Genomic DNA, 110916 nt, shown 5'->3' with positions numbered 1-110916 from the left:
CTCCGCGCCATCCCAGAACGGGCCGGATCGTCCGCTCACCACACCGCCCCAAGGTCGAGGTATCCACTGTTGTTTCCTTCTTCTTCCTCCCCGCGCCGTACGGGATGCCGGCTCAAACCACGACTCACCCGAACGGCAGCGAAGGGAGCCAACGGCTCTCGTCCGGCTTGCGCGTGCGCGTGTGTATGGGGAGAGCGGGAGTGGGTGCTTTACGGTGTCTTGATGCGGATTGTGCCCTGGTGGACTTTGGTGTCGGCGGGGTGTGCGCCCGTCGTCCTGGTAATTGCGTGGGTGATCGCGGCGCTGATCCAGGGACCCGGCTATGAGCCCGTCACTCAGACAATCAGCGTCCTGGGGGCCGACGGCGCTGCCGGAAAGTGGATCTTGAACGGTGCGCTGATCGCCCTCGGTGCCTGTCATCTGGTGACCGCTTGGGGGCTGCGGCCAGCTTCGCTCGCCGGACGTCTGGCGTTGGGCGCGGGTGGCGTGGCGGCGATCGTGGTGGCGATGTCCCCGACAACCAGCAGCGGCGGCTCCCTCTGGCACGGGTTCGTGGTCGGGGTCGGCTTCACACTTCTGGCGGTGTGGCCGGTCCTGGCCGCCGATCGTGGCAGAGCCGCGCCATGGGCACTCCGGCCCGCGGTCGCGATCACGGTGACTGCGCTGATGGCAGTGGGTGCGGCGTGTTTCTTGATCGAACTTCGGGGCGATGGTGCCGCTGGTATTGCCGAACGCGTCCTGACGACCGCGCAGTCGCTGTGGCCGTTCGTGGTCGTGGCTTCCTGCCTGCTTCGCCCCCGCTCGTCATGAATGCGCGGCTCGGGAATCCAGGTCCGATTGGAGGTGGCGGCCGCACCCGCTCGGCGAAGGTCGATCGTCCGTCAGGTGCGAAGGATCCGTCCGACGAAGGGAAATCGAGTATCCGGCCTCTTGGGACGCCACCGCTGGGTTGTTGAACTGTCTCTTGCCGGGCGCCGGCTGCCGTCGACTCCACTGCCCCTACCAACGCCAGGCCGACCATTCCCTGGCCGCCGGCACGGCCTACACCTGCACCCTCATCTGCCTCCGGCGACTCACCGGATGAGGGCCCTACTGGGTATTGCGCCGGCAGCGTGCGAGAAGGAGTCCCCCGAGCGTGCTCTCGGCCGAGCTGAGAGTCATGTGCTCCTCGACGGTGAAGCCGGCATCGTTGAGCCAGGCAGCCATCTGGCCCGGCTGTCGACGATGGACGTAGACCTTCATCGGGTGGCCGCCGTAGCCCTGCGTCTTCAGCTGCGAATCGTCACCGACGTGGAAGCTGAGCAGCAGTGGTCCACCGGGCCGGAGCACTCGCTGAAAGTGCGCAAGGACCGAGCTGATCTCGTCGTCGGGGACGTGGATCAGCGAGTACCAGGCGACCAGGCCGCCCATCGAGTCATGGGCGAGGTCGAGATGCGTCATGGAGCCGAGTTCGAACCGTAGGCCGGGGTGATCGCGCCGAGCCACCTCGATCATCCCGGGCGACAGGTCGATCCCGAACGCGTCCACGCCCAGTGCACGCAAGTGGGCCGTGATCCTCCCCGGCCCGCATCCCACGTCCGCAACCGACCCCCCGCCGCTGGTGCACACCAGGTCGGCGAACTGCGCCAGGACCGCGCGTTGATCGGGCGTTTCTTCCAGGAGGTGACGCACCTGGTCCGCATAGCTGGTGGCGACGGTGTCGTAGGACGTCCGAGTGTCTTCCAGCCAGTCGTCGGTGTTCGGTTCGATCCGCACGACCGCAGGCTACCCAACAGCCCGAAGGGGATGGCCAGCTAAGGACCACCGGTGACTCCGGAGCCGGCACCGACGGTGGCTCGGTGACGGGTGCGCTGCAGGCGCGCCTGGCAGAAGGCGAGACTGCATGTCCGGCACCTTCTCTCCCGCAGCGCCGTGGGCCTCACCGGGTGCAGCGGTTGCGGCCCACGTCCTGCAGAGCGCGGAAAGCCCCTAGGGCTCGCTCAGTTCGTGCACGGCCGGGACGGGAGGCTCGCTCATGGGGGACTCGTTCATCGGCAGCACCCCGACATGTGAAAGGTTTCAAGCAGCTTCGATGGAAGCTAGGCCCGGCCCGGCCGGGCCGTCAATGGTCCGAACGTTGAAATCTGCATCGATCCCCGGTGTGAACGCCGACCTCTTGACGGGTCACTCGCACATCTCTAACTTCCTTGCGTGAAACGATTCATTGTCGAGTCATTTACGGAGTGCCGAGCGTGATCAACAGAAGACGACTGCTCAGCGCGACCACAACGGCCGCGCTGACCACCGCACTTACCGCTTCTGTCGCGCGAGCCGCCGCGCCGGATGCCCATTCCTCGGTGGCGACCTCAGGAGAGCCGCTCGCGACTACAAGGGATTCGCTGCGCGTCACCAAAAGCACCGTCGAGTACACGAGAAACCCCCTCGGTCTCGACGTGCCGCGCCCCAGGCTGAGTTGGCACCTGTCGTCCGACGCGGAGGGCCAGGCCCAGAGCGCCTACCAGGTGAGCGTGGCCACCGTCCCGGGACGTCTCGCGAAGCCCGACGTCTGGGACAGCGGCAAGGTCGCATCGGCGGACTCGGCCCTCGTGCCGTACGGCGGTCCCGCCCTGGCATCCCGTACGCGCTACTACTGGTCGGTGCGGGTCTGGAACAGCGCGGGCAAGGTCTCGGGGTGGAGCGAGCCCGCGTGGTGGGAGACCGGTCTGACCGCCACGTCCGACTGGTCGGCCGGCTGGATCGGCGCGCCCGCCGCACTGGTCGGGGCCCCGGCCCTGGACGGCGCCTCCTGGATCTGGTTCCCCGAGGGCGATCCGGCCAACAGCGCCCCTGCGGCGACCCGCTGGTTCCGGGGCCGAGTCGACGTCCCCGACGGTGTGGTCCGGGCGCGCCTGGTGGCGGCCGCCGACGACGGCTGCACGACGTACGTGAACGGTACGCGCGTCGCGCACTCGGACGCGGACAGCGCCGCGGATAACTGGCGCCGTCCCGCCGTCGTGGACGTGACGGACATGCTGGGCGGGGGAGCCGCGGTGATCGCGACCGCGGCGACCAACGCGACCAAGGGCCCGGCGGGCCTCCTCGTGGTCCTCGAACTGACAGCGGCGGACGGCACCGTGAGCACCGTCGCGAGCGACGCCACATGGAAGGCAAGCGACAAGGAACCGTCCGGCAGTTGGGAGTCGGCCGACTACGACGACGCCTCCTGGCCGGCGGCCAAGGTGGCAGCCGCGTGGGGAGCCGGGCCCTGGGGCAAGGTAACTCCTGCCTACGCCCCCGCCGCTCAGCTACGCCACGAGTTCCGCCTCAAGTCGAAGGCCGTCGCACGCGCCCGCCTGTACTCGACCGCGCTGGGCCTCTACGAGGCGTATCTGAACGGCGAGCGGATCGGTGATGACCGGCTCGCACCGGGCTGGACGGACTACCACAAGCGTGTCCAGTACCAGACGTACGACGTGACCGAGCTGGTCGCCTCCGGGGCCAACGCTCTCGGCGTGACCCTCGCCGCCGGCTGGTACGCGGGCAACATCGCCTGGTTCGGGCCGCACCAGTACGGCGAACGGCCCGCGCTGCTGGCCCAGTTGGAGGTCACGTACACCGACGGCTCCACGGAGCGCGTGCTGTCCGGGGCGGACTGGCGCGCCGCGACAGGGCCGATCACGAATGCCGACCTGATGTCGGGCGAGGACTACGACGCCCGCCTGGAGACCGCCGGCTGGACGCGCCCCGGGTTCGACGCCGCGGGGTGGGTCGCCGCCGACGCGGTCGACAAGGTGGACGCCGCCGTGGTGGCCGAGGTCGGCGGCCCCACACGCGTCGAGCGCGAGGTCTCCGCCCGCAAGGTCACCGAACCCGCTCCCGGTGTCTTCGTCTTCGACCTCGGCCAGAACATGGTGGGCGCGGTGCGGCTCACCGTCTCCGGCAAGGCGGGCACCACCGTGCGGCTGCGTCACGCGGAGGTCCTCAACCCCGACGGCTCGATCTACACCACGAACCTCCGTACCGCCCGCGCCACCGACACATACACCCTCAAGGGCGCGGGCACGGAGACGTACGAGCCGCGCTTCACCTTCCACGGCTTCCGCTACGTCGAGGTCACGGGCTACCCGGGCAAGCCGCCGCTCAACGCCGTCACGGGCCGGGTCATCCACACGTCGACGCCCTTCACCATGGACTTCTCGACGAACGCGCCGATGCTCAACCAGCTGCACAGCAACATCACATGGGGGCAGCGCGGCAACTTCGTCTCCATCCCCACCGACACACCCGCACGCGACGAACGGCTCGGATGGACCGGCGACATCAACGTCTTCGCGCCGACGGCCGCGTACACCATGGAATCGGCCCGGTTCCTCACCAAGTGGCTGGGTGATCTGCGCGACGGGCAGTCGGACGACGGCGCGTTCACCGATGTGGCGCCCTTCATCGGCTCGGTCGGCAAGGGCGTGGCGGGTTGGGGCGACGCCGGAGTGACCGTGCCCTGGGCGTTGTACCAGGCATACGGGGACACCCGCGTCCTCGAACAGTCCTGGGCGTCGATGCTGAAATGGCTGACCTATCTGGAGCAGCACAGCAGCGGCTTCCTGCGTCCGGCCGAGGGGTACGGCGACTGGCTCAACATTCAGGACGAGACGCCCAAGGACGTCATCGGGACGGCCTACTTCGCGCACGCCGCCGACCTCGTCGGGCGGGCCGCCGAGGCACTTGGCAAGGACCCGGCGCCGTACACATCGATGTTCCGCAGCGTGCGCGACGCCTTCCGCGCGGCGTACGTCACCAACGGCGGCCGGGTGAAGGGTGATACGCAGACCGCGTACGTTCTGGCCCTGTCCATGGATTTGTTGACGGACGCGGACCGAGGCCCGGCCGCCGGCCGCCTCGTCGAACTGATCAAGTCCAGGGGCTGGCATCTGTCGACCGGCTTCCTCGGCACGCCGCGCCTGCTGCCCGTGCTCACCGCGACGGGCCACACCGACGTCGCATACCGGCTCCTCACTCAGCGCACCTTCCCCAGCTGGGGCTACCAGATCGACCGGGGAGCGACGACGATGTGGGAGCGCTGGGACTCCATCAAGCCGGACGGCAGCTTCCAGGACGCCGGGATGAACTCCTTCAACCACTACGCGTACGGCTCCGTGGGCGAGTGGATGTACGCGAACATCGCGGGCATCGCACCGGCGGCGCCGGGCTTCCGGAAGATTTTGATCCGGCCGCGACCCGGCGGCGGCGTCACCGGCGCTCAGGGGACGTTCGACTCGGTCCACGGCCCGATCACCACCCGCTGGAGCACGGGTGACGACGGGTTCCGGCTCACCGTCACGATCCCCGCCAATACGACGGCCGAGGTGTGGGTCCCTGCCGACAAGGCCTCAGAAGTAGCCCACGGCGGCACGAAGTTCCTGCGGTCCGAGGACGGCTGCGCCGTGTACGCGGCGTCGTCGGGGACGCACCACTTCGCCAACTGATCGGATCCAGTGCCGCGTTGAAAGGCTGCGCGAGGACCGTATGAACATGGAAGGAGGCGTGAAGGCAGCAGTTGCCACCCAGGCTCTCGCGACGCCTTCCCGGGCCTACGGAACTCCCACTCCGGCACCCGCTCCAAGGTCTTCGCGCAGCCCGGGGGCCGGCGCGGGCGAGCGCGGCGGTGAGCCGGTCGGCGGCCCCCTGCACGAGGTGTGGTGGTCAGGTGTGCCGGTCGCTGGTGGCTTGCTCGGCTTGCCATCCCCAAGCGGTGAGCAATCCAGGGGAGACGCCGGCGCAGTCCGGTGAGGAGAGCCAGCGAATGGCCTGGTCGATCTGCGCGTCGTCGACGAGCCCTGTGGCAAGCATGGCGTCGTGTGCGCGGTGCCATGTATCGGCCCAGAAGCGGCTGATGGGGCTGCCCGCAAGCAGGGGCGGAACTGTGATCTCCGCTGCCACGGATTGCAGGCCCTCCTGCCGAAGGATGTCCGGGTATTCCGGCACCCAGGAGATGTCCGTACCGATGGATTCCCGCAGCGCTTGCCACATCGCGCGCATGACTGTGGTGTACGGGGTGACCGGCGCGGTGGCGGTCGTCAGGTCGACGGCGTCGCCGAGCACCAGCACACCACCGGGCGCGACCAGCGAACCCAGCGTGGCGATCATGCGACGCCATGCGCGCAGATGCATCAGGACGAAGCGCGCGTGGACCAGATGGAACGGGCCGAGGCCGCGGCCGAAGCCCGGTGCGGTGAGGTCGGCAGCCAGCGTCGTCAGCCTCGGGTCACCGGTCGTCGCGAGGAAACGGGTGTCACGGTCGACGGCCAGGACGGATTCGACACCGGCCGTATCCAGCAGCCACCGAGTCAGGGTGCCTGTCCCGGCGCCCACGTCCAGGCAGTGCCAGCCGGGGCCGACTCCGAGGGCCGTCAACCGTGCGGTGGTCACGCCGTCGTAGGCGAGCGCTCCCGCATCGATGCGGTCGGCCTCGCCGGCGACCTCCGGGCGGAACACACCTTCGCCGTAGCGCCCGGTACTCCTGTTCCGCACCTGTCCAGTATGACGGCGGTGCGCCGGAGGTTCCTGTTGTGGGCAGCGCTCCCGCCGACACTCCCGTCTCCGGCCCACAGGCCCGTCACGGACGAATGGTCCGGCCTTGTGCGGCGCCTTCCACCACACTCACGTACGCCTGGGCCACCTCGGAGACAGGCGTGCCGTCGGCCCCGTCTGCACCCATGCTCTCCAGGGTTTCCTTGATCCAGCCAGGGCTGATGACATTGATGCGGAGTCCTCGCGGCAGCTCGTCGGCCGCATTGCGGACGAAGCCTTCCAGTCCGGTGTTGACGAGGGCTCCCAGCGAGCCGCCGGCCAGTGGAGTGGCGAAGGTTCCCCCGGTCAGCGTGATGGAGCCGCCGTCGCGCAGACGGCGCACAGCTCGCTGCGCCAGCGCGACCTGGCCCAGCAGCTTGCCCTGAATTCCGGCCGCAATCTCGTCATCCGCCGCTGACTCCAAGTCCACCAGCGGGCCGCTGGCGGCACAGCACACCACAGCATCGAGATCCGGCACCTCATCGAAGAGTGCGTCCAGAGAAGACGGATCCTCCATGTCCACCTTCGTCGGACCTCGGCGGGAACCCTTGATCACCTGATGAGAAGCCTCTAACGCACTGGCGACAGCGCTGCCGATCGTTCCGGTCGCCCCGATCACAAGTACCTTCATGCCACCGATCATGTCAGGGACGACAACACACGAGCCATGTCGTTTCCCGTGAACCTTCGCGAGTCCACCGACCACTGAACGCTGCTCAACTCGTCGACACACGCATGGCGCGTCGCGGATGCCTCGACCTCGGGCGCGAGGGGCTGGTGTGTGGTGGGTGGTGTGTGTGGTGGCTGCGGGGCCTGGGAGCGACGGCCAATCGTGGGCAGGTTCCCGGATTCCCGGATACGCGGCAACCTTTTGCGCGGTGGTGGCGACCCATGAGCGCAAGCTGCCCCCACATCGCAAGGAGCGGGACGCATGACGCAACTGACGGAACGAAACGAACTGCGCAAGAGCAGGAAACGTCGCCTGACGCGACGCCGGGCCCTCGTTGCGCTGACCGCCGCCGTCGGGCTGACCGGCGCGGCGGTCGTCACCACCGGCATGCTGTCAACCGCGGGTGCGGCGCCGGCCTGGCCGACCCCCAACGGCCAGCAGCCGGTGTCCAAGACACTCGAGGTCTCGGGTGCGTACGACGGCGGTCTCAAGCGCTTCTACGGCGAGGGTGACCTGGGCGGCGGCGGCCAGGGTGAGGGCCAGGACCCGGTCTTCAGCCTGAAGGACGGCGCGGTCCTGAAGAACGTCATCCTCGGCTCCCCGGCCGCGGACGGCATCCACTGCCAGGGCAGCTGCACCCTGGAGAACGTCTGGTGGGAGGACGTCGGCGAAGACGCGGCAACCTTCAAGGGCACCTCGTCGAACGCGAAGTACGCAGTCGTCGGCGGCGGGGCCAGGAAGGCTGACGACAAGGTCTTCCAGTTCAACGGCGCGGGCACGCTGTCCATCAGCGGCTTCCAGGTCTCCGACTTCGGCAAGCTGGTGCGCTCCTGCGGAAACTGCTCGACGCAGCACAAGCGTGCCATCACCGTGAACGACGTGGACATCACCGCGCCCGGCAAGTCGATCGCAGGGATCAACACCAACTACGGCGACACGGCCACGTTGCACAAGATCCGCATACACGGCGACGGGAACAAGAAGATCAAGACGTGTGTCCGCTACACGGGGAACGACGCGGGTGACGAGCCGCAGGAGACCGGCAGCGGCCCGGACGGCAAGCACTGCCTCTTCGAGCCCTCGGACATCAGCTACGACTAGTACGACCAGGGCGGAAGCTGCCGCGCGACACGGATACGCCACCACCGTCGGTAATTGAGGCCCAGGGAGTGTCGGCAATTCCCTCTCTCAGCCACCGCTGGGAGGTACGCCACGCGGCGTTGTCGGATCGTCCTCGTACGCCCAGTGCGGGGACGATCCTGCGCGGTGCGGCGCGTTGCTGTGCCTGAGGAGTGGGTGGGGCGTCGGGGTGAGGCGCGGCGGGTGGGGTGCCTCGCGCCGTGGGCCCATCTGCCGGGCGAATGAAAGTAGTTCGGCGACATCCGTAGTCGGCGAGGGCGCTTTTTACTCGAACTCCACGGCGGCTCCTCACAGCACAACGGAGCCCTTCCCGGTTTGCCCGGGAGGCCGCCCGTGGCAGCTGCATCCGGGTGAAAGCGACCGCAAGAGCGAGTTGGCCGTCCCTACCAGCGGACGAGGCCGGTGAGCTCGCCCAGGAGAGGCGTTCTCCAGCTGCTGAACGCCTCACCCCACGGCAGAAGCGGTCAGATTTACCTGGACGGCTCGTTCATGTCGCACACCGCAGGGTTAGGCGTGGAGTAGAAGTGTGCGCCCGCGGCCCGGACCGGCACCGGGCCGCGGACGCGGAGTAAGCCGTCGGTGGCGACAGCACCATGACTGAGGAGCTTGACATGCCCGCAGGGTCGAGCAGGAAGCGCGAGCGGCAGTACGAGCGCATCAAGGAGAACGCTGAGCAACACGGCGTCTCCGAGCGGCGCGCGAAGGAGATTGCCGCGCGGACCGTCAACAAGGAGCGCGCCCGCGCGGGCGAGGCGAAGCAGGCGAGCAAGACGTCCCTTCGCGACCCCAAATCCGCCCCGCAGCGCGGTGGCGAACGCTCACACAAGGGGCCGCAGGGCCCCACCAAGGATCAGTTGTACGAAGAGGCCAGGAAGAAGCACATCGACGGCCGCTCGTCCATGAACAAGGAAGAGCTGCGCAAGGCCCTCGGCCGCTGACCTGCTGAGTCTTCCGTGACGGCGCCGGGGGCCGGCAGCCAGACCAGGGCCAGACGGTTCCTCCGGCGCCGCCGCCTGTGGCTCAGGAATTCGCGGCGGTGCCCGCAGCCTCCTCGCGGGGGCGTGGCGGCTCGGCTGACGGGCCGGCAGGCAGAAGTTCGGTGGTGATGAAGGCGGCCACGGCCGCCAGGATCACGACAGGGATCGTTTCGGCGTTCCCGAGCACCAGCACCACCAGGGCAACGCTGCTGACCGGCAGCCGCAGGGCACTGGCCGCGGCCGCGGCCATGCCCGTGGCCGCAGCCGTGACCACACCTAGTCCGGGCAGTGGTGAGCACAGCACACCGGCCGCCGCGCCCAGGAACAGGGCGGGGAAGACGAGGCCACCTCGCAGGCTTCCCAGGCACAGGGCGTAGGCGGCGGCCTTGAAGAGCAGGACGGCCAGCAGCGCGCCCACGCTCCAGGCATGGGGGTTGGCGGCCAGTTCGGCCAGCGTGCCCTGGCCGGACGAGGCGACGTCCTCCGGCGTGCGGCCGGTGATGACCGCGTACAGGGCTGCGCAACCCCCGGCGGCGATCGCGCACATCACCGTCCGCGAGAGTGGGGATGCCGCGACGAACGCGGCGGTCAGCCGGCCACCGATGATCACCAGGTGCACCAGTACGCCGATCACGACCGCCAACAGGACGGACCACACCACGTCCCCGGTGTCCAGACGCGTAGGAGGGGCGGGGAAGTGGACGGCGAGGCTGCCGGTCTCCAGACCGGTCCAGCGTCCGAAGCCGGTGAACACCAGCGCGCCCACGCCGCTGGACAGCAGCGACGGGAGCATGACCGCGAAGAGCTGGGGGCCACCCACACCCGCTACTTCGATCAGGAGCACCGCGGCGATGAGCGGGTTGCCGAAGATCGCAGCGATGGCTGCGGAGGCGCCGGCCGCGCCCAGCAGGGCGGTGCTCTGCGGGGTGGCGGGGGCGCGGACGAGATTCCGGAAGAGCAGGGCCAGACCGCCGCCGAGCGCGATCAACGGGGCTTCCGGGCCCAGGGCGGCGCCGAGCGGCAGGCTCGCAATCGCGGCGATGATCACTCCGGGCAGGGCGGCCGAGGAGGCGCCGCCGGCGTGCAGGCCGGTTGCCGGGATGTGTCCGCCCGCGCCCGGCAGGTGGGTCACCACCAGACCTACGACAACCCCGGCGGTGGCGAGCAGGGGCAGCGGCCACCACGCCGGCGGGGTGTGCCAGCCCAGTGCTTCGGGCAGGTCCGCCCACATCACGTTCTCGAGTTCGTGCAGGCCGACCAGGAACCAGAAGGCCGCCAGGGAGATCGGTACACCGATCAGGCCGCTGAACACGAGGGCTTTGCGATAGGCGGGGGTGCGTAGCAGATCCCGCAGCCGGTCCGCTTCCGCGGGCTCTTCGGCCGTTTCCGGCCCGGCTTTCCGCTCGGTCATCGGATCAGTCCTTCGAGACTGGGGACGAAAGGGTCATGCGTCACGCTGCTCCGGTGCTGATGACGGCCGACGCTGTTTGAGCCCGAGCTGCACCGCGGTCTGCGAGACGGGCGCGATGTCGCCGAATCCGGCCGTGGTCAATGCAGCCACCGAGAAGGACATGGCATCGGTCCGATTGAGCGGTTCGGAGAAGGGGCCGGCTCCGCCCTGCCGTGCGGAGAGTGCGGAGAGGCAGTACGTCGCAGAAGAACAGCACCAGGAGTAGTGGCACAGCGGTGGTCCGGGCCTCAACGGTGCGCAGCCGGGGAGGCGGGAGCTGCCGATGGTGACGGTCTGCCAGGCGACCTGCACACCGATCCCCAGCAGGCCCAGGATGAGCACTGTGGTGGTGCCCACTGTGGAATCACGGGCCAGGGCGAGCACGTAGTACGCGGCGGTGACCACTGCGATCAGGGTGGTGGACCGCAGCAACGGCCGGAGCAGTCGCACGCGGCGCCAACGCTGCCGTCGGTCCGGGCCGCTTCCCGTACGCGTACTCATGCCGGCCGTGGTCCTCCTTCGGTGCCGCCCCGGCCGGTCCGGTGCCACACGCCGGCGCCGTCCGGGGACGCGCGAGCGGTGAAGGCGCCGGGACCGCGGCCACGATCCGCAGCACCTGCGCTCAGGTACGGGCAGCTGGCCAGGACGATGCAGCCAGCCAGCCGGACGGGGCAGCTGATCAACCGCCTGCGGTGCGCGTGCCATCCCATCGCACCGAGCCGCATTCCAACCGACGCGGCGACTGTATGCACGCATCCGAGGCCAGTGGCACAGGCGCGCCGAACCGGGACCGACACGCGCGACAGCCCATAGAAGACGGCGGCCGCCGAGGTCATGGGCGGTCGGTCGGGGCGCCGCAGACCACCAGCCACATGCGACGGCTGCGCCAATGGCCGGGGCGACACGCGTGCGGCGAATCGGCGCAGGCGGAGCCGGAATACCGCACGCTGGCACGATCGCGCTCGGTCGCGCCGGCGCGGGACCGCCGGCACCCGGCCGCCGGGTGCGGGTTACAGACCTGGAGCTGCTGGATGGACGGAACGCTCTCGCTGGTTCTGCTGCTGTTGTTCCTGTGGGGGCTGTTCTCGCAGCGGGTGGAACGGGTCGAGCTGACCGCCCCGGCCGCGTTCGTACTGGTGGGGTTGGTGCTGGCGACATGCCTGGGGTCGATGGACCTGGACCCGCCGCAGGGCACGGTGAAAGGACTGGCGGAGATTTGCCTGACCTGGATCCTGTTCACCGACGCGGCCCGGCTGTCATTCCGGGTCCTGCGACCGGATCTCGGCCTCTACCTGAGGCTTTTGCTGATCGGGCTGCCCATGTGCATCGGGCTCGGGGCGCTCCTGGCACTGGGTCTCCTTCCGGGCGTCGGCGCCTGGGCAGCGGTGTTCGTCGGGGCCGCCCTCGCCCCCACCGACGCGGCGCTCGGAGCCTCGATGATGTCCAATCCCGTGGTGCCCGAGCGCATCAGACGCCTGATCAACGTCGAGAGCGGCCTCAACGACGGCATCGCCACTCCCGTCGTCGCGGTCGCGCTGGCCGGGGCCGCGGTGACCGCCGGTTCCGGCCCTGACGCCACCGGCGAGGAGGTCATGGAACTCGCCATCGGTCTCGCCTACGGCGCGGCGCTCGGTCTGGCCGGAGGGTGGCTGCTGCGGTCGGCGCTGCGCAAGGGCTGGGCCGCCGAGGAGTTCGCCGGCCCGGCCGTCCTGGCCCTCGCCTTGCTCTCCTATCTGTCCGCCATCGCCATCGGCGGCAACGGTTTCGTCGCCGCGTTCGTCGCCGGACTGGCCTTCGGCACCGCCCACGGCGGCACGCCGCCGTGGCAACTGCAGTTCACCGAGCAGTCGGCATCGGTGCTCTCCTTGCTGGTGTGGCTTCTGTTCGGGGCAGTCCTGGTCCCGGCCGCCTTCCCGCACATGACGTGGCAGGCGGTCCTCTACGCGGTGCTGAGCCTGACGGCGGTGCGGATGGTCCCCGTGGCCCTGTCCCTGCTCGGCACGGGGATGGACCGTGCCACCGTCGGGTTCGTCGGCTGGTTCGGCCCCCGGGGGCTGGCCACCATCATCTTCGGGCTGCTCGCGGTCGAGGACCTTGCCCCAGCTGTCACACAGCAGGTCGTTCCCGTACTCGTCTGCACGGTGCTGCTCAGCGTCCTTGCACACGGCCTCAGCGCGGGGCCACTCGCGCGGCTCTACGGGGCCGCCGCGGCCTCCGGAGGCACTCACCGGCCGGGACCGTCGCCGCAGGACGTCCCGGTCCGGCGGCTGGCGGGCAGCGCAAGCGACCGAAACGGAGCCGGCCGTGCTCGCCGACCGCGGCGGCCCGGCCGTCGGTGAACGACAGCCCGTTCACCCCTCTGTTGCGGTTCCACCCGAGGCACACTTCCGGCTCCCCGTCCGGCAGTGGCGTCTCGTCGCTCAGTAGCGCGTTGCTCGCGTCATGGGGGCTCGGCGCTCGTTCTCACACAACGACGCTACCGGGGCTGACCATTCGCGTTGTCCTCGAAGAGTTCCTGGGTACGGCGCAGCAGGGCTTGCCGTACAGCCTCCGGTGACAGGACTCGCAGGGGCGTGGCCAGGCCGAGGAGGTACCTGGCGAGCCCGTCCGCGTCGGGACCGCCGACGTCGACGATCGTGGCATCGGGGCCCTCGGGACGGTGGGTACCGACCGTCGACGGGATCAGCCGCAGTGCTTGGTCCATGGACACCGGGAGGCGGATGGTCGCAGAGAGCGGGTAGGGGCCGGTCGCGACGGAGCGGGAGACGAGCAGCGCCGGGTCGGGCGGATCGATGAGTTCCACCGGGTGCCCGGTTGGCTCTAGTCGGTCGACCCTGTCGGCCCGAAAGGTCCGCCATTGACCCTGCGCCACATCTCGGGCGACGAAGTACCACCGGCGTCCGGTGTGGACGAGGCGGTACGGATCAACGTCCCGGACCGTGGCCCTTCCTTCCCAGTCGCGGTACGACAGGCGGGCACGCTCACCCTGGCGGCATGCGGCGGCCAGTTCCCGCAGCATGCCGGGCGTGATCTGCGGCTCGTCGGGTCTGGGGGTGTGCACGAAGGCGGCGTCCATCTCGCCCAGCCGGTCCGCGATTCGCTGCGGCAGAACCTGCCGCAGTTTCAGCAGCGCCGACAGTGCGGCCTGGTCGCCACCGAGAGCGCCGCTCAGCGCCGCCTCGCGCAGCCCGACAGCCACGGCGAGTGCTTCTTCGTCATCGAGGATCAGCGGCGGCACCCGGGAACCGGCACGGAGGCGATATCCGCCCCATGGCCCGGGCTCGGACTCGACGGCGTAGCCGAGTTCCCGGAGCTTGGAGATGTCCCGCCGCACCGTGCGCTCGGTGACCGCCATCCGGTCGGCCAGCTCACCGCAGGTCCACAACGGCCGGGCGACCAGCAAGGAAATCAATCGCAGCAGGCGGGCGGAGGCGCTGATCACGTGTTGAAGTCTTCCACATGACCAGGACCGAAACTGTCCTGGTCCCGACGTAGCGTCTTCTCCATGAACACGGAAACCACCTCCGCACCCACGTTCCGCTACTCGGCCGTCACCTTCGATTGCCCGGACCCCGCCGAACTGGCCCGCTTCTACGGCGAGGCCCTCGGCCTGCCCACCGTTTTCTCCACCGACCACTTCGTCCTGCTCGGCCAAGAGGGCGCGGCCGGACTGGGATTCAACCGGCTGTCCGACTACCGCCGTCCCACCTGGCCGGACCCTTCCCAGGAAAAGCAGGCCCACATCGAACTGGGCGTCGACGACTTGGACGCCGCCCAAGCCCGGCTGCTCGCCCTGGGGGCCGTCAAGCCCGAATTCCAGCCGGACCCCGACCGGTGGCGGGTCCTGCTGGACCCCGCAGGCCACCCGTTCTGCATCTCCACCCTGGTCTGAGCACGAGGCCGCCCAGGCCCAGCCGCGGGAGCAGTCCACCGCGGGAGCGGCCGAGAGCTTCGCCCACCGCACCGCCTCCTCCGGAAAGGGGCACAGCCGCAAGTGCACGCACGTGAACTGGTCGCTGGATGGCCCCTTTTGAGGCTTCGGGCCGTGTCAGATGCATGCGCAGGACTACGCGTGCGCGTGCACACCACCACCGCAAAGGAGGTGACATGCGCGAGGGAAACCGTGATGCCCGACGCGGAAACCGCCGATCGGCGATCTCGGCATCCAGCGCATGGTAACGGCGGGCGAGCCGCCGCAGCGAGGCACGGGTTCGGCCAGCGGACGGGACCGGTCGTCGCCGGGCCGCAGCCGGGCGAGCGTGCGTATCAGGGCCGCCCGGTACAGCCGGGCGGCCTGCTCGCGCAGCATCGCAGGAGCCGACACCAGCAGGCCGTGGATCTGGTTCATCGTCTGCGTGCGGGCCTTGACCGCGCTGCGGCGGGCGATCCGCAGCACCCGCACCGCCGCCTCGACCACACCGTCCCGGCTCTTGGGATACGGGTGGCCCGCCCGGACAGTACCGCCGTCGCGGCGGCGTAGGCGTCGACCGGATCGGACTTGCCCTCATGCGCCGTGTCTTGCGATCCGGCCGGTCCACGTCGACGACTCCGACCCCGGCGGCGGTCTGCACCCGCGCGAGTTCAGCGCCGTAGGCGCTGGTCCCTTCCACCCCGACGGCGACGAGCTCATCGTGCGAACGCATCCATTCCAACAGGTCCCGGTATCCGCGGATGGTGGCAGGCAACCCCTGGTCGCCCAGGTGCCGGCCGACCGCGTCGATCACCGCGGCATGGTGTGTAAGGCCGTGGGTGTCGACGCCGGCAGTGATCCGCGGGCCGTCGTGCGCCATGCTGGCCATGTTCGTCCTTGCGAGGGCGGCACGCGCCGGTCGGGCAGGCGGACAAGACAGTGACGGGGCTTCTGGACCAAACTCCTATGAGGTACAAGCGCCCGTCCGGCCGCGTGCGTGGTGACGCCCGGCGGGCCGACAGATCCCACACACGACAGCCGAGACGTCAGTCAGAGCACGGGTCAGACCCGCCAGCGGCGTCACTACGTCACATCCTCACTGTCAGAGCTCTTTGAGCATCCGTACGAGCTCAGACGGCGGAAGCTCCGGGTACAGCGTCTTCAGATGCCGCACCACCGCCGCCTCGCTCTTCTCGTCCCGCACTTGGCGCGCCTCCTCGATCGCCTCGGCACGGAAGTTCTCGTACGTGCGGAACTTTCGGTAGAACCAGTCACGCTGTCGTTTGCGGTGGTTGAAGACCCCAGCCGCAATGAACAGGACGAAGGAGAGCAGAAATAGGGCGTCCCCGACCCTAGAACGGATCGACAACGCCGCGAAAAGGCAACCGATCCCCAGAAACACCAGCAGTGCCGCCAACGGATGCACGCGCTTCGGCTCGCGCATGCTCACCTCGTGCCATTGGGCCAGTTGCCAACGGGAGGGCCGGGGAAATCGCTGACGCTCTGCGCCTCCCCCTTGATGCGGTTCAGTTCCTCTTTCTGGGTCAGCAAGGCTGCGAGCGCCGCCATGAACGCTGCGCCTATGACCGTGGCGTTAAACGCTGCTCCTTCCAGGAAGATCCCGCCAGCGGCGACAGCACCGACCCCGGTCATCAGCACGCCCATGGTTCCCATCCCCGAGCTCGAATCCCAGGGTCCAGTGGGGAGATCCTGCGACCAGGAATTCATGAGGTCATGGGTTGCATTGCGGGCGGCCTCGACCACCGCCGTGCCGAGACCGCCGGTCTTGCAACGCCTCTCCCAGTCCGAGGCGGCCGTTATGTCCTTCGGGAGCCCGTCACCACCCACCCTGACTCGCGCTGAACCCTGTGCGTCCGCTGCTTCCGCCCCATCGGGGCGGCTTCCTGCCAGGTCGGACAGCATTCCTTGCAGTTCAGCCGCGTCATTCTGGAACTTCTCCAGCTCCTCGCGAAACATATTGTCCATGCGACTTCCCCCTGCATGTCGGCCTGTTCTACACGCGTTCGCGTGGAGAACTGATCGCGTCGACGCTAGCAACGGCACCGTGGACGCAGGCCGTCAACTCGGCGCACAGTCAGAAGGTTTCAACACGTCACGGAATCTTTCACTGCATGGTCACGTGGCTGGTAGAAATTTCCACGGTCAGGTGAGAGGCGAGAAATGCGCTGAAAAACAGGTGCTGTCCCTATATAGAGGCAAATAGCCCACTTCTCCGCCCAAGAGAAAAGTCAACGCCCGCCGCTGGGGACCTCCCACGCCCTTAGGGTCATCTCATTTGGCTGACTCGGTAGGCGATAACTTGTGGGGATCGTTGAGCTGCTGGTGCCGGAAGAGTTGTGGGAGTTGTTCCAGCGAGTGGTGCCAGAGGTGCCGGACTGGACCCGTTGCGCGATCGACTCCGTGAACATGCGGGCCCTGAAAAAGGGGATCTGACAGGTTCGAATCCTGTCGACCGGGGCAAGTACGGGTCGAAGATCCACCTCATCACCGAGCGGACCGGTCTGCCCCTGTCCGTCGGAATCTCGGTGGCGAACCTGCACGACAGTCAGGCCCTGATCCCCTTGGTGAAGGGCATACCGCCAATCCGTTCCCGCCGCGGACGCCGACGACGCAAGCCGGCAAAGCTCCATGCCGACAAGGGCTACGACTACTCCCGCCTGCGGCGATGGTTACGCCCACGCGGCATCACCCACCGCATCGCCCGAAAAGGCATCGAGACTTCGCAGCGACTGGGCCGGCACCGCTGGACCCGGACGACACCGCGGCCTGGGGCATGGCCTGGCGCGCCGGCTGCCGCCGTCTCCACCGACGCTACGAGCGCAAGGCTGACCACTTCCTCGCCTTCACCAGCTTCGTCTGCACCCTCATCTGCTACCGCAGACTCGCCAAATGAGATGACCTCTAAGGCCGCGGCCCCGGTCGCTCCGGCATCGGGGCGGCGTTGGGGCGTAGGAAACGGTGGAGGATCAGGCGCAGAGTGGGGAGTTGATCCGCCGGGCTGAACGACGGCTCGGTGGCGGCGCTCGTGTAGAGAGCGGCGATGAGTGCCATGACCCAGGCCGCGGTGTCGTCCGGGTCCAGAGTGGGGTCGATCCGGCCGCTCGCGGCTGCGTTGTGCAGCAGGGCGGTGATGGTGGACCGTTCCTCGTCGTTGTCGCGGCTCAGCAGTGCTTCGAGGTCGGGGTCGCGGTGGGCCTGGATCATCGCCTCCATGACGAGGGCCGGGACCAGTGGCTGCGTGGCGGGGGCTGCGAGAAGGTCGACGGTGTCGAGAAGGGCAGCCCACGGGTCGTCAGCGGCGCGGGCGGCGGCGAGGCGCTCGGACTTGGTGGTGCCGTCGTGCTCGTCGTCCTCGAAGACGGCGTGAAAGATCGCGCGCTTGTTGGGGAAGTAGTGGAACAGGTTGCCCGCGCTCATTCCGGCGGCCTTGCAGATTTCTGCCGTGGTGGTGCGCTCGAAGCCTTTGGCGGCGAAGAGCTCGGTCGCGGCGCTGAGGATGTGCCGGCGGCGCGCTCGGTGCTTGGCCGGGTCGACCGTTCTCATCGAGGGCTCCTTCTGGTCGGCTCTCGGCTCGTTGCCCAATAATAGATCGAGCGCTCGGTTTATGATGAGCCGCGAAGCAGCGAGGGGGAAACATGGACATGGGCAAGAGTCCCGAGCGGGACCGGCAGTCGGCTCAACTCACCGTGCTCGGGCGGTCGGTGTGGGGCACCGTCGGCGTCTACGTCGCGTTCGTGGCGGCGGGGGCGGGTGTCGGCTGGCTCGTCGGCGTTCTTGCCGACTGGCTCGTGACGCTGCCCTGGGCGCCTCTGCAGGGGCCTGCCCGCCTTCTTGCGTCGATCCCAGGGCCTTGGCTGCCCGTTGTGGGTTCGGTGGCGGGGCTGGTGCTCGGGCTCGTCGCGCAGCACGAGGAGCTGGTCATTCGCCTGTCGGCCGAGTCCGTTGTCCTCAGCCGCAAGGGCCGGGACCAGGAGTTGCCGCACGACGCCGTCGCCACGGCCTGCCGGGACGGCAAGCATCTCGTCCTGCTCGGCCACGACGGCGGGGAACTCAGCCGGGAGCCCTGCGACTTGGACGCCGGCCGCCTTGCCGACGCATTCACCGAGCACGGCTATCCCTGGGCGGACGCCGATCCGCACGAAGGCGAGTTCCGCCGCTGGGTCCCGGACGCTCCCGAACTGCCGAAAGCCGCGAACGCCCTCCTCAAAGCCCGCCAAGGTGCCCTGGAGAAGAAAGGGCCATCTGACGACGACGTACGGGAGCTCCGCGAAGAACTGGCCCGTCTCGGTGTCGTCGTACGGGACGAGAAGCGACGTCAGTACTGGCGGACGGTCAGGCAGTCGGACCCAGCCGCGGAATGAAGGCCCGATGAGTGCGGCCTGCGGGCACACGGGTCCTCCCGTTCTTGTGAACGAGCTGCCCGTGCTGCTGACGCGATGACGTGAGCAGGGCTCAGCCGGCAGGCTCCCGGGGAACGGCTCCCGCCGACGGCTCGGGATCGTCGCCGCGCAGCAGGCAGGCATCCATGATCCAGCCATGACGCTCCCGAGCCGTGGCGCGCAACTCCAGGACCCGGTCGGCGACTTCGGCCAGCAGTCCGGAGACGAGCAGTTCCTCGGGTGTACCGACGTAGGCGCCCCAGTACATCCACCAGCCCTCCTCCCGGTGGGCGGTGAGTGCCGCACCGACATCGAGCATGACGGCGACGTCCTCGCCCGCGGTGAGCCCGGACCCGGCGACGTGCCGGCCGGGGGCGATCCGGACCGGACGACCGAGCCGGGTCAGCGTCGTACGGTGGCGGGCGGCCAGCACCGAGACGCTGCTGACCCCGGGAATCACGTCGTACGTGAAGGACACCGCGCCCCGGGCCGCGACCTCCTCCAGCGCGTCGATCGTGCTGTCGTAGAGCGCGGGGTCGCCCCACACCAGGAACGCGCCGGTCCGGCCCGGCGCCAGCTCGTCCTGGATCAGTCGCTCGTACAGCGCGGCACGGCGGTGGCGCCAGTCGACGACCTGGGCCTGATACCCGGCGGGACTCGCAGGGGAGCGGTCCCGCCGCGGGTCCTCGGCCTCGACCACCCGGTGCCCGGGGCCGGCGTGCTCGGCCACCAGATCCCTGCGCAGGCGGGTCAGCTCGGACGCCCACGCGCCCTTGTCCAGCAGGAAGAACACGTCGCAGTCCCGCATGGCCCGCACCGCGGCCAGCGTCACATGCTCCGGATCCCCCGCACCGATCCCGATCACCAGGATCCGCCGCAGGTTCTCTCCGGTCATGGCGACACCGCCCCGGAGGGCGCCGAGGCGCACACGGCCGGGACGGGGCGGCCGGGCGCGGGGCCGCCGTCCGGGCTGTCCGCGCCGGCCTCTCCCTCCCCGTCATCCTCTCCCGGATACATGATCTGGACGTCGCGCAGCAGACCGTCCACCACGTCGTCCAGGTCGAGTCGCTTCTCCACCGAACGCAGGTTGGTCAGCCCGGCCCGGAGCGAGACCCGGGGCGGCGCGAGGAGCTTGCAGCAGTCCTCGTCCGGCAGCACGGAGATCTCCGCCGTGCCTATGGACCGGGCCTCATCGATGATCTCCTGCTTCTCCCAGCCGACCAGCGGCCGCAGCACCGGCAGGGTGGCGGCCTCGTCGACGGCGGCCATGTTCGCGAGGGTCTGGCTGGCCACCTGACCCAGGCTGTCGCCCGTCACCAGGGCCTCCGCACGGGTCCGGCCGGCCAGCGCGGAAGCGGCGCGGATCATCAGCCGCCGCTGCGCGACGACCTGAAGCCTGCCGGCCCCCGCGATCGCCAATTGCTTCTGCGCGTGGCCGAGCGCGATGACGTGCAGCCGGCCACCGGGCTGATAGCGGTTGAGTTCACGGGCGAGCGCGTAGGCCTTGTACACCGAAGCGGCGTTCGTGAACGGAGCGCCGGTGAAGTGGACGAAGTCGCAGCGCAGCCCGCGGCGCATCGCGCGGTAGGCCGCTACCGGAGAGTCGTACCCGCCGGAGAGCAGCACCAGGGCGCGTCCGCTGGAGCCGACGGGCAGCCCGCCCGGTCCCTGGTGACGGGTCCAGGAGACGTAGCTTTCCTTGCGGTCGATCTCGACCGAGAGCCGTACATCGGGATGGGAGAGGTTCACCGGCAGGTCCCCGAGGCCCTCGCGGATGCGGGCTCCCAGGAAGCGCTCGAACTGCGACGAGGTCATTTCGAAGCTCTTGTCCCGGCGCTTGACCCGGACGGCGAAACTGATTCCGGGCCGCTCGCCACGAAGGGCGGCGAGCCCGTCCAGAGCCGCCTTCTCGATGTCCTGCACGGTGCTCGGGACGCGCAGGGCGGGTTCGACCGAGTTGAACCCGATCACCCGGCGGGCGCGTTCCACGAGGACGTCCTGTGGGACCTCGCCGCCGATCACGGTGACGTTCTGGCCGGGCTTGATCCAGGTGGAGCCGCCGATGCCCCGCAGGGCGCCGCGGAGATTGTCGTGCAACCGCTCGATGAACAGGTGCCGGTTGCGGCCCTTGAGGAAGACCTCGCCATGCTTGAGCAGGACACAGGGCCCGCTCGGTTGAGGCGTTCTGGGGGAGGGGATGCTCGGTTCGCCGGGCACGAAACTCTCCTTCGCGAGTCGTCGTGAGGACCGGCACCGGGCCGTGAACGGGAGGCGGGTCCGGCCCGCGCACCACGTGCAAGGTCGGGTGAACCGCATCCTTCGCTCAGCGGCCCCGCTACCGGGTCGCCGTGGATGCGTGCGCGGTGATCGCACCCCGCACGAGCAGTGGCAGGTCTTCGGACTCGTGGGCACATCCCGCAGGACGGGACACCTACTGGCCGTCGCTTCCCAGGTCGGACGCGTACCCAGTGCTCGATGACGGCGGTCGTTCCCACTCACCGCTGCGAGGCAGTCCCGGACTCCCACCGGGTTCCCTCTTACGACACCCCGTCTGGCGGGCGGGGGTGAACCAGCTGCGGGTCCAGGGTAGACAAGGCAGCGCACGGCACATGCACCAGCCGGGGGTGACGGAAGCCACCGCCCGTCGCGGGCCCCAGCGGCTTGGGCGCGGTGGGTGGCCGGCCGGTATCCCCTGGCTGCCCGGCCTGCGGTCGCCCGGCGCACCGGTCCGCGGGTCTGTGGCGGTGCGCGTCAGCCGGCGCAGGCCGGCGACTCCGCGAGCCACGGATACGCCCAGGGGACGGACCGCATGGTCCGTCCCCTGGGCTCTTCACGCGTATGTGCGCAGGTCAGGGCGCCGCGTCCAAGTCGACCTCCAGGTCGTCCGTCTCCGTCCAGAAGCCCTCGTCCGCGTCCTGAAGCCGGGACGCGGCGTGCTTCATGTGACGGCGTACGGCAGTGCTGGCGGCCTGCGCGTCGCCGGACTCGATGGCCGCCAGGATCGCGTGGTGCTCCACCCGGACCGCCTCGATGAAGTCGTTCCGCCGCGCCTCGTTGGCCCGGGTGACGCGGATGCCGCTGCGCAGCACCTCACCGAGGTACCGCACGGTCGAGACCATCACCGTGTTCCCGGTCGACTCGGCGATCGACTGGTGGAACGCCAGGTCCTCGTCCACACCGTCACCGCCGGCCGCGACCGCCTTGTCGATCGCGGCCAGGGACTCCCGCATCCGCGCGATGTCGTCCGCCGTGGCACGGGTGGCCGCGAGCGAGGCGGCCTCGCCCTCCATGGCGCGCCGGACCTCCACGATCTGCAGCACCTTGGACTTGGTGCCGGAGGCATCGGCTTCCAGGTCGAGCGGACGAGTGCGCCGGGGCATGACGAACACGCCCCGGCCCTGACGCGGTTCGACCAGGCCCGCGTTGCGCAGCCGCGACACGGCCTCGCGGATCACGGTGCGGCTGACGCCGAGCTGCTTGACCAACTCGACCTCGGTCGGCAGCTTGTCGCCCTCGGCCAGACGTCCGGACTCGATCTCCTCCGAGAGGATCGCGGCGACCCGGTCCGCGAGCCGTACGGGACCACTCACCTTGGAGAACATGGTCATCAGTCTATCCGTCAGGACCTGACCGCACCGGCCGTGGGCAGCACACCGGCCGCGAGGGCGCCGGGGTGATCCTCGGCGTACGCCCGTACGACCGACTCGAAGCTCTCGTCGGGTTCGAGCCCGAGCGCCGTGGCACGCGCGTTGTCGAAGACGGCGGGCCACGACCCCACGATGGCTTCGACGGCGGGGTCGGGCGCGACCGTCACCAGGTCGGCGATGGCGTCGCCGGCCACCCGGCGCAGCGTGTCCAGCATCTCGGCGACCGTCACTGTGAGCGCCGGCAGGTTGACCGGAAGCTCGCCGCAGAGCTCTCCGGGGCCGCTGCCGCGCTCGGCTTCGGCGATGCGGAGGATGCCCTCGACGGTGCGCCGCGGCGAGGCCAGGGCGACCCGAAGGTCGGGGCTGACCGGGCAGGTGGCAGGGAGCCCTGCGAGCGGCTCGCGGATGACGCCGGACAGGAAGCCGGAGGCGGCCGCGTTCGGCTTGCCGGGCCGCACCGAGACGGTCATCAGGCGCGCGACGCGTCCGTCGAGGAAGCCCCGGCGGGTGTACTCGGCGACCAGCTGCTCGCAGACGCGCTTCTGCGTTCCGTAACTCGACCGCGGCGTGGGCAGTGTCGACTCGCTGACCACGGGCGGCAGCGGCAGCGCGGGGTCGGAGCCGTAGACCGCGACGCTGCTGGAGAACACCACCCGGGGCATCGGCCCGCCTGCGGCCGACTGCGCGCGTGCCGCCTCCAGCAGCGCGCGGGTGGAGTCCAGATTGGCGCTCATGCCCAGCTCGAAGTCGGCCTCGCACTCGGCCGAGACCGCGGAGGCCAGGTGGATCACGACATCCACCGGCTGAGCGAAGATCTCGTCGAGGCGCTCGCTCAGATCGCCCTGCACGACGTCCACCAAGGGGTATCCCCTGCTCGAAGAGCTTGGGGAAGGGTCGGCCGCCACCGGCGACCCGGCCGGGACGAACCGGTCGGCGAGCACCAGACGGTCGATGGGCGCGCCGCACAGGGTCCGCCGCTCGATCAAGGCATCGGCGACCTGCCGGCCCAGGAAGCCGAAGCCACCCGTGATGACGATCCTCATGCGGTCTCTCCTCGGTAGTTCGCGATCCAGCCGAGCCCCTCGCTCGTACCGGCGCGGGGGCGGTATTCGCAGCCGATCCAGCCGTCGAAGCCCAGCTCGTCGACGACGTCGAACAGGTGCCGGATGTCGAGTTCGCCCCGGTCGGGCTCGTGGCGGTCGGGCACGCCCGCGATCTGCAGATGGCCGACACGGCCGGTCGGCAGGTCCCGGCGCAGTGTCGTGGTGAGGTCGCCCTCCACGATCTGGCAGTGGTACAGGTCGAGCTGCACCTTGAGATTCGGGGCGCCCACCTCCCGCACGACGGCGTGCGCCTCGGCCTGCCGGCGCAGGAAGTAGCCCGGCATGTCGCGGCCGTTGATCGGCTCGATCAGGAGATCGACGTCCACGGCGGCGGCCCGCGCCGCGGCCCAGGCCAGGTTGGCCAGGTAGGTGTCGCGGTGCCTCGCGAGCTGCTCCGGCGTCGCGTCCGCAGGAACGAGACCAGCCATCATGTGCACCTGGCCGCAGCCGAGCGCCGCGGCGTACTCCAGCGCCCGGTCGATCCCGGAGCGGACCTCGGCCTCGCGGCCGGGCAGCGAGGCGATGCCCCGCTCACCGGAATCCCATGCGCCGGGCGGCGCGTTGAAAAGCACCTGCCGCAGACCGTGGTCGTCGAGCTGACGGCGCAGCTCGCCGGCTTCGTAGTCGTACGGGAAGAGGTACTCGACGGCCTCGAAGCCGTCCGCGGACGCCGCGGCGAAGCGGTCGAGGAAGTCGTGCTCGGTGTACATCATGGACAGGTTCGCGGCGAACCTCGGCATGCTTGCTCCTGTGTTCGGGCCGGGCGGACCGGACCCGGTCATCGGTTGACGACCTGCTTCTTGGTGGTGAGCACGGCGGCCGCGCCCAGGACGAGGCTGAGCGCCAGGACGTACATCGGGATGGAGGCCGAGCCGGTGGCGTCCTTGAGCGCGCCGATCATGTACGGGCTGACGAAACCGGCCAGGTTGCCCACCGAGTTGATCAGGGCGAGCCCGGCCGCCGCCGCGGTGCCGCCGAGGAACGCGGTGGGCAGCGACCAGAACAGCGGAGCGCAGGTCAGCACACCGGCCGCGGCGAAGGACAGAGCGACCAGGGACAGCACGGTGGAGCCGGCCCAGCCGGCGGCGAGAGAGAAGCCGACGGCGCCCATGAGGCTCGGGATGACCAGGTGCCAGCGGCGCTCGCGGCGCTTGTCCGCGGAGCGTCCGAACAGGTTCATCGCGACCAGCGCGGCCAGGAACGGCACGGCGCTGAGCACGCCGATCGTGAGGTTGTCGTCGATGCCGGTCGACTTGACGAAGGTGGGCATCCAGAAGGTCAGGGCGTACTGGCCCATCACGAAGCAGAAGTAGATGAGACACATCAGCCACACCTTGGGGTCGCGGAAGCCGTCCCAGGCCCGCCCGTGCTTCTGGTGCGCGGTGTCCTTGGCGATCGCCGCCTCGACGATGTCTTTCTCGTCGTCGGAGAGCCACTTGGCGCTGCGTACGCCGTTGTCCAGGTAGAACAGCGTGGCGACTCCGATGAGCAGCGCCGGGATCGCCTCCAGCAGGAACATCCACTGCCAGCCCTGCCAGCCGTTGACCCCCTGGAAACGGTCCATGATCCAGCCGGAGAGCGGGTTGCCGAAGATGCCGGCCACGGGGATCGCCGACATGAACATCGCGATCACGCGGGCCCGGCGGTGGGACGGGAACCAGTAGGTGCAGTAGAGGATCACCCCCGGGTAGAACCCGGCTTCCGCGGCTCCGAGGAGGAAGCGGAGCACATAGAACGCCGTCTCGTTGGTGACGAAGGTGAACGCCCCCGAGACCAGACCCCAGGTGATCATGATCCGGGCGATCCAGGTGCGGGCTCCGACGCGCTGCAGCATCAGGTTCGAGGGGACCTCGAAGAGGAAGTAGCCGATGAAGAACAGGCCGGCACCCAGGCCGTACGCCGCCTCGCTCAGACCGAGGTCGTCGGCCATCTGCAGCTTCGCGAAGCCGACGTTGACGCGGTCCAGGTAGGAGAAGACGTAGCAGAGGACCAGGAAGGGGACGATGCGGAGAACGACCTTGCGGAACACGGCGTTCTCACGGGCGAGGCCGGGGGTCTCGGCCGTCGCGGTGGACGTGGGCATGCGGAATCCTTACTGCGGCTCAGGGGATTCTCCGACGGATGGTGCGCGGTCACCAAGAGGCGCCGAACACGGCCTTGAGTTCGTCGAGAGCGGGGGAGGGGAGCGGCTCGGGGCGACGGTCGGTCAGGAGCCAGAGGCGTGCCGTTTCCTCGAGTTCTTCGAGTACGGCGAGGGCGGTGGCCGCGTCCGGGCCCCAGACCACGGGGCCGAGACGGTCGAGCAGAACGGCCCTGATCGGCGTGCGGCTCGCGGCGCGATCAGCGACACGAGCGGTCACCAGGTCGGCCACGCGCGGATCGCCGGGCCGGTGGTAGGGGATGAGCGGGACGTGCCCGACCTTCATGGCGTAGTACGGCGTGAGGGGCGGAAGCACGTCGTCCTGGCTCCACACGCCGGCCAGGGTGAGCGCGACGAGATGCGTGGAGTGGGTGTGGATGACGAACCGTGCCGTGGGGTCGGCGGCACAGATGCGGCGGTGGAGCGTCAGGGTCTTGCTGGCGCGGTCGCCCGCGATCTGCTCGCCCCCGGCGTCGACCAGGGCGAGCCGCTCGGGCTCGAGGAAGCCCAGCGCCGCGTCGGTGGGCGTGATCAGGTGGGCATCGCCTACCCGCGCGCTGATGTTGCCGGCGCTGGCGTGGACATAGCCGCGCGCGAACAGGCTGGTGCCCACCCGGACGATCTCGGCGCGCGCCTGGTCCACGGCAGGGCTCGGGAGCCGGTTCATGCGGTCTCCCCGTCGAGGTGGGCGAAGGACTCGGTGAAGAAGCCGGGGCCGCCGAAGTTGCCGGACTTCAGCGTGATGTGGAGGGTGTCCCCGTCGGGGAGGGCAGCCGCGCACCATGGCACACCGGGGTCGATCTGCGGTCCGATGCGCAGGCCGGTGAGGCCGAGTGCCTGGACGACCGCTCCCGAGGTCTCGCCGCCGGCGACGACGAGCTGACGGACGCCGAGCTGGACGAGTCCCTGCGCGACGCGGGCCAGGGTCTGCTCGACGAGCTCACCGGCCTCGGCGACGCCGAGCCGGCCCTGGACGTTCCTGACCGCGTCGGGCGCCTCGGTGGAGTAGACGAGCACCGGCCCCTCGGCCAGGTGCGAGGAGGCGAACGCCAGGGCCTGTCCGGCCACGTCCTCGCCGGCCGCGATCCGCAGCGGGTCCACGCTGAACGCGGGTCGGCCGCTTTGCAGGAACTCCAGGACCTGACCGTTGGTGGCGGTGGAAACCGACCCGGAGACGATGGCCTGGTGGCCGCCGGGCGGAGGCAGTTGGGCGGCGGCAGGAGACGGCTCGAACCCCCAGTTCGCGGGCAGGCCGATCGCCAGACCCGAACCGGCGGTCACCAGCGGCAGCTCCCTGACCGCCGCACCCAGCCGTACAAGATCCTCATTGGAGACGGCGTCCACGATCGCGGCGCCCACGCCCTCCTTGCGCAGCTCGTCGACGCGCTCCCGGATCGCCTCGGCACCGGTGGCGACCACGGTGTGGTCGATGAGGCCGACGGGGCGCGCGGTCTGCGCACCCAGCACGGACACCAGATTGGAGTCGGTCATCGGCGTCAGCGGGTGATGGCGCATGCCGCTCTCGCTGAGCAGCACGTCACCGACGAAGAGGTGACCCTTGAAGACCGTGCGCCCGTTGTCGGGGAACGCCGGTGTCGCGACCGTGAAGTCGGTGCCCAGCGCGTCCATCAGCGCCTCGGTGACGGGCCCGATGTTGCCGTTCCGCGTCGAGTCGAAGGTCGAGCAGTACTTGAAGTAGATCTGCTCCGCGCCCGCGGACCGCAGCCAGTCCAGCGCCCGCAGCGAGGCCGCGACGGCGTCGTCCGCCGGGGTGGTCCGCGACTTGAGTGCGATGACCACGGCGTCCGCGTCGACCGGGCCCTCGGCGCCGTCCCGCGGTACGTCGATCAGCTGGACCACGCGCATGCCGGCGCGCACCAGGTTGTTGGCCAGGTCCGTGGCGCCGGTGAAGTCGTCGGCGATGCAGCCGAGTCGGATTCCCATGTCAGCTCCCCGACTGCTCGGTCTGCCCGGGCAGCTCGATCCCCGGGAAGATCTTGATCACCGCGCTGTCGTCCTCGGCTCCCAGGCCGGACGCCGACGCCTGCAGGAACATCTGGTGCGCGGTGGCCGCCAGGGGGAGCGGGAACTTCTCCGGCCGGGCCGCGTCGAGCACGAGCCCCAGGTCCTTGACGAAGATGTCGACCGCGGACAGCGGCGTGTAGTCCCCGGCGAGCACATGCGCCATGCGGTTCTCGAACATCCACGAGTTGCCGGCGCTGTGCGTGATGACCTCGTAGAGCGCCTCGGCGGGCACACCCGCCTTGATGCCCAGCGCCATCGCCTCGGCCGCCGCGGCGATGTGCACGCCAGCGAGCAGCTGGTTGACGATCTTGACCTTGGAGCCGATCCCGGCTTCGTCGCCCAGGCGGTAGACCGTGCTGCTCATGGCCTCCAGCACCGGGTCGGCGACCGCGTACGCGGCGGGGGCGCCCGACGTCATCATGGTGAGTTCGCCGTTCGCGGCCCGTGCGGCGCCACCGGAGATGGGGGCGTCGAGATAGAGCACGCCACTCTCGGCGAGGCGCTTTTCCAACTCGGCGGACCAGTTGGGGTCGGCCGTGGAACACATGACGTATACGGAGCCCGGACGCAGTCGCCCGGCCGCACCGTCGGCGCCGAACAGGACCGACTCCACCTGTGCCGCGTTGACCACGACACCGACCAGGACGTCGACCGCGGCCGCCAGCTCACCTGCGGAGGCGAAGGCCGTGCCACCGTCCTCGGCGAAGGCCGCGGCCACCTCGGGGCGCAGATCGTGGACACCCACGTCGAAGCCCGCGTTCCGCAGGCTGCGCGCCATGCCGAGTCCCATGGCCCCGAGGCCCACCACGCCTACGCGCGGCCGTGCCGGCCTGTCCTGGTCGTTCATGCCCATCCTCGTCTCGCTGTGCCGTCCGGGCGCGGCCCGGCTCTGAAATCCATGCGGCGATCGCGTCATATGATGACCTGAGGATGTGAGGCGCCGCACTGTGATGTCGGTCACATCCAGGAGGGGGCAGGCTCGCGGCGGCGAGGGGCGGTCGCGGAACGCGAGGGGCTCGGCGGGCGGCGGGGTGGGCGGCAGGGCCGGTCGGCAGGCATGGCCTCAGTGAGCCGGAGTGCGCCTTGCGGAAGGTGCACTCCGGCTCACATCGCATCGAGGCGTTGACCGCAAGCATCAACACCAAGACCTGGACTCGCTGAACCAGCCCCGAGTGGTGGTCAAGACGGCCAGTGATCAGCCGTCAACAATGCGGTGTACGCGCCCTGTTCGTCGCACCTGCACGGATGATTCCCGGCCGAAACGGCCTGGGGGAGTCTCGCCCATCACCACGGCGATGTCATGTGGCGTGGCCGATGCGAGGACATAGCTGACACCCCGACTGCAATGCACGGGGCGGTAATCGGGGTCCGTTACCCCCGGGATTCCACATTGCGCGCGAGGATGCCGAGGGTGGCGCGCAGGGAGGCTTCGGGGATGACAGGGAAGATGCCCTTTTCCCGGTATTCGTCGGCGACCTGACTCCAGTCGTAATAGGACGTCACGAGCGTCCCGGTGTCGCTGGGCTGGAGCCGGTAGCCGTACAGGTGTTTGATCGGGGGCTGGATCGTCCCGGAGATGGTCCACTCGATGAGTGCATCCGTCTCGAACCTGGTGATGATCACCGTGACGCTGTACTTACCCATCGGGTAGTCATTGAGCGCCTCCCGGTCCATGTGCACGACGAACTCGTCGCCCACCCGCCGCACTTGGTCACCTTGGGCTGACTGAAGCATCCCGGAGCTGTCGATCGTCACATGCCCGTCGGGGTCGCACAGCAGCCTGAACACCTTGGCGGGGGGTGCCGCGATCTCGCGTCGCACTTCGAATCGTTCTGTCGTCATATTCCCCAGCCTCGCACGGGGGTGCGGGGCAGAGGGCATGGCGGCACAGGCACTGCCGTCATCCAGCGCCTCCGCGTCTGCGAGACCTCCCACGCGAACTCGGTCCCCGCAAACGATGTCAGGGCTGGGTCTGCTCGAACCGCGCGATCTCGTCGGGATCCGGCACGAACAGAAGGTGCTCGGCGCCGCCTTCGAGCATCTGGGCCATTTCGGCCGAGCGCGGGAGCATCGTTTTCTCGTAGCTGCGTACAGCGTCGTCGATGGTGGAGGAGTGCGCGAGTGCGAGCGCGAGTTCGCCGGCGTCGAGCATGGCGAGGTTGACGCCGACGCCGAGCGGCGGCATGAGGTGTGCGGCGTCTCCCAGGAGCGCCACGCTGGGCGAGTGCTCCCATGTGTGCGGCACCGGAAGGGCGAAGAGCGGACGATCGACGTAGGCGCCGTCGTTGTCGGTGATCATCCGGAGTATCTGCGGCGACCAGGCCGCGTACTCGCCGAGCAGGTGAGCGCGGATGCCTTCGGTGTCCTCGGGGCGAAGCCCGTTCGCCGCGATCCAGTCCACGGGCACGCGCTGCAGGATGTAGACGCGCATGTGGCCGCCGCTGTTGCGCTGCGCGAAGAGGCCCCGCTCGCCGTCGGCGATGTGGGCACTGCCATTCCCCACCAGTCGGGAAAGCTCGGGGTGCGCGTGCTCCATGTCATCGAACCATGCCTCCAGGAAGCTGACCCCGGTGTAGCGAGGTGTCGCGGGCGACACGGCAGTGCGGACGCGGGAGAAGGCGCCGTCCGCACCGATCACCAGATCCGCCTCTACGGACGTCCCGTCGGTGAACGTCAGCGTTCGCGGCCCGTTGGCCGGTCCGCCCAGCGATTGGAGAGTGCGCCCCCACTGCACCGTCCCCGCAGCGAGTGAGCGCAGCAGGAGATCGCGAAGTTGTCCGCGGTCGATCTCGGGGCGGTTCGTTTCGCCCTCGGCCGGCAGATGGTGCGCAAGGACGCGCCCCGCTGGATCCAACTGGCGCATTTCCTGCCCCTCCAGCCTGGCGAGCGCGAAGAACTCCTCCAGCAGGCCCGCTGCACGGAGTGCGAGCTGGCCGTCCTCCTCGTGCAGGTCGAGCGAGCCTCCCTGGTTCCGGGAGTTCAGCTCCGAATCGCGGTCGTACACCGTCACCGCGATGCCGTGCTGCTGCAGGATGCGTGCGCACGTGAGGCCTCCAGGCCCGGCGCCGATGATGCTGATCCGCGCGGTTGAGGGCGCCGGAGAGTCCACGGTTGGACTCCTTTCGTGGGTGGGGTTCCCGGTGACGCCATGACGCGGCGATGTCCGGTGCCGCGACCCCCACGGGGCGGCAACCCCTACGGAGACCACCAAAGCAGAAACGAGGCCATAAGTGCAACAGTTCCAGTTTCTGTTTCGTTCCAGTTAGGGGGTACAGTGCAGCCATGCCCGACACTCCGACCGTTGGTCGTCGCGAGCGCAAGAAGGCCGCGACGAGGCAGGCCATCGCCGACGCCGCCCTGGAGCTCTTCCTGGAGCACGGTTTCGAGCGGGTGAGCGTCCGCGATATCGCCGAAAGGGCCGACGTATCGACGACGACCCTCTTCGCGCACTTCCCGAGCAAAGAGGCACTGGTCTTCGACCGCGACGAGGAAGTTGAGGCGGAGCTGACCGCCGCCGTCCGCGAACGGCCCGAGGGGCAGAGCGTGGTCGAGGCGCTCCGCGCCCACGCGCTGAAGTCCTGGGTGCCGATCGCGTCGGACCCTCGTCTGCACCAGTTCCAGGCGCTGGTGAACCAGACGCCCGCGCTCCGCGAGTACGGGGAGCGAATGTGGATGCGACATGCGGGCGTCCTCGGCGCCGTGATCGCGGAAGAACTGGGCCGGGAGGCGGATGATCTCGCCTGTTCGGCACTCGCGCGGTTCGTGCTGGAACTCCCGACCCTGGCCAAGGGCCGAAACGATCCACGCGCGGCTGTGGAGACCGTGTTCGACCTGCTGATCCACGGTTGGCAGTCCCAGCACGATTCCAAGGGTGCGATTGCAGGCTCGTCAGCGCCCTGAAGCGCGACGTCTACCGCGACCAAGTCCGCAATCGAGGTCCCGTGCCCGCGGCCGCCCGCCGCGGCAGCCGCACGGAACGGGGCTGGGCGCCTCGTAGATCGCTATGTTCCGAGGCCGGCTCCCGTCGAGGGCTGGGGCCGACAGGCGGCGATGATGACGCCGGTGGCCGTGGGGGTCGCGTCGGCGACATTGAACGTGGTCGGGCTGAAGCCGTCGGTGAACAGGCGGCGTCCGGAACCCAGGACGACGGGGTGGATGCAGAGCAGGTATTCGTCGATGAGGCCGAGCGGGGAGAGGGATTGGATCAACGCGCCGCTGCCCATGATGTGCAGATCATTGCCCGGGGTCTTCTTGAGTTCGGCGACCGCTGCGGGGATGTCGCCGCTGAGCAGCGTGGAGTTGGGCCACGGCAGGGGCTCGGTCAGGGTGTTGGATGCGACGTACTTCGGGGCATTGTTGAGGGCGTCGCGGAACGGGCTGTCCTGGGTGTTCCAGTGGCCGAGAACGTCCTGGTAGGTGCGGCGGCCCAGGAGGTATCCGCTGCTGGCGGCCAGTCGCCGGCCCCATGCTTTCGTGACGGCCTCGTCCCCGCCCCTTTCCGCGGCCCACCCGCCGTGGGCGAACCCGCCGCGGGTGTCCTCATCGGAGCGGCCGGGTCCTTGCATGACGCCGTCCAGGGTGACGTGGTTGATGACGACGATTCTCATGGGGCTCCTGTCCTCTGGTGAAACGTGACCTTCTGGCGAAGCGTGACCCTAGGGGCACGATCGGGGTGAACGCCGCCCAGCCGACCCGGCCGCCCGGTCGCTACTTCGGCCGGTGCATGCTTCGACCACGCTCGTGGCTGCGGCGCACCCCACGTGATCTATGACTGCGGATCATGGAGAAACTCATCGGTCCTTGCCGGTCGCTCCCGGCAGCCGGCAGGCTTGCCGGGTGCGGCATCGACGGTCCTGAAGCCGCGCCCCCCCGGCGGGACGCGGCGCCGAGCGTCAGCAGGAGTCGTAGCGCCAGTGCCCGTCCTCGCGGGTCCACGGTTGGCCGTGCTCGTCGTATCGCGGCAGGCCAACGCCATAGGACACGCGGGCCATGTCCCCCGAGAGCCTGTCGACAACGAACCGCTTGACGGTGCGGGCACCGTGCATCTGGTTCGCGCGCTCCAGCATGGCGTTGAGCGTCGGTTTGGTGATCTGCTCCTTGCAACGGCTGGAGATCATGCCGTAGGCCGCCGTGACGTCCGGTTCGAAGTAGGCGGCTGTGTAGGCGCGAACCGCCGTTTCGAGGTCGGCGCGGGAAGCGTCGGGCGTCGATTCCTCCATCGGTGCCTGCGTCGTGGCCGCGTTCGGCGTGGGCTTGTGCGCGGGCTGGTCGCCGGCGCTGCCGCTGCATGCGGTGAGTGCGGCGAGCAGTAAGGCAGCGATGGCTGCGCTGGTGGTGCGGTGCATGGTCCCCCCTTGGACGCGTGAGGGGGAATCGTGGCACGGGCCTGATGATCGAATGATGCCCCACCGCGACGGGGGCGCAGTGGGGCATCGGCCGGTGTGGCAGGTGGCGAGATGTTCCGGCGGGGCCTTGAGCGGCAGAAGCAGTGGCGAGGAGTCGCCCGACGTGAACATCCGGAGGCAGCGCCCTGTTGGTCTGGTGATCAACAGGACACGACCTACTCTCCAGGCGCCCGGACTTCCGGGTCCTGCAGCAGGTGGAGGACGGCAGGAAGTGCGGTGGCGCGGGCACGTCGGAATGCCGCGCGGAAGTCGGCGGTCGACGTCACCGTCTCACCGTGGGCGCCGTGTGAGCGGGCCCAGGCCGCAAAGTCCGGATTGGTCAGCTGTGTCCCGGAGGGGCGGCCCGGATAGGTGCCCTCCTGATGCTCCCGGATCGTGGCGTAGCAGCCGTTGTCGACCACCAGGGCGATGAAGGTCGCCCCGTATCCCCGTGCGGTCGCCAGTTCCTGACCATTCATCAGAAAGCAGCCGTCACCGGCGACGGACACGACCTCCCGGCCGGGAAACACCAGCGACGCGGCGACCGCGGCCGGGATCCCCATCCCCATCGCGCCGTTGCGCGGCGCGACGAGCGAGGCGGGCGACCGGTGCGGCAGGTGGCGCGCCGGCCACAGCGCGTGGTTGCCGGCGCCGTAGGTGATGACGGCGTCCGGCGCGAGCTCCTCCTGGAGTACGCCCATCACCGCGGTCAGGTCGACGTAGGAGCCGCCCGGGTCCGGTGCGGAGACGGCGGTGCGCGTTCGGGTGTACGCGGCTCGGGCGGCCGCGAACCAGCCGGCGTCCGCGTGCATCGAGACCGGCGCGGTCGCCAGGTCGAGCGCGAATGAGGGGGCGTCGGCTGAGACGAACTGGTCGACCCGGCCCGCGTGTCCGAGCGCTTCGCCGGGGAGGACCAGCACCGTTTCGGAGTCCAGGCCCCGGGTGTAGCCGTCGCTCAGCACATCGGTACGGGCGGCACCGAGGAAGAGCGTGAGGTCGGCCTCGTCGAGCAGACCTGCCGCATGGCTGCTTCGGCCGTACCCGAGCGAACCGGCGAACGCGTTTGCCCCGTCGAGTTCGTGGGGGACCGCGTCGTACGCGCGGAAGTCGGCGACGACCGGGATCGAGTGTCCGGCTGCCCACCGGACGAGCTCTTGGCCGCTTTGCGCGCTCCAGCCTTCCCCGCCGACGACGACGAGTGGACGGTGCGCGCGTTCGAGCCGGCCGGTGAGCTCCTTGAGCTCGGACTCCGCCGCCCGCGGTCGGGGGACAGCGATCGGTGCCACGCTGCGGGCCGTACCGGCCGAGCGCGTGAGGATGTCCTCCGGCAGGCCGATCACGACCGGGCCGGGCCGCCCGCTCCGAGCCGTGTGGATGCTCTCGGAGACGACGCGGGCCGCGGCCGCGGGGTCGTCCAGCACCACGACCTTCTTCGCTGTGCTACCGAACCAGCCGCTGATGTCGAACTCCTGGAACGCCTCGCGTCCCCGGTCCGCGACGGGTATCAGCCCCACGAAAAGGATCAGCGGGGTCGCGTCCTGGTGGGCGGTGTGGACTGCGATGAACGCGTTGGCGGCTCCGGGGCCCCGGGTCACCAGCGCCACCCCGGGAAGACCCGTCAACCGCCCTTCGGCCAGGGCCATGAAGCCCGCGCCGCCCTCGTGCCGGGCCACCACAGTCGTGATCGTGGAGTCGTGCAGGCCGTCGAGGACATCGAGGTAGGACTCCCCGGGAACGCCGTATACCCGTTGAACGCCTTCGCGTTCCAGCTGGGCGACGATGAGATGGCCTGCGGAGAGCCTGCTGTCGGGGTTATCGGCATTCACCATCGCGGGTCCTGTTTCCTTCTTCGAGGATTCACTTGCCGGTCCATTCTTGCTTTCTGCGGATGGTGTGACACGTGGCAATGGCACTCGAAAAAGCGGCGATGGATGTGCAGATGAACACCCGCCTGAGCGATCCCATGGGCACCGCGGGGCCGGGGTCCGAAGCCCGCGGGCGACACGCTGGTTCCCGGACCGCCCGGTCGCTTGTCGCAGGGATGGGCAGGGCCGGGGGCGAACCGCGGCCCCGGCCCCGCGCGTTGGTCCATTGGTCATCTGCACAGTTCGCGGCCTGCGGTGATGTGCTTTTGATTCTTGCCGGTGGCGCTGGGGCCGGGGCACCGTTGGCCAACCGCCGGGTACTCCCGGACGCCGGTCATGTCCCCTGTCCCCCTCGGAGTCCTCATGACGAGTCCTGCCTCCGCGCCGACCGGCTCCAGCCGCGTCGACGCGAGCCGCCTCGACGCGGCGAGAATGCGAAAGATTTCCCTGGCCAGCGTGATCGGAACCACCGTAGAGTGGTACGACCTGTTCCTATTCGGCACCGCGTCGGCGCTGGTGTTCGGGAAAGTGTTTTTCCCCCAGTTCGACGGAGCCGTCGGTACGATCCTTTCCTTTTTGACGTTCGCGTCGGCGTACTTGGCGCGTATGGTCGGCGCGGTGTTGTTCGGGCATTTCGGCGACCGGCTCGGGCGCAAATCCATGCTGCTGACCTCGCTCACGGCGATGGGTGCGGCCACTTTCGGGATCGGCCTGGTGCCTGACTTCCACGCCATCGGCATCGCGGCGCCACTCCTCCTGCTCGGACTCCGCGTCGTGCAGGGCCTGGCTCTGGGCGGGGAGTGGGGAGGCGCCGTCCTCATGACCGTTGAGCACGCACCGCACGGCCGGCGCGGATTCTTCGGTTCCATGGTCCAGGTCGGGGTGCCCCTGGGCACCCTTCTCGCCAACGGCGCCTTCCTGCTGATGGCCGTGAACCTGGACTCGGCGGCACTGCTGAGCTGGGGCTGGCGCATTCCGTTCCTGGCGTCCGTGCTCCTGGTCGGCATCGGCATCTACATCCGGCTCCACATCGAGGAGACCCCCTCCTTCCAGGCGGTCAGGCAGGACGGCGCCAAGGCCCGGATCCCGTTCTTCGCGCTCATGCGGCGGTACTGGCGGCAGGTCCTGCTGGGCGGAGTCGCCACGCTGTCCACGGGTTCGACGTTCACGCTGATGGTCACCTCGGGGGTGAGTTACGGGACCACCGAGCTCGGCCACTCCAAGAGCCTGATGCTGTGGGCGGTCATGGCGTCCTGCGCCGTCGCGTTCCTCGCGATCCCGTTCTTCGGCCGGCTCTCCGACCGCGTCGGCCGCAAGCCGGTCATCTTCGCCGGCGTCGCTGCGGAGGCCGCACTGGCCTTCCCGTTCTTCCAGCTCCTGGACACCGGATCGACCGCTTCGGTCTTCGTGGCCTACGGGCTGATGACGGTCGCGTTCTCCGCCAACTACGGCCCGATCGCGACGTTCCTCGCCGAACTGTTCGGCGCCCGGGTGCGGTACTCCGGACTCTCCGTCTCGTACATGCTCTCCGGCCTGCTCGGCTCCGCCACCGCCCCGGCGATCACGGCCGCGCTGCTGTCTGCGACCGGCAACAGCTCCTCGATCGCCTGGTACGTCCTCGGCGCCGCAGTCCTGTCGCTGCTGGCGCTCATCCTGCTGGCCGAGACGCGGTTCGGCGACATCGACGAGCCGGGCCCCGTCGCCCCGCCGGCCGGGACCGAGGCGGTGGCCAAAGCATGAGCGCGATCCAGCGGTTCGACACCGCGCCCGGCGTGCCCTCCGCGGTCGGCCCGTACGTCCAGGCGACCTCCGCCGGCGGTTTCGTGTTCACCACCGGACAGATTCCGGCGGCGCCCGGGCAGTCCACCGGCACGTTCGCGGACGATGTGCGCGCGACGCTCCGCAACCTCGAATCCGTCCTGGTCGCGGCCGGCTCCGACCTCGACCACATCGTGAAGCTCAACACCTACCTCAGCGCCCCGGAGCAACTGGCCCCGTACAACCAGGTGTACGAGCAGGTCTTCGCCGGTCACCGGCCGGCCCGGACGACGGTGTGCGTCGGGCTCTGGGGAGTCTCGATGGAGATCGACTGCATCGCGGTCCTCCGCAGCGGATCGGAGGGCTGAACATTGGAGGCGCGAGGCGATGTGCCCACCAGCCCTGATCGGCTTCTCGAACGCGTCCGGAACGTCGACTTCCCGACCCTCGGCCATTTTCTCGAGCGGGGCTTCGTCAGCCCGGCGATCAGGAGGTTCGGTCTGGCGCGGCGGATGGCCGGAACGGCGGTCACCCTCGCCCTGAGCGAGCCGGACGCCGGCGCGGTCAACCGGGCGATCATCGACCTGCGACCCGGCGAGGTGCTGGTCATCGACATGGGCGGCGACCAGACCCACGCGGCGATCGGCGCGGTCACGGCCGCGGCGGCGCGCGCCCGTGGGGCCGAGGGGATCGTGATCGACGGTGTGGTCACCGATGTCGACGCGCTCGCGCACCCCCACACCGGAATCCCGGTCCACGCCCGGGGCACCAGCTGCCTCACCACCAAGCGGCGGAACAGCGGGTCGGGGCGGCGTGGCATCCCCGTCGAGACCGGAGGCGTCCGCGTCGAGCCGGGAGACATCGTCCTCGGGGACGCAAACGGGGTGGTCGTCCTGCCGCCGCCGTCACTGGCCGCGGTCCTGGCCGAAGCGGAGGCGTCCGACGCGGCCGAACCCGAACTTCTCCGGCGGATCGCGCAGGGCGAGGACCTCCGCGGCCTCCTCCACCTCAGCTGACCGCAACACCCAGCCCCGGTCCGCAGGCCGCAGCCAGTCCGTACCACGTGTCCGCGTGGGCACGGTGCACGAAGGAAGCGAATCAACGTGACCGAATACCGGATCGTCGACCCCACGACGAACGCCCTCGTCCGCAGCTATCCGGCACAGGACGACAGCGAGATCGAGCGCGCGGTCACGGCCGCGGCGGACGCATTCGCCTCTTGGCGCCGCCGCCCGATCGCCGAGCGGGCGGACGCGGCCCTGGCGGTGTCGCGGGAGTTCCGCAAGCGGCGGGAGGACCTCGCCGCGATCATCACCCGCGAGATGGGGAAGACCACGCCCGAGGCGCTCGGCGAGGTGGACCTGTCAGCGGCCATCTTCGCGTACTACGCGGAGCACGGACCGACGTTCGCCGCGGACCGGCAGCTCGACATCCGTGGCGGCGGCGAGGCGTGCGTCAGGTCCGAGCCGCTCGGGGCGCTGCTCGGCATCATGCCCTGGAACTACCCCTACTACCAGGTCGCACGCTTCGCGGCACCCAACCTCGTCCTCGGCAACACCATCCTCCTCAAGCACGCCCCGAACTGTCCGGAGTCCGCGCAGGCCATCGAGGACATCATGACGGCGGCCGGCCTGCCGGCGGGTTGTTACGTCAACGTCCGCGCCGACCACGACCAGGCCGCGCGCATCATCGAGGATCCCCGGGTCCAGGGGGTCTCTCTCACCGGATCGGAGCGGGCCGGGCGGGCGGTGGGCGAGATCGCCGGCCGCCACCTCAAGAAGTACGTGCTCGAACTCGGCGGCTCCGACCCGTTCATCGTGCTCCCGGACGCCGACCTCGACGCAGCCGTCGACGCCGCGGTGGAGGGACGGATGGGCAACGCGGGGCAGGCGTGCACCTCCTCGAAGCGCTTCATCGTGACGGATGCCGTCCACGACCGCTTCCTCGCCGCTTTCACGGAAGCCGTCGCTGCCCTGACGGTAGGTCACCCCTCCCACAGCGGCGTCGCGTTCGGCCCGCTGTCCTCCGAGGAAGCGGCCCGCACGGTCATCTCCCAAGTGGCCGACGCGGTGGAGCAGGGAGCCACGGCGGTGACCGGTGGAGCGCGCATCGCACGCCCCGGTGCCTTCGTCGAGCCGACGATTCTGACCGGCGTCACCCCCGGGATGCGCGCCTACCACGAGGAGATCTTCGGTCCCGTGGCCGTCGTCCACCGCGTCGCAGATGCCGAGGAGGCCATCCGCCTCGCCAACGACACGCCCTACGGCCTGGGGAGTGTGGTCTTCAGCCGCGACATCGCGGCGGCCAAGGCGGTCGCCGACGCCCTCGACGTCGGCATGGCCTCCATCAACGGCCCCTCCGGCACGCAGGAGGACCTCCCGTTCGGCGGCGTGAAGCGCTCCGGAGTCGGGCGGGAACTCGGCGAATACGGGATGAGCGAATTCGTGAACCGCAAGGTCATCCGCGTGCACCCGGCCTGACCGGAGACCCACCTGGCGGAGGCCGTCGACTGCCGCTACCGGCCGGTGGCCTCCGCCAGCTGGGTACGGGCACGCAGCGCCAGCGTCAGGAGGGCGGCGTCCTCGGGGCGGCGCACGTCGTAGCCGGTGAGCTCCGCGAAGCGGTCGAACCGGTGCCGGATGGTGTTGCGGTGGCAGTACAGAGCGGCCGCGGTGTCCGCCACGGACCCGGTGCCGGCCAGGTGGATCCGTACGGTTTCCAGAAGCCGCTCCCCCTCGGAGCCGGGAACGTCCGCCGAGGCCAGGCCACCCAGCACGTCAGCGGCGAGATCGTGCCCGAAGCCCTCGGACCGGTGCACGAGGACGTCGAGCCAGCTCTCCTCCAGACGCCTGGGTCCCGTCGCACCGGCCGGCAGGACCCGGGCGGTGGCGGTGGCGAGTTCGACCGCCCGCGGCACCTGGGCCAGCCCGGCCACCTCGGAGGAGACGCCGCAGGGCGCCTCCTGGAGGTACCGCAGCACCACATCCCGCGTCACTCGGGCCCCGAGCTGGACGGTCAGCACCATGTCCGAGGCGACGCCCTGGAGCTGCAGCGGTACGTCGGCGGAGCGGAGCCCGGCAGCAGCCTTCTGCAGCGCGGCACCGTCACTGAGCGCGGCGACCGCGCAGACGAACCGTTCGCCCGGCTGGAACCCGAGGGCCATGGCGGCGTCACGCACCACGATCGGGTTGGTACCCCCGGTCTCCCGGAGCCGAGCGAACCACAGCCGGCGCTCGTCCTCGGCCCGCCTGCCCATCTCCAGGACCGTGCGCTGGTAGGCGGTCATGATGCCGGTGACATGGCGCCCTACGGCCTCCCACACGAGATAGGCCGAGGACACCAGCCGCGCCTTCTCCTCCTCGCCGGCCCGCCGTACGAGGGCGGACCACACGATGTGGAAGTTCACGCGCGCGGCCTCCAGCAGCGCGGCGAGCGGCACGCCCTGCCGGGCACGCTCCTCGCCGACCCGCTCGGAGACACCGGCGATGTGCTCCGGCACAGGCAGCTGGGCCACGGTGCGCAGCAGCAGCTCGAATGCCTGCCAGGCACTGTCGTGGGACTCCTGGTCGGTGACGAGGTCGGCGTAGCTCGCACGGACCGGCCCCACATACGCCGCCCACTCCTCGACGAGGCCGTCGATTTCCTCCAGACACTGGCTGGCGAGGGCGGAGACGCGGGGGTCCGGCGGAGGCAGGGACGGACGCGGGGTGTGCATGTGCACAATCGTGGCCCACCTTCAGCAAATAAATCAACGCCCGGAAGGGAGAGCCGGGCGCTCGCCGTCACGAGAGAGACGGCGCGGCGCATCGGCCGCGCCGTCTCCCGCGTCACCGGCCGTTGTCCAGGGCGCCGTTCATCAGCCGGTGGAGCACCTCGGTCAGCTGATCGGTGCCGGCGCAGATCTCGCTGTCCTGCGTGAACTCTCCCTCGTTGTGGGAGATGCCGTCGACGCTGGGCACGAAGAGCATGACCGCGGGCGCGACATCCTTCATGTTCACCGAGTCATGCCCCGCGATGGTCATCACCCGCTGGTGGCTGAGCCCCAGCTCGTCAGCCACCTCGGCGGCGAGCTCGACGCCGGCCTCGGGGAACGGCGCCACACCCCAGCCGTGCGTCTGGACCAGCTCGATGCCGACCGCCGCGCGCTCCTCGATACCGGGAAGCGATTCGGCCAGCTTCTTGGCCGCGGCGTCGAGAAGCGCTTCGTCGGGCGAACGCAGATCGACGTGCATCCGGACCTCGCGAGCCACCACCACGGGGGAGTTGGGCAGGATGGCCATCTCGCTCACCGAGGTGTGCAGCGGGGTGTCCGTGCTCTGCTCGGCCAGTTCGCGTACGCCCACCACCAGGAGCGAGGCGCCGAACAGGGCGTCGCGGCGATCCGCCATGATCGTCGATCCGGTGTGGGACTGCTCGCCACGGACCACCACCTGGTACTTGCGGGCCGCCCAGGTCGATTCCACCAGGCCGATCGTCGTCCCCGCGTCCTCCAGGCCGCGGCCCTGCTCGATGTGGATCTCGGCGTACGAGGCCACCTCGGGCCCGGCGTGGTCGCCGATCGTCCCGATCTCGCGCAGGGCGCTCTCCACCGTGGTGCCCGCCGGATCGGTAGTGGCGAGCGCGGTCCCGGCCGGCAGCTTCCCGGTGAACACCGAGCTGCCCATCATGCTCGGCTTGAACCGGGAGCCTTCCTCGTTGAACCAGTTGACGACGGCAACGTTGTAGCGCGGCGTCTCCTCCGAGGCGGTCCAGCGCCGTACGGCCCGGTGCGCGGCGTGGGCGGCGGCGAGGACGCCGTACGCGCCGTCGTAGCGGCCGCCGAGCGGCTGGCTGTCCAGGTGCGAGCCGCTGAGAACGTAAGGCGCTCCCGGGGTGAGGGTGAAGAGGCCGAACTGGTTTCCCACGCCGTCGTAGTGGACCTCGAAGCCCCGGTCGGTGAGCCACCGGTGCAGCCAGGCACGCTGCTCGCCGTCGGCGGCGGTGGCGGCCTGCCGTTCGACGCCTCCGCCGGGGGTCGATCCGAACGCCGAGAGGGTCGTGAAGTCCTCCAGAAAGGCGGTGTCCTGCGCGTACTTGTCGGAAGGGGTACGGGAGTTGCTCATGCGGATGTCCCTTTCGTTGGATGCCGGCGTGACCGGCGGTTCGAGGGCCGGCCTTCGGGGGCGACACGCTCGGCGCGTTGCGCCCGGAGGGTGCGGCCGTGTGCACGGGCCGGGGCCTTCTCAAGACGAGACAGGCGAGGAAGGACGCGCGCCTCTAGTGCTTGAGGCCGGCCTCGGTGACGCTGTAGCGCGGCGCCAGCAGGCCACCGGCGAGAGCGATGAAGCCGATCAGCGTGAGGATGACCGCGCTGGGCCAGAGGGTGTCTCCGGTGAAGGTCAGCGCGGCGGTCGCCACCAGGGGCACGCAGCCGCTGAGCAGGCCGGCGAAGTTGGCGGAGACGGCCACACCGCTGTAGCGCACCTGCGCCGGGAACAGGCTGGTGAGCACGGCGCCGGAGACGGCGTACGGATAAGAGACCGCCGCGACGCCGACGGTCATCGCCGCCACGACGACAACGGGGCTCGCCGTCCCGATCGCCCAGAACACCGGGAAGGCGAGCGCGATGGTGGCCAGCGCCCCGCCGATCACGACCCGGCTTGAGCCGTACCGCTGCCCGAGACGGCCCCCGGAGACGATGACGGGGATCTCGACGACGGCGGCGATAACGGTCGCCAGCAGCAGCATGGACGAGCTCAGCCCGAGAACGCGCTGCCCGTAGCTGATGACGAACGTGGTGACGAGGTAGAAGCCGCCGGCTCCGATGAACATGACCGAGGAGCCGATGAGCAGCTGGCGCCAGTCGCGGCGGAAGAGCTGACGCAGCGGCGCCTCCGCCACTGTCTCCTCCTTCTGGAGGGCCTTGAAGGCGGGCGACTCCTCCAGCTGACGCCGGATCGCGACCGAAACGGCCAGCATGGGCAGGGCGAGCAGGAACGGCACCCGCCATCCCCACGAGTCGAAGTTGTCCGGGGAGAGCAGGACCGAGCAGAGGAAGAACGCACCCGAGGAAAGGATCGTGCCGACCGGTGAGCCGAGCTGGGGAATGCTGGCGTAGACGGCTCGGGAGGAAGCGGGGGCGTTCTCGGCGGCGATGGTGACCGCTCCACCCCACTCGCCGCCGACGCAGAGTCCTTGCAGGACGCGCAGGGCGATCAGCATCACGGGAGCGGCCACGCCCAGGGAGGCATACGTCGGCAGCAGGCCGATGAGCACGGTGGCCGCCCCGATGCCGATGATCGTCGTCATCAGCACCTTCTTGCGGCCGACCCGGTCACCGAGCCGCCCGAAGAGCAGGCCGCCCAGCGGGCGGGCAACGAATCCGACGGCGAGGGTGGCGAACGACGCCAGGGTGGCGGCGAGGGCGTTGTCGGAGACGAAGTACTGCACGTTGAACACGACCGCCGCGGCCGTCGTGAACAGGAAGAAGTCGTACCACTCCATGGCGGTGCCGACGAAAGCCGCCACGGCGACGCGGCGCGCGACAGCGCGGTCCATGGAACCGGGCGGCTCGGTGATCGGGACGGCTGCGGTGTCGCTCACGATGAACTCCGGAAGAAGACGGGCCGGACGGTGAATGACCTCCATTCGACCCCGGGCCGGATCGTCGGAACATTGCAGCCCGCCCCCGATTTCAGCAAGATGGTTGTGCACACGCACAACCCCCAGGGCACTGCCGGGAGCTTCCCATGAAGGATTTGGCCGAGCGCAAGAGGGAGTCCCTGCCGCGCTGGCGGGAGCTGGTCGCTGCCATGACCCATGAGGTCGACGCCTTGGCGGAGATATTTCTGGGCAAAGTGGACGGTATCGCTGGATACCGGTCCGGCCCGGTGAGCGAGGAGCAGCTGCGCGAGTCGGCGCGCGGCTCTCTGGCGCTGATCCTCAGCGCGGTCGCCACCGACTCGACCACCACCCAGCTGAGCTCGCTCCCCGGTGAGCTGGGGCGGCTCCGGGCCCGCCAGGGGGTGCCGGGCGAGGATCTCGTCGCCGCGGTCCAGCTCGACTTCGGGCTGATCTGGTCCGCCATGCTCACGCGTGCCCGGGACAGCGACATGGCCGTACTGGCCCTGCACGTCGAAAACCTGTGGTCGGTGGTCGATGACTACGCCCGCGCGGTGCAGCAGAGCTACCTGGAGGAGCGGGCCCTGCTGGCCGCCACTACGCGTGACGAGCAGCGCACCTACCTCGCAGAGCTTCTCGGCCCCGCCGGCCAGTCGCCCCGGGACGTACGGAACATCGCGCGGGCCCTGGGTGTCGATGCCGACGCCGTCTTCCGCGTGGTGGTGGCCGACGCGGCGGCATCGCAGCATGCGCACCGCGCCGCCGCTCGGATCGGCACGCTCGGCGAACAGCTCTTCGTGCTGAACCAGCCCGGACGCGTCGTCCTCCTCTGGCCGGCTCCCCGGTCGGGCGGGCAGCATGAGCGCCAGCTGCAGCAGTTGCAGGGGATGGCGGGTGGCCTCGTGCCGGATGTTGCGGGACTCGGTGCCGTGCCGGCGGCGACGGCGACAGCCTTCGAGATCTGCCGGACCCTGCGGCCCGAGGAGAACGGGCTGGTCACCCTGGCGCAGGCGTGGACCCGCGTGACGAAAAGCCAACTCGACGAACAACACGGCTTCTCGGCTGCACAGCTGGCCGGCCTCGGCACGGTGCCGGACTCCGAGCGGGACGTCATCGTGGAGACGGTCCGCGCCTACCTCGCGACGGGCAGCTTGTCGACGAGTGCCGAGCGCCTGTACTGCCACCGCAATACCGTGCTCAACCGGCTGGGCCGCTTCCAGAAGCTGACCGGACTCGACGTCACCATCCCCGATCAGGCAGCACTGGCACTGGTGGCCTTGGCCTAGAGAGCCCCCATAGTCGCCTGCCCCGCAGCCACCGACGGGGATTCACGTCACCATGCGGTACCCCCCGGCGGAACACCCCGCCAGGGGCGCACACCACCGGTGTGACGTCCTCAGGCCAGGTCCAGCAACTGCTCGTAGAAACCGCCGAACCCCTTGCGCTCATCCACCAGATGGATCTCCAAGATCCAGTGGCAGCGCCACCCCGCCCTGTCGGTGCGCCGGATCGGGTGGTCGTTGTGCGGCAGGATGTACGAGTCCGTCTTGGCGCCGTCGATCGTCTCGTGCGGGAACTCCCCGACGAGGTGCCCCGCGTGCCAGCCGCCCAGGGCCCAGCCGGCCTCCGCCGCCAGCCGCTCCACGTCGGCGTACAGCTGCTTCCCTGTGATGTGCGGATCAGCCTGGAACGCGCGTCGGCCTGCCGCGAAGACCCTCGCCAGGTCCTCCCGCAGCCGGTGCTTGGTGGGGTCGTCGCCGAAGACGAACGTGCGGCCGAAGTCCGCCTCGTACTCCTCGAAGATCGGACCGAAGTCGGCGAAGGCGATGTCGTCCTCTCCGATGATCCGGTCCGGCGGGTTCTCCCGATACGGGAGCAGGGTGTTCGGGCCGGAGCGGACGATTCGCTTGTGCCAGTGCTTGGTTGTCCCGAACATCTCGTTCGCCAGGTCCCGGATCCGGTCGCTGACCTCCCGCTCACCGGCCCCGGGCGCCACCAGGCGCCGTGCTTCGACCTCGGCGAACAGAGCCGTTGCCCTGCGCTGAGCCTCCACCAGACCCAGGACGCGCAGTTCCTCGTCCATGCGATCAGGTACGCCCATGGTGGTGCTCCTCGTTGTCTTGCGGTGTCGCGCGCATGATGACGAGCGACCCCTCGTAGAACGCCTGGGTGCGCAGGTGGCCGAACCGTTCGTCCCACACGCCGGAATCCAGGTCGTCACGCAGGCGTGTGGTGAACCGTTCGCGCACGCCGTCGTCGACGAAACTCCAGGCCGAGCATGCCTGTCGGGCAGCCGGGTCCAGCAGCATCTCGGGCCGCCCGTAGTACGCCTCGTTGAAGCCGTCCGTGCAGCTCCACGGGATCGGCACTGCCTGCACGCTGCAGCTGCCACCGAGGCAGGCGGCCATCTTCTCGATCGACGGATACCGACGGGCTTCGGTGTCGAGCACTTCGGGTGCGTACTCGTGGAGCCAGAAGTCCCGCACCGTATCCGGATCACAGGTCAGCACGACCACCGGGCCCCGGGTCACTCTCCGCATCTCGCGCAGACCCGCCTCGATATCACTCCACTGATGGACGCTGAACAGCGTCATCGCCCCGTCGAACTCCCCGCCCCGGAACGGCAGGTGCTCCGCCACCGCGTTCACCGCCCGAGGCAGGCCCGGCGCACGCTGCGCACGCATCGACTCGGAAGGCTCCACGGCCGTCACGGCGGGGGCTGCGGACTCGTAAGACCCTGAGCCGGCACCGACGTTGATCACCGCACGGGCACCGCCCAGCGCGTCGGCGATGAACTGGGCAATGCGGGGGTCGGGGCGGCGGTAGCCCGCATAGCCGGTGCCGATGCTGCCGTAGTCGACGTCACTCGCACTGCCGTCCAGGCTTTGTACCTTCATGGATCCATACCTCGCCTCGTGAGCAGGAATAACCCCGCCCCGTTGGTGCCTGGTGTGTCGGCACTCCACGGCGGCGGGGTCGGCCCGGACCGGAGCAGACGCCGACGCCGGTCCGGCGCCCCGCAGTCCTCCGCGACACCGCCCACCGTCTCCGCCTCCTCACACGCCGGCAACCACACCCTCCCCATACTGCAACTGCGATGCAGATCCGTAAATGAACTGGCAAATGCTTGAGGTAATCCCCCAAATGCCTCGCACGTGGGAACTGGAGACGACTCCAAGAGTGCCCCGGTGGCGATCGCAGTCATGATGCGTCTCCAGCGCGTCGATGTGGGTCGCGGCCATCTCCGCCATGGTGTGTCCGCGCTCCAGTACGTCCTTGATCGTCGACAGGCCCAGGCCCAGGCCCAGCATGGTCCGGGTCAGCTGCAACCGGGCGAGGGCCTCGGCGTCGTAGAGCCGGTAGCCGGCGGCAGTACGACCAGCGGGGGCGATGACGCCGATGTCGGACCAGTGCCGAACCAGCTTCACCGTGAGCCCGGCCTTCCGGGCGATCTCTCCGATAGTCCAGAACGTGTCATCGGGGACGTGCATGCGCCCAACCTTCGACTCTCCCACGATGGGAGAGTCAAGCAGCCGGTCTGCGGCCGCGGCTCCCGGTGGGCAGCGAGTCAGCCCCCCGTAGCCTCCCTCCACGCCTCGACATACGAGTCCAGGTTCTTGTCGATGTCGTTCCAGTCAGGCCGGAAGATCTCGACGCCCTTCATGATCTTGGCGAGTTCGGTGGCGTGGTCGTCGGTGGCCTTGATGTCCTTGCGGGAGGTGAAGCCGCCGCCCACCGCGGAGACCTGGCGCTGGACGGGCTCGGAGAGCAGATAGTCGAGGAACTTCTGGGCGTTGGCGCGGTGCGGGGCGCTTTTGACCAGGCCGGCCGCGTAGGGGAGGGCGAAGGTGGTGGGCTTGCTGCCGGGGGAGGAGGCGGGGAAGAAGATGCCCTGGTTCGGCATCGACTTCAGGTTGGCGTAGTTCATCTGGACATCGCCGTTGGCGACCAGGAGTTCGCCCTTGTCGGTCTTGGGCGCGAGCTGGCCGGTGGAGGAGGACGGGCCGACGTTGTTGGCCTGGAGCTTCTTGAGGAAGTCCATGGCGGGGCGCTGTCCGCCGAAGTCGTGCAGGGCCTTGATCAGGACGGCGGTGCCGTCGCCGGCGACGCCCGGTGTGGAGTACTGGAGCTTGTTCCGGAACTTGGCGTCCAGCAGGTCCTGCCAGGTGGCGGGGGCCCGCTTCAGCTCCTTCTTGTTGTAGATGAAGCAGAAGTAGTTGTTGACGATCGAGGTCCACTTGCCGGAGGGGTCCTTGTCCGCGGCGACGACCTGGTCGGAGCCTTTGGGGCGGTAGGTGTCCAGGAGGCCCTTGCCCTCGGCCTGCTGGATGAACGGCGGGAGGGTGACGAGCACATCGGCCTTGATGTTGGCCCGTTCGCGGGCCAGTCGCTGGACGGCCGCGCCGGACCCGCTCTCCACATAGTTGACCTTGATGCCGGTCTTCTTCTCGAAGTCCTTGAAGACCGTGTCGTAGAACCCGTCGCCCTTTTCGCTCTTGAGGCCGTCGGCGCTGTAGACGGTGATCTCCTTGGCGTTCGGGTCGGAGGTGGAGGCGCCACCGCAGGCGGTGAGCGAGGTGCCGAGGGTGAGGGCGCCGCAGCAGGCGACGAGCGACTTGCGGGAGGGGAGGCCAGGGCGGGACATGGCGAAGTAACTCCTGGTAGAGGTAAGGGTGTTGAGGGGCTCGGGCGGTCGGTCGGACGTCCCTCAGCGGTAGGACGCTTTCGTGCGGATCCGGGAGAGGCCGAGGAGGCCGATCAGGGTGGCGACCATCAGGGCCACCGCCAGGGCGGCGCCGGCGAAGAGGGCGCCGCGGTCGGTGGCGGCGAAGATCTGGACCGGCAGCGGCAGCCAGTCCGGGGGATAGACCATCATCGTGGCGCTCAGCTCGCCCATGGACAGGGCGAAGCACAGGCCAGCGGCCGCGGTGAGGGACGGCAGGAGCAGGGGCAGCTTGACCCGCCACAGGACGTAGGCGGGGCGGGCCCCGAGGCCGGCCGCGCTCTGTTCGTACGCCGGGTCCAGGCGGGCCAGCGCGGCCGTCACGGACTGGTGGGCGAAGGCGGTGACCAGCACCGTGTGCGCGAGGATCACGATCTGGGGCGTGCCGTTGAGAAGGAACGGAGGCCGGGAGAAGGCCACGAGGAGGGACAGGCCGACGACCACGGAGGGTACGGCGACGGGGAGGAGGAACAGTCCGTCGACGATGCGGCGGGTACGTCGCCCGAGCTTCTCCGCGGCCAGGGCCGCCCAGGTGCCGGCGGCGAGAGCGGCGACGCTCGCCGCCAGCGCGGTCAGGATGCTGGTGAGCAGCGCGTTCAGCGCCTCTCCGGACGAGATGTCCTGATAGTGCGTCAGGGTCGCGCCGGTGGGCAGGGTGCCGCTCCAACTGCTCGCGAAGGACGCGGCGACGATCACCAGCAGCGGCAGGGCGAAGACGGGAAGGAAGAGGGCGAGGAAGAGGATGTGGACGGCCCGGCGGGCGGGCTTGCTATGCACCAGCACGGTGGGGCGCACCTCCTGAGCGTGGGCCGGCGCCGCCGCCCGTACGGGACATCACGCCCCGGTAGAGGGCGTATAGCGCGACGGACAGCACGATGTTGACGACGGCGACGACGCAGGCTCCGGTGTAGTCACCGTCGAGAATCGCCTTGGTGTAGACGAGCATCGGCAGCGTGACGACGTCCTTGGCGCCGGTGAAGAGGACGATGCCGAACTCGTTGAGGCAGAGGACGAGGACGAGCGCGCCGCCGGCCGCGAGCGAGGGAAGCGCCTCCGGCAGGATCACCCTCCGTACGATCCGCCACGGGCGGGCGCCCAGAGAGGCGGCGGCCTCCAGCTGCCCGGTCTCCATCTGCGTGAAGGCGGCGAGCAGCGGCCGCATCACGAAGGGGGTGAAGTAGGTGACCTCGGCCAGCAGAACGCCCCAGGGGGTGTGGAGGAAGTCCAGTGGTCCGTGGGCGGCGCCGGTCAGGTCCGTCCACAGGCTGTTGGCCATGCCGACGGTGCCGTAGAGGAACAGCAGGGCGAGGGTGATCAGGAAGGAGGGGAAGGCGAGGAAGAGGTCGATGAAGCGACTGAGTGCCTTGCCTCCGGGGAGCGGGACGAAGGCGATCACGAGGGAGAGCGCCGTCCCGAGGAGGAGTGCGCCGACGGTGGCACCGACGGCGATCAGCACGGTGTTCGTCAGCGCTTCGCGGAAGGACGCCTCGGCGAGGACTGCGGCGTAGGGGGCGGTGGAGTGGCCGCCGTCCTCGGGGGTGAAGGACTGCCACAGCACCAGGGCCAAGGGGTAGAGGAAGACCAGGGCGAGGGCGGCGACGGGGGGCAGGGCCCAGAGAGCGGCGGTGCGTCGCGGGCGGGCCGGGGGATGGGCGCTCTCCGCGGCCCGTACCGGCGCGGACGGCGCGGCAGCCTCCGCCGTATCGGTCCTAGTCATGCGAACCCGTCCTCGGTGAACCCGGCCGGGGTCTCGGTGAGCCCCGCCGGAATGAGGGCCGCGTCCCCGGGCGCGAAGTGCAGTGTGACCTCGTCGCCGAGCGCCGGTGTCTCGCGCAGTTCGCGTACGTCGGCCAGGACACGGTGGCCGTCGACCGCCACGTAGAGACGGTGCGTCGAGCCGCGCCACTGCACTTCGGTGACCGTGCCGCGCAGCGTGTTGTGGTGGCCGCCGGTCCCCGGGCTCTCACCGAGTCCGATGAGGTGCGGCCGCACGCAGAGGGTTGCGGTGGCGCCCTCGGCCGCCTCCTCGTCGACGGGCACGGTCAGCGACTGCCCGGCGAAGTCGACGCCCTTGCCGCGCACCGTCACCGGCAGCAGATTGGCGGTGCCGACGAAGGAGGCGGTGAACTCGGTGCGTGGGCGCCGGTAGAGCTGCTGCGGGGTGTCGCAGTCCTGCAGTCGGGCCTTGTCCAGTACCGCGATCCGGTCGGCCAGGGTCAGCGCCTCGATCTGATCGTGGGTGACATAGAGGATCGATACGTCGGGCAACTCGCGGTGCAGCCGGGCGAGTTCGGCGAGCATTCCGGAGCGCAGCTGTGCGTCGAGTGCGGAGAGAGGTTCGTCCAGCAGCAGCACGCCGGGGCGGATGGCGAGCGCCCGTGCGAGGGCGACCCGCTGCTGCTGGCCTCCGGACAGCTCCCGCGGATGTCGGCCGGCGTAGGCGGTCATGCCGGTCATCTCCAACGCCTCCGAGACGCGACCGGGGATCTCGGCGCGCGGCGTCTTCTGCGCCTTGAGGCCGAAGGCGACGTTCTCGGCGACCTTCATGTGCGGGAACAGCGCGTACTGCTGGACGACCATGCCGATGCCGCGCTTGTGGGGCGGCAGCTCGGTCACGTCCCGGCCACCGATCAGCACCCGCCCGGAGACCGGCCGGGCGAATCCGGCGACCGCCCGCAGTGCGGTGGTCTTGCCCGAGCCGGACGGGCCGAGCAGAGCCATCACCTCGCCCGGTTCAACGGTCAGGTCGAAGGAGTCCAGGACGGTGTGCTCGCCGTGCCTGCCGTAGGCCACGGAGACGTTGTCGAAGCGGATGCCCGAAGCGGGCCGGGCCGGCGGCGTGGACCCGTCGGCGATCCGAGCGGATTCCGTGGCGACTGACGCGGGCATCTCACACCACCCCCAGCAGCGCGGGCAGTTCGGCGACCGAGCCCAGGACATGGGTGGCGCCGGCCGCCTCAAGCTGCGCCGCGTCGTGCGCACCGGTCAGCACACCGGCGACGACCGAGGCGCCGGCCCGCCGCCCGGAGAGCATGTCGTACGAGGTGTCGCCGGCCACCGCGATCCGCTGGACGGAGTCGGTGGCGTGGGTACGCAGCAGTGCGGTGAGGACCATGTCGGGGTAGGGGCGGCCCCGGCCGCCCGCGTCCGCCGGGCAGAGGGTGAGCGGGACCAGGTCCTGCCAGCCGAGCGCGCCGAGGATGGCGTCCTGGGTGACCCGGGCGAAGCCGGTGCTGAGCACGACGGTGCGTCCGGCGGCCCGCAGCGCCTCGATCGCCTCGCGGGCGCCGGGGACCGGCGCGATCCGGCCGCCGTCGACAAGCTCCCCATATGCCGTCTCGAAGGCGGTGTTGGCGCGCCGGGCGGCGGCTTCGTCGCCGAAGAGGTGGCGGAAGACGGAGATTTTGGACTCGCCCATGGTGGCCCGTACGTAGGCGAGCTTCTCGGCGTGGTCGGCGCTGCCCGGTTCGACGCCCAGGTGGCGGGCGGCGGCGTCGAAGGCCCGCTCGACGAGGCCGTCGTCGGCGACGGTGGTGCCGGCCATGTCGAGGACGACCAACTGGATGTCGCGCGGGTCGGGTGCCATCTCGGGTTGTCTCAACTTCCTCACCAGTTCAGTTCGTTCGCGGTGGTTTCGGCGATTGCCGGGGAGCACGTCATGCCGCGCCCGCCGGGGCCGGTGACCAGCCAGACGCTGTCGCGGGCCTGCTGCCGGTGCACGACGCGGGAGGTGTCGGTGCACTGCGCGTAGACCCCGGCCCAGCGGCGGCGGATCCGGGGCAGCGTGCGGCCCAGGATCGACTCGACGACACCGGTCAGATGCTCGTACGGCTCCTCGACGGTGTCGAAGGCGAACGGCGCCTCGTACTCGTGGGTGTCGCCGATGGTCAGTCCGCCGTCGGCGCGCTGGACCATCAGCAGCTGCATCTTGTGCGCGGCGGCGGTCGGCGTCTGGGCCTGGCCGGTGTTGAGCGCGTCCAGGGCGTCGCTCCGGTACGCCGGGTAGTAGCGGAAGCTGTCGGCGTCCGCGACGGAGGTGGTCAGCGGCTCCCCGAGCGGGTCGGTCTGCATCATCTGCAGCCGCACCCGGCGCACGGGCAGCTCGGGGATCAGCTCGCGGACCAGGCCGCCGAGCCAGGCGCCCGTGCACAGGATGACGGCGTCACCGTGGTGGACGTCGCCGTGATCGTCGCGTACGGCGCGATCGCCGACCACCTCGCGAACCTCCCGGCCACCGAGGTAGCGGTAGCGGCCGGACTCCAACAGGGCTGTCTTCAGGGCGCGTTGGGCGACCCTGGGCTCGACGGCGGCGTCCCGTTCGCACCACAGGGCGCCGGCGAACTCACCGCGCAGGGCGGGGTTGAGGGCGCGTGCTTCGGCGGCGTCCAGCAGCCGGTAGCCCCGGGCGGCGGCGTCGGGGCGGCGGGTGGCGGCCTCGGCGACCGCCCGCTCGGCGGCGTTCTTGACGACGGTCAGCGAGCCGGTGGCCCGGAAACCGATCCCCGGGACATCGGCGCCGATGGCCTCCCACAGCTCACGGGCGCGAAGGGCGGTGGCCAGTTCCTCGCCGCCGGCCCGGCCGCTGACCCAGATCTGTCCGAAGTTACGGACCGAGGCACCACGGGCCTCGGCCTCCCGCTCGATGTGCAGGACCTCATGGCCCCGCTGGACTGCTTGCCAGGCGTGCATGGTTCCCAGCGCACCGGCTCCGACAACTATGACTCGCATGCCCAGACGGTCGCGGCGGCGGGTGACCCGTCGGGGGTCGTCCGGCGACGCGGCGGTGAACACGGACGCAAGGTTGGCCTAGACCCGTTATCTTGTCGTGATCTTTGTGCGCGGGGCTTTCGCGGGACGGGGTCGGCCGGTGTGCGGCGGCCGGGACTATTGCCCGCGGGTGCGGGTGCGGGTGCGGGTACGGCTGCGACTGCGGCCTGGGCGCGCCCCGATCAGCCCGGCGTCGGCGTGCCCAGGTGGGCGGTGAACGAGAACCGGTCCCCCCGGTAGAGCGAGCGCACCCGCTCCAGCGGGCGACCCCGGGTGTCCCGCGACAGCCGGTGGATCAGCAGCATCGGCAGAGCCCCCGGCGTGCCGATCAGCAGCGCCTCGCGCGGGGTGGCCAGGACGGTCTCCAGCCGCTCGTCCGCGTCTCCGAAGCCGATGCCGAGCTGCCGGCGGAGGTAGGCGTAGAAGGACGAGTCCGGTGCGAAGCCGGTGGCCAGGTCCGGGACCCGCTCGACGGCGACATAGGTGCTCTCCAGCCCGACCCGCTCGTCGTCGGCCAGCAGCACCCGCTCCATGTGCCAAACGGCGTCGCCGACTTCGATCCCGAGATCACCGGCGAGCGCCGGCGAGCACGGGAAGCGGTCCAGACCGACCAGATGCCGCCCGGGCTTGCGACCCTGGCCGCGTACGCCCTCGGTGTAGCTGGCGAGGGACAGCGGCTGCTCCAGCTTGGGCCCTGCGACGACCGTGCCGCGCCCCAGCCGTCGCAGGCGTCCCTCCAGGATCAGCTCCCGCAGTGCCTGACGCAGGGTCTCGCGGGAGACCTCGAAGCGCAGCGCCAGTTCGCGCTCCGTGGGCAGCACCTCGCCTTCGCCCAACTCCTCCAGCAGTGCGGCGATTTCCACCTTGGCCGCGTAGTACTTGGGGATGCGTCCGTGCTCGGGGACACCGGACCGGATGGGTGCGCCAGGATCCTGGCCGTACGGGAACTCCACGCCGTGATCCTCCCACTACGGCGGGGGGCGGCCGGGACCCGGGGCGCGGCCTCGCCGGTACGGCTCAGCGCGGGAGCCGACGGTCCGTGGCCGCCACGAGACCGGCGGCGATCAGCAGGCCCGTGGCTGCCGCGGCGTCCGAGCGACGGGCCGGGACCGGGGTCCCGTCCCCTCCGAGGTCAACGGCTGCGAGTCCCTACGCCCGCACCGTCACCCGCCTCAGGGAACCTCCAGGTCCAGTCGCGGCCAGGAGCTGACGTCACGCCGCAGCTGCCGGTCGTGCGTGGCCAGCACCACGGCCGCCTCAGCCGCCTGTAGCGCCTCGGTGAGCTCGTCGACCAAGGTGATCGACAGGTGGTTCGTCGGCTCATCGAACAGCAGCACGTGGGGGCGGGCCGCGAGCGCGAACGCCAGCTCCAGTCGGCGCTGTTGCCCCATGGACAGTTCGGCCACGGGCTTGTCGGCGTCGCGCGAGGTGAGCAGGCCCAGCGCCCCGAGCCCGACCACCTCGCCCGCCGTCAGCACACCTGCGCTGACCAGCCGCGCCGTGTGCGCCTCGTACAGCTGACGGGCCCGCCGACGCGAAGCTCGCGGCGACTCCTGTCCGAGGAGCCGCACCCGCGCGTCGCCTGCCCGGTGCAGCCGGCCCGCGCTCGGGACAAGCCCTGCCGCGTTCGCCAGTACGGAAAGCAGCGTGGACTTTCCCGCCCCGTTGGGCCCGGTGACGGCCAGCCGGTCGCCGGAGTGCAGCGCCAGGTTGACCGGCTGACACAACCGACCATCCACCGTCACCTGGTCCGCGCGCAGCAGTACGGCGCCGGGCCGGGCGGGAAGTGCCGGCAGGCAGAACCGCTGGGGCGGCACAGGCGCGGTGACCTTGTGCCGCTCCAGGTCCTCCTGGCGCCGGCGCACGGAGCGGACCAGCGCCCCGGCACGGGTGGCGCGCTGGTGCCTGCCGGTTCCCTTGGGCGGGCGCCACCCGGTGCTGAGGCGGTTCTGCGCCTGGGAAAGGGCCTGCGTGAGCCGGGCGTGCTCGGCCTGCTGCCGCTCGAACTCCTCCTCCCAAAGGGCAAGTTCGGATTCACGGCCCTCGCGGTAGCCGGCGTAGCCGCCACCGTGGACGGCGGGGCGGCCGTCCCGCGTCGGATCCAGGTCGAGGACGGTCGTGGCCACATCCGCCAGCAGTGCCCGGTCGTGGGTGACCACGACGACGCCACCGGGGTGGGCGCGCAGCCTGGCGGTGAGGAACTCGAGCCCGGCGAGGTCGAGGTGGTTGGTCGGCTCGTCGAGCAGCAGGAAGTCGAATTCGCCTCCCAACAGGCAGGCCAGGCGGATGCGGTAGCGCTGGCCGACGGAGAGCGTGGCGAGCGGGCGGGAGCGGTCGCTGACCGCGCCGAGACCCGCGAGCGCGACATCGACACGCCGGTCGGCGTCCCAGGCGTCCAGCGACCGCGCGGCCTCCAGGGCGTGGGCGTAGGCGCGGTCCGCCCCGGGGTGACCGTCGGCGAGGGCTCCCGCGGCGGCACCGAACTCGGCGAGCGCCGCGCGGGCGTCGGCCAGGTGCTCATCGATGAAGTCACCGACGGTACGCGCCTCCTCGGCCGGCATCTCCTGCTCGGCCAGGGCGAGGGTGCCGGTCCGGTGCACGCTCCCGGCGTCCGGGACGAGGGCGCCGGCGAGTACGTGCAGCAGCGTGGTCTTGCCGCGCCCGTTCTCGCCGACGACGCCCCAGCGCGATCCGGGCGAGACCTTCATCTCGACATCGCGGAGAACGGTGCGGCCTCCGCGCTCGACGCGGACGTCGGCACAGGTCAGCTGGGCGCGGGCGCGGGCAGGCAGGGTGAGGGGGTTCAAGGTCTTGTTCCTCCGGGTCTTCCGGGCTCCGGAAGAAGGCGCACTTCACCCCTGGTCGAACCAGTGTGGCGAGAAGGGTGCGTGCGCCTTCGTCTGATGGCGGCCAGGCTCCGGCCGGCAGAGCGGGCCGCGGGCGACGTCGCGGCTCCCGGCGCCTCACGCGTCAGGTGAGGGCGGGGCCGGCAGGCCCGGTCAGAGGAAGTAGAAATGCATACGTTGAGTTTAACAAACACCGCGCCCGGGACCCGTGCGGCGACCACTGGTCAGAATCTGTGGACGGCTCGGGTGGGCGATCAGGGCTGGGTTCGCGGAGGGCGGGTGGCGTCGTAGAGGCGGCGGTTGTCGTTGATTTCCTGTCGGTGTGTGGTGGCCTTGGGCTGGACTCCCGGACCTGGTTCGAGGGCGGGTGTCAGCCGGCGGTCGGAACGTAGGTGAGGCCGAGGATGCCGTTGTCCAGCCGTTTGACGTCGACCAGGTCGAAATCCGTGGTGGCGATCCCGTCGTAGAGCCGTTCGCCGCTGCCGGCGACGACCGGGAACAGCCAGAACAGGTACTCGTCGACAAGCCGGTGCTCGAGAAGCGTCCGGCTGAACGAGCCGCCGGTGCCTACCTTGAGGATGTCGCCTCCGGGCTGTTCCTTCAGCTTGCCCACGGCGTCGACGACATCGTCGCCCAGCAGGGTGGCGTTCCACTTCACCTCGGTGAGGGTGCGCGACGCCACGTGCTTGGGGATGGCGTTCATCCGGACCGCGTAGTCACCGAACGCTTCCTCCAGGGTCGGTCACACCTCGGCGTGGTTCTCGTAACTGATCCGCCCGTAGAGGAGCGCGTCGACGGAGCGGAGCAGGTCCTTGGACAGCCGCTCGAAATCGCCGGCCCACCTGGTGGGGAGCCATTCCTGGGGCGTGCTGACCTGGCCGTCCAGGGTGAATACCGCCTGCTCGATGATCTTCCGCATCGTCATTGCTCCTTGCCATCGATGCCCGTGGTCAACGTGTCGAGAATGCAGACTGGCCGGATCGACGGAACTCATCGGTCGGCGACGCCATGGGTCTGCATACCTTCACCCGAGTGCCGGTATACCGCGGACCGGGACGGTGATCGTGCCGTGCGGGACGAGGTCCACCGTTCTTCGGCGGGCAGCGGTTCGGGGGCCCCTGGAGCGCCGGGGAACATCAGCGTGAGCTGGGCATCGGCGGGGCTTTCCGGACTGCCGCCGGGCTTGGGCGCAGCGTGCCGGGCGAAGCTGCCTTCGTCACGGTCGGTGGCTGTCGCGAGCGTGCGCCGTTCCCGGCAGCACGTTCAGGCCCAGCGTGCCTGGAGTAACCGCGGCTGTTGCAGCACGTCGGAACTGCAAGAAAGTCCCCCGGTGTCATGGCGGTTGCTTCAGCTACCTGTTCCGTCGGCCTGCCCCTCCCCCGAGACGGGGCAGGACGACGCCACCAAGTTCACTCGCCGCAGAGTTGATTCGCACCCCGTCTGACCTGCAGGAATCAATTCGTCTTGATCCATCCCGTGGAGCGGCGCGCTGTTTGCGGGCCTTGCGAGCTGGTCCTTAGGGTGGCGCAGCAATCGGGGCTAAGAGGGAGAGTGTGTGGCGTGGGGCGTCCGGAGAAGGCCATCGATCCGCTGGACGGCCCGGTGGAGCGATTCGCCTACGAGTTGCGCAAGCTCCGTGACGAGGCCGGTGGGCCGGGATACCGGGCGATGGCCCGGCGGGTGGGGTACTCGGCGCCGGCGCTTTCGAAGGCGGCGGCCGGTGAGCGCCTGGCCAGCCTGCCGGCCGTCCTGGCCTACGTGCGTGCGTGCGGCGGCGACGAGGAGGAGTGGCAGCACCGCTGGGAGCAGGTGAACGCGGAGATCGCGGCGCAGCCGCGCCCGGACGAGGAGGTCGGCGAGCCGCCATATCGGGGACTGGCCCGCTTCGAGCCGGGGGATGCGGAGTTGTTCTTCGGCCGCGAGGAGATGACGGGGCGGCTGGAGGAGATGGCGCGTCAGCACCGGGTCTGCGCGGTGGTGGGGGCGTCGGGCAGCGGCAAGTCCTCCCTGCTGCGCGCCGGCCTCATACCCCGGTTGCGCCGCCCGGACCAGGAGGCGGGCCAGATGCCGGCCGCGGTGCGGGTACTGACCCCCGGCGCGCATCCGAGGGGGCACGCCGACCGGCTCAAGCCGGCTGACGGCCCGGGAGACACCTGGCTGCTGGTGGACCAGTTCGAGGAAGTGTTCACCCTCTGCACCGATCCCGACGAGCGCAAGGCATTCCTGGACCGTCTGCTGGTCGCCCTGGAGGACGGCAGCCGACTGCGGGTGGTCCTTGCCGTCCGCGCCGACTTCTTCGGCCGCTGCGCCGAACACCCAGGTCTGACCGCGGCGCTCAACGACGCCACCCTCCTGGTCGGCCCCATGAACTCGGACGAACTGCGTGCGGCCATCGTCGGGCCGGCCGGAGCCCGCGGCCTGAACGTGGAACGTGAACTGACCGCCCGGATCCTTGAGGAGATCGCCGACGAGCCCGGCGCGCTGCCGCTGATGTCCCACGCCCTGATGGAAACCTGGCGCCGCCGACGTGGACGGGCGCTGACAGTGCAGGCGTACGAGGCGGCCGGCGCCCTGCACGGCGCCATCGCCCGCACCGCCGAAGACGCCTACCACCAACTCACCCCCGCCCAGGCGCCCCTCGCCCGGCGCATCCTGCTGCGCCTGATCGCCCCCGGCAACGGCACCCAAGACACCCACTGCCCCACACCGCGCACCGAGTTCACCACCACCGACAGTGCAGGCGGAGCCGACATCGACGCCGTTCTCGACCGCCTCGCCCGCAGCCGCCTGCTCACCCTCGACGACGGACACGTCCACCTCGCCCACGAGGCCCTCATCACCTCCTGGCCACGGCTGCTGGGCTGGATCAACGAGGAACGCGACCGCATCCGCCTCCACCGCAAACTCACCCACGACGCCACCGCCTGGCACCAACTGGACCGGGACCCCGGCGCCCTCTACCGCGGCACCCGTCTCTCCCAAGCCGAAGAAGCCTTCACCGCCCAACACCACAGCGAGCTCAACGCGCTCGAAGCCGCATTCCTCGCAGCGGGGGTCGCTGCCCTTGACGCCGAACGCGCGCGCACGGCCCGAGCCAAGCGCCGCTCGCGCCGATCCATGGTGGCGCTGGCCGTACTGTGCACACTGGCGCTGGTGGCAGGCACCCTCGCGTGGGAGCAGAAGCGCCACAGCGATACGGAGCACACGCAGGCAGAAGCGCGGCGCATCGCCACCGTCGCCTCAAGTCTGCGCACCACCGACCCCGTACGCGCGATGCGCCTGAGCCTCGCAGCGTGGAACCTCGCCCACACCCCGGAAACCCGTGGAGCGCTCCTCGGCGCAGCCCTTTCCCAGCACGAGCTGGACGCCATGCCCCTGCCCGACGACGTCGATCCGATAAATGTGCACCTCAGTGGCGACGGACAGACACTCCTGTATTCAGCAAAGGACCGAGTGCGCCGATGGGACATCCAAACGCACCGTGAACTCTCTCCGTTGAGAGCCTCGAAATCCGAGATGTGGGAAAACTTCATGGCCGACGTCTCCGCTGACGGACGTGCCGCACTGATCGACAAGGACGCACATTCACGCGTCTACAGCACCACCAGCAGCGGAACGACGGTGCGAGAAATCCCTTCGACTGAAGGGGGATTGAAGAGATTCAGTGGCGATGGGCGAACGTTGCTGATTACCAAGGACGATGGCATTCGCCTGTGGGGCCGCCAGCATGAGCAGTATCTGTTCAAGAAGGCGCTACCGAAACTACCTTCGAGTGGGGATGAGGTTATCTACCAAACGGCGGTCAGTTCGAACGGCCGGTACGTGGCAGCCTGTTCCAGCGAGTACCCACTGACGGTCTGGAACACCGTGGAAGACCGGGCTATGACCTTCCCCTCGTCTCCAGGGCAGAACAAGGTCAAATGTCCGGCGGAAACCTTGCAGTTCACGCCGGACAGCCGAGGCCTGCTGACGGTGGACGAGGGGCACGGGGCCCAGATACGTGACCTGGACTCGGGACGCACACGGTGGTCGGTCAAGCACTCCGGGCTGACGCAGGTACGCCTGAGTGGCGACGGCGAGATCCTGGCAGGGCAAGACGCCGACGAAATCCTGCTCTGGCACACCAGCCGGCCGCAGTCCCCCTTCCTGCGCTACTCGATCCCCAACGAGGGCGTGACGGATATGCAGCTCGACACCGACCGCCCCGTGATCCGCTACTTGGGAGGAGGCGCGGTGCGCAGCATCTCCTACGCGCCCAACGGGACATGGCGCGAAGCTCCGCTGGATGCGGCGCAGTTCAGCCCTGACGGGCGGAAGCTGGCGATTTCCTTTCGCTCGGGGAACCGGACACGGTTTCAGGTCCGGAACGCCGACAGCGGAACTCTGTCAGCAGAGTTGCCCGCCATACCTTGCCTGCCGAAAGCCGAAGTGCGACTGGGTGCCAAAGATTGCCAGGGGACAGATTCGGAGTTGGCCTTTCGTCCTGACGGCCATCGTCTGGCCTACCAGGCCCGCCAGCGCTACGACGACCGCGCCCATGATGTTTCCCTCGTCGGGTCCAAGACACGTTTCAACATGTGGGATTTGGATGCACGCGACCGAATCCAGGTTCCCCGCTCCGTTCAAGTTTCCGGCGGTCTCTTCTCCGCAAACGGCGACTTGTGGCTCACTTCAGAAAACAGCCTAAAAATCTGGGATACCCGCCGACACTCCATGCGAACGTTGCGGAACGTCAGTGGCACCCCCATGGCTGCACACCCCGACGGCCGTTCACTCGTCGCCTCCTCCGGAGGAGAGGAAAGCATTGGTCGGCTGGTCGACCTGCACACAGGTCGGGTCGGCCGCCAAGCCCTCACGGGCGAGTCGACCGGGGCAGCTGCCTTCAGCCCCGACGGGCGTTTCCTGGCAGCCGGGGACGAGCACGGCAGGGTCACCCTCTGGGACGGCAAAGGTCGCCAGCGCCTGGGCCAACTGGCCGTCACCGACGCGACCAGCCCTGAAGGCGACACGCAAGGCGCAAGCGTGAACGCCCTCGCCTTCTCTCCCGACGGGAAGACCCTGGCCACCGCGGGTGACGACGGCACTGTACGGCTGTGGGACACCGCCTCCAACCAACCCCTTGGCCAAGCCCTCCCCACCATCCCCGACGACCCCGTCCTCGCCGTCGCCTTCACCGCCGACGGCCGGACCCTGCGCGCCGCAGGCCGTCGCAGCCCCCTGCAGAGCTTCACCATCGCCCCCGAGTCCGCTTCCCGCACCCTCTGCCGGCGGGCCGGCGGTGGCCTCACTCCCGACGAGTGGCACACCTACCTGCCCGACTCCTCCTACCGCACCCCCTGTTGAAAACATGCGGAGAGCGCGGAGAGTGCGGTGAACGAGGGACGTCGGGGCCGGGCGGAGCGGCACTGCCGCCTGCCGGCCGTCATCGCGGAAGGCGGTGCACCCGGGCGAGGAGCAGAACGGTGTCGTCGGCCGGGGAGCTGGGCACGAGGCGTTCGAGGATCTGGTCCGCCGCGGCCTCCAAGGAGTCCGGGAGGCGGCCCAGTTCCGTACGGAGCGACTGGAGGCCCTCGTCGATGTCGCGGCCGCGTGCCTCGATGAGGCCGTCGGTGTACAGCACGAGGGTGGCGCCGTCGGGCAGCAGGGCCTCGGTGGTCCGGAACGGCGAGCCGCCGACGCCGAGCGGGACCCCCAGCACCTCGTCGATGACATCGGTCCGACCGTCCGGCTGGAGGACGAGAGGCGGCGGATGGCCGGCGCTGGCCATCCTGGCGCGTCCGCTGGCGGGGTCGTAGTGGATGTAGAGGCAGGTGGCGAGTTCGATGCCCGCCTCTCGGGCGCACAGGTCGAGTTCGGCGACCAGCTCGTGCGGTACCTGGTGGTGCCGGGCCAGCGCCTTGGCGGTGATCCGCAGTCTGCCCATCGACGCGGCGGCCGCGACACCGTGCCCCATGACGTCGCCGACGAGCAGGCCGACATGATCGCCGGGAAGAGCGATCACGTCGTACCAGTCACCGCCGACTTCCGTGACCCGGCCGCCCGGCAGATAGCGGTGCGCGATGTGCAGATACGGGCTGGTCCCCAGCGAGCTGGGCAGCAGCGCCCGCTGGAGGGTGAGGGCGATATCCCGTTCGCGGCTGTAGAGACGCGCGTTGTCCAGGCACAGCGCGGCCCGGGAGGCGAGTTCGCCGGCCAGGGAGAGGTCCGGCTCGGTGAACGTCGCCCTGGCCGCTGACCGGCCGAAAATGGCGATTCCCTGGACCGTTCCCCGGGCGATGAGCGGGGCGAGAAGCAGACAGGCCAGCCCGCTCTCGGCCATCAGCCGGGCCCGGCGGTCGTCCGGAATCGTGCGGACCATGAATTCCCGGGTCACCGGGACGGTGATCGGGCGGCCGGTGCGCAGCATCTGGTGGATGGCGGAGCCCGGTGGATAGTGCACGACGTCCACGCCGCTCACCAGCTCCGTCGCGGGGGCGGGCAGGACGGTGCCGGACGCGATCCGGCGGGTCATCACCGGCAGCGCCGGGTCGAACACCTCCCGCTCGTCCAGCCAGTCCACGAGCTCCACGACGGCTCCGTCCGAGAAATCCGGTACGGCGGCCTCGACCAGCTCCTGCGCCGTGGTCACCACGTCCAGGGTGGTACCGAACCGGGCGGAAGCCCGGTCCAGCAGCGCCAGCCGCTGACGGGTGGCGGTCGCCTCCACGATCGCCTGCTCCCGGTCGGTCACATCCACCAGCAGTCCGCCCACTCCCTGCCGGGTGCCGACCGCCCCGGTGAGTGGAAAGAAGCTCACCGACAGCACCAGGTCGCGGTCCGGATGTCCGAGGGTGCGCATCCCCACCCGCACCCCCACGACGGTGCGGCCCTCCGCGACGACGGTGCGCAGCATGCGCTCGTATTCGCCGCCCTCCGAGGTGATCATGATCTCGGTGAGGCGCCGGCCCAGGTGTTCCTCGATGGGGAGCCCGTTCATGTCCGCGAGGGCCTGGTTCAGGTGGAGGTAGCGCAGGTCCTCGTCGAGCATGACCAGGCCGATGGGGCAGCGCTCGAAGAGTGCGTCGAGGAAGGCGAGATTGGTCTTCACCCGGTCCAGCTCGTCGCCGCGGCTCGACAGCGCCATGACCACCGAACGCCCTTCGACGCCGGTCACCGGGAAGACCCGGAACCCGCAGTCGAAATCCGTCCCGTCCTGGTGTCGGGCGAGCAGGCGGCCGCGCCAGTACCCCTCGGCCCGTCCCCGCGCGGCCATGCGGGAGCAGGCGTCGGGCTCGTCGGCGGAGGGCTCGGCGAAGAGCATGGCGCCGGGCTTCGCCAGCACGTCCGGGGCCTGGTGGCCGAAGAGGTCGTGTGCGCCGGGACCCCAGTAGCAGATCCGGTTCTCGTCATCGATGCCGAATACGGCGACGGCCACGTGTTCCAGCAGCGAGCCGGGCTCCGACCAGAGCGAAGTACCGGCGTTCGCGTCGCGCGGTCGATCTGCTGGCACCGTTCCTCCGCCCGCAGCGCATCGTGGCCGGTCCGCCCTCCGGACGGCAGAGCGGCTCTCTTCATTCTGCGCTCGTCCCGCATCCGGGGACACTTCGGCGACCGCCTTGGGGCCAGGCGCCCCGCAGGCGGCTCCTCGGGGCCACGGGATCGCGTCACCCGAATGGCCCAGGTGCCGGCAAGGCCCCTCCGCATCACGGAGGCCGAGGTCGGGCCGGCGAGGCATCGCAGGATGTGGTCGATCATCTGCGCTTAGGGTCGGCCCCCACCAGCAGGGCCATCCCGAGTCGGTCCTGGCCCGACTCCAGGCCGTCCCGTCGAGCCACACCAGCTGTCGTGTCGGTAGGCAGGTACGCAGGAACGGGGCGATCGTGGCGGGGCTGATGTGCTGCGGGGGGGGGGGCTGGAGAGTGCGGGCTCTAGCTGTCGCCGAAGCAGCCTTCCTCGCGCTTCGCGACACCGAGAAGGATCGTGGTGTCGGTGCTGATCCGCCCGAACTCCCCGGGTGTCTGTGTGCAGACCTTCCAGTTCCGGTCGGAGGATGGCGTGCGGCCCTGGCCGCGCATGTCGTACGTGCGGATCGATCGGAAGCCGGCGGCCCGCGCTTCGTCCCGGGCAGCGCGCAGCCCTTGGCCGGTGAGGTGAGGAGCGAGCGCACTCGCATGACCGCTGCCGTTGCCGCCACTGGCGCTGCTGCCGCCGCCGATGCCGCTGCCGATAGTGAACTTCTCCTCGGGACCGAGGGGAGCTGCCGTGTCGGGCGTTGAGGCGGCGGGCGTAGGGGAAGAGGCGCGTGGTGGGGAGGTCTCAGGGCCGGACTCCGCGGTGCAGGCAGCGAGGGTGAGGCAGGCGGCAGTGATGGCGACAGTAAGGGCGGTATGGCGCAATGGTTCCCCCGGGGGCGATGTAACGGCGAGGGGGAGACCCCCCGCTGCCACGGAAGGTTGTACGGCCGCTCGCCGACGAACGGGGCTGCGTTGGATCGGAGAGGAAGAACTCCCGTTTGGCAGGGCTGGATCCGGACCCACTCCGCATCAGCACGAGGCCGCCGCGGGCATTACTGCCGAAGCAAAACCATCGAAGCGGAACCGTCGAGCGATGCTTCAAGCCTTCAAGCACTTCCGCTGTGTCGCCACCAGGCACGACGAGACGCCCACCTCCTACGAAGCGGCGGTCAGCCTGGCGTCACTGCTGCTCGGGGCACGATCTGCTTGAGGACGGACCTTGGTGCAGGTACAGCTCGCCGACTGTCTGGCCGCCAGTCACTTCACCTGTCGGCCGGAATCCAAGGCCCAGGTAGAAGCCTCCGGGGCCGGCCTCGCCGGGATGCCAGCTGACGGTGAGGCGGGAGCCACCGCGGCGGCGGATTTCAGCAGCCACGGACTCGACCGCGAAGCGGCCGCAACCCCGCCCCTGCTCGCCGGCTGCGATGTTGAGGCGCCAGAGGCCGGAACGGACGTCGGTGCCCGTGCCGTCTCCAAGCCAGTCGAGGTCGAAGAAGGCCATGAGGAAGCCGACGGGTCTGTCACCGTCAAGGATGAGACGGGGCCAGGCTGTGCCGGGATAGACGTATGCCTCGGCCAGGGACTTCACGACTGGCGCGACCAAGTGTTCTTGGTCCGGCCGGACTCGCAGGCCGATCGCGACGTCAATGTTGTCCGGGGTGATCTTCTCCAGGCGGAGCGTGCTCGTCATGCAGGAACCATAAGCCGGTCGATCAAGTGCCCTATGACGTTGTGTCGTTGGACGCCGGCACCAACATTACCGAGGCACGTACGCCCGATCCTCAGGGCCGGAGCCGAACCAGTCGGCACCCACCCCGGCCACCGCCGTCTTGGCCAGGGGCGGGAACCGTTGCACTTCGCCATCGACGGGTCTGCCCTCACGGCCAGGCCGGAGGCATGTCCCCACATCGCGCCCCGCAGGTGTCACCGTGTGGCACGGACCCGTCACCCTCCGACGGCCTTTCCTCCCATGTCACAAACGGCCGTGCTGTCGCGTCCCAGGTGGCAGAGAGAGATTCTGGAATCGGGATGGTGATGGTCATGCGGGTGTTCGTGGCAGGTGGGACCGGGGTCATGGGGCGGCGGCTGGTGCCGCAGCTCGTGGCCCGTGGCCACCAGGTGACGGCTACGACGACGAGCGCGGCCAAGCTGAGCTTGCTGGAGCAGCTGGGCGCAGAGGGCGTCGTGATGGACGGGCTGGATGCGGAGTCGGTCGCTGAAGCGGTGGCGGCCGCCCGGCCGGACGTGCTGGTGAACCAGATGACCGCGATTTCCGCGGCGCACGCCGGCAAGCCTGATATGAGGCACTTCGACCGCTTCTTCGCCGCCACCAATCAGTTGCGCTCCAAGGGGACGGACCACCTGCTGGCCGCCGCCGACGCGACCGGCGTCTCCCACGTCGTCGCGCAGAGCGCCGGTATCTGGAACGGCATCCGCGAGGATGGATGGGTGAAGACCGAGGAGGATCCGCTGCCCCTGGAGACGGGAAAGTTCCGCACGGCAGCCGAGGCGATCGCCCACCTCGAGGACGCGGTCGTCAAGGCGGGCGGCGCCGCCCTGCGCTACGGGGGCCTCTACGGGCCCGGCGCCACCGACGACCAGGTCGAACTCGTGCGCAAGCGGCAGTTCCCGCTCGTCGGGGGTGGCACCGGCTACATGTCATGGGTGCATCTCGACGACGCTGCGAGCGCCACCGTCCTGGCCGTGGAGCAGCAGGCGAAGGGCGTGTTCAACATCGTCGACGACGAGCCGGCGCCGGCCAGCGAGTGGTTGCCTCATCTGGCTGCGTGCGCGGGTGCCAAGCCACCGATGCGGGTCCCCACGTGGCTGGCCCGGCTGCTGGCCGGGGAGTTGGTGGTGACGATGATGACCGAGGGGCGCGGCTTCTCCAACGCCAAGGCCAAGCGTGAGCTCGGCTGGGAGCTGCGCCACCCCTCGTGGCGCGAGGGCTTCAGGGAAGAGCTGGCCTGACCCGGACCGGGGGAGGAGTCCGAGCAGCTGCGGCCCGCCGCTGTTCGTATGGCAGCTCAGATTTCGGGGAGGTTCGCAAGTCCGCCAAACTCCGTCCATAAACAGCGAGTTCGGGGCAGATTGCCCCATTGGCCTGCGCAAACAGCTCAACGGGCCCCTTCAGGTCCGCACTCGACCGGTGGGAAAGCGGCCAATAGCGGGGTTCGTGAGCTGTGCCGGATTCCTTGATGCGGCGTTGGTCGGCGACCCCTTGTACGAACTGGGCGCTGAATTCGGCGAACCACCCCATGCCAGGCGCAGGCGGTAGCCGTCGGCCGGCCAGTATCCGCAGCAGTGGCAGTCGACCCCGTCCAGCCATTGGTGCGCACTCAATGCCGCCGACGCGTACGCGAGAGACAGCAACGGGAGAGAGCTCCTCGCTAATGCCGTATCAGGCAACGTTTGCCCCACACAGCCGATATTCGCTTGCGCCCCATCGTCACGCGGGTCAACGTCGCCTGACACCTTACGAAGGCAGAGAAGATGACCACGCAGACCGACCACGTCGACCATGAACTCATCGAGGCCGCGGCCCACGTCGCGCGCACTCGCTGCCGGGGCGACAACCACACCATGGCAGCCGCGGCCCGTGCCTTGGACGGCCGGATCGTCACTGCAGTGAACGCCTACCACTTCACCGGCGGCCCCTGTGCCGAGCTGGTTCTCCTCGGCACAGCAGCCGCCCAGGGTGCCTACGAGCTGGACACGATCGTCGCCGTGGGCGACCGCGACCGGGGAGTCGTTCCCCCGTGCGGACGGTGTCGCCAGGTCCTCGTCGACTACTTCCCGGCCCTGAAGGTCATCGTGGGGGCAGGCGACCGCCTCCGGACCGTCTCCATCACCGCCCTGCTTCCCGAAAGCTACATCTGGGCCGACCACCAGCTCGACACTGAGCAAACCGAATCACTCAGCACGAGCGGACACCAGCAGGCATAAACAGGACGAACGTCGCCTGATGTGGCACTAGCCACCGGATGGCGCCCGAACGGGGCCCTGCGCACCATCGTGCTCGTGCGCAGGCGCCCGTCGCAACACACCCGTGCGTACGTCGAAAGCCGTACCCAAGGAAGGCGGATCGAAGAAGGGCATCGTGCGCCGCCTCCACGACTCGGCGCCCGCGAGATCTACCGAGCACTGCCGAGCGCATCCACCGAGCGAATCACGCAAACCGACCTTGCTCCTGCGGCCTTACGCCCGAGGAGCACTTGCTCTGATCTACCCCGACTGTTCCGTTTTGGCCAATTCCTCTGGTGTGCCGACGAAGGCGCGACCACAGCCTGGCGGGAGCCGTTCGACCACCATCGCGATCGCAGCCTCCGCGGTCGGGGCGGGGCCGACGCTCTGGGACCGGGAGGGCCCGCCGACGAAGAAGCCCCCGCCCATCATTGGGGCGATGAACGGCACGTCCCAGGTCCAACGCAGCTCTGTGCACCGGCTGAAGTGCAGCTCGCCCATGCCGACCCAAGGGAACAGCTGCCGTAGTAGGGGCTCGGCGTAGGCAGTGCGTAGCAACCGGCCGTCCACTCGGTGGGCAGCAAGCAGCTTCTGCCATGCGGCTTCGATGATGTCTTCCTCGGGTGCGTCCTCCGTCATGCCCTGCATTCTGCTCGACACCGAAAGATTTCGGCCACCCCGCAGTGATAACTCTTGGCTGCGTCCCGGGGCGCGCCTCAGCTCCAGAGGGCGAACGATTCGTGTCGTGCCGTGTGGGCCGGGCGAGCGGCAGGATACGAGAGGGTCAGGCGGTGCAGTGTCGCTGGACCCGGGGGCTGGGCCACACGCGCGGTCGGGAGCCCTCACTCCGGACGGGGCTCAGGGAGAAGGACCAGGCGCAGCTGCGGTTCGACCAGGCGGGCATGGAGGTCCACCCGCGACCCCGGCCTTCGTGCCCGCGTCGGTACTTGTGGAGGTCGTGTCCGCGGGCCGTGAGGATCACGTCCGGGCGTCGTCGGCGGGACCGGCCGCGCTTGCCCCGCACACCGCTCAGCGCAACGCCGTGCGCGCCGGGCTGAGCGCCTCGACGCCACCGCCCACTCCACGCCTGTCGACTCCCACACCGCAAATCCAACCGCACGTACTCATCTCACGCGATCCGAGCATCGTACGGCGAGGGCCGTGCACAAGGCCGCCAGGGGGAGTTCGGCGCCGAGCGCCATGGCGAGGGCGCCGGCCAGTTCCGCGCCAGGGGCAGCCGTGGCGACGTCGATGCAGGCGTCGGCGACGAGGAGGAGTGCCGCGGCGGCCGCCGGGGCGCGGTGACGGGGGTCGCCGTGCAAGAGGCGGGTGCCGGCCGTCAGGAGGCAGGCGGCCTCCAAGGCGTCCAGGGCCACCCAGGCAGCCGCCTCCTTGGGCGGGAGTGTTCCCGCGAGGTAGCCGAGCCACGGCAGCAGGGCAAGGCCCGCGCCCGCCAGGATGCGTCCTTGCCGGCGTCCGCCGGCCGTACCAGGCGAGGCAGAACTGTGTTCCTGGCAACGGGAGTTGAGAGCGGCGAGTGCCACGGAAGGTGTCTCCTTCGACTGTCGTGAACCCGTCCGTCGGGCTCACGATCAACACTCCGGTTCCAGGCACTATCCGTCAGTAACGTTCCTTTCCGACTTGGGGTGGCACCAGCTACACCCCCGTTCCGGACACTGGATTCATCGCCTCGGTCCGATGCCGCCATCTATCTTTTGATCATGACCATTTCCCCCCGGCTTCGCCGCGCTCTCGGGCGACTGCGACGCGACGTGGGTTTCATCGCCGCCGGGGTGCCGCTGCACCTCATCACTCCACTACTGCTCTTGTGGATACTGATCCTCGCCAGCAGGACTGTGGCCGGGACCTCCTTCGAAGCCCCGGTGATCCTTCTGGCCCCGACAGGCTTGCTCATCATCGCGGGATACGGGCTGACCGAAGCTCAGCGCTGGCGGTTCAGGGCACTGTGCGGGGTCGACCTGCCGCGGCTGCGGTTCGCGGAGACCAAGCGGCAATTCGGCTACAACTGGCTGGTCGGGCCGCTGCTCGGTGTGCTGGAACTTCTGCTCATGGCGCTGCTGTCGGTGGGGGGCGCGGCGGCGTCGGTCCTGGTGTGGGTCTGGCTGGTGCCGGCGCAATGGCGAATAGAGCACCGCGGCTACACCACCCAGGCCACCTACCTCACCGTGCTGGGGCTCGCGATGCTCGCCGCGGTTCCGGTGCTGGCCGCGGGGCTCGTACGGCTGGAGAACCTGGTAGGGCGGGCGGTGCTGGGCGTGAGCCGGTCCGACGAACTGGAACGGCGGGTCGAGGACCTCACCGAGAGTCGGGCCGGCGCGGTGGACGCGGCGGACGCCGAACGGCGGCGTATCGAACGGAATCTGCACGACGGGGCGCAACAGCGGCTGGTGTCCCTCGCGTTGAACCTGGGCCTGGCCAAGGCGACATTGACGGACCTGCCGCCGGAGGCGCGGGAAGTCATCGAGGCGGCGCACCGTGAGGCGAAGGACGCGATCGAGGAGCTGAACAATCTCGTGCGCGGACTCCATCCGGCGGTCCTGGACGAACTGGGCCTGGATGCGGCGCTTTCGGGGCTCGCGGCCCGCGCTCCGCTGCCCGTACGGCTCCGGGTCGACCTGCCGCGGCGGGCCGAACCGGCAGTCGAGGCCGTCGCCTACTTCGTCGTCTCGGAGGCGCTGACGAATGTCGCCAAGCACGCGCAGGAGGCGACCCGGGCGGATGTGACGGTCACCCGCATGGGCGAGATACTTCGGGTGGTGGTCGCCGACGACGGTGTGGGCGGAGCCGATCCGTCCCAGGGGAGCGGCCTGAGGGGGCTCGCCCAGCGGGTGCGGTCGGTGGACGGAACCTTCCGGATGAGCAGCCCCGTGGGGGGCCCGACCATGATGAGCGTGGAGCTGCCGTGCCCGATGTGAGACGCGCCGTGATCGCCGAGGACTCTGTCCTGCTGCGGATCGGGCTGGTGAAGGTGCTGGAAATGGCCGGGTTCGAGGTGGCCGCGGAAGCAGGAGATGCGCAGGGCCTGCTCTCAGCCGTCGAAGAACACCGGCCGGACATCGCGGTGGTGGACGTTCGGATGCCCCCCGGCTTCACGGACGAGGGAGTGCGGGCTGCGCTTTCGATACGTCAACAGTGGCCTGACACGGCAGTGTTGATGCTTTCGCAGTACGTCGAGGAGCGGTACGCGGCCGATCTGCTGGCCACGAACACGAGCGGCGTGGGCTACCTCCTCAAGCAACGGGTCGCGGATGTCGAGGAGTTCATCGAGTCCCTGCGGCGGGTGGCGGCCGGCGGCACGGCACTGGACCCGCAGGTTGTCGCCCAGCTGCTGGTGCGGCGGCCGAGCGATCCCCTCGAACGGCTGACGGGACGCGAACGCGATGTCCTCGCCCTGATGGCAGAGGGCCGCTCCAACGCGGGCATCGCCGCACAACTGGTGGTGAGCGAGAGCGCAGTCGCCAAGCACATCAACAACATTCTGGCCAAACTCGACCTGCCGAGGGCGGGCGCGGACCACCGGCGGGTGCTGGCGGTACTGCACTTCTTGGGAGTGGGCGGCTAGGCCGTGTCTCAAAGTCAGCTTGCCTACTGCATGGCCAACGGCTTTGCCCGGCTGCCGGACAGGGGCGGCCCTGAATCATTCGCCCATGCTCGCCTCGTCCGGTACGGTCGCGGGATTGTTTTCACTGCTGGAGCCCATGACCTTCGCGTGTGGCCTCCCCGGCAGCTCCCGGGCTGAGAGCAGGTTTCGTATGGCATGTCGTATCAGTGAGCTCGTGCTCGGCTGCCGCGACCCTGAGGTGCTGGCGCGGTTCTGGTGCGAGGTCCTGGACTTCGTCGTGCTCGATCGCGAGGACGACGGCACGCTGGAGATCGGGCCGCGCGAAGGGTTCGGCGGTCCGCAGCCGACGATCATCCTCAGTCGCAGGGACGAGCCGGAGAAGGGGAAATCCCGGCTGCACATCGACGTCAACGCCACCGACCGCGATCAGGACGCCGAGCTCGAACGCCTTCTGAAGCTCGGTGCGCGCCTGGCCGACATCGGCCAGACAGGGCAGGAGCAGTGGCATGTCCTGAGCGACCCCGAAGGCAATGAGTTCTGCCTGCTCAAAGCCCGCCTCAACCCACTCTGATGCTCATCGGTCACACCTCGGCACCAGGTACCTGGGGTCTGCCTCGAACTGACGGGCATGTCGTGATGGTGAAGTAATCGAGGTCTCCGGTAGAGGGTTCGTCAACCTGGCGGGCATTCTCCACGTGCTGATCCGGCCAACGACGAGCTGTTCGCCTCTCGGCTTCAGGCCGGTCGGAGCATCCCCCGGCGCCCTGCGGCCGGGGGGGGGCGAAGCACCACGTGCCGACCGTCGGCGGCGGGATTGGTGGTGGAGATGCTTACCAGACGAAGCGCACGTCCGGGTAGGACGGGGAAGGCCGGTCCAGTAGGTGTCGCGGGCGGCCCAGGAGGTGCTGGTCGAAGAATGCGGTGACGTAGGCGCGCTGGGTGGCGGTGCTGCGTTCGGGGTTCACGGTGCCGATGTACTGCTCGCGGGTCTGTGCGGGGATGTCCAGGTGCTCGTCCAGAGCGGGCACGATTGTCTGCGCGTCGGTGTAACTGAAGTGGCCGGCCCGCTCCAGGCTCAGGTCGCGCTTCCATCCGGTCGAGCGGTTCCAGAAGGACTGCCAGGACGGCTGGTTCTGGTGAGTCTGGCTCGCCTTGCCCATGAGCATGAACGGGCGGTTCAGCCCTTCCCGGGCGACGGGGAGAAAATCGGTCGGGCTGTACTGGAGTGTGCCGTCCATGTTGATGCCCGCGTCGATGCGGCGATCTGCGCGCATGGTCTCTGCGGTGGTGATACCTCCGGCCGAGTGGCCGAACATTCCGATCCGGTTCAGGTCGAGCGCCCTGCTCAGTCCGTTGGGCAGACGGCGCCGCTCGGCATCGGGATTTTGGCCGGACCGCAGCACAGCAAGCTGGTCAAGGACGAAGCGGGTGTCGCGCACCCGGGTGTCGACCATCTTCTTGAGCGTCTCGACTCCGGGCGACAGCTCCTTCTGCAATTCGATGCGGCCGTCCGGGAATTCCACTACGGACGTCTCATGGGTGTGGTCCACGGTGACGACGACGTAGCCGCGGCTCGCCAGTTCCACGGCCGTCGAAGTGCCGAGCGTGCGGGGTATCTCCAAGCCCGGCGAGTACAGCACGATCGGCCGCGTGTTGTGGTTGTCGGCCGGGGCCATGGCGGCCGCGTCCGTCCGGGTGGCGGCCCAGTCCACTTCCCCTGGGCGGGCCAGCCCGAATGAGCCTGACTCGTCCACGAAGCGCGCGGCGCCGGGCTGCATGTATGGCTGACGGGGGTACCCGCTCGCCGAACGTGCCGGGTACCAGATGCTGACCATCAGTTCCCGGTCTCTGTCGGCGACCCAGGGGTCGGGCCGGTCGCGGTCGACGAGATGGAGTTCGGTGCTCCCGACCGGGTGCTGTCCCGTCGGCTCGGGCAGCTTAAACCGCACGGCAGCATGCGCTGCTGGGGGTAAGGAATTGGACGGGGTGGCGGCCGAGGCGGCGGTGCTCTCCCCGATGGTCAGGCAAAGGGCCAGAGCCAGCGCTGTGGTGATGGCTGTATGGATTCGCATGTCGGCCAATCTGGCCGCAGACCCGCCTCGACACATCCGCCGCCAGGACGAGCCGACCCTGGCATCCCACCGATTACCTTCCACCAGCTCGCTGGGGGCCGTGGGGCCAGATGATCACCTCAAGGTGTCTCTGGTTCCGATGGCTGGCGTCCAAGCACACAACCGCACCACACCCGGCGCACACGCCCCTGTGCCCACACACCCCCACGTAGCACCCCCTCCACGCTCTAGGCACTCCATGGCGTGGTGGTCGCGCATGGCGGAGCCAAGATCAATCGAACGCGACTGTTGGGGTGTACGGGCGCCCGGGCCGCCGCGATCATCAGTGCCACGACAGGTGATGGGGAAGGCAGTGAGGTCACCTTCGGCTCTGGTCACCCTCGGCTTCGGCAATGCCCTAAAAGTGAATCGAGAAACATTCTGTTCCTCTGTGTGGGCGGAAAGGGGCGGGGCACATGATGGCGCGGAGGTTGATAAATATGGTTCCCCTGCTACTGGTTCTTCTTCTCGCACTGCTTCTTTTCGGTGCCGGGTTCGCGCTCAAGGCCCTTTGGATCGTCGCGGTCATCGTTCTCGCCGTGTGGCTGCTCGGATTCGTGCTGCGTTCCGCCGGAGCTGGTGGAAAGCGTGGACGGTGGTACCGCTGGTAGCAACCCCACCGGCAAAAGGACGCCTCGGGGCGGGGCAGACAACACAGCGTTGTCTGCCCCGCCCCGAGGTTTCTTTGCCGCTGGTGAGGCATTCATCCGTCTCATTGCGGACACAAGAGACAGTCGTGCCCCGTGCTCCGCTGTCGTCCCCGCGGTGGAGTCACCTGTACTACAGCGCGCTCCGGCCACCTCCGCATCCGGATTGTCATCGGTTTTGCGGGAGAGTTCCAGGGCACCCGAGTGATGCCACCAACGAAAGGACCGCGTCATGAGTGCCAGCGAAAAGGCCAAGGCCAAGGCTGAACAGACCGCCGGCAAGGTCGAGAAGGAAGCCGGGCGCGCGGTCGGAAACGAAAGTGCCGCCGCTGAAGGTGCGGCGAAGGAATCCAAGGGAGACCTCCGCGGCGCCAAGGAGAAGGCCAAGGACGCCCTTAAGGACTGAGTTCGCGCGCATATCTTGCGGGTGGGTTCCAGCAGGCTGCTGGGGCCCACCCGTACGTCCGGCGCCCTGCCGGCGGTCGGCATTTTCAGGGCAGGCGCCCCTGCCTGCCCTGCATCCGTATGACGTTACGTCGGTGCCCATGGCCCCGGCGATTTGTGGGGACGGAAAGCTGCGTCGAAGGAGGAGCATCCGAGGGGGCGCGGTCTCGAAAGGTGGGAGAGCGGTGTGAGCGGTGCGGCAGATGAGGCACGGGTGGGTTCGGCTCAGCAGGGGCGGCTGACCCTGATTGCTTGGTGGTGGCGGAGGGCATGGGGGTCGGAGGGGCACGAGCGGCACACGGCGCTGCTGATCGGGAAAAGCACTGTCGCTGCCACGCTTGCCTGGGTGCTCTCCTACAACGTCCTCAATGCCCAGTCGCCGGCGTTCGCGCCGTTCTCCGCGGTGCTGATCATGCAGGTGACGGTCTATCAGTCGCTGTTGCAGTCCACGCGTTACGTGGGGGCCGTGGCCGCAGGTGTGGCCGTGCAGGCCGCTCTCGGGTTCCTGGGTGGCCCTGACCTGCTGACCTTCGCTCTGGTGGCCCTGGTCGCGCTCACCATCGGGCGGTGGCCGGCCCTCGGCGCGCAGGGATCTCAGGTGGCCACCGCGGCGTTCTTCGCGTTCTCCACATATATCTCCGCCACCTCCAACGTCGACAAGATCACCCAGCTCGGACAGATCATCCTGCTGGTCCTCATCGGGTGCAGTGTCGGAGTCCTGGTGAACGTCACCATCTTCCCGCCCTTGCGGCTTCGCGGTGCCGAACACGGCATCCACTCCCTCGCTCACGCGCTGTGCGACCTGGTCAGCGACATGTATCCAGCACTGCGCGAAGGCGAACTCGACGAGGAACGCGCCGGGCACTGGCGGAAGCGGGCGGACCAGACCGGAGAACTGGTCACGCAGGCCCGGACGGGCCTGCGCACAGCCCAGGAAAGCATTCACTACAACCCGCGCCGCCTCCTGCGCCGCCACCGCGGCCGCACCAGTTTCGAGGGCTACGGCGCGGTGCTGGAGGCATTGGAGCGGACGCTGTATCAGATGGCTTCCCTCACACGCAGCCTGCATCAGTGGAGCAAGGACGAGCGCGAGGGGCGCCGGAACCACCGCTCTTTCCTGAGGTGCTATGCAGACTTCGTGGAGTCCATCTCCGAGATCACCGAGGTCCTCGCCGCCCTCGACGAGGACAAGCTGAACGAGCAGGCCCCGCAGCTGTGCCGGCTGGCGGACGAGGCACAGCAGTGCCGTCACCGCATGAGCGAACACGCCGAGCGGGACGGCCTGCCACTCGCCGATCCGGCCCGCCCGTACGGAGTCCTTGTCATCGAGGCCACCCGCCTCATGGAGGAATTCCAGTACACCTGCGACGTACTCCAACACCACGTCGATCAGTGAATCTCTCTGCGCAGGGCGAGAAACTCTCGAACTGCTGGTCCAGCGTTGCGGTGAACCGCTCGTCCCGGACAGCCAGCATGACCTCTTCGTCATGGTCGAGGGGTCGGCGGTTGGAGTTGGTTGAGCCGATCAGGGTGGCGACCCGGTCGACTGTGATGATCTTGGCGTGCATCATGGTCGGCCGGTACTCGTAGATCTTGATGCCGCAGCTGCCGGCTCTTCGTAGTGGTGCCGGCCGGCGAGCTGGGAGACACGCTTTTCGGTGTGCGGGCCCGGCAGCAGGATCTCCACTCCCACCCCGCGGCGCGGCCTTGTTCGCCGCGGCATGCGGGTACCCGCGACGTCCGTGATCAAGGGGAAGCGTCAATTCTTCGGTCACTACCGCTGGAGCACGCTGCTCGCTGGACGGGCGATCGCGTCCCCCTGCGATCGGGGATGCGTCAGCCCCCGAGTCCGCACTCCGGCCTCGGGGGCTGACATTCCCAAGCACCTCAGCAGTTCGGCTTCACCGGTGCCGGGAGGGCTCTCAGTGGCGGCCGTGCGCGCTGTCGGCAGCACCGCCGAAGAGGCGGGCGACGGCCTTGAAGGGCAGAGTGATGACGGTGGCGATGGCGCCGCCGATGGCCCTGAAGACGTCTGCGATTGCTGTGAGCATGGGCGGCCTCCTATGTGTCTGCCGGTGGTGCCGGCTGCGAGTTGCCGCTGAGCGGCCTTGCACTGGCGGGTGCCCGCTGGTCGGCCGCAAAAACGACAGGGCCCACCAGAAACTTAGGGAAAGACCACGCCGCTTTTTTGAGTGTGAGCGTCAGTGGTACTTGCCGTGTGCCTGCTGGGATTTGTTCTGCGGTCCGGCGGTGCCGGTGGCAAGCGGTTGCGGTGGTAGCGCCGCGTACCCGCCGGCGTCCGCTAGAGAACCTCTGGGTGCGGCAACGGAAATGTTGCCGCACCCAATTCTTCACTTCCACTGACGCTTCATCAGGCTGCTACGGGTGAGAAGACAAGGACGGGCCGGGGAGGCCGGCCGCGAACGGGAACCATTCAACCTCCTCCGGAGGGCCTCCCCGGCCCGTCCTGGATGATCTTCCCGACGCCGCACCGCACATTTCCCTGCCCCTACAGCGACGGCGACCGAGGAGAACGCCCCGCTGTCCCGCTCTCGCCGCTTCCCACTTCGGCGACATCACGCAGGTCGGCACGATCGGCCTGATACCTGATAAAGGCCATCGACCGCTACGCCCTCTCCCGCGAAGTCGAGTTCACCACCCGCGCGGACCTCGTCGGCGAACGCGACAGGATGGACCTCTTCGAGGACCTCCACGCACTCAAGCCCCTGCACCGCCTCGAAAGATGCACGTCTCCCGTCCTGCTCACCCGCCCCCTGACCCAGCTGCGCACCGCCATGCTCGCCGGCCCTCCTCGCGGTCAGCTTTCGCCGTGATCCCGGCCGCCGAGGGCCTGTCGCTGTGCGCCTACCTGGCGCGTTTGGCCGGGACCCTCTTACCCCGGGGGAGCGGGCCCGAGCGGGCTGAGAAGGCTGTCGCCACGTTGCCGAGGCCCTGGCGGGTATCGGTGGGCCGTATCTCGATGCGTCGCGCCGGCTGAGGTTTGAGGCGGGGCACCGCAGTGGAGGTGGAGGCATTGGTGTGCTGGCTGGCGGCCAGGGCGTGGCCGTGGGGGCTACGCGCGGGCCGGTACGCCTCCACGCGCCATCCGCAGGATTTCCTGGTCGTCAGTGAGCTGGTCGGTGGCCGCTACGAGCCCCGGCCGGTGCTCACCCAGCCGCAGCGCAGGGTCTGAGCTGCACTGACGGCCCAGCCCCGGGGAGAGGCGGCGTGCCTGCCCTGGGCTCCCTCGACGTTCCACCGCTTTGGTGTGCACCCAGACGCGCGGGGGAACGTCAGGTCCTCAGAACGGCGGTGCGCCCACTCCCGAGATTGGAAGGAAGCCATTTCCCAGGTCGGCCGAAGGCAAGAGGTCGAACCTGCCCACGTTTCCGTTGGTCAGTCGGATGAACCGCTCGCCCGCCTCATGGATGGGGATCAAATCGTCGTGCGGATCGGCCTGCAGAACGCCACCCCAGTGCTGTGCTTCCGCTGTCCCCTGGACACTCAGCACTGCCTCGGTGACCGTGACCACGACCCCGTCGACGAGGACCTCGGCCTCAGCTTTGTAGAACCCTGCCATGTCGCCAGTGTCCCCCCAAGCCGGCGTTCGGCGCCTGTTGGGACGGTCTCGCCAGGTGGCCCACAGGTGTGACCAGGGGTGTGCCACCTGTCGCGGGTGGTCTGCTGATCGCTCGGCGAAGATCAACAAGACCTCCAGGGCCTTAAGAACTCCCGGCCCTCGATACCCGGCCCCCCGGACACCCGGTCCCTGAGTGTCGGGGACCCCGTCCGACTCCCGAAAGCGGACGGGGTTGAGCCGTGCCAGGTAGGACTACGGGGCGGTCATGGACGGGTGTGGGCCCGAGCACCTGCTCGGGCCCACACCCACCCATTGGTCTGAGTCCCACCCATTGGTCTCAGCGCTGGTGGCTGCCGTAATAGCCGCCGATCTTCTCGTGATAGCCCGGGTCTCCTGTGTGCTTGCCCTTTTCGAATTCGGGGGCGTTTTTGATCTGTTCCTTGGTCCGGCTGACGTAGATCTTCTGTTCTACTGTGTCGATGCCACTGACAAGGCCGGCGGGCAGCAGGACGTGCTTGCCGAAGATCCATACACCGGTGTCGACCACGAGGTGCGAGGCGCCGACATCGTCGGAATGCTTGTCGACCTTGCCGATACTTCCGTCGGTCGCCTCGACCTTGTAGCCGATCAGGCTGCTGCCTGCGATGTGGCCGATCGTCGGCTGGTAGCCCCACATGTTCGCACTCACGAAATGGCTCCTTCGTCAACGGTTTAAAGGCCGGAACGGATAATCGCGGCCGAACTTCCATGCGTTGTCCGGGCTTCGGGTGCCCACCTTTCCCCGCCGCATTCATCAAACGGTGAGCCCACCAGATGAGCCCTGTGCCGCGAATACCCCCTCACTCCAGATGGCGCGCTCACCACCACAGGCCTTGAGTGCGAATCCCGCACCGAAAAGCACCCGCGCCAAAAAGCACCAGGGCAAGCGGAAGAGCGAGTAGCAGGGGAACGTGGTTATCAACCTCCGGAAAGCTGTGTGCCCTGAACTGCCGTCGCCATGCGTCCGAATCCCGCGAAGTCCCACTCTGTTTCCGGATGAGTGAGCTGCCCGGCCGGCCGACTGGGATTACCGGGATACGTGACCGGCCAACAGCAGGGCCAGGGCGGCAGTGCCCCCGGGAAGGGGCGGGCGCAGGGCTGGGCACACGACCTTAGGCTGGGGGCGTTCCGCCTCGTCGCACTCCCGGAGACCACCATGGACAACACGACACTGATACGGAAGGGGCCACCGTCGAGTGCGGTGATCGTCATGCCGGGCACGGTACGGGCCGTTCAGGTCAGCTCTCGTCCTAGATGTGCGGCAGCCCGTAGGCATGGTGGAGACCTCCGGGCGGCTGCACGTCTCTCAGGGTGCCGCCGGCTACCGGCTCGGCGCCGGCGCCAAGTTGCCGCCGCTGCTGCTCGATGGCAGTCGTCGTCGCAGACCTCCCGTACCTGAGCGGCACGGCTCGTGCGCCTTTCGCCAGGGCTTGCGCCGGGCCGGCCGTCCGAGGCGTGATCGTCAACGCGAGAGATGCTCCTGACCTGCACTGCATCGGGTCACACCCCTGCGCGGCGGTTCGGCACTGTGATCGTGCCCTTGCCGACGATTGTGGTGAAGCCTCCGACGCTGATGCCGACGAGGCGGCCTCCCTCTGTGCGAGCGCCTGCCTCGATCAGACTTGGACGCCCCATGCGGGACCCCTGCCGGATGCTGAGCGTGTGCTCGCCGTCGGGCAGGGCCGACCGTTGGGTCAGACTTCCGATCAGCCCGGCGCCAGCGGAGCCGGTAGCGGGGTCCTCGTCGACCCCGACAGCGGGAACGAACGCCCGTGCGTACAGGGTGCTGCCGCTGTGAAATTCTCCGGCAAAGACGTACAGGTGTGGCGACCAGCCGTCGGCGAGATCGGCTGCCCAGACGGCCTTGTCCAGGACGGCGCGGTCAACAGCGTCGGCGGACGCCAGACGCACGTAGCAGAACTGCAGTCCGGCCCCGCCGTACCAGCACTCCAGTAGGTCCTCCCCGGTCAGGGACAGCGCCTCGGCGATCGTCTGCAACGGGGGGCGGTGAGAGGGGGCCTCGAAGGGAGCCATCACGGCCATTCGGCTGAAGGTGCTGTGGACGTCCACGGTGACAGGACCTATGACCTCTACGAATGTCATTCTCCCTTCGTCCATCTGACGGCGTCCGTGCCCGCCGGCGGCGAGCACGGACGCGGTACCTATGGTCGGGTGGCCGGCGAATGGCAGTTCCATGTGTGGGGTGAAGATCCGCAGCCGGTGGGTGTCGGGGTCCGCGAGCGGGCAGACAAAGGCCGTCTCGGAGAAGTTGAACTCCTTGGCCAGGGCCTGCATGTCCGTTCCGGACAACCCCCGTGCATCCGGAAAGACCGCCAACTGGTTTCCGCCGAAGGGCTGTTCCGTGAAGACGTCGGCGAGGACGAACCCGTACTCCATGGTCAGTGGACGATAACGTCGACTTCGACGGCGGCGCCGAGCGGGAGCGCCGCGACGCCGATGGCCGTACGCGCCGGGTAAGGCGCGCTGAACATCTGCGCGTACACGGCGTTCACCGCGGCGAAGTCTGCCATGTCGGTCAGATAGACGCCCACGCGCACCACGTCGTCGAGCGTCTTTCCGGCGGCCTTGAGGACCGCGGACACGTTGCGAAAGACCTGCTCGGTCTGCGCTGACACGTCGCCGTCGATCAGTGCGCCCGTGGCCGGGTCCTGGGCCACCTGCCCGCTGACGAAGGTGAGATGGTCCGCGCGGACGGCGGCCGAGAACGGCCCCACCGGCTTCGCGATCTCCGCGGTGGTGATCTCTTCACGGGTCATTTCTGCTCCTGACTGAAGGTGTGGGTGTGGTCGCGGACCCGCCCGGCCCGCGCGGGTGCTGCGCTGCTCTGCTACTCGGTCTCGACGACGGGGTTGGTCAGCGTCCCGATGCCGGAGATCTCGATGCGGACGATGTCGCCGCCGGTCAGAAACCGGGGAGGGGAGAACCCCGCGCCGACGCCGGCCGGGGTCCCGGTCGCGATCACGTCGCCGGGCAGCAGCGTGGTGCCCGCCGAAATGGTCTCGACGAGGGTGGAAATGTCGAAGACGAGATCGCTGGTGTCGGCGTCCTGGCGCAGTTCCTCGTTGACCCAGCACCGCACGCGCAGCGCGGCGGCGTCGATCTCGTCGGCGGTGACGATCCACGGCCCCATCGGACAGGAGGAGTCGAGGGCTTTGCCGAGGAACCACTGGCTGTGCCGGGCCTGGAGGTCCCTGGCCGTGACGTCATTGACGATGGTGTAGCCGAAGATGTGCCGGTGGGCCTCTTCACGGCTGATGCCGCGGCCTCCCCGGCCGATGACGACGGCGAGTTCCGCCTCGTAGTCCAGCGCTTCGGTTACCTCGCGGGGCAGCCGGATTTCGGCTCCGTGGCCGGTCACGGTCTCCGGCGGTTTGGTGAAGACCACCGGCGCCTCGGGGACGGTGCCGGTGGCCGTCGCGTTGAAGCCGCTACGGTCGAACTCCTCGGCGTGCTCCCGATAGTTCTTGCCGACGCACATGATGTTGCGAGCAGGACGCGGCAGCGGAGCGAGGAGTTCCACCCCCGACAGCGGAATCGGGCTGCCCCCGACGACCGTCTCCGGATGGCCGCGCACCTGGTCGAACGCCTGGATGACGTCGAGCATCGTTGTGAGTGGACGCTCCGTGCCGACCCGTTCGAGAGGTCGGACGCTGCCGTTGGCGACGACCCCCACCCGCTGGCTGTTCCCGTGCCGGTAGGTGGCGAGCCTCATGGCGCCTCCTGCACCCGCCGCAGGTGCGGCGGCAGCTGATCGGCGAACTGCGCTTCCCCGTTGCCGAAGGAGAAGTTCTCCGTCGGCGCTTCCAGCAGGCTGATGAAGACATCTTCGGGTCGGACATCGAGCTCGCCCGAGAGAAGCTTGACGATGCTCCCGTACAGCGCGGTCTTGGCCTCGCGGCTGCGGCCCGCGGCGAGCGTTATCTGAATCATGATGATGCCGTCGGTCCGCTCGATCCCGAGGAAGGAGCGGTCGTACACGATCTCCCCGGGGTCGTGTTCGGTGACCACCTGGAAACGGTCCCCCTCTGGGATCGCGAGCGCCTCCATCATCGCGCGGTGCACACAGTCGCCCACCAAGCGGGCGACGTCTCCGCTTCTCCTGTTGAGTGAGATACGAACGAAGGGCATGGGTCCTCCAGGAGGTCAGTTGGCCATCAGCTGCTGGGTTTCCGTGAGCAGCTCGCGGAGCCTGCCGAGCAGGTCGTCGGTGGGTTCGCTCCCGAAGGCGTCCGCCACCCGCTGCTGGACCGCCTCCCAGTGCGGCCGCCCCTCGGCCAGCTTCGCCTCGCCCTTGGGTGAGATGTGTACGACGCGCTGCCGGCGGTCGGCGCCCGCCTCAATCATGACCAGCCCGTCTCGGGCCAAGGGCTGCAACTCGCGGGTGCAGGTGGTCCGTTCCATTGCCAGACGATCGGCGAGCTGGCTCACCATGAGGGGCCCATCGGCGGCCAGTCGGGAGAGGAACGCGTAGCTCGTGGGCCGCAGGCCCACCTCTGCCAAGGCTTGACTGTAGAGACGGTCGATCCAGCGCGTCGTCATGCGAAGCGTGGTGCACACGCAGTCCGTCGTGGCAGGTTCCATGCAGTGAGTGTATTTACACCTATTGAGTTAGCGCAAGACCGAGCCGCCTTGGCGGCGATGTGCCTGGAGATCTATCGTTCCGCATCCAGAACGTTCTGCACATGGACGCGCGATGGCGCGCGAGACGGCATGAAGGAGCCACATGGCGCCCCAGGAAAGGCACAAGGTGGACACCATGGCGCTCGCCACCCGCTGGGGGCGTGGCAAGCTCCGGCGCGCGACCCCGGAGCAGGTGTGCCAGGCAATCGGGCAAGCGATCGCTGGCGTGGCTTCCGTCGGCCATCCCCGGGCACTTCCCACCGTGGTCGACGAAGCCCTGACCGACTACGCCCAGGTATGGGCTGCTGCCGGAACTCCCCGCACGGTCTTCTCCACCACTGCCAGTGAACTTCTTCAGCTCACGGGTGGGCTCCTCCTCCCCGTCGGCCGATGACCAAGGATTGCGTGGGGCCGGGGATGAATCTGACTGGGCAAGTGGCACTCGTCACTGGGGGCTCGACCGGGCTGGGCCGAGCCATCGCGCTGGGCCTGGCGTTCGCAGGATGCACGGTGGTGGTGGCCAGCCGGCGGCCGGAGGTGTGCCGGCAGGCGGCGGCTGAGATCGCCGCCCGGACCGGCGCTACCACCATGGGTCTGGCCTGCGACGTAACCGATGAGGGCGCAGTTCACGAGGTCGTCCAGGACATCGTCACCCAGTACGGCCGTCTGGACGTGCTTGTGACCAGCGCCGGCATCCAGGCCCGAGGCGAGCTCGGGGCGCTCGACGCCACGACGTTGCGCCGCTGCCTGGACGTCAATGTCGTGGGGACCTTCCTCGCCTGCCAGGCTGCTGTTCCGGTGATGCGGAAGGCTGGGTACGGCCGCATCGTCACCTTGGCCAGTGCTCTCGGGCTTGTCGGTGGCGCAGGTCGGGCAGGCTACGCAGCCAGCAAGGGTGCGGTGGTCCAACTCGCCCGCAGCCTCGGTGTCGAGCTCGCGGGCACCGGCATCTGCGTCAACGCGCTGGCTCCGGGTCCCTTTCGCACGCCGCTGAATGATGGCGTCGACGACGACCCGCACGTGAGGGACTTCCTCGATCACCAGGTCCCTATGGGGCGTTGGGCCGAGCCCGACGAACTCGTCGGAGCTGCACTCCTGTTGGCAAGCCCAGCGGCTTCCTACCTCACGGGCGCCGTACTGGCGGTCGACGGAGGCTGGACCGCTCACTGACAACGTCGGTGCCAGGTGACGGCTTGCTGCACACTCCGACCGCTGGGCAGCGCTGACGAGTATGAGGGTGTGACCCGTCTGGAGGTCGGCCACTCGACGGACGTCGAAGGCGTCGGCCCGCAGCTGGGTGACCGTGGCGTCCACGCGGTGGGTGGATCAGGATGACCAAACAAAACTGCCTTGGTAGCCGTGCAGGTGCATCACGGTCTGCGTGGCGTCCGGGCCGCAGGAGATGAGGTAGTTCCAGCGGCCGCCCCATTGCTGGACCAGGAGATGGCCCTCGGTGCAGCCGCCGCTGCGGGGCACGATCGCTAGGGCGTCGGCCCGCTCGCAGACGTTCGCCGACGGGGCGCCGTCGTGGATGATCGCGCAGAACGGGTAGTCAGGCCGGGGGTGTTTGCGGGGCAGCGGCGGCCGGTCGATGTGGTGGTGGGTAGCCGCGACGCGCGCCTGCTTTCTGTGTCCGTCGTCCGATCGCGTCGGCAATGAAGGTTGCACTCCTCCGGACCAAGTGGTCGTGCAGATAGTCGGGTTGGCTACCTGCAGGAGCGCGCTCAATGGCAGTTGACTTGGAGTGCACTTCAAATGCTGCAATCTCCGAGTTGACTACCCGACACATACTTTGGGGCTGCACATGACTGACTCTCCTGTTGCACTAATCACCGGCGGCGGTAGCGGGATCGGGGCCGCGACGGCTCGGGAGCTGGTGAAGCAGGGGTACCGCGTGACGATCACCGGTCGGAGCGAGGATCGGCTCCGCCGATTCGCCACGGAGCTCGGCGAGCCGGACAGCTTGCTGGTGATCCCGGGCAGCGCGGCCGACCATGATGCCGTTCGGACGGCGGTCGCGACGACGGTGACGACGTTCGGCCGGCTGGACATCGTCGTTGCCAACGCGGGCTACGCAACCTTCGACGACTTGGCCGACGGTGACCCCACCCGCTGGGACGACATGGTGCTGACCAACGTCCTCGGCCCCGCGTTGCTCATCAATGCCGCGCTGCCCGCACTGCGCGAGAGCAAGGGCCGGATCGTGCTCGTCGGCAGCGTGGCCGGCCACGTCTACACGCCAGGCAACATCTACGGCGCAACGAAGTGGGCCGTAACCGGCATCGCGGAGAACACCAGGAGGATGGTGACTGCTGATGGCATCGGCGTCACCCTCGTCTCGCCGGGCGCGACGAAGACGAACTTCTTCGACGGTGCCCCCGGCGGGCTGCCCGACCGCGACCTTCTGTCGGCGGAGCAATTGGCTGAGACGATCGTCTGGGCCATTAGCCAGCCGAGTGGTGTCGACATCAACACGGTGATCGTCAGGCCGATTGGCCAGCCTGTGTAATCGCAATTCACGGTCGTCGGTTGGGGCGGTCGTCCCAGCGGTGTGTCGTCCGTGCCCGGGGGATGAGTTTGCCGACGGTGATGACGTGTCCGCGAGGTCGAAGAATGCGGCGATCACCCTGATTCGCCGTTCGTAGCAGCGGGTCAGGTCATCCCCGCCTCAGGCCTTCCCTGCACGGCGGCAACCGGCAGCTCAAACGGGCGAGGTTCCTCTCCGCCTTCGCCGCCCTGCACGATTCCGCTTCCAGCACCCACCACGGCCGCCGCCCGTCTACCGGGAGACCCACACCCAGGCACTTCTCCGCCTCGCCTGCCACCGCATCGGCGTGCTTTTCGCCATGTTCCGTGGCGGCACCTTCTACGAACACCAGGGCCCTCAGGTGACTGATGCCTGAGCCGGCCAACAGGCAGTTCGACTCATCCTCAGCATCGCGTGTCGCCTGCCCACGCCAGGATCTCCGCGGCGCCCCGATGGACCGCGGCTTCCGGATCCCGCGCGAGCTGCCCGCAGGCCACTGCGAGGTCCGGCACACTGTCCGGTCCCACGAGCGCGTCGTACACGCCGGTCTGCATCCAGTCGCCCTGGCTGTCGTTGGCCTCGGCGAGCGCGAATGCGATGAGCCTTATCGCGGCCACTGTCCCCACCCGGGCCAGGGCCTGTGCCGTCTGCCGAGTCACAGCTGTGTCCGCGACATCCAGCAGTAGACCCACAAGCGCTTCAGCAGCCTCGGGAACATCAGCGAAGGAAGCCAGATCACGCCCGGCACGAGCTCGGTGCGACCACAAAGGAGAAGAAGCCTCAGCCAGGGCCGTCTGCAACCCGCTCTTCGTCTTCGGCACAGCCAGACAGTCTCATGCCCTCCAGAGAACATCGAGCCCCAGCCGAAGCATCCTGCACGCTGGATGAAGAACCTTGAGGCCTCGGCGAGGCGTCGAGGTCGTTGCCGTACCTCTCGCGGCGGTCGCCCGTCGATGTCGAGGCGCCGGAGCACACAGGCCGGCCCCTCGTTCTGCCGATCCGTGCCCCTGCGCCCTGGTGTTCTTCAGGTGATCAGGGTGGCGATGCCTCCCGTGAGCAGGCCCACGACGATGATCAGTGGGCTGCCCTTGAGGGCGGCGCTGAGGTGGAATCGCAGGTCGCGGTACTCCGCCATGCCCTCGGTGCCGGGAAGCACCAGGAGGCGGGGACGCAGCCCGGCGAAGATGATCCAGTCGAGGACGACCAGGTCCCAGACGGTCAGCGTGGCGAAGATGAGGGCCGCGCAGAGGGCGGCGGGCAGGAATTCCAGGCCGCCGTCCAGCGCGCCGTCGAGGCCGATCATCGCCGCGATCATCAGGGGAAGGCCGCAGACGGCCCAGATGAACACGCCGAAGAGCACTGCCACCCGGCGGCCACGCGCGCTCTTGGGCTTGCCGTACCGGCGCTGGATCGCGGGCGGATAGTCGTTCAGCAGGAAGTCCGGGCTCATGGCTGCTCCGGCGAACACCGACGCGGTGAACAGCACGCTGAGCGTCAGCCCGTAGCCCAAGCCGTACCCGAGGACCGCCGACCACTGCATACCAACCTCCCGAAGTGTTCCCCAATCCTGCCTGCCACTGGCTGCTGAGTGGGCGTCTTTGACGCCGGCGCCGACGTGCGTGCATCGACGGTTGGACGTGACCAGGGTGCCGGGTTCAGCTGTCGTGCCCGGCGGTTCGGCGTTGCTTGGCGCGGTGGGCGAGCACATCGAGGATCCGTTGCCACGCCGGTGATGCCTCGGAGATCCGGGAAACGACCAGCTTCAGGAAGACCGGCTGGCTGCTGCCCCGTTCATGTTCGATCTCCCATGCGTCCAGGTCGTCGATGAGCCGGTCCAGACGCGGATCGTGCGGATCCCAGTCGACTGATTGATCACAGGCGAGATACAGGCGTGTCGTCTCGCCATCGTCGAAGCCGGCGTTCTTGTCCCGTATCCGCTGCGGCATGGCGTCCGGATCCAGCGCCTGCATCAGGATCCACGAGTCGCGCTCGAGTCGTACCCTCCGTTCGCTGACCCCGAGACCGCGCATCCGGTCCAGGATGGCGACCACCTCCGGGGGCAGGACAAGCCTTTCGCCGCCGGCCAGTTCAGTGATTCTGCGGCGGTATTCGGTGAGCTGGTCGATCCTGCGCAGCAATTCGGCGTCGATGTCGGTGATGGCCGAGGCGAATTCGGTCGGCTGTGCATGGAGCAGCGCGTCGATACGGGCAAGCGGGACACCGGCGTCGGCGAGGGTCCTGATCCGGATGAGATTCACCACCGCTTGCGCGCTGTAGCGGCGGTAGCCGGAGGCATCGCGCTCCGGCTCGGACAACAGGCCGACGTGGTGGTAGTGGCGAACGGCGCGCACGGTCACGCCGGCGGTCGCCGCGAGTTGGCTGATCGTGAGCACCGTTCGCCTCTGGTCTGGTGAAACGTGATGGTGTCGAGTCTATGGGCGAGCCGCCCGGTCGACGACGTCGCGGATCGCCTGGACCACGGCATCGGGCCGGTCGAAGCAGAGCCGGTGGTGGCTGGTGTCGGAGATGATGCGTTGTTCCCCGTGCGAGACCGCGCTCACCAGGGCCGCGTCCATTCTCGTCCTGCCGTCATTCATCTCCCGCAACGTCCGCTCCGACGTCAGCGCCCGCTGGGCGGGGTCGGTGCCCACCACGGTGAGAGCAACCACCGGGACGTCAGGAATGTCGGGCCCGGCCCGAAGTTCCGTGGCGAGTTCGGCCAACGTGCCGCGCTCGGCGATGCCGACGCGGATCCATTCATCACTCATCCGGGCATCGATCAGTGCCTGCCGCATGTGCTCCGGGTAGTCCGCGTACAACTCGGCAAACATCTCTCGCAGGGCCGGACGCGTCGCTTCCATCTGCTCCGGCTCAGGTGCCATTTGCTCGAGCGCGGCCAGACCCGCCGCCGGAGGCATGAAGTCGTCCCAGTCGCGGTGGAAGGCGTCCATCGCGACCAGACCTGCCACGTCCTGCGGGTACAGCTGCGCGAACCGATGCGCGTAGAAGCCGCCGAGGGAGTGTGGCACGAGAAGGTATGGGGCGGCGATGTTCTGGGCGCGCAGCAGCTCGCGCAGTTCCGTGGCGACCGCGGCGGCGGTGCGCGGCAGCGGGAGGGGATCGCTGTAGCCCGTGCCGCCGCGGTCGTACAGCACAGCGGTGGTGAACTGCGAGACCTCTTGCTGGACACCGAAATAGTCCAGGCCGACCGCGCTGGCGCCCGGCAGGAACACGACGGCCGGCCCGCCGCTGCCCAACCGATGCACGAAAACGCGGCGGCCATCGACCGTCTGGAACCCTCCGGCCGGAGGAGCGGGCCGAGTTGTGGAAGTGCTGTTGTTCGTCATGCGGCAACGCTCCAACCCTGACGCAGGGTCAGGGTTAAGCTCTGCCGCTGTCTTCCCCAGGGGTGGGGCCACGCAATTCCCCAAGTGGCCGCCTGGGAGCGGGGATCAGATGGTGCCTGCCTTGCCGCTGTGCTCGGTGGTGTCGGATATGGGCCCGGAGATACCGTCGAGGGTGTACTCGGACGCTGGTACTGCTGCTCTGTATGACGTGCTGAATCCGTGGGATCCCGAACGGTCGCCCGGCGATGGGTTTATGCCGCGTGGGTCATGGCCGCCGACTCGGGTCTGGATGTTGGGTGCGGGACCGGTGCGATGCTGCACTGGGCGCGTGAGCACGGTCATGCCGCGAGGCGGACGAAAGCCGCGCTGTGTTTGAACGATGCGCCGACAGCCCAGGATTCCCACGTCCCGTACGCATCACGCCCTCGAAAGGTCGCCCCATGCGTCGCATCATCGTCGTCGCCCTTTCGGCTCTTGCCTGCGCAGTCTTATCGGCGGGACCGGCTGCCGCTGCTCCACCACGGGCAGCAGGCTCGCAAAATCCGGTGATCTTCGTGCACGGCCGGAACGCCGGTCCCGGAGTGTGGGGCGGCCTGACCGCCTACTTCGAGCAGCACGGATATTCCAAGGACAGGCTCTTCGCCTGGAGCTACGACAGCTCGCAGTCCACGAACGAAGTGCTCGATGGCCGATTGGCTTCCTACGTTGAAGAGGTGCTGAGCAAGACCGGTGCCCAGCAAGTGGACCTCGTTGCCCACAGCCTGGGCAGCCTCCCGACACGCTGGTACGTCAAGTTCGGTGCTGGGCAACAGACGGTCGACCATTGGGTTTCCCTGGCCGGCCCGAACCACGGCACAGATGTTGCCTGGCTCTGCGCTGCGTTTGATCAGGGATGCAGGGATATGGCTCCAGGGTCCTACGTCATCTCAAAGCTCAACAGCGGTGCTGAGAGCCCAGGGCCCGTGCGCTACACCACGTTCTGGTCTGCGTGCGACGAACAGATCGTTCCCGCGCAGAGCACCCCGCTGTCCGGGGCCACCAACATCCAGACCACCTGCCTCAAGCACAACGACCTCCTGACGGACCCTGAGGTTGCGTCGCGGCTTGTTTGTGGCCCTGGCGAGCTGACGGTGGCACCCACGTAGAAACAAGGGCGCACGCTGTCGGACGGGCCTGTCATTCAGCCTGTCATTCGGCTTGGCGGGCAGGGCCTAGATGCAATGCATTGACCTGGAGCCTGTCCCATGTGTCGTGTGATGAAGCGCCGGTGGAGCGCTGGCTCAGTGGGTCCTCGCGCCCCGCTGAACGAGACGCTCGACCGGCATCATGCTCGGCACCGGATCGGCCGGCCTTCCCGCGCTGGAACGCTGATGGTCACAGGCTTCCAGCGCGGGGGAGTGGTCCGGGACCTCTGTGCGGACTGTGGTTCACGTGCCGGGCCGAGCGGGTTTGGCTGTCCGCGGTTGAGCGAGTCTTTCGCCACGATGTGGCGTTGGGTATGGACGTCTCAGAAGGCCAGGTGAGCGGCTCGGTCGCCCTCGGTCAGACCCTTCGGGCTGCTTGTCCGCGGGGCCGGGCCAAGAGCGAGTTCCGGGGACGCGGCGGCGTCACTCCGGAGTCAGGCCGAGGGTCCGTTTCGCCAGCTCGAACGCCGGGAGCATCGCCTTGTGTTCGTCTGCGTTGAGGCCGCCGAGATGGATGACCACGCCACCGTGCTTGGTCATCACGGCCAGTGCGCGCTCGGTCCTGATCTCGCCGGCGGAAAGGTCGGTGACGTTGTAGCTGGCCTCGGTGGCGGGCAGGCCATGGGCCTTGATCTCGCGGAACTTGATGTTGCTCTCGAAGCTCTCGGCGGTGACGAACTTCTTCATCAGGGCATGCGTTTTGCTTCCGGGAGCGGCGGCGCCTTTGGTGCCGGACCATACGATGAGGAAGCCCATGTGCCCGGCAGGGTTGGCGTCGAGCTCGCAGGCGGGTGTGAGCGGGCCCTGATGTCCGAGCGGGCCCATCTGGTCCACCGTCGCTTGCGTGATGGCCTCCGCCTTCCAGGATGTCGCGAGCTTGAAGTGCACCGGCAGTTCGCAGGCTGTGCCCTTGTCGCCGAGCTTCTTCTCGGCGACCTTCTTCTTCTCGTCCCCGCCCCAGCTGAACGAGCAGCCGCTGAGCATGCTCAGCGCGACCACCGCACCCACAATGGCCTCTGACACCTTGGGCATTCCGGAAATCCCCCACCATTGAGCACGTAGATTTGAAAAGTCGCCGCAGCTTATACGACAAATCGAGTCGCATCCGTCGACTTGGTCTTCCGGTCGCAGTCGAGGTTCTACCTGCTGGGGGCGCAAGGGGGTGAGGAGACCCGGCGTGCGATCGAGGCCGTGGATGAGCGCGGCCATCGCCGTGGTGCTGGAGTGGATAGCGGACCAGGTGGTGGTGATCCGGTTCGGCAGCGGCGATTTCCAGCGCCGCCGGCAGCCCCCGACAGTCTGGTCGCCGCGTGCTTTCGTCATCCATCGGACAGGTAATAGTCGGCGGACGGGGAGCTGAAACTAGCGAGAGGGGGGCCTGGCCTAGTTTCGATGACGCATCACGTGGAGTGCGTGGCGGTCCTTGAGAGGGCCGCAAAGGGCGCCTGACCTGCAGGTTTTGGTGGTGCACGTTATGCGGCACTGTGGGCGTTACGGGCGATTTCTTGACGCTGAAATGACGCTCTCCGCAGCATCTTGACGCTCGTTCTGATGGGGCGTCACCTCCGCTGATCGTGCAGGTCGCGAGGGGTGCAAGGCGGGGTTCCCGAGGTCTGTCTTTGTGGAATCTTGGCGAAGATCGGTCTGGTTCCGGCGTCGTTGATTGAGGCGACTGCCGGTCATGGTTGAACGGCTGGCAGCCGTTGAGTGGGTGCTCAGTAGGTGGGTCTGTTGGGGGCGCCAGTCGTGCATGAAAGGCCGGAGGTCTTCTGTGCGAGGCTCGTCGTAGCAAACGGTGAACCGCCAAGAGGGTTCAGGCGCTGCACGTGGCCCTCCATGGGGCCCTAACGCAGCTCGTTCCGGCCTGAGGTACCTGAGCGAAGCCATGCGGAGCGACTCGGGCGAAATCGGTCCGTGCCATGCTCGGCTGCTGCTGGGGCGGTGCTGCCTCAGTGGGCGAGGCCGGACGTTCCAGCAAATGAGGCGGGGGCCTGAGTCGACTCCCGAGAGAGTGGCCATGCCGGGTGCGGATCAGAGCTTGACGAAATCCACGAATTCGCCCCAGGCAAACTGCGGGAAGGCCAGGATTGCACCCGCCGGACGCTTGGAGTCCCGGACCTTGACCTCGACCGGGTCGCTATCGGCGACTTCGACGCAGTTGTCAGACTTGGTGTAGGTGCTGGTGTGCCAGTTCGGCGTTTCAGTCAAGATTTCCTCTTCGCTGTCGGTCGAAGTGATCGATGGAAGTCAGGATGAGGTCCCTGGCGGATTGGCCGTAGACGGCGGACTGCCGATGGAGAGAAAATGCCTTGCGGTACAGCTCGATTTCCCTCGGCTGCGTCACGGACATCTCTGCGGAGAGGACCTCCACCATGACGAGCTTGTTGTCAAACATCGAGAAGCCGTGCCCGAGCCAAAGGGCGAGGGGTGCGGATCGCGGCACGATGCCTAGGCTGAGCCGTGGTAGCGCCAACACGGACAGGAGCCGGTCCAGTTGCGCCCTCATGACCTCGGAGCCGCCGTGGTTTGAGTAGAGGGCCTGCTCGCCGAGGAGCACGTTGAAGACCCGGTTGCCCTCGTAGAGGTACTTCTGTCGTTCGAGGCGCTTGGCCACTGCCGCCTCCGTGTCAGGTGGGCTTTCGTGGAAGCCTGATACCTCGTCGAAGATGGCCTCGGCGTAGTCGGCTGTCTGAATGGTGCCCCAGATGACATTGGGCTCCCAGATCCTGAACACCTTGGTCTTCTGGTAGAGCGGTAGAGATCTTTTCTGCCGGTTTGCTGCCCCGTCCTGGAGTTGCCGGCGCCACTCCATCCACATCTCGTCGATGTGGCGAAGTGTGGCAACCAGGTCGGGGAGGTCGGCCTCGTGCCCTGTCGAGTGGCACCAGACGCGGATGTCCTCCTCGCTCGCGTTCTGCTTGCCGTTCTCGATACGAGAGACCTTGGATTCCTGCCAGCCTGCGGCAGCGGCGAAGGCCCGGCCGCTGCTGTACCCCGCGTCCTTGCGGAATCCACGCAGCCGGGCCCCCAACGCCTCGCGGCTCTCTTGTGCTTGGTCGCTCATGAAACGGTCAGGGCGTGTACTCGTCGTGCTGGATGGCCAAAGCCCAGAGCAGGTCTCGCACGCGCACGCATTCTTCGACCGTCTCGGGATCATCGATCACTTCGGATCCGAGGACCCTCCCAGTGTCGTCGAAGTGCCCCACGGCCAGGAGCCTGTCATCGAAGAGCCACCAGTCATTGCCCTCCACCGGGAAGGCTAGATCTTCGGGCAGCTTGTGGCGCGGTAGCCATCGGATGGACTCGCCGGCTTCTACGTTGACGTGGGCAGTGGCGTACTCCCAGTGAATGTAGGAGCTATGGGGCTCGGTGATGACCCGCACCCGGCGCACTGTCTTCCCAGAGTTGGTGGCGCGCTGCATGAGCTGTGTCCACGGCGCCATGAACGCGTTGTCGACTGTCCCGCGGAGCCAGCTCTCGTACGGGCCGTCTTCTGCCGGTACTGAGTAGTCGTCCCTCAGTTCCAGGTGGAAGGCGTCATGCCCGAAGCTTTCAAAGAGCTGGTTGCGCTCCGCGCTGGAGATCAGCTCCACGTGGTTCCTCCAGTAGGGCGGTGATCGCGGCCTTGGAGACCTCGACCACGCTCTCGTAGTCCGGAATTGACATCTGCGCCAATGCCTCGGGATCGGCCACCGCCCGGCCCTGGACAAGGTACGTCCCGCCGGGTGTGAGGACCATGAGGGGGTCTTCAAGGCGCTTGAACTCGCCGGGCGGGAGGCCGTCCTTCTCCAGGTGCTCGAACAGCTCGGTGGGTACCTCCACGGCCGTCTCGCCCTCGGGGAGGGTGAGCTGCAGCAGCAGATCGTTCGCGAAGATCTTCCACCCCTGGACGAGGTAGGTGTCTCGGTTGGTGGCGTAGAGGGTCGGGCAGTCGCCCGCTTGGGAGTTCTTACCAAGGAACCGTAGCTTCATGGCCGTTCTCCTGTCGTCCGCCTTGCGCGAAATTGCGCGACACACCGATGGTCGAGGAGCTGTTCGAGCCCGTCAAAGGACTTGCTGCAAACTCGCGCAATCTGCTTGGGGGTTGGCCGTCGGCCGCTCTACGTTCGTGTCGACCGAGCAGCCAAGGCAGCCGCGAACCATGCGGTACCGAGGGGAGATGGGTGGTGTCCACCGTGTCAGAAGAATCCGAGCCCCGGAGCGTTGAAGACCGGCCGATCGATGAGGAGCTGATCGGGGACAGCGTCGACACCGCCCTCCGCATGGCGCTGAGCACCTCGACGCGTGAGGACATCGATTGGTGGACCGCTGCCCTGATCGGGCACCTCAATCTGCTCCTCGGCGAGGAGTTGGGCGCGGACGACGACCCGAAGGTCAAGTCGTTGTTCTCCGAGGCATACAGGCTCCTGGATCTGAAACACCGCCCCACGAACGAGACACCGGTCTTCAGCGCCTTCAGCTACCTGCGTCAGACGGGCTTGCTGACGAGCCGATTCCTGACCGTCTACTCACAGAGGAGTGGGACGGGTGTCGGGTGATTTTGCGCCGGCAGCAAGTGGCTTACGTCCTGGCGCTCCTGGCCACCGTGTCGGCTCTGGCCATCGGCGTAGCCACGAAGGAGGGTCCCGTGTCCGCTCGGCTGGCGTCACAGTGTCTTCCAGGGCCTCGTGATGCTCGCTGCTTCGCCTGTGGGCATCGCGCTCTGGATCGTGAACCGATGATCTTCCGCCCCCGAGGTGACCTCCGTCGGCTCGCCCGTACGGCCTATGTCCTCGCGGGGCGGAATTCAGCTCCCACCCCGGCCGGCCAGTACCCCAAAGAAGGACAGTCCGGCCCGGGCTGGGTGCCAGTGCACGACGGCGCGGAGAACGACTCTCCGCACAACACATGCGCAAGGAGGAGTACCCCGTGCAGAACCTCTACATCCTTCCCGCCGTTGATGACGGCGCGTTCGAGAACTTCTGCGGTGGCAACCTCAACGGCGAGCACGAGTCGTGCATCGACGTGGCAGCCATCCCTGCCGCCGAGGGGGCGTTCGCGCTTCGCGACTCGAAGCCCGAGGGCGTCGGTCAGGAGTTGCGCGCCACCGCGAGCGAGGTGGACGACTTCGTCATCGGCTGGGCCAAGAAGCGTGGCCTGGCGCTCTAGGCTGACGCTTCCCCATCCAGGACAAATCGGGCCGCCCTGCTCCGGCGGGGCGGCCCCGCACTTCCAGAAGGGCACAGATGAGCTGGTCAGGGCACTGGCACGGGTACGGACCGTGGATCGGACCATCCGCGGTGTACGGCAAGGAGGGAGGACGCCGACCCCCACACCCCAACGGCCTACCCTCAGTGCTGGATCCCGAGGACAAGCGGCAACAGGCAGTCCTTGACCGGTACCGCGAGGCAGCCGCGGAGTTCCAGACGGGCAACGTGCCGCCCACAATGACCGGCTACTGGCTGATGAAGAAGAACCTAGTCGCGCCCGACCGCACATGGGCGGATATGGCTGTCGCATTGGCCTGGCTGACGAAGCAGTACGAGGCGAACACGCCCTTCGAACGTCCGAATGACCTCCAGGCGTACGGCGGTCTCGACACCAAGCTGGAGTACGCCACCGACGTGCTGGCCAGCGGTGTCGACGTGAGCTGGGTGTACTACACGCCGTCCAAGAGCCTGGTCTCGTTCTCCGTCGTGTGCTGCCCGAACCGCTTCCACCCGCAGATCCCTTGCCCGCTCCAGCCGTCGTAAGGAGACGACCATGTCGCTGCGTCTCTTACTGCCCGCAGAAGGCGTCACCGAACTGCTGGCCTCGTGGCCAGATGAGCCCCGCGTCTACGAGCGTGGCAAGCCGGCCCTCGACGAGACAGTCACTGCGGAGTCCATCCGTGGCTACCTCTTCACAGGGTGCGTACCGGCCAACGAGATCGCCGCCATCAAGGCTCCCAACCCCTCGCTGAGTCAGAACGCGTTCATGACGAACGGCCGGACAGACCGCGCGAAACTCGCCCGGCTCTACGAGCGTGGCTACACCATCCGCCTGGGCAACCTTCAGCGTGTCGTCCCGGCTCTGTCGCAGATCTCCGAAGCGATCCAGACGGAGACCGGCTACTCGAATTACGTCCATGCCTTCCTGACCCCACCTCACAATCAAGGGCTTCGGCACCACTGGGATCAGCAGATGGCCGTGATCGTCCAGATCGCCGGCACGAAGCGGTGGCAGCTCTGGCGGCCACCGGTCGCAGCACCCATGCGCGAGTACAACGAGAGCTTCCGCGTATGGCAGGACCACTTCATTCCCACATGGGAGGCGGCCGGGCCGGACGTCGAGGTCGACCTCAAGGCCGGCCAGTCACTCCTGCTCCCGCGGGGGTGGGTCCACAACCCTCACGTAGTCGACTCCAACGAGCACAGCATCCACCTTACCTTCGCGATCCGGGAACGCACGCAAATGTGGCTCGCCGAAAAGCTGCTCGCCGGCGCCATCGCGCACGAGGAGTTCCGGCGCATCGTCCTCCCCCGCCAGTTGAGCGGGGACGGCCTGCTGGCACAGCTCAGCGAAGCACGCGACGCACTGGTCCAGCACGTGGAAGGTCTCGACCTGTCCGAGGTCGCGCCGACCGTCATCAAGGACGCCTTGACGGAGTTGGAGTACATGACCTGAGTGGATGAAGGCTTGGCCGACGGCCCTCTCAGGACCCCATCTGACGCGCGGTGGGCGCAGCACGAATAACGCTACGCGTGCCAAGTGGCGAGAAATTCCAAGTCAGCAGGTCGTTCGCTTCTGGCCTCGTGACGACGTCCTCCCTCGCAAGTCACCCCCTGCGACCGCGCGACGTCGACGTAACCTGGGGATCAGATGCAGGCCGTACAGCAGCAGTACCGGGGGTGCCGGCGGACGGCTTACTGCTTCGAAGGGGGCTACGTGCCTGGGCGGCCCGGGCTTGTGCCGCCGGGTCCGGGGCATGGCGTGCGCCGAGCCGTTGGATGCGCCAGACGAGGGCCTCGGAGGCTGATTTCGCGTCGTCCAAGGGGCGTTGGTGGGCGGCCTGCCGGAGGAGTGTGGCCGGGTTGTGACCGGCGGCTTCGGCGGCGGCGAGGGTGGCGGTGAGTGTGGTCCAGGCGTCCTCGGTGAGGATCTGATCGGCGTAGACCGGAAGGACCTCGCGTAGGTGGCGGGCGTATTGGTGGACGGCACCGTCGGGTGCGCGGTATCGGGCGAGGACGGTCACGGTGGTCGGGGCGATCTGGTCGTAGGCGGCCTGAAGATGGATGAGGGTCTGGCGAGCTGCGGCGATCTGTCGGTCGTGATGGCGCATCGCGCTGTGTCGCTGGACGGTACGGACAACGAGCATGGCGGCGTCCAGGAGCATGGCCAGGCCGGTGCTGTCGGCGGGCTGGTAGCGCATGGACTTCAGAGCGCCGCGCAGGGCGCGGGCGTGTTGGTGGTCGGTGCGGGCGCGTGTGTGCGCGGCGTGCTCGAAGGCGGCGGCCCGCTGTAGTTCGGCCTGAGGGGCCTCGGTGCGTAGGCGGGCAGGGCATAGAGGACCTCACCGAGGGCGGTCAGATGGTCTTGGATGGTTGGTCCGTGCATGGTCCGGATTCTGCCTTGAGCCATGACGTCGCGGCTCCTTGCTGGGTCCGGCAGTCTCGCACCGGCACCCATACGGACCGGAAGGCACGGCAATCCACTACGTACGGTGGCGTTCAGGGAGGCTTGGGTGGTGCCTTCCATCGCGGTGAGGTACTCGGCTACACGGTGGTGCGTTGTTCTCTGGCGCGTGTGCGTTCCTCGCGTCGCCATCGTCGGTGGTTGGCCAGGGCGGAGGCGCATGTCGAGTCGGGATAGGGCCTGATTTCGCCCATCCCTCCGGATGCAGGAACTCGGGGGAGATGCGGACCAACTCCCTTTCTCAGGAGCCGAGTTGTGGGGCAGCGTGCGTGTGGGATGTGAAGAGTTCGGGCATGACTCTCGGGATTCCGTCACGGGAGCGGAAGGCTCGGAGGGCTCACTCGGCGCTTTCGAACAGGTCGGGCGCCGACCTATGTGATGGGAGACCGATCAATGATGATCACTCTGGTACGGAGCAGAGTGCGGATGGCCGCGCTCGCGCTGTCGGCCGTCGCGGCCCTTGCCCTCGGCGCGTCTGCCCCGACCGGCGCGGCAGCGGCCCCCGCACCCGCGAAACAGGGGCCGACCTCGGTGGCGTACGTCGAGGTGAACAACAACAGCATGCTGAATGTCGGCAAGTACACCCTCGCCAACGGCGGCGACAACGTCTTCGACGTCGCCGTGATCTTCGCGGCGAACATCAACTACGACGCGGGCGCGAAGGCGGCGCATCTGTACTTCAACGAGAACGTGCAGCGCGTCCTCGACAACGCCGCCACGGAGATACGGCCGTTGCAGCAGAAGGGCATCAAGGTCGTCCTCTCTGTGCTCGGCAACCACCAGGGCGCGGGCTTCGCCAACTTCCCTTCCCAGCAAGCGGCTTCGGCGTTCGCGAAGCAGATGTCGGACACCGTGACCAAGTACGGCCTTGACGGCATCGACTTCGACGACGAGTACGCCGAGTACGGAAACAACGGCACCGGCCAGCCCAACGACAGCTCGTTCGTGCACCTGGTGACGGCGCTGCGCGCGAACATGCCGGACAAGATCATCAGTCTCTACAACATCGGCCCGGCCGCGTCGCGACTCTCCTACGGCGGCGTCGACGTCTCGTCCAAGTTCGACTACGCCTGGAACCCGTACTACGGCACCTGGCAGGTCCCCGGCATCGCACTGCCCAAGTCGAAGCTGTCGCCGGCGGCCGTCGAGATCGGCCGGACCTCGCAGAGCACGGTCGCCGACCTCGCCCGCCGCACCGTCAGCGAGGGGTACGGCGTCTATCTGACGTACAACCTCGACGGCGCCGACCGCAGTGCCGATGTCTCCGCGTTCACCAGGGAGCTGTACGGCAGTGACGCCGTCTACACGCCGTAAGGCGACCGCATGCTCCAGTGCGCGGTGCTTCCTCGGGGCTTGCCGCATCCCGTAGGGCCGCGATCCGTGCAGGCCGTGCTCTCGACAACGATGTCGGGGGCACGGTGCGGGTTGACCATTCACCTTCGTGCGCCCCGCGGCGCGGCTGCTGTGCTGGGACTATGGGTGAGTGCTGTCCCGGGCCCGGGGCCTGACTCAGGAGAGCTGAGAATGCGCTGACCGGGGTGTCTTGCTCACACTGTGCCGACCGTTGGCCGGGGATGGTGCGGTGCCGGTGCCGGTGCCGGTGCCGCGCCGGGCGGGTGTGTCCGTTGCCCGCCGTAGGGTCTCAGATCTCGTGTCGGATCTGACGGCTGGCGCCGGATGGAAGCGGATCCGCATTCTGAGACGTGCAGGTCGCGCCTGTCCATCGTTCGCGCGGAAATGCCGACGCCTGGAAGACCACACCTGCTCCGGGAACAGTCGGCCGGTCGGCGCGGTTGCATCGTCCGAGGGACCGGCGCTGCTCGGGCGGGGAACACGGAGACCACGAGGTCGTCCGCCCCGCCAGGATCCGGGCCCCAGGGATCGCGGTATGCCCGCCGCGCGCTCGGCCACGACGTATTTCTGCAGAGGACTTTCATGACTGACCGGCCCTTGACGCTCATGGCGGTACACGCCCACCCCGACGACGAGGCCACCGGAACCGGAGGGGTCCTCGCGCGGTATGCGGCGGAAGGTATCCGCACGGTTCTCGTGACGTGTACCGACGGCGGTTGCGGTGACGGACCGGGGGGTGTCAAGCCGAGCGATGCCGGGCACGATCCGGCGGCCGTCGCCGTGATGCGCCGTCGAGAACTCGAGGCGAGCTGTGAGGTCCTGAAGGTCAGCGATCTGGAGATGCTGGACTATGCCGACTCCGGGATGATCGGCTGGCCGAGCAACGACGCCCCCGGATCCTTCTGGCAGACGCCCGTGGAGGAAGGCGCCGCCCGACTTGCGGAACTGATGCGGCACTACCGACCTGATGTGGTCGTCACCTACGACGAGAACGGCTTCTACGGCCACCCCGACCACATCCAGGCCCACCGCATCACGATGGCGGCGCTGGAGATGACCGAGCTGACGCCGAAGGTGTACTGGACGACGATGCCCCGCTCGATGATGCAGCGGTTCGGGGAGACCATGCGCGAGCTTGGAGACATGCCGGAGCCGGATCCTGCCGAGGCCGCCGCGTTGGCCGAGATCGGCCTCCCCGACGATGAGATCACCACGTGGGTGGACACCACCGCATTCAGCGGTCAGAAGTTCGATGCGCTGGCCGCGCACGCCAGTCAGGGCGAGAACATCTTCTTCCTCAAGATGGGCAAGGAGAGGTTCGGTGAGTTGATGGGCATGGAGACCTTCGTACGTGTCAAGGACGCCACCGGCGCCACCGTACCCGAGAACGATCTCTTCGCCGGACTGCGCTGATCCGCCCGTCCGACCGGGGCCCGAGAGAGCTCATCGGCCGCACGGCGCGATCGAGCGGGCCCCGCACCTGGAGGCTTGTCCACGCGAGTTCCGCTCGGCAGCCCACGTCCAGGCCCTCGCCGGCGTGGCTTTGTTCACGGGTAGCGACAGCGGTTGTTCACGGGTTGGGGGAGGCCTCTCGGATCCGAACCCACCGCCTTCGCTTTAGGAGCGGGATCGAATTCCTGAGCCAGCGTGCTGGATCGGGCTGGGTGGTGCTGTCCTCGCAGGTCAGCGCCACCCAGCCCGATAGCCAGTCCTGTCTCTGATGGCTCATGTTCCACCGTCCGCTCACGCATCGCTCACGCATAACGGACGGCTGGTCAGGCACGGTCAGGGGCGAGGTCGCCCCTGACTCCTCGTGCGTCACACGGGGAGCAGGTGCCACTGCCGTTCCCGGTGGTCGCCCTCCGCCCTGTGCTGCTTGATCGCTGTGCGGGCGTTGGTGTCGACTCGCAGAAGCAGACCGCTGTTCCGGTTCGCGATCTCGTACACCGGCGGGGTGTCGGTCACGGGGCTCACCGGGATCAGTCTCCATTGCTGGTGGTGTGCGTCGTCACCCTCGTAGGCGCGTTGCGCGACCACTGCCCCGGCCGTTTCGTGCGCGCCGACGATCTCCAGGACCTTGCCACTGCGCACGTTCTCGATGGTGTAAAGGGTTTCGTCGTTGTCCTGGCCCGCGACGATGAGCCGCCACCGCTGGTGTTCCCTGGGGGTGGCGAGGGACTGGTGGATCTCGGCCCCGTCCTTGGTGGACTCACGGTGGACCGCCATTCGCAGCCTGCTGCGGACGTTGGCCCAGGAGACGACCGTGCCCGAATCGGGTAGCCCGGCCATCTTCGGCAACGCGACCGTCCGGACCCGGTGGTTGGTGTGGTCGGCGATGTAGAGGGTGCCGACGCGGTCCACAGCGACCCCGATCGGTTGGTTCAGCTGGGCCGAAGCAGCCGGGCCGTCATCACCGTCGAAGCCCGCGGTGCCCGTGCCGGCGATCGTGCTGATCTTCCCATCGGCCGTGATCCTACGGACCCGGTGGCTGCCGAGTTCTGCGATGTAGAGGGTGCCGGTGCTGTCCACCGCTACCCCAAACGGGCGATCCAATTGGGCGGCGGTGGCGGGGCCGCCGTCACCGCTGAAGCCCTTGGCGCCGGTGCCGGCGACCGTGTAGATCTTTCCATCGGCCGTGATCTTACGGACCTGGTGGTTTCCGGCGTCGGCGATGTAGAGGTCGCCCGCGCGGCCCACCTCCACTCCCCTCGGGAGGCTTAGCTGGGCCGAAACCGCTGGACCGCCGTCTCCGTCGGATCCCGCGGTCCCGTTCCCCGCGACCGTGCTGATCTTCCCGTCAGTCGTGATCTTCCGAACTCGGCGGTTGTTGTGCTCTGCGATGTAGAGGGTGCCGGTGCTGTCCACCGCTACCCCAAACGGGCCGTCCAATTGGGCGGCGGTGGCGGGGCCGCCGTCACCGCTGAAGCCCTTGATGCCCGTGCCGGCCACCGTGCAGATCTTCCCGTCGGCCGCGACCTTCCGGACCCGGTGGTTGTCGGCATCAGAGATGTAGATGGCGCCTGCGCTGTCCACCGCCACCCCGCGCGGGCGGTTCAGTTGGGCCGAGACGGCGGGGCCGCAGTCGCCGCTGAAGCCCTTGGTGTCCGTGCCGGCAACGGTGCTGATCTTCCCGTCGGACGTGATCTTCCGGACCCGGTGGTTGTTGTACTCGGCGACGTAGAGGGCTCCGGTGGTGTCCACCGCGACCCCGTACGGGTGCTTCAACTGGGCCGAAACGGCAGGTCCGTTGTCCCCTGAGAACCCCGCGACCCCGGTCCCCGCGACCGTGCTGATCGGAGGGGCGGAGTCCTCGCCACTTGTGGTTGCCTCGTGGGCACTGCTCATCGTCATCCCTTCACCGTTCACTGACCGCCTACTACGAGGGGCTGTCGTTAGGAGGCGGACGGGTCCTCGGCAGTCGGCTTGGATGCCTCGGGGGCCGGAGGGGCCTCGGGTGGCTTGGAGAAGTCGCTCTTCTTCGGCCTGTTCTCCAGGTCCTCGTCCTTCTGGAGGCCGCTGTGCTCCGTCACCGTCGCACTCGACTCCTGCATGCCGGCGGACGCCGCCGTGGACACCGAGCCGGGGTTCTGGGCGTACTGGGCCTGCGCTCCGGCCGACGCCTGGGTGGTCTGGATGAAGGAGCCGAGGAAGCCCAGGATGGCCCGCGCTTCGGGTGACGTCTCCTGCACGACCCTCGCGCGGGAGTTGGCCCCGTGGATCGCGCTGGTGAACAGACTCGTGGTCGTGTCGTCGTACGTGTCGTCGTCGGCGTCCTCGAAGTCGACGCCCGCGCCCGGCTGCGGCTTGGCACCGTCGGTGGTTACTGAGAAGAGCCTCGCGCCACTGCCCGCAGAGTTGAAGATGTTGTCGAACACCATGGTCGTCATCCCTTGTTGTCGTGGTGGCGGCGTGGCCCGCCGGTCAGGGCTGCTTGTGCAGCTCTCGATCGCTGCCGGTCAGGCTCTCGCCGTCGAACATCGTGTGGTCGACCTCCAGGGCGGAGACGACTTCGGCCAGCCCCTTCATGCGGAAGCCGTTCCCGCCGGCCAGGTCGATGTCGCCGAGGTCGCGGGCGACCACGTACTCGAGGCCGGGGTAATCCCTGGACTGTGGGGGAGACAGGACCGCCACCGGTACGTCGTACTTCACCGCGAGCAACCCGGAGAAGGTCACCGGAATCTCGTAGGAGTACTGCTTGCGGGTCCGCCGCTGCGTGACGATGGTCTCCACGCGGGAGCCCGGCGGGACCTCGCCGGAGATCTGCGAGTTCGAGGCCCAGCTGGTGGTCAGGGAGCCGCCGACTGAGCCCGTGATGCCCAGCATCAACTGGGCGTTGAGCTCCGCGCTGCCGGTGGCGCTGCCCGTGGTCGTGAACGCCCCCGAGCTTGTCACCGAGTTCGTCGTGGAGTTCGTCACCCCGTTCGTCGTCGAGTTCGTCACGCCGTTCTCGGTGCCGTTGTCGGTGTCGACCCCGACGCTGTCCTTGCTGTTCTTGTTGCTCACGGTGTTCGTGACCTTGTTCCCCATTTCGTTCTGGAGCTGGTTCTGCAGCTCCGTCCCGAACTGGGACTGGAGGGACACCTGGAGCTGGTTCTGCAGCTGGAGCTGTACCTCCGCGCTGACGCTGCCGCCGAAGGTGAGCTGGGCCTCCCCCTGGAGCGACCAGTTGACCTCGTTCGACACGGTGAACTGGATCGAGTCGGTGAAGGTAATCGGGGATGTCTGACTGCGGTTGACATAGGTGCGCGAGGAGAACGTGTCGGGCGGGGGCTGGCTGATGTTGCGCCGCTCCTCGATCAACGGCTCCCCGAGGTTCATGTAGGCGAGCCAGCCCAGTTGGAAGGCGGACCCGGGGAAAGAGCCGAATCGCGACTTGTTCACGGAGAACCCGACGGGCTTGTGCCGCACGCCGTAGTCGTCGACGTAGACCAGGCTGGGGTGGTCCAGGATGGACTGCCAGGTCTGCTCGATATTGAGTTCCCGCAGGTTCTTCTTCGTCAGCGGCTGGCGCTTGGCCCGTTCCAGGTTATACGCGTTGGAAGGCATTCCGTCCTCGACTGATCTGGTCGAACTGCGCTCGGTGAACGATAAAGCGGTGACAGGCATCTGTCGCATGTCCCGACAATTGAAATTACCGCGGGTTCCATCACCTAAACGGCGACTCGGTGTGTTCACCCAATCGGGTGGTCAAGGTTCGGCGATGGTTCTCAACTCGCTGTAGTTGACGATACGTTGAAGTGCCCCCAATCACCCGACCCATGTCCTTCCGGCAGTCCTGCCTGCGGGTGCTGCGGCCTCGCCGTTGAAGTGGGTTAGGGTATGAGATTCGGCCATTCCATCGCTTTCGAAACCCCCTTAATCGAGGGCGATTGAGCCTGCGGCCATTCTGCGCGATAAGCACTGAACTGAGCGTCCGACGCGTTGTTTTCCACATTCAGAACAGGTGAGGTTTCCGCTATGTACACCCAAGAACGTACGACGATGGCGAATTTGGTGGTCGGCGGCCCGGTGGCGGTGAACAGCTACGACAACGCAATCGTGGCGGCACTGCTCGAAAACCGGCCGGTCATGCTCGTCCACGCCTTCAACGGCGGCTACCTGCGGCCCGCCGAGTTGAAGGAGGAGAGCCACGACAAGGGGGTCAAACTGGCCACCGCGCTCGACCCGGACACCAAGGAAGCCCAGGGCCACCTCTGGTACATCACTCCCGCCGGCTTCTTCGGGCAGCGACCGCTGTACTTCATCGAGAGCGCCGCGGGCCAGGCGTCGCCCGAACTCGCCGGTGAGGGCGAAGCCGACGCCGGGCGCGGCGACGACGGCGCGCCGAAGCCGCAGCGCCGGCGCATCACCGTCCACCAAGAGGCCCCCAAGAGCACCGCCGACACCGTCCAGGTCGGCCTCCCCGACAAGGTCGGAGACAAATGGCGCGGGAAGAACGGCGCGCCCGAGGACACTCAGCTCTGGGTCACCACGGTGACGCCGTGGGGCGGGATCACCTTCGTGCCCATCACCCACCCCGACGCCATCCTCGGGTTCAAGGACCACGCGGTGACGGCCGACAGCGAGGTGCGTCTCACCTACAACTGGGGCGGGGACTTCACGGGGACGGTCATCAACACGTTCTACCCGCGGCTGCCCAGCGAGTGGAACGTTCCCTACCACCACGTCTTCACGTGATCCGCGGCTACCTTCGCGCCGAACCCGTCCCGAACCAACGCCCGCACCGCCTGGAAGAGGCACCACGATGCCCGTGCCCATCGAAGAACTGAAGCTGGAGATCGTCAACGCCGCCACGGGGAATCCCCTCGGCGCCGAGGCCGCGCCGAGCGCCGACGGGGTACTCGTCGTCCGCGACGTCCCCGATGGCGGACCGAGCCCGGAGCAGTGGCAGCTCGCCCCCGTGCAGGCCGCGGAAGGCGAGGAAGATGAACACCACCAGGCGTATGTGATCCGCAACGCAGTCAGCGGCAAGGTGCTCGACGACCCCGCCGACGCGGACCGCGCCGTCCGCCAGTGGGACGCCGCCGACGGCAATCAGAGTCAGCAATGGCACGTCGTCCGCGTCGAGGGCGAAGCGGGCCTCTACTTCATCGAGAGCACGACCGATGGCACCGTCCTCGACCTCGACGAGCCCCGCGCGGACGACACCCGGATCGTCCTGCGCGAGCACGACGACAGCGCGGAGAGCCAGCGGTGGCGGTTCGTGCCGGCCGAGCCCGAGCGCACCAGCGACCCCGTGCTGAGCTGGGCAGCACTGGGCCACTGGAACGGCCGCCGGTCCTGGCGACTGACCCCCTCGGCCGCGCTGCGCCCGGCGCCCGACGCGACGCCCTCCTTCAGCAACATGCTGCTGGTCCTAGAGCAGTTCGGGAGCGACCAGGAAGCCGGGGAGTGGAAGAGCGAAGGGCCCACCCGCTCTCCCGGCGGGCAACCGGGCTGGTGGGCCGGGGCCGGTGCGCGGTTCCTCGCCGACACCACGGGAGAGGGGCCGGCGGACATCGTAGGACTCAAGCCCGCGGAGGGGGCTGTGACGTCGTCCAGCAGAGGCGACGGCAGATTCGACGACGAAGAGCGCGTGCTGCACCCACCCGTACCCTCCGCGAGCCCCGAGGACCTGTGGACCCTCGCGGACACCACGGGCAGCGGCAAGCCCGACATCGTCGTGCTTGCCACCGACGGTGTCCGAGTGTCTCCTCAGGACGAGGACGGGACGTTCGCGCCCGCGGGCGGCGAGCCGGCCCTCAAGGCGTTCGGACACGGCGAGCAGGCCGGTGGTTGGCTTGCCGACAAGCATCCGCGCTTCCTCGCCGACACCACCGGCGACGGCCGGCTCGATGTCGTCGGCTGCCACGATGACGGCGTCTGGGTATCGCTCCAGGACGGGGAAGGAAAGTTCGCACCGATCGGCGACGAACCGGTCCTCCTGGCGTTCGGCCACGACGAGAAGGCGGGCAGTTGGCTTGCCGACAAGCATCCGCGCTTCCTCGCCGACACCACCGGCGACGGCCGGCTCGATGTCGTCGGCTGCCACGATGACGGCGTCTGGGTATCCCTCCAGGACGAGGACGGAGCATTCGCCGAACCCCTCTACGTCCTCGACGACTTCGGGGTCGACCAGGGGTGGAGCTCGGTCGAGGAGCACCCCCGGTTCCTGCTCAGGACCACCAGTGACGGAGCACCGGACATCGTCGGGTTCGGGCCACTGGGCGTCGTCGTGTCACGTGGGCGCGGCGACGGCACGTTCGCGCCCTCGAAGCTCGTCCTGAACGACTTCGGGATCGCCCAGGGGTGGACGAGCGGGAAGCACCTCCGCTTCCTCGCCGACGTCACCGGCGACGGCAACCCGGACATCGTCGCCTTCGGCAACGAAGGCGTCTGGGTGTCGCACGGCCGCGGCGACGGCCACTTCGAGCAGGCCCAGCTGGTGTGCCGAGGGTTCGGGTACAACGAGGACGCCGGCAGCTGGCGGGTCGACCGCCACCCCCGCTTCCTCGCCGACATCATCGGCGACGGGCGCGTCGACATCGTCGGCTTCGGCGGCCCGGGGGTGTACGTCGCCCGAAACCTCTACCGCCGCTTCAGGACCCGGTAACCCTCAGAGGACCTCCACAGCCGCACCCCGGCGACGCACCATCGGCGTGCCGAAACCCGTCACTCCGCCCCGACGTGCGGCCTGGCACGCCTTCGCCTGCGAGGCCGCACCGGATCCATCCTTTACCCAACGACGGCTTCAACGCCCCCAGACGCTGACTCAGCTCCGGGCTGCGCCATCGGGCCGGCAAAGGTGCAGGAATATCAGGGATATACGGTCGGAGGCGCAGGCCCGGCTCACGACGAGCTCATCGTCTCCTTACTGGTGGAGCCGCCTAGGCGGTGTCTTCAAATGATCTTCAGTGGTGGATCACGGTTGGGTGATTCGTCGCATGAACTGTCGGATGCTGAGTGGAAGTTCGTTCGGCCGCTGCTCCCTGAGTCTTTGCGAGGCCGGAAGCGGTTGGATGACCGCACCGTGCTCAACGGGATCGTCGAGATCCGGCGGAACCCAATCGCTTTCGGATCCTTCACGCCGGCTGAGAGAGCACGGAAGCCCGACCCACGGCGGGCTCGTCGTCGTGCTGGACACCGGCGAGGTCGATTTCCAACGGCTCCAGACCCGAGTCGGCCGTGGACCGCGGCAGGGTGCGGACTTCTGCGTCCATGCCGCGCTCTTCCACATCCCGGCCGTCGGCGATACCGACCTGCACCGGCAGCCGTACGAGGAGCGCCGGATCGAACTCTTGAATGCCATCGACGGCGGGCCGGTGACACTGCAGCCGGTGTCCTTCATCGGTGACGTGGAGGTGGCGACCGGCCGGGGCCGGCGCTCTCAGCGACCTGGAGGCATCGCTGCGAAACCGCGGCGCTCGCGAATATGCGGGCGGGCATGGCGGTTCGGGGTGGGTGTCCGCTCCGCGACGCAGGCCCTCATCCCGAGCCAGCTCCGCACCAGCCGGATCCGGCAGGTGGGCGCCAGCCTTCCGCTTGGCGCTGTTGCTGCTGCTATGAGTGAGGCCGTATCAGGGACGATCGAGCAGGTGCTGACTGCTGCTCCCGCGCGCCGTTCGGAGCACGAAAGGCCGCCCTTCAGGTGATTGCGGGACTCCTCACGAGCCAGGCAGTCGACACAGGGGTACGGCGTTGGAGCAAAGCAGGACCCAGACCCCCGCGAGGAGATCGGCCATGTACGCAGCAGTCCGACGGTACGAAGGAGTGACCGATCCATCCGAGGCAGGACGTATCGTGAACGAGGGGTTCGTACCGCTCATGCGACAGGTCCCGGGCTTGGTGGCCTACTACTGGGTCGACGCCGGGGACGGAGTCATGGTCTCCACCAGCATCTTTCACGACCAAGCCGGCGCCGAGGCATCGGTCTCCAGAGCGGCGGAATTCGTCCGGGACAACCTTGCGACACTTCTCCCCAACCCACCTCAGGTCATGGCCGGAGAGGTCGTGGCCTCCGCATAAGCACTTCAACTGGTCACTAGCCGGACGAGAAGTTCCCTCAGACGTCACGTGGAACCCCGGCTCTCTACGGGCGCCACGTTTGGCGGGAGACCGGGGCGCCGGAGGGCTGTGATCTACGGACCCAGGGGGCGGGTTCGCAGGCATGTCAGCGTGTCCGTATCGACGGCGTCGGGATGGCGTTCACCGTGAACCGGCCAATGCCCGGCGCCGCCGTGGTGGGGGAGCCCCGAGTCCGGTCCCGCACTGTCGCGGTCACCGACTTCACACCCCAGCCGCCCGCGTCAGGCAGCTGTCCGGAAATGCCGTGCCCGCGTAGAAGGGGAGACGCTGCCTGGCCCATCTGCGCCGCATCGCCGGGTCGGTAAGGAAGGCGTTGCGCGCGCCGACATGCTTCGTTACTTCATCAAAAGCGCGCTCTGATACCTGATTCCCCAGCAGGGCTCCCCGCACCGAGATCCGGGCAGGGAGCCGTGCTGCTCAGCGGGGTGTCACCGGATTCCTCTGGGGACGCCCCGCCCTTTTGAGGCGAGGAGGATGGGACTCTTGCGGAGCAGGGCAGGGAATGCCGGATCGCTGCCAGCGAGATCTGGCGTGTTCCTCGCACGGTGGCGAGGTGGCCTATGGCGGTCAAGAGCTCTCAACTGTCAGTCCTCCAGACTAGGTTGATGTGTATGACGACAGCTGTGACAGCGCAGGACGCCGGGCACGCTCGGTGGACCTTCCGCCTGCGCGTGTCGTCGACGACGCTCGCCGCGCTGAGGGGTGAGTGGGACCGGTGCCGGTGGGTGTGGAACGAGTGCTGTGCGAAGTCGAAGCAGACGCACCTGTGGAACAAGATCCGGACCGACGACACGGACAGGCGGACGTGCGGTCCGGCGCAGCTTGACAAGATGTTGACCGACGCTCGCAAGGGCTTGTCGTGGCTGGGTGAGGGCAGCTCGGTTGTGCAGCAGCAGGTGATCCGGGACTTCGCGAAGTCCCGTGCCAAGGCCCAGAGGGACATCAAGGAGGGCCTGCCCATACGGCAGCGCGCCGGGATGCCGAAATACAAGAAGAAGCGTGAGGCTTGGCCGACCCTGAACTACACCCGGCGTGGTTTCCGCCTCAAGGGCGGGCGTTTGCACCTGGCCGGCGGCATCGCGTTGACGGTGGTGTGGTCGCGGGATCTACCCGCCCTCCCGTCGTCGGTGCGGGTCTTTCAGGACTCCATCGGGCATTGGTACGCGAGTTTCGTGGTGCCGGCCGAAGTCGAAACGCTGCCCCGGACCGGTCGCGTGATCGGTATCGACTGGGGTGTAAAGGAGACCGCGACCACCACATCCGACGCCCACGATCTCCCGCATGCCCAGTACGGCCGGAGAGCCGCGCAGAGGTTGGCCCGGTACCAGCGGATGATGTCTAGGCGCGAGCCGAAGAAGGAGCAGCGTGGGTCGAAGGGCTATCGGCGGGCGAAGAATCTGACGGCGAAGCTGCACAAGAAGGTGGCCCGGCAGCGGGAGGACGCCGCCCGCAAGTGGGCCAAGCGCGTAGTCCGCGATCATGATGCTTTGGCGGTGGAGGACTTCCGCCCGAGGTTCTTGGCCAAGTCCACCCTGGCTCGCAAGGCGGCGGATGCGGCCATCGGCGTGACGAAGATGGCCCTGATGGAGATGGGCCGCAAGCACGGGCGCACCGTGTACCTGGTGCATCCCGCGTATACAACGATGGAGTGTGCGCAGTGCGGCGCGAGAACCAAGCACGCACTACCTCTCTCACAACGAACCTATGCCTGCACCGCGTGCGGAGCCGAATCCCCCAGGGATAAGAACTCCGCCCGCGTGATGCTGGTCCGGGCTGGTCTCAACCCGGCTGGTGCTGATCGCACAAGTCCAGACGGGGCGCGGCCCCGGCCGGCAGCGTGAGCCAGAAATCCCCACACCAGCGTAGGAGGGAGGGCGAGGAACCCCCTCCCTCCAGGGAGGGGAGGAGTCAAATGCGGCTTTGGAACCAGGCCACAGCCAAGGCGATGAGCCCGCTCCCCGCGGCGTACAGGGCGCCGCGGACCGGCTCCTGCCACATCGGGCGGGGGCGGGAGCGCTGTACACGGGGGTGGCGCAGGCGCTGGCGGCGTGTCCGGCGCTTGCCGGTGCCGTCCCCGGGCAGGGTGGTACCGTCGTTTTGCATAGGTGTGCCTCCAGAAAATCGGGTCTTCGCGGTCCTGATGGTTGCGGTGCATCGCGTGGAGAGTCGTCCCGACCGGGTTCCTAAGCCTGCGGTCGAGTCGGCTCTCCTTTCGCTTGTAATGATGCTACCGACAGCTGGTAGGCCGATCGTAATTCCCGCCGCCCGATGGGTTCCTGGTGATGCGTCAGCTGTCTTTGTGGTGGCTTCCCGAGACTCACGAGACTGACCAAGACAGGTACCCGTGAGCAGGGCTTATGGCCTACGCGGACTGCCTGCGGCTTCTTGTTCCTTGAACATCTACAGCCCTCTGGGTGCCACTCGTCGCCTTCCCGGCTCGTCAGCGGAGAACGTCATGGAGTCGTGGTCGAGCGCACGTCTCCTGCCCCCGGCCGGCGGCAGGGGACGTGAATGGGGCGTACCTCGTCGCGCGGGTAGGTCTCCAGGATCTGAGCAGGTCGCGGCCGTCGGCCCGTCGCACCGACTCGGTGTACGTGGCGGAGGAGAACAGCCCCAGGAAGCGGCGCTCGCTGATGACGTTGCCCTCGGCCTCGGCGCCGTCCTCACCGGGTGCGGAGACCAGCTCGTACTCGCGGAAGCCGAGGAAGGTGAGGTGGTCGGCTGACAGCCATCGCAGCAGTTCGCGGGCCTCGTCGATCTCCTGGTCGCGCAGGTCGCCGGCGGTCGGCTCGGCGGGCAGCTCGTCGGCGATGCGCAGCGCCGCGCCGCGCATCTT

At 68.6% G+C, this 110916-nt stretch carries 110 protein-coding genes, 5 pseudogenes and 1 riboswitch (1 of these 116 only partly in view); of the genes and pseudogenes, 40 read left to right on the top strand and 75 right to left on the bottom strand.

Annotation, left to right across the window (positions count from 1 at the left end):
- Positions 1-39, bottom strand: the 5' portion of a protein-coding gene (locus tag ACH4FH_RS31230; RefSeq protein WP_398559310.1) for a PaaI family thioesterase. 408 nt of this gene lie to the left of the window's left edge; only the first 39 of its 447 coding nucleotides appear in the window; its start codon is at positions 37-39; its stop codon lies off the left edge, out of view.
- 183 nt (positions 40-222) lie between these two features.
- On the opposite strand from ACH4FH_RS31230, the gene ACH4FH_RS31225 reads away from it, so the two are divergent.
- The gene (locus tag ACH4FH_RS31225; protein ID WP_398559309.1) at positions 223-810 is read left to right on the top strand and encodes a DUF998 domain-containing protein; all 588 of its coding nucleotides are present in this window, start codon (positions 223-225) and stop codon (positions 808-810) included.
- A gap of 279 nt (positions 811-1089) precedes the next feature.
- Here ACH4FH_RS31225 and ACH4FH_RS31220 read toward each other — a convergent pair whose 3' ends face one another.
- Positions 1090-1755 (bottom strand): class I SAM-dependent methyltransferase, encoded by a 666-nt coding sequence (locus ACH4FH_RS31220; protein ID WP_398559308.1) that lies wholly within the window; start codon positions 1753-1755, stop codon positions 1090-1092.
- Positions 1756-2231: 476 nt separating this feature from the next.
- Between ACH4FH_RS31220 and ACH4FH_RS31215 the strand changes: the two genes are divergently transcribed.
- Positions 2232-5462: an alpha-L-rhamnosidase gene (locus ACH4FH_RS31215; RefSeq protein ID WP_398559307.1), complete on the top strand. Its 3231-nt coding sequence runs from the start codon at positions 2232-2234 to the stop codon at positions 5460-5462.
- Between the two features lie 217 nt (positions 5463-5679).
- Here ACH4FH_RS31215 and ACH4FH_RS31210 read toward each other — a convergent pair whose 3' ends face one another.
- A complete protein-coding gene (locus tag ACH4FH_RS31210) occupies positions 5680-6507 on the bottom strand; it encodes a class I SAM-dependent methyltransferase (protein WP_398559306.1) in 828 nt (275 codons plus the stop codon).
- Between the two features lie 85 nt (positions 6508-6592).
- Positions 6593-7177: a short chain dehydrogenase gene (locus ACH4FH_RS31205; RefSeq protein ID WP_398559305.1), complete on the bottom strand. Its 585-nt coding sequence runs from the start codon at positions 7175-7177 to the stop codon at positions 6593-6595.
- A gap of 300 nt (positions 7178-7477) precedes the next feature.
- Here ACH4FH_RS31205 and ACH4FH_RS31200 point away from each other — a divergent pair, with 300 nt between their 5' ends.
- Both ACH4FH_RS31200 and ACH4FH_RS31195 read left to right on the top strand, forming a co-directional pair.
- Complete coding sequence (locus ACH4FH_RS31200; RefSeq protein ID WP_398559304.1) at positions 7478-8317, top strand: pectate lyase; 840 nt, start codon at positions 7478-7480, stop codon at positions 8315-8317.
- Positions 8318-8967: 650 nt separating this feature from the next.
- Positions 8968-9294, top strand: coding sequence for a plasmid stabilization protein (locus ACH4FH_RS31195; RefSeq protein WP_398559303.1), 327 nt, complete (start codon positions 8968-8970; stop codon positions 9292-9294).
- An 82-nt stretch (positions 9295-9376) separates the two neighbouring features.
- On the opposite strand, the gene ACH4FH_RS31190 is transcribed toward ACH4FH_RS31195, so the two are convergent.
- Both ACH4FH_RS31190 and ACH4FH_RS31185 read right to left on the bottom strand, forming a co-directional pair.
- The gene (locus tag ACH4FH_RS31190; protein ID WP_398559302.1) at positions 9377-10744 is read right to left on the bottom strand and encodes a chloride channel protein; all 1368 of its coding nucleotides are present in this window, start codon (positions 10742-10744) and stop codon (positions 9377-9379) included.
- Between the two features lie 33 nt (positions 10745-10777).
- Positions 10778-11284, bottom strand: coding sequence for a hypothetical protein (locus ACH4FH_RS31185; RefSeq protein WP_398559301.1), 507 nt, complete (start codon positions 11282-11284; stop codon positions 10778-10780).
- A 530-nt stretch (positions 11285-11814) separates the two neighbouring features.
- Between ACH4FH_RS31185 and ACH4FH_RS31180 the strand changes: the two genes are divergently transcribed.
- Entirely contained in the window at positions 11815-13122 is a 1308-nt protein-coding gene (locus ACH4FH_RS31180; RefSeq protein ID WP_398559300.1) for a cation:proton antiporter, read from the top strand.
- 137 nt (positions 13123-13259) lie between these two features.
- On the opposite strand, the gene ACH4FH_RS31175 is transcribed toward ACH4FH_RS31180, so the two are convergent.
- Complete coding sequence (locus tag ACH4FH_RS31175) at positions 13260-14225, bottom strand: helix-turn-helix transcriptional regulator (protein WP_398559299.1); 966 nt, start codon at positions 14223-14225, stop codon at positions 13260-13262.
- Positions 14226-14288: 63 nt separating this feature from the next.
- Here ACH4FH_RS31175 and ACH4FH_RS31170 point away from each other — a divergent pair, with 63 nt between their 5' ends.
- On the top strand, positions 14289-14675 hold the full coding sequence (locus ACH4FH_RS31170) for a VOC family protein (protein ID WP_398559298.1): 387 nt from the start codon (positions 14289-14291) through the stop codon (positions 14673-14675).
- Between the two features lie 174 nt (positions 14676-14849).
- Here ACH4FH_RS31170 and ACH4FH_RS31165 read toward each other — a convergent pair whose 3' ends face one another.
- The 4 genes and pseudogenes from ACH4FH_RS31165 to ACH4FH_RS31150 all read right to left on the bottom strand — a co-directional run bounded on the left by ACH4FH_RS31165 (position 14850) and on the right by ACH4FH_RS31150 (position 16679).
- Positions 14850-15200, bottom strand: coding sequence for a hypothetical protein (locus tag ACH4FH_RS31165; protein ID WP_398559343.1), 351 nt, complete (start codon positions 15198-15200; stop codon positions 14850-14852).
- Positions 15201-15312: 112 nt separating this feature from the next.
- Positions 15313-15573 (bottom strand): annotated as a pseudogene (locus tag ACH4FH_RS31160) (transposase); the annotation flags it as partial.
- Positions 15574-15795: 222 nt separating this feature from the next.
- Positions 15796-16137, bottom strand: a complete 342-nt coding sequence (locus ACH4FH_RS31155) for a hypothetical protein (RefSeq protein WP_398559297.1) — start codon at positions 16135-16137, stop codon at positions 15796-15798.
- Positions 16138-16139: 2 nt separating this feature from the next.
- Positions 16140-16679 (bottom strand): hypothetical protein, encoded by a 540-nt coding sequence (locus tag ACH4FH_RS31150; RefSeq protein WP_398559296.1) that lies wholly within the window; start codon positions 16677-16679, stop codon positions 16140-16142.
- 336 nt (positions 16680-17015) lie between these two features.
- On the opposite strand from ACH4FH_RS31150, the gene ACH4FH_RS31145 reads away from it, so the two are divergent.
- Complete coding sequence (locus tag ACH4FH_RS31145; protein ID WP_398559342.1) at positions 17016-17147, top strand: hypothetical protein; 132 nt, start codon at positions 17016-17018, stop codon at positions 17145-17147.
- Positions 17099-17467 (top strand): annotated as a pseudogene (locus ACH4FH_RS31140) (transposase); the annotation flags it as partial. The gene ACH4FH_RS31145 and the pseudogene ACH4FH_RS31140, both read left to right, overlap by 49 nt.
- A 148-nt stretch (positions 17468-17615) precedes the next feature.
- Here the strand turns inward: ACH4FH_RS31140 and ACH4FH_RS31135 are convergent.
- A complete protein-coding gene (locus tag ACH4FH_RS31135) occupies positions 17616-18257 on the bottom strand; it encodes a TetR/AcrR family transcriptional regulator (protein WP_398559295.1) in 642 nt (213 codons plus the stop codon).
- Positions 18258-18349: 92 nt separating this feature from the next.
- Here ACH4FH_RS31135 and ACH4FH_RS31130 point away from each other — a divergent pair, with 92 nt between their 5' ends.
- Positions 18350-19075, top strand: coding sequence for a hypothetical protein (locus ACH4FH_RS31130; protein WP_398559294.1), 726 nt, complete (start codon positions 18350-18352; stop codon positions 19073-19075).
- 91 nt (positions 19076-19166) lie between these two features.
- Here ACH4FH_RS31130 and cobF read toward each other — a convergent pair whose 3' ends face one another.
- The 11 genes from cobF to ACH4FH_RS31075 form a co-directional block, all read right to left on the bottom strand.
- Positions 19167-19988, bottom strand: coding sequence for a precorrin-6A synthase (deacetylating) (gene cobF, locus ACH4FH_RS31125; RefSeq protein ID WP_398559293.1), 822 nt, complete (start codon positions 19986-19988; stop codon positions 19167-19169).
- Positions 19985-21310: a tRNA uracil 4-sulfurtransferase ThiI gene (gene thiI, locus ACH4FH_RS31120; protein WP_398559292.1), complete on the bottom strand. Its 1326-nt coding sequence runs from the start codon at positions 21308-21310 to the stop codon at positions 19985-19987. Before thiI ends, cobF begins: the two co-directional genes overlap by 4 nt.
- 152 nt (positions 21311-21462) lie before the next feature.
- Positions 21463-21682: riboswitch (cobalamin riboswitch) on the bottom strand.
- A gap of 260 nt (positions 21683-21942) precedes the next feature.
- Positions 21943-22695, bottom strand: a complete 753-nt coding sequence (locus ACH4FH_RS31115; protein WP_398559291.1) for a FadR/GntR family transcriptional regulator — start codon at positions 22693-22695, stop codon at positions 21943-21945.
- A 17-nt stretch (positions 22696-22712) separates the two neighbouring features.
- The gene (gene denD, locus ACH4FH_RS31110) at positions 22713-23783 is read right to left on the bottom strand and encodes a D-erythronate dehydrogenase (protein WP_398559290.1); all 1071 of its coding nucleotides are present in this window, start codon (positions 23781-23783) and stop codon (positions 22713-22715) included.
- Positions 23780-24583, bottom strand: coding sequence for a 2-oxo-tetronate isomerase (gene otnI, locus ACH4FH_RS31105; protein WP_398559289.1), 804 nt, complete (start codon positions 24581-24583; stop codon positions 23780-23782). Before otnI ends, denD begins: the two co-directional genes overlap by 4 nt.
- Positions 24584-24621: 38 nt before the next feature.
- A complete protein-coding gene (locus ACH4FH_RS31100; RefSeq protein WP_398559288.1) occupies positions 24622-25926 on the bottom strand; it encodes an MFS transporter in 1305 nt (434 codons plus the stop codon).
- 49 nt (positions 25927-25975) lie between these two features.
- Positions 25976-26650, bottom strand: a complete 675-nt coding sequence (locus ACH4FH_RS31095; protein ID WP_398559287.1) for an aldolase — start codon at positions 26648-26650, stop codon at positions 25976-25978.
- Positions 26647-27927 (bottom strand): 3-oxo-tetronate kinase, encoded by a 1281-nt coding sequence (otnK, locus tag ACH4FH_RS31090; protein ID WP_398559286.1) that lies wholly within the window; start codon positions 27925-27927, stop codon positions 26647-26649. The genes ACH4FH_RS31095 and otnK overlap by 4 nt, the downstream gene beginning before the upstream one ends.
- Position 27928: 1 nt before the next feature.
- Positions 27929-28855: an L-threonate dehydrogenase gene (gene ltnD, locus ACH4FH_RS31085; RefSeq protein ID WP_398559285.1), complete on the bottom strand. Its 927-nt coding sequence runs from the start codon at positions 28853-28855 to the stop codon at positions 27929-27931.
- A 524-nt stretch (positions 28856-29379) separates the two neighbouring features.
- On the bottom strand, positions 29380-29850 hold the full coding sequence (locus ACH4FH_RS31080; RefSeq protein WP_398559284.1) for an SRPBCC family protein: 471 nt from the start codon (positions 29848-29850) through the stop codon (positions 29380-29382).
- A gap of 118 nt (positions 29851-29968) precedes the next feature.
- Positions 29969-31117 carry an FAD-dependent oxidoreductase gene (locus ACH4FH_RS31075; protein ID WP_398559283.1) on the bottom strand — a complete coding sequence of 383 codons (1149 nt, stop codon included), beginning with the start codon at positions 31115-31117 and terminating at the stop codon, positions 29969-29971.
- 173 nt (positions 31118-31290) lie between these two features.
- Between ACH4FH_RS31075 and ACH4FH_RS31070 the strand changes: the two genes are divergently transcribed.
- Positions 31291-31908 carry a TetR/AcrR family transcriptional regulator gene (locus ACH4FH_RS31070; RefSeq protein WP_398559282.1) on the top strand — a complete coding sequence of 206 codons (618 nt, stop codon included), beginning with the start codon at positions 31291-31293 and terminating at the stop codon, positions 31906-31908.
- 101 nt (positions 31909-32009) lie between these two features.
- Here ACH4FH_RS31070 and ACH4FH_RS31065 read toward each other — a convergent pair whose 3' ends face one another.
- The 3 genes from ACH4FH_RS31065 to ACH4FH_RS31055 all read right to left on the bottom strand — a co-directional run bounded on the left by ACH4FH_RS31065 (position 32010) and on the right by ACH4FH_RS31055 (position 35221).
- Positions 32010-32615: a dihydrofolate reductase family protein gene (locus tag ACH4FH_RS31065; protein ID WP_398559281.1), complete on the bottom strand. Its 606-nt coding sequence runs from the start codon at positions 32613-32615 to the stop codon at positions 32010-32012.
- 285 nt (positions 32616-32900) lie between these two features.
- Positions 32901-33353, bottom strand: a complete 453-nt coding sequence (locus ACH4FH_RS31060; protein ID WP_398559280.1) for a hypothetical protein — start codon at positions 33351-33353, stop codon at positions 32901-32903.
- A gap of 215 nt (positions 33354-33568) precedes the next feature.
- Positions 33569-35221, bottom strand: coding sequence for a thiamine pyrophosphate-dependent enzyme (locus ACH4FH_RS31055; protein WP_398559279.1), 1653 nt, complete (start codon positions 35219-35221; stop codon positions 33569-33571).
- Positions 35222-35620: 399 nt separating this feature from the next.
- Between ACH4FH_RS31055 and ACH4FH_RS31050 the strand changes: the two genes are divergently transcribed.
- The 4 genes from ACH4FH_RS31050 (at position 35621) to ACH4FH_RS31035 (ending at position 39495) form a co-directional block, all read left to right on the top strand.
- A complete protein-coding gene (locus ACH4FH_RS31050; protein ID WP_398559278.1) occupies positions 35621-36997 on the top strand; it encodes an MFS transporter in 1377 nt (458 codons plus the stop codon).
- Positions 36994-37383 carry a RidA family protein gene (locus tag ACH4FH_RS31045; protein WP_398559277.1) on the top strand — a complete coding sequence of 130 codons (390 nt, stop codon included), beginning with the start codon at positions 36994-36996 and terminating at the stop codon, positions 37381-37383. Before ACH4FH_RS31050 ends, ACH4FH_RS31045 begins: the two co-directional genes overlap by 4 nt.
- Before the next feature lie 21 nt (positions 37384-37404).
- A complete protein-coding gene (locus ACH4FH_RS31040; protein WP_398559276.1) occupies positions 37405-38031 on the top strand; it encodes an RraA family protein in 627 nt (208 codons plus the stop codon).
- An 87-nt stretch (positions 38032-38118) separates the two neighbouring features.
- Positions 38119-39495, top strand: a complete 1377-nt coding sequence (locus ACH4FH_RS31035; protein ID WP_398559275.1) for an NAD-dependent succinate-semialdehyde dehydrogenase — start codon at positions 38119-38121, stop codon at positions 39493-39495.
- A 35-nt stretch (positions 39496-39530) separates the two neighbouring features.
- Here ACH4FH_RS31035 and ACH4FH_RS31030 read toward each other — a convergent pair whose 3' ends face one another.
- The 3 genes from ACH4FH_RS31030 to ACH4FH_RS31020 form a co-directional block, all read right to left on the bottom strand.
- Positions 39531-40730, bottom strand: coding sequence for a PucR family transcriptional regulator (locus tag ACH4FH_RS31030; protein ID WP_398559274.1), 1200 nt, complete (start codon positions 40728-40730; stop codon positions 39531-39533).
- 112 nt (positions 40731-40842) lie between these two features.
- Positions 40843-42117: a M20 family metallo-hydrolase gene (locus ACH4FH_RS31025; protein WP_398559273.1), complete on the bottom strand. Its 1275-nt coding sequence runs from the start codon at positions 42115-42117 to the stop codon at positions 40843-40845.
- A 154-nt stretch (positions 42118-42271) separates the two neighbouring features.
- A complete protein-coding gene (locus tag ACH4FH_RS31020; protein ID WP_398559272.1) occupies positions 42272-43597 on the bottom strand; it encodes an MFS transporter in 1326 nt (441 codons plus the stop codon).
- 146 nt (positions 43598-43743) lie between these two features.
- On the opposite strand from ACH4FH_RS31020, the gene ACH4FH_RS31015 reads away from it, so the two are divergent.
- On the top strand, positions 43744-44901 hold the full coding sequence (locus ACH4FH_RS31015; RefSeq protein WP_398559271.1) for a PucR family transcriptional regulator: 1158 nt from the start codon (positions 43744-43746) through the stop codon (positions 44899-44901).
- A 110-nt stretch (positions 44902-45011) separates the two neighbouring features.
- Here ACH4FH_RS31015 and ACH4FH_RS31010 read toward each other — a convergent pair whose 3' ends face one another.
- The 13 genes from ACH4FH_RS31010 to ACH4FH_RS30950 all read right to left on the bottom strand — a co-directional run bounded on the left by ACH4FH_RS31010 (position 45012) and on the right by ACH4FH_RS30950 (position 56870).
- Entirely contained in the window at positions 45012-45716 is a 705-nt protein-coding gene (locus ACH4FH_RS31010; RefSeq protein WP_398559270.1) for a M24 family metallopeptidase, read from the bottom strand.
- A complete protein-coding gene (locus ACH4FH_RS31005) occupies positions 45703-46512 on the bottom strand; it encodes a class I SAM-dependent methyltransferase (protein WP_398559269.1) in 810 nt (269 codons plus the stop codon). The genes ACH4FH_RS31010 and ACH4FH_RS31005 overlap by 14 nt, the downstream gene beginning before the upstream one ends.
- A 159-nt stretch (positions 46513-46671) precedes the next feature.
- The gene (locus ACH4FH_RS31000; RefSeq protein WP_398559268.1) at positions 46672-47106 is read right to left on the bottom strand and encodes a MerR family transcriptional regulator; all 435 of its coding nucleotides are present in this window, start codon (positions 47104-47106) and stop codon (positions 46672-46674) included.
- Positions 47107-47183: 77 nt separating this feature from the next.
- Positions 47184-48260, bottom strand: a complete 1077-nt coding sequence (locus ACH4FH_RS30995) for a 2-aminoethylphosphonate ABC transporter substrate-binding protein (protein WP_398559267.1) — start codon at positions 48258-48260, stop codon at positions 47184-47186.
- Between the two features lie 63 nt (positions 48261-48323).
- Positions 48324-49121: an ABC transporter permease gene (locus ACH4FH_RS30990; RefSeq protein ID WP_398559266.1), complete on the bottom strand. Its 798-nt coding sequence runs from the start codon at positions 49119-49121 to the stop codon at positions 48324-48326.
- Positions 49108-50055: a 2-aminoethylphosphonate ABC transporter permease subunit gene (locus ACH4FH_RS30985; RefSeq protein WP_398559265.1), complete on the bottom strand. Its 948-nt coding sequence runs from the start codon at positions 50053-50055 to the stop codon at positions 49108-49110. Before ACH4FH_RS30985 ends, ACH4FH_RS30990 begins: the two co-directional genes overlap by 14 nt.
- Positions 50052-51227, bottom strand: a complete 1176-nt coding sequence (locus tag ACH4FH_RS30980; protein ID WP_398559264.1) for an ABC transporter ATP-binding protein — start codon at positions 51225-51227, stop codon at positions 50052-50054. The genes ACH4FH_RS30985 and ACH4FH_RS30980 overlap by 4 nt, the downstream gene beginning before the upstream one ends.
- 1 nt (position 51228) lies before the next feature.
- Positions 51229-51924 carry a phosphonatase-like hydrolase gene (locus ACH4FH_RS30975; protein ID WP_398559263.1) on the bottom strand — a complete coding sequence of 232 codons (696 nt, stop codon included), beginning with the start codon at positions 51922-51924 and terminating at the stop codon, positions 51229-51231.
- 20 nt (positions 51925-51944) lie between these two features.
- Entirely contained in the window at positions 51945-53066 is a 1122-nt protein-coding gene (locus ACH4FH_RS30970) for a TIGR03364 family FAD-dependent oxidoreductase (RefSeq protein ID WP_398559339.1), read from the bottom strand.
- A gap of 221 nt (positions 53067-53287) precedes the next feature.
- Positions 53288-54058 carry a GntR family transcriptional regulator gene (locus ACH4FH_RS30965; RefSeq protein ID WP_398559262.1) on the bottom strand — a complete coding sequence of 257 codons (771 nt, stop codon included), beginning with the start codon at positions 54056-54058 and terminating at the stop codon, positions 53288-53290.
- A 219-nt stretch (positions 54059-54277) separates the two neighbouring features.
- The gene (locus ACH4FH_RS30960) at positions 54278-55912 is read right to left on the bottom strand and encodes an ABC-F family ATP-binding cassette domain-containing protein (protein WP_398559261.1); all 1635 of its coding nucleotides are present in this window, start codon (positions 55910-55912) and stop codon (positions 54278-54280) included.
- A gap of 409 nt (positions 55913-56321) precedes the next feature.
- Complete coding sequence (locus ACH4FH_RS30955; RefSeq protein ID WP_398559260.1) at positions 56322-56654, bottom strand: dihydrofolate reductase family protein; 333 nt, start codon at positions 56652-56654, stop codon at positions 56322-56324.
- A gap of 39 nt (positions 56655-56693) precedes the next feature.
- Positions 56694-56870 (bottom strand): hypothetical protein, encoded by a 177-nt coding sequence (locus tag ACH4FH_RS30950; RefSeq protein WP_398559259.1) that lies wholly within the window; start codon positions 56868-56870, stop codon positions 56694-56696.
- Positions 56871-57427: 557 nt separating this feature from the next.
- Between ACH4FH_RS30950 and ACH4FH_RS30945 the strand changes: the two genes are divergently transcribed.
- Positions 57428-61294 (top strand): DNA-binding protein, encoded by a 3867-nt coding sequence (locus tag ACH4FH_RS30945; protein ID WP_398559258.1) that lies wholly within the window; start codon positions 57428-57430, stop codon positions 61292-61294.
- 79 nt (positions 61295-61373) lie between these two features.
- Here the strand turns inward: ACH4FH_RS30945 and ACH4FH_RS30940 are convergent, their stop codons facing one another.
- The 3 genes from ACH4FH_RS30940 to ACH4FH_RS30930 form a co-directional block, all read right to left on the bottom strand.
- Positions 61374-63440 (bottom strand): SpoIIE family protein phosphatase, encoded by a 2067-nt coding sequence (locus tag ACH4FH_RS30940; protein WP_398559257.1) that lies wholly within the window; start codon positions 63438-63440, stop codon positions 61374-61376.
- A gap of 418 nt (positions 63441-63858) precedes the next feature.
- The gene (locus ACH4FH_RS30935) at positions 63859-64326 is read right to left on the bottom strand and encodes a hypothetical protein (protein WP_398559256.1); all 468 of its coding nucleotides are present in this window, start codon (positions 64324-64326) and stop codon (positions 63859-63861) included.
- A gap of 298 nt (positions 64327-64624) precedes the next feature.
- Positions 64625-65134, bottom strand: coding sequence for a GNAT family N-acetyltransferase (locus ACH4FH_RS30930; RefSeq protein WP_398559255.1), 510 nt, complete (start codon positions 65132-65134; stop codon positions 64625-64627).
- 350 nt (positions 65135-65484) lie between these two features.
- Between ACH4FH_RS30930 and ACH4FH_RS30925 the strand changes: the two genes are divergently transcribed.
- Both ACH4FH_RS30925 and ACH4FH_RS30920 read left to right on the top strand, forming a co-directional pair.
- On the top strand, positions 65485-66414 hold the full coding sequence (locus ACH4FH_RS30925) for an NAD-dependent epimerase/dehydratase family protein (protein WP_398559254.1): 930 nt from the start codon (positions 65485-65487) through the stop codon (positions 66412-66414).
- A 522-nt stretch (positions 66415-66936) separates the two neighbouring features.
- Positions 66937-67389, top strand: a complete 453-nt coding sequence (locus tag ACH4FH_RS30920) for a cytidine deaminase (RefSeq protein ID WP_398559253.1) — start codon at positions 66937-66939, stop codon at positions 67387-67389.
- Positions 67390-67668: 279 nt separating this feature from the next.
- Here ACH4FH_RS30920 and ACH4FH_RS30915 read toward each other — a convergent pair whose 3' ends face one another.
- Both ACH4FH_RS30915 and ACH4FH_RS30910 read right to left on the bottom strand, forming a co-directional pair.
- Entirely contained in the window at positions 67669-68046 is a 378-nt protein-coding gene (locus ACH4FH_RS30915) for a DUF6193 family natural product biosynthesis protein (RefSeq protein ID WP_398559252.1), read from the bottom strand.
- Between the two features lie 485 nt (positions 68047-68531).
- Positions 68532-68951 carry a hypothetical protein gene (locus ACH4FH_RS30910; protein WP_398559251.1) on the bottom strand — a complete coding sequence of 140 codons (420 nt, stop codon included), beginning with the start codon at positions 68949-68951 and terminating at the stop codon, positions 68532-68534.
- Between the two features lie 177 nt (positions 68952-69128).
- On the opposite strand from ACH4FH_RS30910, the gene ACH4FH_RS30905 reads away from it, so the two are divergent.
- From ACH4FH_RS30905 to ACH4FH_RS30895, 3 genes are all read left to right on the top strand, one after another.
- On the top strand, positions 69129-70343 hold the full coding sequence (locus tag ACH4FH_RS30905) for a sensor histidine kinase (RefSeq protein ID WP_398559250.1): 1215 nt from the start codon (positions 69129-69131) through the stop codon (positions 70341-70343).
- 8 nt (positions 70344-70351) lie between these two features.
- Positions 70352-70990, top strand: a complete 639-nt coding sequence (locus ACH4FH_RS30900; protein ID WP_398559338.1) for a response regulator — start codon at positions 70352-70354, stop codon at positions 70988-70990.
- Between the two features lie 190 nt (positions 70991-71180).
- Positions 71181-71561 carry a VOC family protein gene (locus tag ACH4FH_RS30895; RefSeq protein WP_398559337.1) on the top strand — a complete coding sequence of 127 codons (381 nt, stop codon included), beginning with the start codon at positions 71181-71183 and terminating at the stop codon, positions 71559-71561.
- Between the two features lie 259 nt (positions 71562-71820).
- Here ACH4FH_RS30895 and ACH4FH_RS30890 read toward each other — a convergent pair whose 3' ends face one another.
- Positions 71821-73062, bottom strand: coding sequence for an alpha/beta hydrolase family protein (locus tag ACH4FH_RS30890; RefSeq protein ID WP_398559249.1), 1242 nt, complete (start codon positions 73060-73062; stop codon positions 71821-71823).
- Between the two features lie 479 nt (positions 73063-73541).
- Here ACH4FH_RS30890 and ACH4FH_RS30885 point away from each other — a divergent pair, with 479 nt between their 5' ends.
- The 3 genes from ACH4FH_RS30885 (at position 73542) to ACH4FH_RS30875 (ending at position 75588) form a co-directional block, all read left to right on the top strand.
- Positions 73542-73712, top strand: coding sequence for a hydrophobic protein (locus ACH4FH_RS30885; protein WP_086716166.1), 171 nt, complete (start codon positions 73542-73544; stop codon positions 73710-73712).
- A 268-nt stretch (positions 73713-73980) separates the two neighbouring features.
- A complete protein-coding gene (locus ACH4FH_RS30880; RefSeq protein WP_398559248.1) occupies positions 73981-74154 on the top strand; it encodes a CsbD family protein in 174 nt (57 codons plus the stop codon).
- Positions 74155-74379: 225 nt separating this feature from the next.
- Positions 74380-75588, top strand: coding sequence for an aromatic acid exporter family protein (locus ACH4FH_RS30875; protein WP_398559247.1), 1209 nt, complete (start codon positions 74380-74382; stop codon positions 75586-75588).
- Here ACH4FH_RS30875 and ACH4FH_RS30870 read toward each other — a convergent pair.
- Positions 75533-75894 (bottom strand): annotated as a pseudogene (locus tag ACH4FH_RS30870) (phospholipase D-like domain-containing protein); the annotation flags it as partial. The gene ACH4FH_RS30875 and the pseudogene ACH4FH_RS30870 overlap by 56 nt on opposite strands.
- Before the next feature lie 220 nt (positions 75895-76114).
- Positions 76115-76243, bottom strand: a complete 129-nt coding sequence (locus ACH4FH_RS30865; protein WP_398559246.1) for an LPFR motif small protein — start codon at positions 76241-76243, stop codon at positions 76115-76117.
- 968 nt (positions 76244-77211) lie between these two features.
- Here ACH4FH_RS30865 and ACH4FH_RS30860 point away from each other — a divergent pair.
- On the top strand, positions 77212-77385 hold the full coding sequence (locus tag ACH4FH_RS30860) for a hypothetical protein (protein ID WP_398559245.1): 174 nt from the start codon (positions 77212-77214) through the stop codon (positions 77383-77385).
- Positions 77386-77493: 108 nt separating this feature from the next.
- On the opposite strand, the gene ACH4FH_RS30855 is transcribed toward ACH4FH_RS30860, so the two are convergent.
- The 7 genes from ACH4FH_RS30855 to ACH4FH_RS30825 all read right to left on the bottom strand — a co-directional run bounded on the left by ACH4FH_RS30855 (position 77494) and on the right by ACH4FH_RS30825 (position 82413).
- On the bottom strand, positions 77494-77772 hold the full coding sequence (locus ACH4FH_RS30855) for a hypothetical protein (RefSeq protein WP_398559244.1): 279 nt from the start codon (positions 77770-77772) through the stop codon (positions 77494-77496).
- A 337-nt stretch (positions 77773-78109) separates the two neighbouring features.
- Positions 78110-78460 carry a PRC-barrel domain-containing protein gene (locus tag ACH4FH_RS30850; RefSeq protein ID WP_398559243.1) on the bottom strand — a complete coding sequence of 117 codons (351 nt, stop codon included), beginning with the start codon at positions 78458-78460 and terminating at the stop codon, positions 78110-78112.
- An 851-nt stretch (positions 78461-79311) separates the two neighbouring features.
- Positions 79312-80208: a PhzF family phenazine biosynthesis protein gene (locus ACH4FH_RS30845; RefSeq protein WP_398559242.1), complete on the bottom strand. Its 897-nt coding sequence runs from the start codon at positions 80206-80208 to the stop codon at positions 79312-79314.
- Positions 80209-80210: 2 nt separating this feature from the next.
- On the bottom strand, positions 80211-80588 hold the full coding sequence (locus tag ACH4FH_RS30840) for a Rid family detoxifying hydrolase (RefSeq protein ID WP_398559241.1): 378 nt from the start codon (positions 80586-80588) through the stop codon (positions 80211-80213).
- A 71-nt stretch (positions 80589-80659) separates the two neighbouring features.
- Entirely contained in the window at positions 80660-81544 is an 885-nt protein-coding gene (locus ACH4FH_RS30835) for a fumarylacetoacetate hydrolase family protein (RefSeq protein WP_398559240.1), read from the bottom strand.
- Entirely contained in the window at positions 81541-81894 is a 354-nt protein-coding gene (locus tag ACH4FH_RS30830) for a tautomerase family protein (protein ID WP_398559239.1), read from the bottom strand. Before ACH4FH_RS30830 ends, ACH4FH_RS30835 begins: the two co-directional genes overlap by 4 nt.
- Before the next feature lie 81 nt (positions 81895-81975).
- Positions 81976-82413 carry a MarR family winged helix-turn-helix transcriptional regulator gene (locus ACH4FH_RS30825; protein ID WP_398559238.1) on the bottom strand — a complete coding sequence of 146 codons (438 nt, stop codon included), beginning with the start codon at positions 82411-82413 and terminating at the stop codon, positions 81976-81978.
- A 142-nt stretch (positions 82414-82555) separates the two neighbouring features.
- On the opposite strand from ACH4FH_RS30825, the gene ACH4FH_RS30820 reads away from it, so the two are divergent.
- Both ACH4FH_RS30820 and ACH4FH_RS30815 read left to right on the top strand, forming a co-directional pair.
- Positions 82556-82846, top strand: coding sequence for a YbaK/EbsC family protein (locus tag ACH4FH_RS30820; protein ID WP_398559237.1), 291 nt, complete (start codon positions 82556-82558; stop codon positions 82844-82846).
- 41 nt (positions 82847-82887) lie between these two features.
- Positions 82888-83622, top strand: coding sequence for an SDR family NAD(P)-dependent oxidoreductase (locus tag ACH4FH_RS30815; protein ID WP_398559236.1), 735 nt, complete (start codon positions 82888-82890; stop codon positions 83620-83622).
- Positions 83623-83778: 156 nt separating this feature from the next.
- Here the strand turns inward: ACH4FH_RS30815 and ACH4FH_RS30810 are convergent, their stop codons facing one another.
- Complete coding sequence (locus ACH4FH_RS30810; protein ID WP_398559235.1) at positions 83779-84108, bottom strand: hypothetical protein; 330 nt, start codon at positions 84106-84108, stop codon at positions 83779-83781.
- 148 nt (positions 84109-84256) lie between these two features.
- On the opposite strand from ACH4FH_RS30810, the gene ACH4FH_RS30805 reads away from it, so the two are divergent.
- Both ACH4FH_RS30805 and ACH4FH_RS30800 read left to right on the top strand, forming a co-directional pair.
- A complete protein-coding gene (locus ACH4FH_RS30805; protein WP_398559234.1) occupies positions 84257-84961 on the top strand; it encodes an SDR family oxidoreductase in 705 nt (234 codons plus the stop codon).
- Positions 84962-85137: 176 nt separating this feature from the next.
- Positions 85138-85355 (top strand): annotated as a pseudogene (locus ACH4FH_RS30800) (IS110 family transposase); the annotation flags it as partial.
- 28 nt (positions 85356-85383) lie between these two features.
- Here ACH4FH_RS30800 and ACH4FH_RS30795 read toward each other — a convergent pair.
- From ACH4FH_RS30795 to ACH4FH_RS30780, 4 genes are all read right to left on the bottom strand, one after another.
- On the bottom strand, positions 85384-85800 hold the full coding sequence (locus ACH4FH_RS30795) for a hypothetical protein (RefSeq protein ID WP_398559233.1): 417 nt from the start codon (positions 85798-85800) through the stop codon (positions 85384-85386).
- Between the two features lie 203 nt (positions 85801-86003).
- The gene (locus tag ACH4FH_RS30790) at positions 86004-86519 is read right to left on the bottom strand and encodes a hypothetical protein (RefSeq protein WP_398559232.1); all 516 of its coding nucleotides are present in this window, start codon (positions 86517-86519) and stop codon (positions 86004-86006) included.
- Positions 86520-86634: 115 nt separating this feature from the next.
- Positions 86635-87372: a MerR family transcriptional regulator gene (locus ACH4FH_RS30785; RefSeq protein WP_398559231.1), complete on the bottom strand. Its 738-nt coding sequence runs from the start codon at positions 87370-87372 to the stop codon at positions 86635-86637.
- A gap of 39 nt (positions 87373-87411) precedes the next feature.
- Positions 87412-88326, bottom strand: coding sequence for an alpha/beta fold hydrolase (locus ACH4FH_RS30780; protein WP_398559230.1), 915 nt, complete (start codon positions 88324-88326; stop codon positions 87412-87414).
- Between the two features lie 440 nt (positions 88327-88766).
- On the opposite strand from ACH4FH_RS30780, the gene ACH4FH_RS30775 reads away from it, so the two are divergent.
- Positions 88767-89471 (top strand): esterase/lipase family protein, encoded by a 705-nt coding sequence (locus ACH4FH_RS30775; RefSeq protein WP_398559229.1) that lies wholly within the window; start codon positions 88767-88769, stop codon positions 89469-89471.
- Positions 89472-89933: 462 nt separating this feature from the next.
- Here ACH4FH_RS30775 and ACH4FH_RS30770 read toward each other — a convergent pair whose 3' ends face one another.
- The 5 genes from ACH4FH_RS30770 to ACH4FH_RS30750 all read right to left on the bottom strand — a co-directional run bounded on the left by ACH4FH_RS30770 (position 89934) and on the right by ACH4FH_RS30750 (position 93482).
- Positions 89934-90833, bottom strand: coding sequence for a lipoprotein (locus tag ACH4FH_RS30770; RefSeq protein ID WP_398559228.1), 900 nt, complete (start codon positions 90831-90833; stop codon positions 89934-89936).
- 708 nt (positions 90834-91541) lie between these two features.
- Positions 91542-91718 carry a DUF397 domain-containing protein gene (locus tag ACH4FH_RS30765; protein ID WP_398559227.1) on the bottom strand — a complete coding sequence of 59 codons (177 nt, stop codon included), beginning with the start codon at positions 91716-91718 and terminating at the stop codon, positions 91542-91544.
- Positions 91711-92574 carry a helix-turn-helix domain-containing protein gene (locus tag ACH4FH_RS30760; RefSeq protein ID WP_398559226.1) on the bottom strand — a complete coding sequence of 288 codons (864 nt, stop codon included), beginning with the start codon at positions 92572-92574 and terminating at the stop codon, positions 91711-91713. Before ACH4FH_RS30760 ends, ACH4FH_RS30765 begins: the two co-directional genes overlap by 8 nt.
- A 7-nt stretch (positions 92575-92581) precedes the next feature.
- Positions 92582-93103, bottom strand: coding sequence for a DUF6879 family protein (locus tag ACH4FH_RS30755; RefSeq protein ID WP_398559225.1), 522 nt, complete (start codon positions 93101-93103; stop codon positions 92582-92584).
- Positions 93063-93482 carry a hypothetical protein gene (locus ACH4FH_RS30750; protein ID WP_398559224.1) on the bottom strand — a complete coding sequence of 140 codons (420 nt, stop codon included), beginning with the start codon at positions 93480-93482 and terminating at the stop codon, positions 93063-93065. Before ACH4FH_RS30750 ends, ACH4FH_RS30755 begins: the two co-directional genes overlap by 41 nt.
- 203 nt (positions 93483-93685) lie before the next feature.
- Here ACH4FH_RS30750 and ACH4FH_RS30745 point away from each other — a divergent pair, with 203 nt between their 5' ends.
- The 4 genes from ACH4FH_RS30745 to ACH4FH_RS30730 all read left to right on the top strand — a co-directional run bounded on the left by ACH4FH_RS30745 (position 93686) and on the right by ACH4FH_RS30730 (position 96155).
- Positions 93686-94048 (top strand): hypothetical protein, encoded by a 363-nt coding sequence (locus ACH4FH_RS30745; protein ID WP_398559223.1) that lies wholly within the window; start codon positions 93686-93688, stop codon positions 94046-94048.
- A gap of 349 nt (positions 94049-94397) precedes the next feature.
- The gene (locus tag ACH4FH_RS30740; RefSeq protein ID WP_398559222.1) at positions 94398-94658 is read left to right on the top strand and encodes a DUF397 domain-containing protein; all 261 of its coding nucleotides are present in this window, start codon (positions 94398-94400) and stop codon (positions 94656-94658) included.
- A 185-nt stretch (positions 94659-94843) separates the two neighbouring features.
- Positions 94844-95242, top strand: coding sequence for a hypothetical protein (locus tag ACH4FH_RS30735; protein ID WP_398559221.1), 399 nt, complete (start codon positions 94844-94846; stop codon positions 95240-95242).
- Positions 95243-95252: 10 nt separating this feature from the next.
- Entirely contained in the window at positions 95253-96155 is a 903-nt protein-coding gene (locus ACH4FH_RS30730; RefSeq protein ID WP_398559220.1) for a JmjC domain-containing protein, read from the top strand.
- 151 nt (positions 96156-96306) lie between these two features.
- Here the strand turns inward: ACH4FH_RS30730 and ACH4FH_RS30725 are convergent, their stop codons facing one another.
- Together ACH4FH_RS30725 and ACH4FH_RS30720 are read right to left on the bottom strand one after the other, a co-directional pair.
- Positions 96307-96900, bottom strand: coding sequence for a hypothetical protein (locus ACH4FH_RS30725; protein WP_398559219.1), 594 nt, complete (start codon positions 96898-96900; stop codon positions 96307-96309).
- A 5-nt stretch (positions 96901-96905) separates the two neighbouring features.
- Positions 96906-97085, bottom strand: a complete 180-nt coding sequence (locus ACH4FH_RS30720; RefSeq protein ID WP_398559218.1) for a hypothetical protein — start codon at positions 97083-97085, stop codon at positions 96906-96908.
- A gap of 474 nt (positions 97086-97559) precedes the next feature.
- Between ACH4FH_RS30720 and ACH4FH_RS30715 the strand changes: the two genes are divergently transcribed.
- Positions 97560-98477, top strand: a complete 918-nt coding sequence (locus ACH4FH_RS30715; RefSeq protein WP_398559336.1) for an endo-beta-N-acetylglucosaminidase H — start codon at positions 97560-97562, stop codon at positions 98475-98477.
- 621 nt (positions 98478-99098) lie between these two features.
- Positions 99099-99929, top strand: a complete 831-nt coding sequence (locus tag ACH4FH_RS30710; RefSeq protein ID WP_398559217.1) for a PIG-L family deacetylase — start codon at positions 99099-99101, stop codon at positions 99927-99929.
- A 405-nt stretch (positions 99930-100334) separates the two neighbouring features.
- Here ACH4FH_RS30710 and ACH4FH_RS30705 read toward each other — a convergent pair whose 3' ends face one another.
- Genes ACH4FH_RS30705 through ACH4FH_RS30695 form a run of 3 tightly spaced genes read right to left on the bottom strand, consistent with a single transcriptional unit; the run spans position 100335 to position 103562 of the window.
- A complete protein-coding gene (locus tag ACH4FH_RS30705) occupies positions 100335-101861 on the bottom strand; it encodes an RICIN domain-containing protein (protein ID WP_398559216.1) in 1527 nt (508 codons plus the stop codon).
- A 47-nt stretch (positions 101862-101908) separates the two neighbouring features.
- Complete coding sequence (locus ACH4FH_RS30700) at positions 101909-102394, bottom strand: hypothetical protein (protein ID WP_398559215.1); 486 nt, start codon at positions 102392-102394, stop codon at positions 101909-101911.
- Positions 102395-102437: 43 nt separating this feature from the next.
- Positions 102438-103562, bottom strand: a complete 1125-nt coding sequence (locus tag ACH4FH_RS30695) for a hypothetical protein (RefSeq protein WP_398559214.1) — start codon at positions 103560-103562, stop codon at positions 102438-102440.
- A 411-nt stretch (positions 103563-103973) separates the two neighbouring features.
- On the opposite strand from ACH4FH_RS30695, the gene ACH4FH_RS30690 reads away from it, so the two are divergent.
- Positions 103974-104693, top strand: a complete 720-nt coding sequence (locus ACH4FH_RS30690) for a hypothetical protein (protein ID WP_398559213.1) — start codon at positions 103974-103976, stop codon at positions 104691-104693.
- A gap of 67 nt (positions 104694-104760) precedes the next feature.
- The gene (locus ACH4FH_RS30685) at positions 104761-106608 is read left to right on the top strand and encodes an FG-GAP-like repeat-containing protein (RefSeq protein ID WP_398559212.1); all 1848 of its coding nucleotides are present in this window, start codon (positions 104761-104763) and stop codon (positions 106606-106608) included.
- 469 nt (positions 106609-107077) lie between these two features.
- On the opposite strand, the gene ACH4FH_RS30680 is transcribed toward ACH4FH_RS30685, so the two are convergent.
- Entirely contained in the window at positions 107078-107215 is a 138-nt protein-coding gene (locus ACH4FH_RS30680; protein ID WP_398559211.1) for a hypothetical protein, read from the bottom strand.
- 520 nt (positions 107216-107735) lie between these two features.
- Between ACH4FH_RS30680 and ACH4FH_RS30675 the strand changes: the two genes are divergently transcribed.
- Both ACH4FH_RS30675 and ACH4FH_RS30670 read left to right on the top strand, forming a co-directional pair.
- A complete protein-coding gene (locus ACH4FH_RS30675) occupies positions 107736-108020 on the top strand; it encodes a hypothetical protein (RefSeq protein ID WP_398559210.1) in 285 nt (94 codons plus the stop codon).
- Positions 108021-108691: 671 nt separating this feature from the next.
- Positions 108692-109921 (top strand): RNA-guided endonuclease InsQ/TnpB family protein, encoded by a 1230-nt coding sequence (locus ACH4FH_RS30670; protein WP_398559209.1) that lies wholly within the window; start codon positions 108692-108694, stop codon positions 109919-109921.
- Between the two features lie 67 nt (positions 109922-109988).
- On the opposite strand, the gene ACH4FH_RS30665 is transcribed toward ACH4FH_RS30670, so the two are convergent.
- Positions 109989-110183 carry a hypothetical protein gene (locus ACH4FH_RS30665; RefSeq protein WP_398559208.1) on the bottom strand — a complete coding sequence of 65 codons (195 nt, stop codon included), beginning with the start codon at positions 110181-110183 and terminating at the stop codon, positions 109989-109991.
- Between the two features lie 416 nt (positions 110184-110599).
- A pseudogene (locus ACH4FH_RS30660) lies at positions 110600-110916 on the bottom strand (hypothetical protein); the annotation flags it as partial.

Source organism: Streptomyces sp. NPDC017993, from assembly GCF_044328065.1.
Taxonomy (GTDB): Bacteria; Actinomycetota; Actinomycetes; order Streptomycetales; family Streptomycetaceae; genus Streptomyces.
Note: the sequence above shows the minus strand (reverse complement) of the source record. Positions and strands in the feature narration are given on the sequence as shown.

Coding starts and splice junctions, on each gene's coding strand:
- ACH4FH_RS31225 (WP_398559309.1), top strand. CDS start 223: ATGCGGATTGTGCCCTGGTGGACTTTGGTGTCGGCGGGGTGTGCGCCC.
- ACH4FH_RS31205 (WP_398559305.1), bottom strand. CDS start 7,177: ATGAAGGTACTTGTGATCGGGGCGACCGGAACGATCGGCAGCGCTGTC.
- ACH4FH_RS31200 (WP_398559304.1), top strand. CDS start 7,478: ATGACGCAACTGACGGAACGAAACGAACTGCGCAAGAGCAGGAAACGT.
- ACH4FH_RS31195 (WP_398559303.1), top strand. CDS start 8,968: ATGCCCGCAGGGTCGAGCAGGAAGCGCGAGCGGCAGTACGAGCGCATC.
- ACH4FH_RS31190 (WP_398559302.1), bottom strand. CDS start 10,744: ATGACCGAGCGGAAAGCCGGGCCGGAAACGGCCGAAGAGCCCGCGGAA.
- ACH4FH_RS31185 (WP_398559301.1), bottom strand. CDS start 11,284: ATGAGTACGCGTACGGGAAGCGGCCCGGACCGACGGCAGCGTTGGCGC.
- ACH4FH_RS31180 (WP_398559300.1), top strand. CDS start 11,815: ATGGACGGAACGCTCTCGCTGGTTCTGCTGCTGTTGTTCCTGTGGGGG.
- ACH4FH_RS31170 (WP_398559298.1), top strand. CDS start 14,289: ATGAACACGGAAACCACCTCCGCACCCACGTTCCGCTACTCGGCCGTC.
- ACH4FH_RS31155 (WP_398559297.1), bottom strand. CDS start 16,137: ATGCGCGAGCCGAAGCGCGTGCATCCGTTGGCGGCACTGCTGGTGTTT.
- ACH4FH_RS31150 (WP_398559296.1), bottom strand. CDS start 16,679: ATGGACAATATGTTTCGCGAGGAGCTGGAGAAGTTCCAGAATGACGCG.
- ACH4FH_RS31135 (WP_398559295.1), bottom strand. CDS start 18,257: ATGAGAACGGTCGACCCGGCCAAGCACCGAGCGCGCCGCCGGCACATC.
- ACH4FH_RS31130 (WP_398559294.1), top strand. CDS start 18,350: ATGGACATGGGCAAGAGTCCCGAGCGGGACCGGCAGTCGGCTCAACTC.
- cobF (WP_398559293.1), bottom strand. CDS start 19,988: ATGACCGGAGAGAACCTGCGGCGGATCCTGGTGATCGGGATCGGTGCG.
- ACH4FH_RS31115 (WP_398559291.1), bottom strand. CDS start 22,695: ATGTTCTCCAAGGTGAGTGGTCCCGTACGGCTCGCGGACCGGGTCGCC.
- denD (WP_398559290.1), bottom strand. CDS start 23,783: ATGAGGATCGTCATCACGGGTGGCTTCGGCTTCCTGGGCCGGCAGGTC.
- otnI (WP_398559289.1), bottom strand. CDS start 24,583: ATGCCGAGGTTCGCCGCGAACCTGTCCATGATGTACACCGAGCACGAC.
- ACH4FH_RS31100 (WP_398559288.1), bottom strand. CDS start 25,926: ATGCCCACGTCCACCGCGACGGCCGAGACCCCCGGCCTCGCCCGTGAG.
- ACH4FH_RS31095 (WP_398559287.1), bottom strand. CDS start 26,650: ATGAACCGGCTCCCGAGCCCTGCCGTGGACCAGGCGCGCGCCGAGATC.
- otnK (WP_398559286.1), bottom strand. CDS start 27,927: ATGGGAATCCGACTCGGCTGCATCGCCGACGACTTCACCGGCGCCACG.
- ltnD (WP_398559285.1), bottom strand. CDS start 28,855: ATGAACGACCAGGACAGGCCGGCACGGCCGCGCGTAGGCGTGGTGGGC.
- ACH4FH_RS31080 (WP_398559284.1), bottom strand. CDS start 29,850: ATGACGACAGAACGATTCGAAGTGCGACGCGAGATCGCGGCACCCCCC.
- ACH4FH_RS31070 (WP_398559282.1), top strand. CDS start 31,291: ATGCCCGACACTCCGACCGTTGGTCGTCGCGAGCGCAAGAAGGCCGCG.
- ACH4FH_RS31065 (WP_398559281.1), bottom strand. CDS start 32,615: ATGAGAATCGTCGTCATCAACCACGTCACCCTGGACGGCGTCATGCAA.
- ACH4FH_RS31060 (WP_398559280.1), bottom strand. CDS start 33,353: ATGCACCGCACCACCAGCGCAGCCATCGCTGCCTTACTGCTCGCCGCA.
- ACH4FH_RS31055 (WP_398559279.1), bottom strand. CDS start 35,221: ATGGTGAATGCCGATAACCCCGACAGCAGGCTCTCCGCAGGCCATCTC.
- ACH4FH_RS31050 (WP_398559278.1), top strand. CDS start 35,621: ATGACGAGTCCTGCCTCCGCGCCGACCGGCTCCAGCCGCGTCGACGCG.
- ACH4FH_RS31045 (WP_398559277.1), top strand. CDS start 36,994: ATGAGCGCGATCCAGCGGTTCGACACCGCGCCCGGCGTGCCCTCCGCG.
- ACH4FH_RS31030 (WP_398559274.1), bottom strand. CDS start 40,730: ATGCACACCCCGCGTCCGTCCCTGCCTCCGCCGGACCCCCGCGTCTCC.
- ACH4FH_RS31025 (WP_398559273.1), bottom strand. CDS start 42,117: ATGAGCAACTCCCGTACCCCTTCCGACAAGTACGCGCAGGACACCGCC.
- ACH4FH_RS31015 (WP_398559271.1), top strand. CDS start 43,744: ATGAAGGATTTGGCCGAGCGCAAGAGGGAGTCCCTGCCGCGCTGGCGG.
- ACH4FH_RS31010 (WP_398559270.1), bottom strand. CDS start 45,716: ATGGGCGTACCTGATCGCATGGACGAGGAACTGCGCGTCCTGGGTCTG.
- ACH4FH_RS31005 (WP_398559269.1), bottom strand. CDS start 46,512: ATGAAGGTACAAAGCCTGGACGGCAGTGCGAGTGACGTCGACTACGGC.
- ACH4FH_RS31000 (WP_398559268.1), bottom strand. CDS start 47,106: ATGCACGTCCCCGATGACACGTTCTGGACTATCGGAGAGATCGCCCGG.
- ACH4FH_RS30995 (WP_398559267.1), bottom strand. CDS start 48,260: ATGTCCCGCCCTGGCCTCCCCTCCCGCAAGTCGCTCGTCGCCTGCTGC.
- ACH4FH_RS30985 (WP_398559265.1), bottom strand. CDS start 50,055: ATGACTAGGACCGATACGGCGGAGGCTGCCGCGCCGTCCGCGCCGGTA.
- ACH4FH_RS30980 (WP_398559264.1), bottom strand. CDS start 51,227: ATGCCCGCGTCAGTCGCCACGGAATCCGCTCGGATCGCCGACGGGTCC.
- ACH4FH_RS30975 (WP_398559263.1), bottom strand. CDS start 51,924: ATGGCACCCGACCCGCGCGACATCCAGTTGGTCGTCCTCGACATGGCC.
- ACH4FH_RS30970 (WP_398559339.1), bottom strand. CDS start 53,066: ATGCGAGTCATAGTTGTCGGAGCCGGTGCGCTGGGAACCATGCACGCC.
- ACH4FH_RS30955 (WP_398559260.1), bottom strand. CDS start 56,654: ATGAACGCCATCCCCAAGCACGTGGCGTCGCGCACCCTCACCGAGGTG.
- ACH4FH_RS30950 (WP_398559259.1), bottom strand. CDS start 56,870: ATGCGGAAGATCATCGAGCAGGCGGTATTCACCCTGGACGGCCAGGTC.
- ACH4FH_RS30930 (WP_398559255.1), bottom strand. CDS start 65,134: ATGACGAGCACGCTCCGCCTGGAGAAGATCACCCCGGACAACATTGAC.
- ACH4FH_RS30925 (WP_398559254.1), top strand. CDS start 65,485: ATGCGGGTGTTCGTGGCAGGTGGGACCGGGGTCATGGGGCGGCGGCTG.
- ACH4FH_RS30920 (WP_398559253.1), top strand. CDS start 66,937: ATGACCACGCAGACCGACCACGTCGACCATGAACTCATCGAGGCCGCG.
- ACH4FH_RS30915 (WP_398559252.1), bottom strand. CDS start 68,046: ATGACGGAGGACGCACCCGAGGAAGACATCATCGAAGCCGCATGGCAG.
- ACH4FH_RS30905 (WP_398559250.1), top strand. CDS start 69,129: ATGACCATTTCCCCCCGGCTTCGCCGCGCTCTCGGGCGACTGCGACGC.
- ACH4FH_RS30895 (WP_398559337.1), top strand. CDS start 71,181: ATGGCATGTCGTATCAGTGAGCTCGTGCTCGGCTGCCGCGACCCTGAG.
- ACH4FH_RS30890 (WP_398559249.1), bottom strand. CDS start 73,062: ATGCGAATCCATACAGCCATCACCACAGCGCTGGCTCTGGCCCTTTGC.
- ACH4FH_RS30885 (WP_086716166.1), top strand. CDS start 73,542: ATGGTTCCCCTGCTACTGGTTCTTCTTCTCGCACTGCTTCTTTTCGGT.
- ACH4FH_RS30880 (WP_398559248.1), top strand. CDS start 73,981: ATGAGTGCCAGCGAAAAGGCCAAGGCCAAGGCTGAACAGACCGCCGGC.
- ACH4FH_RS30865 (WP_398559246.1), bottom strand. CDS start 76,243: ATGCTCACAGCAATCGCAGACGTCTTCAGGGCCATCGGCGGCGCCATC.
- ACH4FH_RS30855 (WP_398559244.1), bottom strand. CDS start 77,772: ATGGCAGGGTTCTACAAAGCTGAGGCCGAGGTCCTCGTCGACGGGGTC.
- ACH4FH_RS30845 (WP_398559242.1), bottom strand. CDS start 80,208: ATGGAGTACGGGTTCGTCCTCGCCGACGTCTTCACGGAACAGCCCTTC.
- ACH4FH_RS30840 (WP_398559241.1), bottom strand. CDS start 80,588: ATGACCCGTGAAGAGATCACCACCGCGGAGATCGCGAAGCCGGTGGGG.
- ACH4FH_RS30835 (WP_398559240.1), bottom strand. CDS start 81,544: ATGAGGCTCGCCACCTACCGGCACGGGAACAGCCAGCGGGTGGGGGTC.
- ACH4FH_RS30825 (WP_398559238.1), bottom strand. CDS start 82,413: ATGGAACCTGCCACGACGGACTGCGTGTGCACCACGCTTCGCATGACG.
- ACH4FH_RS30820 (WP_398559237.1), top strand. CDS start 82,556: ATGGCGCCCCAGGAAAGGCACAAGGTGGACACCATGGCGCTCGCCACC.
- ACH4FH_RS30805 (WP_398559234.1), top strand. CDS start 84,257: ATGACTGACTCTCCTGTTGCACTAATCACCGGCGGCGGTAGCGGGATC.
- ACH4FH_RS30790 (WP_398559232.1), bottom strand. CDS start 86,519: ATGCAGTGGTCGGCGGTCCTCGGGTACGGCTTGGGCTACGGGCTGACG.
- ACH4FH_RS30780 (WP_398559230.1), bottom strand. CDS start 88,326: ATGACGAACAACAGCACTTCCACAACTCGGCCCGCTCCTCCGGCCGGA.
- ACH4FH_RS30775 (WP_398559229.1), top strand. CDS start 88,767: ATGCGTCGCATCATCGTCGTCGCCCTTTCGGCTCTTGCCTGCGCAGTC.
- ACH4FH_RS30770 (WP_398559228.1), bottom strand. CDS start 90,833: ATGACGAAAGCACGCGGCGACCAGACTGTCGGGGGCTGCCGGCGGCGC.
- ACH4FH_RS30760 (WP_398559226.1), bottom strand. CDS start 92,574: ATGAGCGACCAAGCACAAGAGAGCCGCGAGGCGTTGGGGGCCCGGCTG.
- ACH4FH_RS30750 (WP_398559224.1), bottom strand. CDS start 93,482: ATGAAGCTACGGTTCCTTGGTAAGAACTCCCAAGCGGGCGACTGCCCG.
- ACH4FH_RS30740 (WP_398559222.1), top strand. CDS start 94,398: ATGCGCAAGGAGGAGTACCCCGTGCAGAACCTCTACATCCTTCCCGCC.
- ACH4FH_RS30730 (WP_398559220.1), top strand. CDS start 95,253: ATGTCGCTGCGTCTCTTACTGCCCGCAGAAGGCGTCACCGAACTGCTG.
- ACH4FH_RS30725 (WP_398559219.1), bottom strand. CDS start 96,900: ATGCGCTACCAGCCCGCCGACAGCACCGGCCTGGCCATGCTCCTGGAC.
- ACH4FH_RS30720 (WP_398559218.1), bottom strand. CDS start 97,085: ATGCACGGACCAACCATCCAAGACCATCTGACCGCCCTCGGTGAGGTC.
- ACH4FH_RS30715 (WP_398559336.1), top strand. CDS start 97,560: ATGATCACTCTGGTACGGAGCAGAGTGCGGATGGCCGCGCTCGCGCTG.
- ACH4FH_RS30710 (WP_398559217.1), top strand. CDS start 99,099: ATGACTGACCGGCCCTTGACGCTCATGGCGGTACACGCCCACCCCGAC.
- ACH4FH_RS30705 (WP_398559216.1), bottom strand. CDS start 101,861: ATGAGCAGTGCCCACGAGGCAACCACAAGTGGCGAGGACTCCGCCCCT.
- ACH4FH_RS30700 (WP_398559215.1), bottom strand. CDS start 102,394: ATGGTGTTCGACAACATCTTCAACTCTGCGGGCAGTGGCGCGAGGCTC.
- ACH4FH_RS30695 (WP_398559214.1), bottom strand. CDS start 103,562: ATGCCTTCCAACGCGTATAACCTGGAACGGGCCAAGCGCCAGCCGCTG.
- ACH4FH_RS30690 (WP_398559213.1), top strand. CDS start 103,974: ATGTACACCCAAGAACGTACGACGATGGCGAATTTGGTGGTCGGCGGC.
- ACH4FH_RS30685 (WP_398559212.1), top strand. CDS start 104,761: ATGCCCGTGCCCATCGAAGAACTGAAGCTGGAGATCGTCAACGCCGCC.
- ACH4FH_RS30680 (WP_398559211.1), bottom strand. CDS start 107,215: ATGGACGCAGAAGTCCGCACCCTGCCGCGGTCCACGGCCGACTCGGGT.
- ACH4FH_RS30675 (WP_398559210.1), top strand. CDS start 107,736: ATGTACGCAGCAGTCCGACGGTACGAAGGAGTGACCGATCCATCCGAG.
- ACH4FH_RS30670 (WP_398559209.1), top strand. CDS start 108,692: ATGACGACAGCTGTGACAGCGCAGGACGCCGGGCACGCTCGGTGGACC.
- ACH4FH_RS30665 (WP_398559208.1), bottom strand. CDS start 110,183: ATGCAAAACGACGGTACCACCCTGCCCGGGGACGGCACCGGCAAGCGC.